Below are 112,210 nucleotides of genomic sequence, written 5' to 3' on the forward strand. Positions count from 1 at the left end.
TCGGGCTTGAGTACACCGGGAAGGTCACCTTGGCAGTCGGGGGCAAAGAGGCGCGAGGACGTTAGCAACCAACAATGACGCCGATGTGACAACGCTCGATGCTGTGCGTGGCGCTATGCACAGCATCGGGCGGAGTCGGGTCAGGTGTGATGAATCTCCCGATCCTTGGTCTCCGGCATGAAGAAAATCCCGAGAATCGCCGTCATCACCGCGATGACAATCGGGTACCACAAGCCGTAGTAAATATCCCCGGTGGCCGCGACCATCGCAAACGCCACCGTCGGCAGGAACCCGCCGAACCAGCCGTTGCCGATGTGGTAAGGCAGCGACATCGAGGTGTAGCGGATGCGCGCCGGGAACAGCTCGACCAGCCATGCGGCAATCGGGCCGTAAACCATGGTCACGTAGATCACCAGCACGGTCAGCAGGAGCAAGACCATCGGGTAGTTGGTCTTGGCCGGGTCGGCTTTTTCCGGGTAACCGGCCTCTTTCAGCGCGGTGCCGAGGCTGGCAGTGAAGGCATCGTTGCGGGTCTTGAAGTCAGCGGCTGGCAGGGCGCTGCCTTCGAAACTTTCGATGACCTTGTCGCCAATGCGCACCTGGGCCACGGTGCCCGGTTCCGCCACCACGTTTTCGTAAGGGATCGCCCGTTTGGCCAGGATGGTTTTCGCCAGATCGCAGGAGCTGGTGAATCTGGCCTTGCCCACCGGATCGAACTGGAACGAGCACTGATCCGGGTTGGCGACCACTTTGACCGGGTTCTTTTCCTGGGCGACGAACACGTCAGGGTTACCGTACTGGGTCAGCGCGTGGAAGATCGGGAAGTAGGTCACCGCCGCCAGAACGCACCCGGCCATGATGATGCCCTTGCGCCCGACGCGGTCGGACAGGCTGCCGAAAATCACGAAGAACGGCGTACCGATCAACAGCGAACCGGCGATCAGCAGGTTGGCGGTCTGCGGGTCGATTTTCAGGGTTTGCAGCAGGAAGAACAGCGCGTAGAACTGCCCGGTGTACCAGACCACCGCTTGGCCGGCGGTACCGCCGAGCAGGGCCATGATCACGATTTTCAGGTTGTCCCAACGAGCGAAGGATTCGGTCAGCGGCGCTTTCGACGCCTTGCCTTCGGCCTTCATCTTCATGAACACCGGCGACTCGTTCAGTTGCAGACGGATATACACCGACACCGCCAGCAGCAGGATCGACAGCAGAAACGGAATCCGCCAGCCCCAGGCCTCGAACGCCTCGGTGCCCAGCGCGGTGCGGCACGCCAGAATCACCAGCAGTGACAGAAACAGCCCGAGCGTCGCCGTGGTCTGAATCCACGAAGTGAAATACCCGCGCTTGCCCTTCGGCGCATGCTCGGCCACATACGTCGCCGCGCCGCCGTATTCACCGCCCAGCGCCAGCCCCTGCAGCAGCCGCAGGGTAATCAGAATGATCGGTGCTGCGACCCCGATCGTCGCGTAAGCCGGCAGGAAACCCACAATCGCCGTCGACACACCCATGATCACGATCGTGATCAGAAACGTGTGCTTGCGCCCGATCATGTCACCCAACCGCCCGAACACCACCGCCCCAAACGGCCGCACGGCAAAACCGGCGGCGAAGGCGAGCAGGGCGAAGATGAACGCCGTGGTCTCGTTGACCCCGGCGAAGAAGTGTTTGGCGATGATCGCGGCGAGCGAGCCGTAAAGGTAAAAGTCGTACCACTCGAACACCGTGCCGAGGGACGAGGCAAAGATAACCTTGCGCTCCTCTCGACTGACGCTGTGGTGCGGGGCACTGCCGGTGGACATGCTGTCGAGTACGGCCATGGGTGTTCTCCGTCGTGCTTGTTTTTGTAGGCCGGAGCACTTCATCAACGTCGCGTACCCGAGGCCTGTGGCGGATGCCGGATCAGGTGTTTCGTGGAGCATGCACAGCATCACGGCCCCGCGCGGGAGGGCGGGGTTTCCTTGAGCATAATTGGGATTGGGGGGATATCCAGTGGCGGCGGTGGATGGGGGCAGAGACGAAGAGGGTTTGGCTGGTTCGGGGAGCGTGTGAGTTAAATGAGTCCGTGTCCTCCGCTCCTTATCGTTATTCAGAATTTTGGTTGTTCTGAATAAGTATTAAAAACTGTTATTTCTATCAGGTGCGGCTGCTGATATTGCGTTGATATTTTTTGTAGGTGGGTTGGAAGATAAATCTGTCCCGATTTTTACTTGATTGATTTTTTAGGAGTATGGAGATGAGTCTACAGGTAGAAGGCGCAAGCGAACTTCTCTGGAATGTGGCGCGCCTGTTGGTGCGAATTAATTATTTTGACGAGGAGCGTCAAAAGGAGTTTGACAAGGTTTTGATACCGTTTTTGGCTTTTGTAGGTAAGAAAGAAAAATGCAATGGAACGTTTGTTTCCTCGGAGGTTGTTGGAGGATTGAAATCTCAAGGCTCGGACAGCCTTTGTCATAGGGAACTGGATTTTAAAGACGAGTCTGCGAGTGTTTCACCACATAGGAAAGAGTTGTTGCAAGATTTTGCGGCTTTGACGGGCGGGCAGGTTATCGCTGAGGGTAATGAGGGCGAAGCTCAATGGAATGATATTAAAAAGCGTTACCCAATAGGTACTCGTGTTATGGCTCGTGTAACCAACATGAGTCACTTAGGCGCCTTCGTTGAGGTAGAAGCAGGCATTGACGGTTTGATGCTGGTTTCGGAAATTAACTGGCCCAACGAGAACAACCCCCCTTCAGAAGGATTAAGTCCCGGTGACGAAGTGGAAGTCGAGATTTTGGGGGTCGACGAACAGCGTCGTAGTATCTCCCTAGGTATCAGATAATTAAAAGAATCAAGAAAGTGATGTTAATTGGTGGCGAGGGCAATCCTTCGCCACTACGGATTATTCCGCCGGAACAACTTTATCCAACACCCGATTCACCGCCAGTTCCGCCAGCATCACCACCTGCGCAATACCTTGCGCGGTTTGCGGTGAGGGCCCTTGCACGGAAAATAAATCTGTCCGTTTTGTTTTGTCTATTGTGGCCACGCTGTCTTGGCTGACGGAATGAGTTGAATAAGTCTGTGTCTTATGTTTTTTCAGAGCTTTGGTAATTCTGAATTGGTATTAAATACTGTTATTTCTGTCAGGTGTTGTGGTGGCTGTTAGTGGTCATACTTTGCTTGTGCGGGGCAGGAAATAAATCCGTGCCCTTGTTTTTTCATTTCGGTGAGGATACTGATCATGGCGCGTGTACACGGAAAGAAATATTCAAGTACAATTTTTTCGGGTTATACAAGCCAAGCAGCCGTTGAGCAGCATGTGGCGACGAACTACCCTTTGCCCGCCGCGGAGGTGGTTTCGCAAGGTTCGGATTATGTGGTTTATTTTGAGGATGATGTTAACGGGGTGTTATATCAAGAGCGTTCGGGGGGATTGTATGTTCCCACGACCACGAGTTATTAGCTCTGTGTAAAGTCAAAGGGGACGGATTTGTTTAATGAGAAATCAAAGGGGGGCGGACTTATTTGATCGTCCCCTTTTGATGTTGGTGGCGAAAAAAACTTCAATGATAAAGGTTATTCCGTCGGCACCACTTTATCCAACACCCGATTCACCGCCAGTTCCGCCAGCATCACCACCTGAGCAATGCCTTGCGCGGTCTTGCGGTGAGGCCCCTGAAGGAGGTCGGCGAAGTTGTTGAGCATGACGTTGGCCGAACCGAGGGTTTCGACGGCGTCGACCAGCAGCGATTCGTTGTTGCTGGCCGGGTTGGTCTGGTAGAGGCGGTTGGGGGTGTAGGGCGCGGCCATCATGTGGGCTGTCATCGGGCCGAGGTGGTAGTCGAGGGCGCGGTTGGCGGCCTCGTGAAACCGCTTCGAATCAGGGCATTCGTAGGGGGAGATTGGGTCGGTGATGCTGGCCGGTTCGGTGACCGGGGGATTTGGAGTTACTTTGAACATTGGCTCTAACCTCTCTGAGGAGTGAGGCTGCAACCATCTCGCTGCTAAACGAATAGGGTGGCAGCTGCGCGCAGGTTAGCAGACCGATGAGCCAAGCAATCGGCGCACCCGAAGGTGCCCTGCGCACAGCCACCATCAAGCTCAGAAATATCTGAATTGATAGAGACTTGAACGGCTTGACTCGACGAGCTGCTAAACCCGATCACTGCGAATCAGTGACCCGATCCAAGTTACCGGCCGACCCCAAGGCGCACAAGCCGGCGGATTCTGGCGTAGCCGTAGGCGCCGGCGCAAGGATTTGTAGGCTTCGGGAAGTTTCCTTGCGTGCTTTTACACATCCCTTGTTTCCAATGTTTATCGAGCGCGACAAGGCTCAAGAAACAGGCTTCAGACATCGGCACCGACTTGACGCTGTGGTGAGGGAGCTTGCTCCCGCTGGGGCACGCAGCGCGCCCAATCAAAGAGGGCCTGCTGTGCAGGCCAGCGGCAGCAAGCTCCCTGGCAAGGCGTCGAAATCCCTTCCAGGGTCGGGTTTGGCACAACCCGCCGCCGTGTCTGTAAACTGGCCGCCCGAAACGGCGCGCGATGGCGCCGTCCTCACTGCCAGCGAAGGACTTTCCCATGGCCAACTCAGACATCACCTACACCCCGGATCCGGATGCAGACTCGATCTCTTCGGACGTGACCGAATTCAACGGCATCCTGATGTCGACCCAGATCCCGACCCGTGCCGACGGCAGCCTGGAACTGGGCGACGTCACCGCGCAAAGTGAATGCACCTTGCAGGCGCTGAAAGTGGCGCTGGAAAAGGCCGGCAGCTCGATGGACCGCGTGCTGCACCTGACCATTTACCTGACCGACATGGCCGATCGCGCAGCCTTCAACGAGGTGTACAAGCGCTACTTCGCCAAGCCATGGCCGGTGCGTGCGGCGGTTGGCGTGGCGGCGCTGGCGGTTGAAGGGATGAAGGTGGAAGTCACCGCAATGGCCGCCAAGGCCTGACTTCAGCCCTGTTGAAAACCCTGTGGGAGCGGGCTTGCCCGCGATGGCGTCGTGTCAGCCAATACACCTCTAACTGATATACCGCTATCGCTGGCAAGCCAGCTCTCACAGGGGCTAACGGTATTGTCGGCAGCTGCCACCCGGCACCCCAAACGTGCCGCCCACGCGTTTCGCGGCTACAATGCGCGCCTCGACCGTGACCGCCTGACTAAAAAACATATGTCCTTGCCCAAACATCACCTGGAACTGCTCAGCCCCGCCCGTGACGTGGCCATTGCCCGCGAGGCCATCCTGCATGGCGCCGACGCGGTGTACATCGGCGGCCCGAGCTTCGGGGCGCGCCACAACGCGTGCAACGAGGTGAGCGAAATCGCCGAACTGGTGGAATTTGCCCGTCGCTACCACGCGCGCATCTTCACCACCCTCAACACCATCCTGCACGACAACGAACTGGAGCCGGCGCGCAAGCTGATCCACCAGTTGTACGACGCCGGCGTCGATGCGCTGATCGTCCAGGACCTGGGCGTGATGGAACTGGACATTCCTCCCATCGAGCTGCACGCCAGCACCCAGACCGACATCCGCACCCTTGCGCGGGCCAAGTTCCTCGATCAGGCCGGTTTCTCGCAACTGGTTCTGGCCCGTGAACTGAACCTGAAGGAAATCCGCGCAATTGCCGATGAAACCGATGCCGCCATCGAGTTCTTCATTCATGGCGCGCTGTGCGTGGCGTTTTCCGGTCAGTGCAACATTTCCCACGCGCAGACCGGGCGCAGTGCCAACCGTGGCGACTGCTCCCAGGCCTGCCGTCTGCCGTACACCCTGAAAGACGAAAAGGGTGGCGTGATCGCCTACGAAAAACACCTGCTGTCGATGAAGGACAACAACCAGAGCGCCAACATCCGCGCGCTGGTCGAGGCCGGTGTGCGTTCGTTCAAGATTGAAGGTCGCTACAAGGACATGGGCTATGTGAAGAACATCACCGCCTACTACCGCCAGCGCCTCGACGACGTGCTCAACGACCGCCCGGATCTGGCCCGCGCCTCCAGCGGCCGCACCGCGCATTTCTTCCTGCCGGACCCGGAAAAGACCTTCCATCGTGGCAGCACCGACTACTTCGTCAGCGAGCGCAAGATCGACATCGGCGCATTCGATTCGCCGACCTTCACCGGTCTGGCGGTGGGCACGGTCGAGAAAGTCGGCAAGCGTGACCTGCAAGTCGTCACCCATGAACCGCTGTCCAACGGCGACGGCCTCAACGTGCTGGTCAAACGTGAAGTGGTGGGTTTCCGCGCCAACATCGCCGAAGCCAAGGGCGAGTTCGAGGAAGAAGGCGAGAAGCGTTACCGCTACCGCGTCGAGCCGAACGAGATGCCGGAAGGTTTGTACAAGCTGCGCCCGAACCACCCGCTGAACCGCAACCTCGACCACAACTGGCAGCAGGCCTTGCTCAAGACCTCCGCCGAGCGCCGTATCGGTGTGAGCTGGCTGGCGAAGCTGCGTGAAGAACGCCTGGAACTGACCGTGACCAGCGAAGAGGGCATCAGCGCCAGCGTCGCGCTGGATGGCCCGTTCGGCGTCGCCAACAAACCGGAGCAGGCGCTGGAGACCTTGCACGACTTGCTCGGCCAGCTCGGTACCACCGAATACCACGCGACCTCGATCAAACTCGATGCGCCGCAAGCGTTCTTCATTCCGAACTCGCAGCTCAAGTCGTTGCGCCGCGAAGTGATCGAAGCGCTGACCGCCGCCCGTGTTGCCGCCCACCCACGCGGTTCGCGCAAGGCCGAGACCACGCCACCGCCGGTGTACCCGGAGGCGCATCTGTCGTTCCTGGCCAACGTCTACAACCAGAAGGCTCGCGACTTCTACCACCGTCACGGCGTGAAGCTGATCGACGCGGCGTACGAGGCCCACGAAGAGGCGGGCGAAGTGCCGGTGATGATCACCAAGCACTGCTTGCGGTTCTCCTTCAACCTGTGCCCGAAACAGGCCAAAGGCGTGACCGGCGTGAAGACCAAAGTCGCACCGATGCAGCTGATTCACGGCGATGAAGTGCTGACGCTGAAGTTCGACTGCAAACCGTGTGAAATGCACGTGATCGGAAAGATGAAGGGCCACATCCTGAACATGCCGCAGCCGGGCAGTGTGGTGGGGCATATCAGCCCAGAGGACCTGCTGAAGACGATCCCGCGGGCGCCGCACTGATTCAGAGGCTGCTGTGTGATAAATAAAAAAACCGGTGACGAAAGTCACCGGTTTTTTATGCCTGCCAGAAACTCAACTGGCTTCGTAGCGTGATCCTGTTGGCGGCGCCGCTTCGCCACTCAACGCATCGACCATTGGCGGATGGTCCTGCGCGGCCTGACGCAAATCCTCGGTCACCCGCAGCTCGGCACCGGTCGGCGAGAAGGTCGCTGCCGCTGCGAACGGCGCCGGGTTGGCCGGCACCGGACGCTTGCCGCGACGCCAGAAGAAGAATGTCACCATGGCCAGGTTGACCAGCGCGAAGGCCCAGAACAGGCCGGTTTCGCCATGGGCGTTCATCGCCGGGGAGATCAGCAGCGGGCTCATCGCCGAGCCCAGCGAGTTGATCAGCAACATGCCCTGAATCATCGGGACCAGCGTTTCGACCGGCGCACGGTCGGCGGCGTGGCTGACGGCAACCGGATACAGCGCGAACACGCCGCCACCCAGCAGGAACAACATCGCTGCGAGCAGGGCCGAGGACAGCGGCACCAGCACGATCACCAACGACAGCACGGTGCACGCGGCGCAGAGCACGGTCAGCACTTGCAGGCGATCCTTGCGGTCGGACCAGCGCCCGACCGGGTATTGCAGCAGCATCGCGCCGAGGATCGTCCAGGCCATCATGCTGCCGACTTCGCCGACGTTCAGGCCGATGCGTTGCAGGTACAACGGCAGCAAGGTGTAGATCGCGGCAATGGTCACGCCGGAGCCGAAGCAGCCGACCAGTCCGGTGGGTGACACGCCGAGCAAGGCCCGAGGCTTGAGCGGTTCGACCTGTTCCAGCAACGGCGAAACGCGCGGCAGGATCACGATCGGCAGCACCGACAGCGTCGCCAGCATGCCGGCGACCATGAACGGCGCGGTGTCGCCCAGGCCGGTGACTTTCCCCAAAAATGCCTGACCCAGTACCCCGGCGCCGTAGAGAACGATCATGTACAGCGCCAACAGACGGCCGCGAATCTTCGCGTCACCGGCCAGCAGCAGCCAGCTCTCGATCACCAGAAACACGCCGACCGTGGCCCAGCCGTTGATCAGGCGCAGCACGACCCAGCCCCAGGTGTCATAAAACAGTCCTTGCAGCAGGATGGTCGCGGCGATCAGCGAGGCGAAGCTGCTGTAGGCGCGGATATGGCCGATGCGCAGGATCAGCCGGTCGTTGAAAATCGCGCCCAGTGTGAGGCCGATGAAATAGGCCGAGGACACGATGCCGATCATCGTCGCCGATTCGCCGGCCGCGCCCAGGCGCAGGGTGGTCAGGGAGGACAGAAAACCGTTGCCCAAAGCAACAATGAACAGCCCGAGCAGGGGCGCCAGCGCCATGGCCAGCAAACGCGGTGTCATAAAAACCTCAAGTGATCGAACAGCGGAACGTGCGCCTCTGCGCAGGCGAGTGCCAAGCCGAAGTGTGTTGAAGACAAACGACCGCCGAACGGGCAGGACGATTGAGCCTGGCGCACTTCGTGAAAGTGGCCGGCTGTTCAAACCTGAGGGTTGTCATGGCTGCGGGCAGGCGCCGGTCGGGCGACTGCAAGAGGAGGCGCGATTTTAAGCCTTGTGTGGCGTTTGCCAAGGTGCCCGGGCTGCGACGTTGGGACGCAGGCTTGGGTCAAGTACGCTCGTTGAGGTCGGGGTTGATTGCACGCATGACCGAGTATTTTGCCGCCCCGGCGGTTAGCATGGCGGCATAACAAGTAACAGATGGACCGCATCTTGATCGAACGACGTCAATTCAGCGGTGGCATGAAGGGCAAGAACCTGCGCTACCTGAACGAACCTTCCTCCGGGGCGGGGCGCATGACCCGTACCGGGTTCGTGCTGCTGGAGCACTTTTCCCTGCCGGCCTTCACCCAGGCGCTGGACACCCTTATCACTGCCAACCTGCTGCGCCCCGGGCTGTTTTCCACCCGCACTTTCGGCCTGAGCGACGGCGAGGTGATCAGCGATCTGGGGCTGGTGATACGCCCCGACTCGCGTCTGGAAACCAGCGTGCTGCAGGAACTGGATTTGCTGGTGATCTGCGGCGGTTACCGCACGGAATTGAAGGCCAGCGACGAGTTCATCAGTCTTTTGAGAATGGCCGCCGAGGCGGGCGTGCTGCTGGCCGGGTTGTGGAATGGCGCCTGGTTTCTGGGGCGGGCAGGGGTGCTGGAAGGGTATCGCTGTGCGATTCACCCGGAACATCGACCGGCGCTGGCGGAAATCTCCAAGGCCACCCAAGTCAGCAGCGAGCCCTATGTGATCGACCGTGACCGCTTGACGGCGTCGAGCCCGTCCGGGGCGTTCCACATGGCGCTGGACTGGATCAAGAGTCTGCACGACAAGGCGCTGGTCGAAGGCATCGAAGACATTCTGGCGTTCGAGGAGTCGCGCTACCGACGCGTCAAACCCACGGAGAACATCAGCGTCAGCGCGCCGCTGCGTGAAGTGGTGAAACTGATGGACGCCAATCTCGAAGAGCCGCTGGAGCTGGAGCAGCTGGCGGTGTATGCGGGGCGCTCCCGGCGCCAACTGGAACGGCTGTTCAAGGAACAACTGGGCACCACCCCGCAGCGTTATTACATGGAGCTGCGTATCACCGAGGCGCGGCGGTTGCTGCAACACACCGAACTGTCCCAGGTGGATGTGCTGGTGGCCTGCGGATTTGTTTCGCCAAGCCATTTCAGCAAGTGCTACAGCGCCTATTTCGGTTATCGACCGTCCAAGGAAAAACGGCTCGTCAAATGACCAGCCGCTTTCAGGTGCGATTTCAGAGGTGGTCAGCGTCAATGATCGCCTTGGCAAACGTCTGCGGACTTTCCTGTGGCAGGTTGTGGCCGATGCCGCCGCTGATCAGGCGGAACTCATATTTGCCGGTGAAGCGCTTGGCGTAGTCTTCGGGCGCAGGGTGCGGGGCGCCGTTGGCATCGCCTTCCAGGGCGATGGTCGGCACGCTGATCGACGGCGCGGTGGCGAGTTTCTGCTCCAGCGCTTCGTACTGGCTTTCCCCCTGCACCAGCCCCAGACGCCAGCGGTAGTTGAACACGGTGATGGCGACGTGATCGGGGTTCTCCAGGGCTTTTGCGCTGCGGTCGAATGTGGCGTCGTCGAGGGCCCATTTCGGTGAGGCGGTCTGCCAGATCAGCTTGGCGAAATCATGGGTGTTTTTGGCGTAACCGGCGGCACCACGTTCGGTGGCGAAGTAGAACTGATACCACCATTGCAGCTCGGCCTTGGGCGGCAGCGGGTTCTTGCCGGCGGCCTGATTACCGATCAGGTAACCGCTGACCGACACCAGCGCTTTCACCCGCTCAGGCCACAACGCCGAGACGATGTCCGCCGAGCGCGCGCCCCAGTCATAGCCGCCGAGCACGGCCTGTTTGATTTTCAGTGCATCCATGAAGTCGATCACGTCACTGGCGAGCGCCGCCGGCTGACCATTGCGCACAGTCTTGTCGGAAAGGAAATGCGTGTCGCCATAACCCCGGGCGTACGGCATCAATACCCGATAACCCTTGGCCGCCAGAATCGGTGCGACTTCGTCGTAGCTGTGAATGTCGTAGGGCCAGCCGTGCAGCAGGATCACCACCGGGCCATCGGCCGGGCCGGTTTCGGCGTAGGCCACGTCCAGCACGCCGGCCTTCACATGTTTCAGCGCGCCGAAGGGCAGGTCGGCCTTCACACTGGCAGCTTCGGTTTTGACCGGCTCCGGTGCAGCCGATTGTGCGTTGGCGAATGCTCCGAACTGCATCAGCGCGGTGGCGAGAATCGACAGGCCCAGCAGGCGACGGGTTTTGCCGGCAGCGGTGGTGTGCAGTGCAGGTTTCATGGGACGGCTCCTTTTGCAATCGACGGGGATGGGGTTCTGGGGAACCCTTCTGAACTGGAGTCCAGTAAAGCCTGTCGGTGTATCCGTGCTGTTTCGGTTTTGCTCCCGAGTCAGGCATGTGTGTATCCGCAGGCATTGCGTACACAGTGCGATACAAACCCGTGATCCATGAAAAAGCCCCGAATGATCGGGGCCCGGTTTTTTGCATGCCTGGTGGGGTCAGGTCTGGGTGACGTGCTTCGGCCCGGCCAGCGCCCAGGCGATCAGGCCCAGCAACGGCACGAACACGATCAGTACGATCCAGACGCCCTTGTTGCTCGATTTTCCCTCGCTCTTGCGCACCCGGTTGATTGCCCACAGTTCCACGAGCAAAAGAATGATGGCCAGCACGATCCACGTGGTTTCGATTTGCATGAGCTACCTCCTGATGGTCATTCGGTTAGGCGGCTGGTGAAACCGGGGGTTCATTAAATTTGCGTCCTGCCTGCGTCGGATAACCTGCACAAATCTTCTAAACGCATTGACGTGAAGCGCGGTAAGTTAGTCGCCATCCCCTATTTCTCCGGAGCCTTTGCGTGGACAAACGCAACTGGATCGACCTGTCCCAGGATGCCGACACCGGGATCGAGACGATCCGTGCCCATTTCCAGGGTCATGCCTACGATCCGCACTGGCATGACAGCTTTCTGGTGGGCGTCACCGAGCAAGGGGTGCAGCAGTTCGATTGCCGGCGCGTGCGGCATTTCAGTACGCCGGGCAAGGCGATCATGCTGGAGCCGGGAGAGATCCACGACGGGCACGCACCGACCGAAGAGGGTTTCACTTACTCGATGCTCTACTTCGATCCGAACTGGCTGGAACGCGAGTTGCTGGCGCTGTTCGAGCAGGCGCCGGATAACCGTCAGCTCGGTTTCGCCGACACCCTGAGCCAGGACCCGCGTCTGGCCACGTCCATCAATCAGGCCTTTCACGCACTGCATCACGGCGACTTGCGTATCGTGCGGCAGAGTGCGATCGACACTTTGCTCGGATCACTGACCGCTCATCTCGACTGGCGCAAGCGTCAGGCCTTCGATCCACGCCTGCCACGGGTGGCGCAAGTGGCGCGGGACTATCTGCATGCCCATGCCTTCGAGGACATCGGTCTGGATGATCTGGCCCGGGTCTGCGGGGTGGACCGCTTTCGTCTGACCCGCGCCTTCAAGTCGGCCTTCGGGCTGGCGCCCCATGGTTACCTGATCCAGTTGCGACTGGCCCGGGCCCGGCAAATGCTGGCGCGAGGCGAAACGCCCGCCAACGTCGCCAGCGCACTGGGCTTTGCCGATCAAAGCCATCTCGGCCGCTGGTTTCGCCGCGCCTATCACCTCACACCTGCGGACTACCGCAAGCGCTGCTCAAACCTTCCAGACTGAACCTCATGCAACCGCGACCATGGCCTCCTGTCCTGATCCGGAGTCCATGCCATGGAATCGCTGTTGCCTTTTTTGCTGTTTTCCTTCGTCGCCTCGATCACCCCGGGGCCGACCAATATTCTGGTGATGAGCCACAGTTCACGGCGCGGAATGCTGGCCACGCTGCCGATCATCTTCGGCGCCTGTCTGTCGGCGGCGCTGGTGGTGCTGGTGGTCGGGCTCGGTGTGGGCGAAACGCTGTTGCGCTATCCCCGGGTGCAGCAGGCGATGGCCTGGGCCGGGGTGCTGTGGCTGAGCTGGCTGGCGTGGCAGATCTTTCGCAGTACGCCGCCGTCGCTGGACTCGACAGCGGCAAGTGATGGCGGCTTCAGCGTGTTCGGTGCTGCCGGCCTGCAACTGATCAACCCGAAGGTGTGGATGATGGCCGTAGCGGTGGTCAGTGTGTTTGGCGGGAGCGGCGATGAACAAACGCGGATGCTGTTGCTGGCCTTCGTGTTTCTGCTGGTCTGCCTGCCGTGCATGACGGCGTGGGCGGCGCTGGGTGTGGGCAGTGCGCGGCTCTTTGGCTCGCCACGGGCATTCAGGCGCATGAATGCCGGGTTGGCGTTTTTGCTGTTGTTGTCGGCCTGGTTGACGGTGTTGGTGTAGCCCCCCAGAATCGCGCCCCGATCCGGCCATCGATGCCGGACGTTCAGAGTGAAAGAGGTTGCGGTTGAACGAACAGACATTGTCCAGGCGCCTGGAACGGGTGGCGGCACACGTACCCGTGGGGGCGCGGCTGGCGGATATTGGCTCCGATCACGGCTATCTGCCGGTGGCGTTGATGCGTCGCGGTGCCATTGAAGCGGCAGTGGCGGGGGAGATGGCCTTGACGCCGTTTCGCTCGGCCGAACGCACCGTGCGTGAGAACGATCTGGGCGAACGGATTACTGTACGCCTGGCTGATGGCTTGATGGCCATCGAACCGGAAGATGCAATTACCGCAATCAGCCTCTGTGGCATGGGCGGCGAAACCATCCGTGACATTCTCGAAGCCGGCAAGGCCCGCCTGAGCGGTCGCGAACGCCTGATCCTGCAACCCAACGGTGGCGAGCAACCGCTGCGCCAATGGTTGATGGACAACGACTACCGGATCCTCTGCGAGGAAGTCCTGCGGGAAAACCGTTTCGATTACGAAATCATCGTCGCCGAGCGTGGCGGGCCGGTGAGCTACACCGCCGAGGAACTTTACTTCGGCCCGTTGCATTTGCAGACGCGCTGCCCGGCATTCATCGGCAAATGGCAGCATCGTCTGCGCCACAAACAACAGACCCTGCATCACTTCGGGCGCGCGCGGCACGGGGTTTGCGAGCACAAGGTGCAAGACCTGGTCCGTCAGGTGCGGTGGATTACCGACGTGCTGGCTTGAGACCGGCCCGAGGCTGATATCATTCGCCCACTTTCAAGCAGGGTAGAACCATGAACCGTCAGAAGAAACTGCAACAGCTCTTCAAGGAAAAATCCAGAAAGGCCAACGCCAAACTGGCCCCCAAGAGCAACAAACCGAAGTACATCAGCAAGGCGGATCGCCTGAAACTGGCGGCGGAAACGGCGCCGGAGTCGACTGACACCACTGAGGCCTGATCAAGCAGGTGCGCAGCGGTATAAGCCCCCATCGGGTTTCCCCTCAGGTACTCGGCGGCTTCGCCAGCTCAATCCCCGCCGCCCCCAGCCGCTTGAGTATCTCGAACAACAAATCACTCTTGGTCTTGCCGACAATTCGCGGGCTGTCGACGTAACCGGTTACGGTCAGGGTGATGCCATCGGGCGAAAGCTTGCTGAAGCGCACGAAGGGCGCCGGTTTGCCGAGGATGGTTTCGTGTTCTTTGTAGGTATCGAGCAACAGGCTTTTGACTTGTTCCGGATCGATGTCCAGCGGGAACATCAGCTCCAGCGTCGCCACGCCCTGGGCACTGCCGCCGAGGGTGACGTTGCGCAGGTTCTGCGAGATCAGTTGCGAGTTGGGCACGATCACGATCGAGCGGTCACTGAGCTGGATCTCGGTGGCGCGCACGTTGATCCGCCGGATGTCGCCCTCGACGCCGCTGATGCTGATCAGATCGCCAACCTTGACCGGGCGCTCGGTGAGCAGGATCAGCCCGGAGACGAAATTCTTCACGATCTCCTGCAGACCGAAACCGATCCCCACCGACAGTGCGCTGACGATCCACGCCAGGTTGGTCCACTGCACGCCCAGTGACGACAGCGTCAACAGAATCACCACTGCGTAGCCGATGTTGGAAAACAGCGTACTGAGCGACGCACACATGCCAGGGTCCATGTCGGTCTTGGGCAGGAACTCGTTGTCGAGCCAGCGGCGCAGGGCGCGAATCAGGTAGATACCGATCAACAGCGCCAGCGCCGCATTGAGCAGGTGGCCGGGAACTATGTGCAGTTTGCGCAGGCCGGCGCCGCCGAGAATCGTACCGATGCTGGCGGCCAATTGGCCCAGCGTGGTGCCGATGCCGCCGACGAACAAGGTGATCCCCGCCAGTAGCAACAGCGCGGCGCGGCCCACGCCGGCCAACAGGGTCGAGGCCTGTTCGAGGCGCCGGTCACCGACGCCCAGCAGTTGCTTCAAGGCCTTGCCGCTGGAGTGGCGGGGGGAGAAAAAATACTCGCAGCTGTCCTTGAGCAATTGCATCAACAGGTAGAAGCCGGACAGCACGATAAACGCCCACACCAGTTCATAGGTGATGAACCGCGCCAGTGAGACATAACCGGTGAGCAATGCGCCCAGGGAAATGACCATCGCCAAGGTGGTGAGGCTGTAAATCAAGCCGGCCAGGGTATTGCCCGTCACTTGCGCGTCCCCGGCGGCCGCCAGCGCCTTGCGCACCTTGCCGACGCGCATCAGCAGCACGGTGACAATGGCCAATACCACCAGCGCGATCACGCCGCGACCGGTGATCACGATCTGGCTGCTCATGCCGGACGAATTGCCGACTTGCACGGCGGTCACCAGCACCAGCAGTGTCGCGGCGAGGATCCGTGCGAAGGGTTTGAGCGTCAGAGCAACGGGTTCGGCAATCACCGGCAGCCGCCACGACGGATGTTCGGTTGAAAGCAACGCCCGGCTCAGGCCGGTGATCATCACGCAGGCGTACACCACTTTCTGGAATTCGTCGGAAAAGGTCGCCAGCATCGGCGGCAGCGGCACATGACGGGTGCAGGCGTAATACAGCAGTTCCAGGGCGATCGCAGTGGTTGCCAGTGTCGCCAGCGCCGAGGCAAATGCCAGCGAGCTGCGCCGCAGCCGGCCTTCGGGCATGCGATGAATGCATACCCACGCCAGCCAGCGGTCGGCGAGACGCCGGCCCAGCGTCCAGATGACGAAAGACAACACCACCAGCACGGCGGTGTAGAACCGTTGCCCCGGTTGCCAGGCCTCGGTGCCGGTTTCCTTGATTTGCTGGACGAACTCCTGCAGGCGCTGGCGATCCTCGGGGGCGGGATCGACCACCGGCGACCAGAAATCCGGGCTCAGCACGCTGTCGGTGCGCAGGGTGAGTTCGCTTTCCAGCAGCGTGCGGCGTATGCCGGCGATCTGGCTGATCAGCTCTGTGGCGCTTTGTTTGAGCGTGGCCAGATTCTTCAGCGCGGTGTCGACCTTGTTTTTCTGTTCGATCAGCGTCGCCCGTTGCGCGGCGATATCGGCTTGTTCGGCGGCGACTGTTTCCGTCGGCGCCGCGCCCAGCACGCCCAGTTGCACGGTCAGTTGCGCCTGCTGTGGCAACAGCGAAGCCGACAGCCGATCGATGTCGAGAATAAATGTCTGCACCCGATCCTGCGGACCTTCGAGCTGGTTGTAATTGTTGGCGGACGAGATCTGTTGCTTGAGGCCGTCGAGGCGTAACTGCAAGGCTTGCAGATCACTTTGCGTGACGCCGGGAAGCGCGGCGCCTGTGTCGGCGACACCCGGCAGGTCGGCCGCCGACACCATGGTCAGGCCCGGGCCGAGCAGGATCAGAACGACCAACATCAATGACTTCAAGGCAGGGCGCATGGGGCTGACGGATTCCGGTTGAACACACAAACACTCAGGTTAGGTGATCGTTCGAGCGCTGCATGATTTTCCGTGGCTAATCCTGGCTTAATGTTCATCCGCTGATATCGCCGGCACTTGATTGTGAACCCCTTTTTTCGCCACTAGACTCACGGCCATGAAACGCTATCTGCGGTTTTGTCTTGTCTTCCTGATCAGCCTGGCGCTTCCCCTCAGCGGGATGGCGGGCGTGCAGGCGCCGACGGAACCCTGCCCGATGCAAGCCATGGGCATGGCGATGATGGACGGCATGGGCATGGATTGCTGCAAGGACATGAAAAGTCCTGCCGACCATGGCACACCCTGCAAGCCAGGCCAGGAGTGCAAGACCGGCGGTGTGCTGCAAGTCGCGATCCTCAAACCGCCCGTCACCGTGTTCAGCCCCGTGACGCATTCTTTCTTCAGTGATTCCCTGCCCGTAGCGACCCCGTCCGGGGTCTGGCGACCGCCCCGCATCTGATTCCTGTCTCCCTTGAAAACTCATTCCGCCCTGGCGGAGTGGATTGGCTGTGCGCGTGTTTTTCGCCGCGCATAGCGGACGATCACAGGAATCGTAACCATGAAATTCAAGTGCACAGGTTGGCCACTCGGGGCCGGCCTTGCGGCAAGTGTGCTCGCGTGGCCGGGTTTCGCCGCCGCGCTGACACTCGATGAAGCGCTGCGGCTGGCGGAAACCAGCGCGCCGTCGCTGAACGCTCAAGATGCAAAAATCCAGGCCGCCAGCAGCGCTGCCATCCCGGCGGGGGAGTTGCCCGATCCGAAACTGGTGCTGGGTGTGCAGAACTACCCCGTGGGAGGGCCGGATCGATACAGCCTCGACAAGGACTTCATGACCATGCAAATGGTCGGCTGGCGTCAGGACATGCCCAACAACGACAAGCGCAAGGCGCGCATCGAAGTCGCCGAGGCAGGCGTCGAGCGGGCGGCGGCGGAACGTCGTGTTGAACGCCTCAAAGTCCGGCAAGCCACGGCACTGGCGTGGATCGGCCGCTATTCGGTGGAGCGCAAACAGGCGCTGCTTCAGGACTTCTACAGGGAAAACCGTCTGCTGACCGATACGGTGCGGGCGCAGATCGCCGGTGGCCGCGCGCAGCCTGCCGACGCGGTGACGCCGAAGCAGGAAGCCGCCCGACTGGCGGAGCAAGAAGACAACCTGTCGCTGGAACGCACCCAGGCCCAAGCGGCCCTCAAACGCTGGATCGGCGCTGCCGCCAACGACAAGCCCGAAGGCAGCCTGCCGCAGTGGCCGGTCGACCCCGCGAACTTCAATCATCAACTGCAACACCATCCCGAACTGGCCGCATTTATGCCCATGGCCCGCGAAGCGCAGGCGAAGGTGCAGGAAGCCGTGTCCGAGAAAAAGTCAGACTGGAGCTGGGAAGTGGATTACCAGCACCGTGGTCGCGAATTCGGCGACATGGTCAGCGTGCAGTTTTCCTGGGACCTGCCACTGTTTCCCGAAACGCGACAGAACCCGAAGATTGCCGCCCGCCAGGCTGAACTCAGCCAGATCGAAGCACAGCGCGACGCCTTGTCCCGGGAGCACACCGAACAACTGGAAAACGAGCTGGCCGAATACGCTCGTCTCGACCGCGCGGTGCTGCGCAACCAGCAAAGCCTGGTGCCGCTGGCCAAAGAGAAGGTCGAGTTGAGTCTGGCCAGTTATCGCGCCGGCAAGGGCGATCTGAACGCCGTGGTCAGCGCCCGCCGTGAACTCATCGAGGCACGACTCAAACAGATCGACGTGGAAGAACAGCGCGCACTGAGCGCTGCGCGTCTGCATTTCGCTTATGGGGAGACCAGTCTGTGAACCCACCAAAACACAACAGCCTCTGGCTGGCCGGCCTCGCCCTTGCTGTGGGGGTAGCTGCGGGCTACGGCGTGGCTTATCAGCGCATGCCCGACGCAACTGGCCTGGCAGCGGAGCAGGGCAGTAAACCCAAGGCTCTGTACTGGTATGACCCGATGTACCCGCAGCAGAAATTCGACAAACCCGGAAAGTCGCCCTTCATGGACATGCAGCTGGTACCTCGATACGCCAGCGAAGGTACAGGCAATGCGACGGTGAGCATCGATCCGGGCCTGAGCCAGAATCTCGGGCTGCGCACGGCCACTGTTGTGCGCGGGCGGTTTTCCTCCAGCCTCGATGTGACCGGCGTACTGAGCTTCAACGAGCGTGACGTGGCAGTGGTGCAGTCCCGCACCGGCGGTTTTGTCGAACGGGTCTATGCCCGGGCACCAGGAGATGTGCTGGCGGCAGGCGCGCCGCTGGCAGACATTCTCGTACCCGAATGGGCGGCGGCCCAGACCGAGTTTCTGGCCCTCAGACGCAGCGGCGACCGCGACCTGATCGCAGCGGCACGCCAACGCCTGCAACTGACCGGCATGCCGTCGAGCCTGATCGCACAGATGGAGCGTAGCGGTACGGTTCAGTCGAACCTCACCGTCACCAGCCCGGTGGGAGGTGTCGTGCAGGAGTTGAACGTGCGCACCGGCATGACTGTGGCGGGCGGCGAGACGCTGGCGCGGATCAATGGCCTGGAAAGCGTATGGCTCGCCGTGGCGGTGCCGGAAGCGCAGACCGGTTCCATCACCGAAGGCCAATCCATCGAAGCACGGCTTCCGGCGTTTCCCGGCACCGTGTTCAACGGCAAGGTCAGCGCCATTCTTCCGGATACCAACCCCGACAGCCGCACCCTGCGCGTACGGGTCGAGCTGGCCAACGTCGAGGGTCGCTTGCGTCCGGGGATGACCGCTCAAGTACGGCTGAACCGCTCGACCGGCCAGGACAGCCTGTGGGTGCCGAGCGAAGCGGTGATCCGCACCGGCAAACGGGCCTTGGTCATGCTGGCGCAGGACGCGGGGCACTATCGCCCGCTGGAGGTACGGCCCGGACAGGAAAGCGACGGCAAAACGGTGATCCTCCAAGGCCTGGAAGAAGGGCAGAAGGTCGTGACCTCCGGCCAGTTCCTGCTCGACTCCGAAGCCAGCCTGAAGGGTATCGTCGCCGCCCCGCTTGAGATCGACGGCGAAACCTCGGAGAGCCAGCCATGATCGCCGCGCTGATTCGCTGGTCCGTGGCCAACCGCTTTCTGGTGCTGTTGGCGACGTTGTTTGTCACCGGTTGGGGGGTGTGGTCGGTGCAGAACACACCGATCGATGCGCTGCCGGATCTGTCCGATGTGCAGGTGATCATCCGCACGCCGTACCCCGGGCAGGCACCGCAGATCGTCGAGAACCAGGTGACCTATCCGCTGACCACCACCATGCTTTCGGTGCCGGGGGCGAAAACCGTCCGTGGTTATTCGTTCTTCGGTGACAGTTTCGTGTACGTGCTGTTCGAGGACGGGACCGATCAGTATTGGGCGCGTTCGCGGGTGCTGGAGTACCTGAGCCAGATCCAGAGTCGTCTGCCGGCCAGTGCCAAACCGGCGCTGGGCCCGGATGCCAACGGGGTCGGCTGGATTTACCAGTACGCGCTGGTGGACCGCACGGGGCAACATGATCTGGCGCAACTGCGCGCCTTGCAGGACTGGTTCCTCAAGTTCGAGCTCAAGACGCTGCCAAACGTCGCCGAAGTCGCCACCCTTGGCGGCATGGTCAAGCAGTATCAGGTGCAGCCCGATCCCGTGCGTCTGGCCAGCCTCGGCATCACCCTGGCGCAGGTGCGCGAAGCCATCGGCAAGGCCAATCAGGAAACCGGTGGTGCGGTGCTGGAAATGGCCGAAACCGAGTTCATCGTACGCGCGTCCGGTTACCTCAAAACCCTCGATGATTTCCGGGCAATCCCGCTCAAACTCGGCGCCGGCGGGGTGCCGGTGACCCTGGGCGATGTCGCAACGATCCAGACCGGGCCGGACATGCGTCGGGGCATCACCGAGCTGGACGGCCAGGGCGAAACCGTCGGCGGCGTGGTGGTCTTGCGCAGCGGCAAAAACGCCCGGGAGACCATCGCGGCGGTCAAGACCAGGCTCGATGACATGAAAAGCAGCCTGCCGCCCGGCGTGGAGATCATCACCACCTATGACCGCAGCAAGCTGATCGACCATGCCGTGGACAACCTCAGCCACAAACTGCTCGAAGAGTTCATCGTAGTGGCGCTGGTTTGCGGGATCTTCCTTTGGCACCTGCGCTCGTCACTGGTGGCGATTATCTCGTTGCCGGTGGGTGTGCTGATTGCGTTCATCGTCATGCGTCATCAGGGGCTGAACGCCAACATCATGTCGCTGGGCGGGATCGCCATCGCCATTGGTGCCATGGTCGATGCCGCCGTGGTGATGATCGAGAACGCCCACAAGAAAATCGAAGCGTGGCACGCCGCCAATCCGGGGCAGGCGCTCAGGGGCGAACGCCATTGGCAGGTGATGACCGACGCGGCGGCAGAGGTGGGGCCGGCGCTGTTTTTCTGTCTGTTGATCATCACGCTGTCGTTCATCCCGGTGTTTACCTTGCAGGCTCAGGAGGGACGATTGTTCGGCCCGCTGGCGTTTACCAAGACCTATGCCATGGCGGCGGCAGCGGGGTTGTCGGTGACACTGGTGCCGGTGCTGATGGGGTACTGGATTCGCGGTCGGATACCGGATGAGCGCCACAATCCGCTCAATCGCTGGCTGATCCGGATCTACCAGCCGGCGCTGGATGCGGTGTTGCGGCGGCCGAAACTCACCCTGCTGGTGGCGCTGCTGGTGTTTATCAGCGCAGCGTGGCCGGTGTCGCGCCTGGGGGGTGAGTTTCTGCCGCCGCTGGACGAAGGCGATTTGCTGTATATGCCTTCGGCGTTGCCGGGATTGTCAGCGCAAAAAGCTGCGCAATTGCTGCAGCAGACCGATCGCCTGATCAAGACCGTGCCCGAGGTCGAGCATGTGTTCGGCAAGGCCGGTCGCGCCGAAACCGCTACCGATCCGGCGCCGCTGGAGATGTTTGAAACCACCATCCAGTTCAAACCCCACGAACAATGGCGTCCGGGCATGACCCCGGAAAAACTCGTGGAAGAACTGGACCGCGTGGTGAAAGTACCGGGGCTGACCAACATCTGGATCCCGCCGATCCGCAACCGCATCGACATGCTCGCCACCGGGATCAAAAGTCCCATCGGAGTAAAAGTCGCCGGCAACGACCTGGCGCAGATCGATGCGGTGACCCAGGCCGTCGAGCGTGTGGCCAAAGACGTGCCCGGCGTCAGCTCGGCGCTGGCTGAGCGCCTCACAGGTGGCCGCTACATCGAGGTCGATATCGACCGTACCGCCGCCGGTCGCTATGGGCTCAATATCACCGATGTGCAATCCATCGTCGCTGGCGCCATCGGTGGAGAAAACGTTGGGGAAAGCATCGAGGGGGTGGCGCGATTCCCGATCAACCTCCGTTATCCACGAGAATGGCGCGACTCGCCCGATGCTCTGCAGCAGCTGCCTGTCTACACGCCCTCGGGCAGTCAGGTCACTCTTGGCATGCTGGCGAAAATCCGGGTCACGGACGGCCCGCCAATGCTCAAGAGCGAAAACGCCCGACCGTCCGGCTGGGTGTACATCGACGTGCGCGGTCGCGACATCGCTTCAGTCGTGGTCGATTTGCGTCGCGCAGTCAGCGAGCAGGTGAAACTGCAGCCCGGCATGAGCCTGAGTTACTCGGGGCAGTTCGAGTTTCTCGAACGGGCCAACGCTCGCCTGAAACGGGTGGTGCCGGCCACGTTGCTGATCATCTTCGTGCTGCTCTACCTGACCTTTGCCCGTTTCGACGAAGCACTGCTGATCATGGCCACGTTACCGTTCGCCTTGAGTGGCGGCGCGTGGTTTCTCTATATGCTGGGCTACAACCTGTCGGTGGCCACCGGCGTCGGGTTCATTGCGTTGGCCGGGGTCTCCGCCGAGTTCGGCGTGATCATGCTGTTGTACCTGAAAAACGCCTTGGCCGAACGCGAAGACGGCGGCGACAGCACCGAGCGCGGATTGGTCGCGGCGATTGGCGAAGGCGCCGTGCAGCGCGTACGCCCGAAGGCCATGACCGTAGCCGTGATCATCGCCGGCCTGTTGCCGATCCTGGTGGGCAGCGGCACCGGCAGCGAAGTCATGAGCCGCATCGCCGCGCCCATGGTCGGCGGCATGGTCACGGCGCCCCTGTTGTCCCTGTTCGTCATTCCTGCTGCGTATCGGTTGATGCGCCGTCGTCGTTTGTCCGTTGAGAACACGTCACCCGAAGGCGATGGTGCTTCCATGCAGCCGTAAACCGATGACGAAAAAGCCGGTGCGAAGGATCGCACCGGCTTTTGTTCAGGCTTTCAGATCGACCGCTGATTGACCCGCTGCATCAACTCCTCCGCCGATTCCTTGCGCTCGGAATAGCGATCCACCAGATCCGGACGATCACGCAACAACAGCGTGAACTTCACCAATTCCTCCATCACATCCACCACTCGGTCGTACAACGCCGAAGGCTTCATGCGATTGCTTTCGTTGAATTCCAGATACGCCTTGGGCACCGAGGATTGATTGGGGATGGTGAACATGCGCATCCAGCGGCCCAGCACCCGCAGTTGATTGACCACGTTGAACGATTGCGAACCGCCACAGACCTGCATCACCGCCAGGGTCTTGCCCTGGGTCGGGCGCATGGCGCCGAGGGCGAGCGGCACCCAATCGATCTGCGCCTTGAACACCGCCGACATTGCGCCGTGACGCTCGGGTGAGCACCAGACCTGGCCTTCGGACCATTGCATCAGTCCCAGCAGCTCCTGGACTTTCGGGTGATCGTTGGGCGCATCGTCCGGCAGTGGCAGACCCGACGGATTGAAGATCCGTGTTTCGGCGCCGAAGTGCTCCAACAGCCGGGCGGCTTCTTCCACCAGCAAGCGGCTGAAGGAACGCGGTCGAGTCGAGCCGTAGAGCAACAGGATGCGCGGCTTGTGTGCGCCATCGTTGCGGGTGGTTTTCTGAATCAGTGACAGGTCGAGATTGGGCAGGTCGGTCATGACGACTCCGGTCATAGCAGGCTGATGCAGTCGAGCTCGCGCTTGAGGGCATCGCGGTCGAGTTCGGCGAAGGGCAGGGCGAGGAAGGCCCGGCAGCGGGTTTCGATCCGGGCGAGGGTGGTGTGAAAGGCTGCGTTGATGGCAACTTCATCGCCGCTCACTTCCGATGGATCCTCCAACCCCCAATGGGCCTTCAAGGCGGGTCCGAAATAGACGGGGCAGGCTTCACCGGCGGCCTTGTCGCACACGGTGATGACGATGTCCGGCGGGTTGCCTTCGAAAGCATCGTTGCCCTTGCTGTTCAACCCAACGGTGGAAATACCGGCCTCCTGCAACGTGGTCAGACTGCGTGGCAACACCTGGCCCTTGGGGAAGCTGCCGGCGCTGACCGCCTCGAAACCTTGCGGCGCCAGGTGATTGAACATCGCTTCGGACAGAATGCTGCGACAACTGTTGGCGGTGCACATGAATAAAACGCGCATGATCGGTCCTCAGCAGCAGGCGGTTGTATTGAGCGGGCGGTCGCCCATGGCGGCGAGTCGCGCGCTGTTTTCTTCCAGCCACGCGGTGTTGGCAGCGAGGGTGGTCTGCAGCATCTCGCCTACCCATTCCGGCAACTGCGGGTTGAGCCGGTAGTACACCCACTGGCCCTGACGACGATCCAGCAACAGGCCGCAGGTACGCAGTTGTGCCAGATGACGGGAGATTTTCGGCTGGCTGTCGTCCAGTGCGCAGACCAGCTCGCAGACGCACAACTCGCCTTCACGGGCGATCAGCAGCGTGGCCCGGGCGCGGGTTTCGTCGGCGAGGCATTTGAAAACGGAGACGGGGTCGAGCATGGGAATACCCTTGCATATACGGAAAACCGAATATACGGATTTCCATATTTTCCAGGCAAGGGCCGGGGTCGATAAAACTGCAAGCGTCGATAGAAGGCGTTGGCGATTCAGCGCTTGCTGAAGGCCAACCGCGCCGCAAACAGCACGAAAATCATCCCGGTGGTGCGATCCATCCAGCGAATCACTTTCTCCCGGCGCAGAAAACCCGACAACGGTTGCGTCGCGCCAATCAGCACCAGCGACCAGATCAATCCCAGCACCACATGAATGCTCACCAGACCGAACGTCCACGGCACCAGTGGCTGCCCTTGGGGAATGAACTGCGGCAGGAACGACACGTAGAAAATCCCCACTTTAGGATTGAGCACATTGCCCAGCATGCCCTTCAGAAACCAGTTGCTCCCCGGTTTGCCGGTGGATTCGGCAGGCGCCAGCGAGCGGCGAGGGCGCAGCAGCATGTTCAAGCCGAGCCACGCCAGATACGCCGCGCCGCAGTACTTCAACAGGTTGTAGGCCAGCTCCGAAACGGCAATCAACGCCCCCAGCCCGAACGCCACCGCCGCGCCCCACAACAGGCAACCGGCATTGATGCCCAGTGCAGCACGCAAGGCCTGGTGCTTGCCCTCGACGGTGGCCGTTCGCAGGACCAGCGCGGTGTCGAGGCCGGGTGTCAGGGTCAGCAGCGTGGCAGCGAAGGTGAAAGCGAGGAGGTTGTCGGCGATGGACATGGCGGATGGGTTCCCTGTTCTGGATGGGGGAACGGTAGCGGTTTCAGGCGGGGGGATCCAGCAGGGAGATCAGGCGCGGTTCGATGTTGCCGGGTTGTATCTCGAGCATCGCCAGCGTGACCGGCAGCTTGAAACGGCGAGGACCTGCGCTGCCGGGATTGACGTAGAGCCGGTCGCCGCGCCATTCGATTAGCGGCTTATGGGAGTGGCCGGTGATGATGAGCCTGATCTGCGCGTCGAGATCGGCCGGCACATCGGCGATGTCATGGACGAGCAGGGCTTGCCAGCCATTCAGGTCGAAGGTCAGGAGATCGGGAATATCGCTGGCCCACGGACTGTTCAGGTCATTATTGCCCCGAACGGCTTGCACAGGCGCGATGTCGGCCAGTCGGGCGAGAATGTCCGGATTGCCGATATCGCCGGCGTGGATGATCCGGTCGCAGCCTTCGAGCGCAGTCAGTGCTTGTGGGCGCAGGAGGTTGTGGGTGTCTGAGATGATGCCGGTTTTCATGGCGAACGCTGCGTCGATGTTTGAGGCATGAGGAGCATCTTCGGGGTGAAGGAGGCCATTTTCAACTTATGAATCAGGCACAGGCAGGAATCGACAATGTCGCTCGCGTACCGCCCTGCGCCCGGTTTACCAGTGCAATTCGCCCGCCCAGCCGGGTTGCGATGATGTATACGATCGCCAGTCCCAGCCCGGCACCTTCGGGATTGCCTCGGCTGTAAAAACGCTCGAACAACCGCATCCGGTCCGTTTCGTCGATCCCCGGTCCCTGATCTTCGACGATCAAATGGCAAAATCCCTCGCTCTGGTTGATCAGGACGGTAATGACGCCTTGTTGTGGAGTGAAGTTGGCGGCGTTGGTGACCAGGTTGTTCAATGCGATATCGATGGCGGCGGGGCTGGCCATGATGTGCAACGGCCGGGCACTGTCTTCAAAGTCCAGTTCCAGTTGTTTGCTCAACAGCCACGGTGTCAGTTGCACCAGGCTGCTGCGCACGGTTTCCCCGAGGTCGATACGCTGCAGTTCGGGTGAATCGGATCTGGGCTCCAGGCGCGCCATGGTCAGTAACTGGTTGACCAGCCGGCTGGCGCGGTCGACGCCGGAAATCAAAAACTGCAAAGACTCGCGGCGTTCCTGTTCCGTACCGGCCTCCAGCAGGTTCTGCGCATGCACCCGCAGCACCGCCAGTGGCGTGCGCATCTCGTGGGCGGCGTCGGCAATGAATCGACGTTCGCGTCCGAGCACTTCCTGAATCTGCGCAAGCATACGATTGAGCGCGGCTTGCATTGGCTCCAGTTCGCTGGGCAAAGGCGCCAGTTGCAAGGGTTCAAGCGAGCCTGAGTGCCGGGCGCGCAGGGTGGACGCCATGTTCGCCAGTGGTTTGAGCCCCCAGCCAATGGCCAGCCAGACCATGGCCGCGAGGATCAGGCTGCCGATTACGTTTGGCCATAACGTATGACGCACGATCCGGTCGACCAGGTCGGCGCGCACGTCTTCGCGTTCACCCACCCAGATGTGCAGGCCGTTTTGCGGGTCTTCCAGCAGAAAAGCGCGCCAGTGGCGGTTCTCCAGATCCACGACGTCACTGAAGCCCGGCCGGGTCGGTAGTGTACGGAAGGAGGGTGCACTCGCGGTGTGTACCAGTATCTCGCCCGTCGGTTTCCACACTTGAAAAGCGATCTTCCCTTCGTACGGGTGGCCATCGCCCCGGGATACGGCTTCACCCAGCGCGCTATTGAAAGCCCGGTACAACGCGGCTTGCTGTCTGCTCTCCATCGGCATGCGCATGACGCCTTGCAGAAGACGGGCGTTCTGCGCCAACTGGGCGTCGTACACCTCGGCAATCTCGTGGTTGCTGTCGTGCAAGTTGAAGACGCTGATGACCGAGATGCCTGCGAGCAACAAGCCGATCATCAGTGTCAAGGTGCGACGGCGAATCGAGGTCATCGGCGTTCTTCCACCAGATAACCCACACCACGGACAGTACGGATCAGATCGTTGGAGAACTTCTTGCGCAGGTGGTGAATGTGCACCTCCAGCGTGTTGCTTTCCGCTTCTTCGTTCCAGCCGTAGAGCAACTGGATCAGTTGGTCGCGGGTCATTACCCGTCCCGGGGGCGAAAGCAACTCATGCAGCAACTGGTATTCCTTGGGCGTAAGTGCCACCGGTTGGCCCTGATAGCTGACTTGCTGGGTGCCTGGATTGAGGCTGATGCCGGCATGTTCAATCAACGCCTGCGCGCGACCGGCACTGCGCCGTAACAAGGCTCGCAGGCGTGCCTTGAGTTCGGCGAGATCGAACGGTTTGACCAGGTAATCATCGGCACCTGCGTCCAGTCCGGCGATCCGGTCTTCGGTGGCATCGCGCGCGGTGAGAATCAGTACCGGCACATTCGAACCGGCGTCGCGCAGGCGGCGCAGCACTTCGAGGCCATCCATGCGCGGAAGCCCAAGATCAAGCACCGCCACGTCGAAGGTCTCGCTGAGCAGCGCATGCAATGCGCTGCTGCCGTCCTTGAGCCAGTCAGTGGTGTAACCCTCGCGCGTCAGCGCCTGATGAATGCCTTCACCCAGGGCGATGTCATCCTCGATCAGTAATAAGCGCACGCGGACTCCTGTCAGTCAGTTTTTTGCTCACGTTCACCTGCAGCGCGGCGATCTCTTTGCGGCGCCCCGCATCTGTGGTTTCCCGGCCAGTACGTGGGGCGGCTTTTTGTGCCTGGAGCAGTGCAGCTCCGGCCTCAGCGTACTGTTTCTGACGGTAGAGGTGATGGTCGTAAAAGTACAGGCTGTCGGTGCCGTCCGGATCAAGGTTTTGGCGTCTCGTTGTCAGGTTTTTCGCTGAGACGGCGAATCAGCGGCAACTGTTTGCGCAGGCCTCGATCCACCAGATTCGGCAGCAGATTGTTCAGACGCACGAAGAAGCGCTCCGGCCAGCCCAGGTAGAGGTCGCGACGGTCGCCGGCAATCGCGTGGATCACGGCGCAGGCGACGGTTTGCGGGTTATCGACGTTGGACTTGAGCGCATCGTTCAACGCTTGCGCCGCCGCGCTGTTCATCGAAGTGCGGGTGGCCCGGGGCGCCACATACAGCACGTTGACCCGGGTGTCGGCCAGTTCCCGGCGCAGTGCTTCGGAGAACCCGCGCAGGGCGAACTTGGTCGCGCAGTAACCGGCATAACCGGCGTAGCCGATCGAGCCATAAGTCGAGCCGATGTTGACTACCATGGCGCTGTCAGACTCTTTGAGCAGTGGCAGCAGCAGTTTGGTCAGGCAGATCGGCGCACTGATGTTCACCGCCAGCATCGTGTTGATCTCGCTGTCATCCAGTTGTTCGAGCATGGCGAAGTGATTGACCCCCGCAGCGTTGATCAGCAGGTTGATGCCGCCGATGGCTTCGGCTGCGGCCAGCACTTTGCGCCGGTCACTGAGCACAGTCAGGTCGGCGGCGACACAGCACAGGGTGTCCGGGTAACGCCTGAGCAACGGCGTCAGCGCCTGCCCATGCCGCGCCACCGCCAGCACCCTGGCACCGGCGGTACACAAGGCCTCGGTGATCGCCAGGCCGATGCCGCCACTGGCACCGGTCAGCACCACACGCGCATCACGCAGCTGCATGTTGATTCTCCGCGTCACGCGCCAGGCCACGGAACATGTCGGTGTACAGGCGATAGACGACTTTCGAGGCATGGATCACCGCTGACTGATCGTCTGGATCTTCCAGCTGATTCATCAAGCGGCGATAGGTCTGCATATGCTCGATGTCCAGCGAGCCGTGGGAATTCAGGTAGCTGAACGCGGTGTCCGGCAATGCCAGACGCTCGCGAATACTGCCTGCTGCGTGAGTGGCCAGGGCGATGCTGGTGCCTTCAAGCACATTGACCATGCCGAACAGGCCCACCGGATTACCCCGGGCGATCAGGTCGTACAGAAAACTCACCATCAGTTCGATCGGCAGCGACGGCTGGCCGTCGCGCACCGCATCACGATCACCGCCACACGCGGCAATGTCGTTGAGCACCCAGTGCTCATGGCCGTATTCGTCTTCGATGTATTCGGCCACTGCTTTGCGCAACCATTCCAAGCGTGTCGGCAGGCGCGCGCCGCAGGCCATCATCAACGGCACGGTGTGACGGACGTGGTAGTACGCTTGAGCGAGAAACGCCCGATAACTTTCCAGACTGACCTTGCCTTGCAGGGCGTCGAGGATGATCGGCAGGTTGAAAAGCTCGTGACGTTCCTGATGCGTGGCTTCTTGCAGGGTGTCGAAAAAATTCATGGCGCGGAATCCTCGGAAACGGCGAATTCAGAAAGCAGGTGGCGGTACTGCGTGACGATCGCTTCACGGCGCGGGCGGCCGTTGGCGGTGAGCAAACCATTTGCGGCGCTGAACGGTTGCGTCAGGCGTGTCCAGCGATGCACCTGGGCGTAATCGGGCAAGGCTTCGTTGGCTTCGGCAACCGCCGCCGCCAGCTCCGCTTCGCTGCAATCGGCACGGTGCGGCCAGAGCAGGGCGTGGTTGTGCGGCAACGCCTCGCCATAGACGAAGGCCTGGGCGATGTGGCTGCGCTGGGTCAGTTCGGATTCAATCCATTCGGGGTTGACGTTGCGCCCGAAGCTGGTGACGAACTGGTGCTTCTTGCGGCCCTTGAGGTACAGAAAACCTTCGGGGTCGAATTCGCCCAGATCGCCGCTCGGCCACCACTCATCGGTGTACGGCGCGTCTCCCAGATAACCGAGCGGGGCAGCGCCCTTGATCAGCACTTCGCCGTCTTCGGCCAGGCGCACTTCAACGTGCGGCAATGGCTGGCCCACGCTGCCCGGACGTCGTGCGCCGGGGCGATTGAGGCACACCACCGAGGCGCATTCGGACAAACCGTAGCCTTCGAAAACCGGCAGCCCGACACGCTGCGCGCGTCGCAGCAGATCCACCGTTACCCGTGCGCCACCGACGGCGGCGAAACGCAGTTGTTGTGGGGCAAAGGCTTTCTGTTCGGCAGCGCTGACCAGCATCAGCAACAGTTGCGGCACCAGAATCAGACTCTCCGGTGCTCGCCTGGCCAGGCAGCCCAGCAAGAGCGGCACTTCGACGCCACTGGCGCCTCGTATGCCCAGGGTTGTCTGGCTCGGCAGGCTCAGTGTCGCACCCGCGTACAGCGCGGCGTAACAGCCGATGTTTTCCAGCAGAATCGCCAGCGGCAACAGTGCCAGATGATGCTTTGGAGCCGCGGATTTGCTTGCCTGCTCCAGCTCCCGTGCCACCCTCAATAGTCTGTCGGTGCTCAGGCATACGCCTTTGGGCGTGCCGGTGGTGCCGGAGGTGAAGGTCAGTTTCGCGGTGCCTGCCGGCAGGCGACTCGGGCCACTGAACGTGCGACACCAGAATTCGCCGTGTTTCTCATAACCGGCCGCGAGCAGTTCGTCTTCCAGCTCCGGCTCGGCAATCACCCGTTCGGCCTGACTTTGCTCCAGGCAATGAGCGCGTTGCGCCGGGCTGAAAAACGGAGGCAGCGTCACGCACGTCAAGCCTTCGAACAACACGGCCAGATCCCACATCAAGGCATCGACACCGTTATCCAAAGCCAGAGCAATGACCTGCGCCTGCTCATGACGCAGGCGTTCCCGGCGATAGAGCACCTCGGCATAAACCGTGGCGTAATCGAGCTTCAGCGTGTCGCCCCACAGTGCGATGCGGTTGTCATTGTGTCGGGCATGGTCGCGCAGGGCTTCCTGAAAGCGTTGCATTTCAAGCGACATCGCAGGCTCCTTCAATCGAGGTCGACAGACCCAGGCGGGTAAACAGGCCGATGTTGCGCAAATGGACGAAGCCGGCGCGGATGTTGCCGACGTGCACCCAGGGTTTGCTTTCGTAATAACTGCCCCAGTGTTGACGCTCGTCACCCAATCGCTCCGGGTCGGCGGCGCACAATGTCACGGGTTTCAGGCCGAGGCGATGGAAGCTGTTGACCAGCCCGATATTGCCGGTGAATGTCACCCATTCCAGGCCACCCATGGCCAGCAGGTAGGTAATGGCGATGATGCTCAGCCGCGCATTGCCGGTGTCGCTGGCGGCAAGGTTGCCGACTTCGACGATTGCGCTGCGCTCGACCGGACGATCCGCCGCTGCGCTGATCAGGGGCTCGATCGGTTCATCCAGATAGCGTTCGAGAAACAGCGGGGCTTGATGGGCAAGACGTACTCCGGTCACCGCACACAGTTGGCCCTCGCCGTTGTGCATGCCGAACAGCTCGGGCATAAAGTGTCGGATATCGGCGCCATGGGCTTTGCGAAAGCGTTCCTGGATGAAGGCTTCGAACGTCTCTCGCAACGTGCTGCCGGGCAGGGCGCCGGTCAATGTCATCAGGGGCGTTTCGGCTGGGCCGAAATGCAGGGGGAGGGCAATATTCCAGTCGAAAGCGGGCATGGGCAGAACGCCTCCCTCAATGGTTTGAACCGAGTATCGGAGGCATTTCTTAACGAAGTCTGAAGGTGAAAAAAGGTTAATCAAACGGGCAATCTTCAGATTGTCTTAAGACTGCAAAGGCAGGGTGGCACCCGCGGCTTGCCTTGCAGCCGTATCGAGACGGTCGAGTGAACCAGACCGTTGCTCAAGACAATCACGAGGCATTTCTTATGACCCACGACACTGCCGTAACCCGTTATGGAAAACTGTCAATTACGTTGCATTGGCTGATGCTCGCGCTGTTCGTCGGCGTTTATGCCTGTGTCGAAATCAAAGGTTTCATGCCCAGGGGCAGCGAAGCCCGTGGCATGTTGATGGGCTGGCACGGGATTTTCGGCGCAAGCATCTTTGCCCTGGTCTGGATACGTCTGCTCGGCCGCCTGACCCCACGCCCGCCGATCACCCCCAAACCGCCAACCTGGCAGACCGGCATCTCGCACCTGATGCATCTCGCGCTATACGTACTGATGATCGCCACGCCGATCCTGGCCTGGCTGATGCTGGCCGCTGCCGACAAACCATTCCCGTACTTCGGCTTCCATGTCCCGGCACCGGTGGATATCGATCCTGAGTTCGCCAAACGACTCAAGTACTGGCATGAACTGTTGGGAAGCACCGGTTACTGGTTGATCGGTCTGCATGCGGCCGCAGGGCTGTTTCACCACTACTGGGTTCGTGACAACACGCTGACCCGCATGTGGATCGGCCGAAACCATTCCTGACGCGCGGATCGCGGCCATTGGTCCCGAGCTGTCAAACAAGGTGTCAGCTCGGGACCATGCTCATTGCTTCTGTCGCTGTCTGCCTTCCGGTCGCCACAGAGGGGAGGGGTTCATGTTGTCGGTTGCGCAATGCTTGAGCGTTCGACGTCGGAATCAGGTTCACAACTCAATCGCCCACGTCTGACTCACCAGATCCTTCCCGAAGCTGTGAATCGGCTCTTCCTCCACCAATTCAAACCCCGCCCGCTGATACAACTTGCGCGCATCCACCAGATTGCTGGTCGTCCACAGAATCATCTTTTTATACCCGACGTCCCGGGCGAAGCGCAGGCATTCCTCGACCAGCCGATTGCCGATCCCCAGCCCCCGAGCACTGGCGTCCACATACAGCATGCGCAGTTTTGCCGTGGTTTCGTCATGTCGGATGACGAATACCGACCCCACCACCGTGCCGTCCTTTTCCGCGATCCAGCAGCGTTCGTTTTTGGGATTGAACTCGCGCAGGTATCTGGCCACAACCTCGGCCACCAGCGCTTCGAACTCCGAGTTCCAGCCGTATTCGCGGGTATAAATCACGGTCTGCTGCTGCACCACCAGCCCCATGTCACCGGGTTGTGGATCGCGCAGCAGCCAGGTGGAGGCGTTGCCGCCCTCGAGCAACGTCTGGATCTGTTTCATGGCGGCGATCAGTTGCAGCTGCTGCGGTTCGGCCAGGCGTTCGAGCAGGGTGATGACTTCATGTCGCGAAGCCTGTTCCAGCGGGGCGAGGATTTCGCGGCCCAGATCGGTAATGTGCAACAGGCTGGCGCGGGCGTCGGTGGCGGAAGGGACTTTCCGGATCAGGCCTTTTTTGTCGAAGCCGCTGATGATCCGGCTCATGTAACCCGCGTCCAGGCCCAGCATTTGGCGCAGGTCGGCGCTGGTCAGATCGCCGCCGCAGGCCAGTTCGTAGAGGATGCGCAGCTCCGTCAACGAGTAGTCGCTCTGCAGCAGGTGTTCCTGCAGAACGCCGATCTGATGGGTGTAAAAACGATTGAACTGGCGGACGGTGTCGGCGCGTTCGATGAGAATGGGCGTGGTCATGGCGGATACTCAAATGGTTGCCTTTGGCAACTATATAGTTGCCAAAGGCAACCAAGTCAAATGAATTGTCCGGGATTCGCCAAGGCAAACTCCGCAGGGTCGAACCGTTCGCTGGTGTCCATTCGAATGTTCCTCAGGCGCACCGTTTCCAGGTGTGATGCGTAGAGCGTTTGCGAAAAATAAGTGATCAGCAGTGTGCGACGGCGAGCACCGGTGGGGTTCAGGCTGCCGGCGTGGATCAGGTCGGCATCGAAGATCAGGATGTCGCCCGCGTTGCCGGTCAGTTGTACAGACCGGGACTCGTCGGCGAAGTCGACGGGCGGTGCGCCGGGCGCCGGGCGATGGCTGCCGGGGACAAGGCGGGTGGCGCCGTTTTCGGGCCCGTAGTCATCGAGGTAGACCAGTGCAATGGCCGTATCGCCGGGGCGTTGCGCCGACAAGTCCCGGTGCAGTTGCTGGTGGCCGCCGTTGGCGAGGGGCTCGCGACCCTCGACCTGGGAGAGAAAGAAGCGCTCATCGATCAAACGACCCACCACGGCCAGCAACGGGGGCAGCCGACACACGGCCTGTACGGTCGAATCGGTGTCCAGCAGCGAATGGCGCCAGTCCGTTCCGCGGGGCACGGGCCATTCGCTTGAGGGTTTTATGCCGGTGTCGAATGTGTGCCGAAGCTCCGCCAGCCATGCCGCCGGGACTGCACGGCGAAGCAGGGCGTAGCCGTCTTGATCAAGCTGCCTGGCGCAGGGCGTAGACCCAGGCATCCATTGCCGTCCCGTCATCCAGAGTCACCCTGGTCAAAACCCGCTGATACTCGGCGCCTTCAAACTCATCGAGCGCCGCCCAGTGCAGGTGGAAGTTTTCTGACGAGAAAATATAGCCTTCGATGACATCGCCATCCCCACAGATCATGCCGTCACCCGGTGATTAGAAAAACAGATCTGTCCCCAAATAAAAAAAGCCCGGCGGATAAGGCCGGGCTTTCGTCCAGTGCTGCGGTAAAACCCTGCATTCAGGCGTTACGACTTTCGATCAGACGGTCGGAACCACCTTCGGCAACGGCATCGCTGAACAGTGGATCGGTCTGAGTCGCAGCAGCAACCGCGTCGCTGAACAATGGGTCGGTTTGAGTGGCTGCGGCAACCGCGTCGCTGAACAGAGGGTCGGTTTCAGTCGCCGCAAAAGCATTCAGGGCGAAGAGCGAGAAGGCGATACCGATAAGGGTTTGGCGTTTCATGGTTCTGTACTCCGTGTGCAGTGGGTGGGTATGGAGCAGATCCTACGCTTCGGATTTGATATGAGAATTTCATTGAGTTAATGATCGTTATCGACGCAGTCAATGGTTGGCTTCGATCACCCGAAGTGCTCTGAACTGTTGCGCCAATCCGAGTGCCACACTACCGCTGTTCACCGTAGGCAGCAGATGAGTGAAGGGAATATCGATCATCCTTCCCTCACGCACGGCACGCAGGGTCGACAGCACCGGGTCCTGCATCAACAGCCGGCGTTTGCGGCTGGCCGGCGACCACTGCGCATCGGCCAGCAGGATCACGTCCGGGTCACTGGCGAGCAGTGTTTCGCGACTTACCGTGACCCGGTACTGGTTGATGTCGGCCAGCAGATTGCGCGCCCCGGCGGCGGCCAGCAGCGGGGTGACGAAACCCCGTCGGCCTTCGCTGTCCAGACCGTTGACCTCACTGTCCAGATAAAAAACCGACAGCGGTTTGCCCGAACGGGTTGAAACCTTGGCCTGTGCCAGATCGGCATCCATCGCATCGCTCAGTTCCCGAGCGCGTTGTTGTCTGTGCAGCAATGCACCGAGGGTCGCGAGGTCATTGCGGATGTGTTCGAAGTAGTCCAGTGAGTGCCCATTGCAGGCCGATTCGAGCAAGTACGAAGCCACGCCGTTGCGCCCCAATCCGCTGCGCGATGTCACACCGTTGCCGAACGCCGTCGCAAATCCACCGACCACCAGATCCGGTTTCTGCGCGTACAGCACTTCGCTCGACGGATAGCGGGGCGAGATCACTGGCACGCCGAAATATTCGGACTGCGGCACACCGGTGTCGTCCAGATAGGCGACGCCCGACAGCGCCGGACCCGCGCCCAGCGCCAGCAGCAGATCCGCCGCATGCTGATTGAGGGCAACGATCCGCGATGGTGGCGAGGCCGGCAGGTGCCAGGTCTCGCCACAATTGCGGTATTCATCTGCCATAGCCGGAGAAGCGCAAAGCAGAGCGCCCACGAGCAAACACAGCATTCTCATGAGCGCGACCTGATCAGCAGATCCTCGACCACTTCACCGCCCACCAGATGCACCTCGACCAGTCGCTGCGCATCCGCGTGACTGCGCACGCCGTACCAGCACGTCTCCGGGTACACCGTCACGATCGGCCCCAGGTTGCATGGGAACTGACAGTGCGTGCGGGTCAGCAAAACGCCGCCCGGTGTCTCGATGCGGTCGTGGGTCAGCAAGTGCCGGCGCAGGGTTTTCCATAGCTGCAAGGCGCCGCGCTGAGTGCAACGCGGGCCGGTGCAGAGAAACACGTGGCGCGCATGCTCGGGCACGTGCGACCAGTCCGGATGCGTGTCGACGCCGTCGATGGTTTTGATCTCGGCCATCAGAAACGGTACGTGTAGCGGACTTCGGAGGTGAAAGGCCGTCCGAGGTTGTCGACGTTGTTCGAACGGCTGGTGACGTAGTCGCGGTCGAACAGGTTTTCCACCAGCAGGCTCACCCGATGCTGATGAGCACCGTCGAGGTAGCGATAGGCATCGGCATCCACCACCGAGTAATGGCCGTACTCGACCTGTTTCGCGCTGATCACATCGCGGATATAACGGATTGCGCCACCGGCGCCCCACATCCGGTCAACCGACTCGTAACCGATGCGCGAACGGGCGAAGAAGCTCGGCACGTCGTTGAGTGTGACGCCAGCGCGGGATTCGGTGAGGTTGCGGGTCATGTCCGCCTGCAGGCTCCATTGCTCGTTGAGTGCCAGTTTCGCGTCCGCCTCGAAACCACGCATCTGGATCCGCCCCTGGCCGTTGACCCACTGGATGTCATCGAGGGTGATCAGGTCATCGATCTTGCGCTTGAACAGGGTGACACTGGCGCTGAACTCACGGTCGATCAGCAGGCCTTTGTAGTCGAGGCCAAGTTCGGCGTTGCGGCTTTTCTCCGGTTTCAGGTTGCGGTTGCCCAGTTCATCGCCCGGTTCGTTGACGAACAGTTGCTCGGCGTTGGGCAGTTTGTAGGCGGTGCCGTACTGCCCACGAACAGACCAGTTTTCATTGAGGTCATACAGCGAAGTGAGCATGCCGACCGTCGCGCTGTCGCCACCGCTCATGGCTTCGTGGCGGATGCCGATGCTCGGATGCCAGTCGGGCAGGGCATCGATCTTCGGCCGTAACTGGGTGTAGAAGGCGTGGGCTTCGGCCTTGTCGTTGTCGATGATCAGCACGTCGTCCTGGCCCTTGAACCACTGGTTGTCCGTACCGAACACCAGCACATGACCGCCGGGCAATTCAGCCTTGCCTTCGGCCTGTACACCCCAGTCGGTGAAGCCCCAGTAGTCGTTGTGATTGATGGTTCGGGTGCCACCGTCAGTGGTGTTGTTGATGCGTGTGTAGCGGGTGTCCCAATCGTTGATGTGGCCTTTGACGAAGTAGCTCAGACGTTCGTTGACGTTCTGCTCGAAGGTCGCCGTGGCGATCTGCTGGATGCGGTCGTTGGTGGTCTTGTGGTTGTCCACCGGGCGGGCAAAATCGAGGTTGGCGTCGGCGTACTGGTAGAACAGTTCCAGGCGCGTGTCATCGCCAAAGGACTGAATCGCCTTGCCGCCGAACGTCGTGACCTCGTAGGCGCGGTTCTTTTCGCTGCTGTTCCGGATGTCACGATTGCGAAACGGCTGATAGCCGTCCGAAACGTTATGGCTGACGTAGGCCAGCAGGCCCAGGTCGCCGAAACCGTTGGTGAAGATGTTCTCGACCCGCGCATCCTCGGTGGTGCCGCCGAACGTATCCACGCCCATGTTCACTTCGCCGGAGGCCTGTCGGCTCTGCGGGCTGCGGGTGACGATGTTGATCACGCCGGACACGGCTTGCGTGCCAAACAGCAGGCTCTGCCCGCCCTTGAGCACTTCGATGCGTTCGATGGCGTTGGCCGGCAGGGTGTCCAGGTACAAGCCTCCGTACAGGCGATTGTTCAGGCGCACGCCGTCGAGCAGGATCAGCGTGTCGTCATTGCGCCCGCCCAGCAGGGAGTAGGTGCCGTAGTCGAACGGGCCGTTTTTCGGCGCGACGTACAGGCCGGGAATGAACATTTGCATGACGCGGCTGACATCGGCACCGGGGCCGGCGCGTTCGATCTGCTCGCGGGTGACGATCTCGACCTTGCTGCCGAATTGCGCCATGTCGGCGACGGTGGTGGACTCCACGGACGGCGCGGAAATGATTTGCTGGGAGAGTTGCAGCGGCGTGTCATCGGCCAGCAGCAGCGGGCTGAACAGGCAGCCGAGCAACAGGGATGGAGCCTTGGTGTTGAAAGGATTGATCATCGTCTTCTCGAAAGGATCTTCGCAGAAGAGCATGCAGGAGAAGGCATCGCGCACGCGCCGACACCGGCCCATGCCCGCCCACCGCAGGAGTTTGCCAAAAGCATTTCAGGCCGGTCTCCGGGCTCGCGCGTCTGGAGGCTTTCACCTTCCCATGGCCGTCTGGCCACAGTGGTCTGTCGAAAGCATCACGCGCCTACCGTTGCGGGGGCAGCACCGGACTTGTTCGAAAGGAACGTACCGGTTTCCCGTTTCACCCCATGCACGGCGGCATGGGACACCTGAAACAGGGCGGCATCTGAACATCCGGGTGGGCGCTCGTCAACTTCGCTTGTGGTGTGAGAGCTCCTGCAGAGTCGATGTGCAGACGTGCGCATGAGGCGAACGCCGACACTTGCATCATCGGGGCTCTGGTTCTAATGGAAGTTCGAGAGCATAAACGCTGAAATAATCGCCGCGGCGAGTACAAACATCATGATGAAAATGATGTTCAGCCTGAGCCGGTTTGAGCTTTCGAGTTTATTGAGCCTGACGACCAGCTCGTTGAGCTGGGCCGAGGTTGCCAACCCCTTTATCGCATTGGCCAATGCTTCTTGGGCGATGGAGTCTTCCGTTTTTTTTTCGATAGGGTGTGTTTTTAATCTTATTTCCCCCTTGACCTTCGTCAGTCTGAGCGCAACGGCACCAGCCAGAAGCGGGATAGCCAGGTATTGCAAAAATTTCAGATACCGTTCGTAGACTTTGGCAGCATATTTCGTGCTGTCTATTGAGCCTTTTTGCTCCTTGTAATCTGCGTAAGCTTGTTTGAAGCGCTTCATTCGTTCAACTATCAGCGGATTGGTAAATTTTTCAGCTTCTGGGAAAACGCTGTCGTAATTCCTGAAAATATTTATGTCTACCTCAGTGTTTACGCGGTTGGCAGGACGAATTTTTTGAAACAGATTGCAGGCGCCAGCTAGCTGCCGGGCTGACTCTTTCGCCAAGTCTTCTTCCGTTGAAACTGGCAAGCAGATTGTGGCATCGCTTAATTCGTCTGCTGCGATATTCAGGGACTGGGCAGAAAGCTGACCAAAGGTTTCTTCCACTCTTAGATTTGAGAGCTTTGAGTCCAGGCCAACCTGGATAAATTGAAATACAAGGCCCAACGAGCCTGCGATGATCCAGGCGTAATCAACTCTTTTCCAATGAATATCATTAAACCGACTTGGCAATAAACGACTTTGCCAAACGAATAACCAGCAAAAGCAAATAAACAGACCCAGAATTCCGAGAATGGCGTAAGCCGAATACTCGAACATTTCTTTGATCAACGATAACTCCATGTCGTGCTCTTTTTTTCAGTGAAATATCAATTGGTTTTCGCGGGCGCTTCAGACAACCGTCACCTGCGCCTGGCTTTGTTGCACGAACCGCTCGATCAGCCAACGCGCCGCCGGGCCCGGTGGCACATCGGTGCGGTAGATCGCATCAAAGGTGTATTGCCCGCTGCGGTATTCCGGCAGGTCCAGTTTCACCAGTCGGCCACTGTCCAGGTCTTCCTGGATCATCGGCCTGGGCATGTTGCCCCAGCCGATGCCTTCGCGCAGCAGCATGTGTTTGGCGCCCAGGTCTGCCAGACGCCAGGTGCGGCTGCTGAGGACGGCGAAATCCTTGTCCCTGGTCAGCTCTGAGCGATCCGACAGCACCAGTTGCGTGTGCTCGCGACCGGCACCGGGAATATTGGCTTCGGTGCATGCCAAAGGATGATTCGGCGCCGCCACGGGGATCAGCTCCACGCTGCCGATGCCGATTCTTTCGAGGCCGTTGATGCCATCGTTCATCGGCCCGCTGACGCCGACCACCGCGCCGCGGTTGATCACCAGCTCGGTCACGGCGCCGAGTGCTTCCATGTGCAGATGCAGGGCGACGGTGGGGAATGCCTCGCGAAAGGATTTCAAGGCATCCACCACGCGCTCGGCGGGCAACATCACGTCGAGCACCACATGCACTTCGGCCTCCAGCCCTTGCAGCAGGCCTTTGACCTTGGCGCGCAAACCGTGCACGCCGTTGGCGATGGTCCGGGCTTCGGCCAGCACGGTGCGGCCGGCGTCGGTGAGCTGCGGCTTGCGGGTGGTTTCCCGGTCGAAGAGGCTGACGCCCAGCTGCATTTCGAGATTGGCAATCGAGTAGCTGATGACCGATGTCGCCCGGTGAAGCTTGCGCGCCGCCCCCGCAAAACTGCCGACTTCGACGACGGTCAGGAATACGCGAAGCTGATCGAGTGTCGGAGTGCCCGGGTCGGAGATCATGCCGGTGTCCTTGAATGGTTCTGACTGGTTGAGCAGCTTACCTATTTTTTCGAACGTAACGATCTAAATTAGTCGGCTATTCAGATGAGCTGCCGAGGCGCAACATTTCTTCATCCGGACGGTTCAAGTCGAACCGGACCCCAATTGAAGGAAATACTCCATGGCTACTTCTGCAAACATCGCTCAAGCAACTGCTGCACATAACGCTTCCGACACCAGGCAAGCCTCGGTTGCCTTGATCGGCCGCGTCCTGCTCAGTGTGATTTTCATCCTCTCCGGTTTCTCCAAACTGGCCGCTCCGGCCATGATGATCGGCTACATCAGTTCGGTCGGATTGCCTCTGCCACAAGTGGCGCTGGCACTGGCTGTCATCGTCGAAATCGGTGGTGGCCTGGCGCTGATCGCCGGCTACCGCACCCGCACTGTCGCCGCTGTGCTGGCCGCGTTCAGCGTGTTCACCGCACTGGCCTTCCACAATGCGCTGGGTGATCAGAACCAGTTCATCCACTTCTTCAAGAACATCGCCATGGCCGGCGGCCTGCTGCAAGTCGTGGCCTTCGGTGCCGGTCGCTTCAGCCTCGACGCTCGCCGCCGCTGAAAAACGAACGCCGCGAGGGACGGGAGTCCCTTGCGGCGTTTTGTTGTTTGCGAGTTACGCTGAGTAGCCGTCTAGACTGGTTCTCAATATTCTGAGAGCAAGGCTTTGCAGCTGTCATTGATGGCGGGTCTTGGCGGAGGTTTTGGACAGGTGGAACGCAGCCCGTCAATGTGTTCCATCAAGCCCTCAGGAATGCTTTGCCACATCGGATCAAGTATGAAATCAATGCCTTCACGGCGAGCCATCTTCGCCGCCGGCACAAAGTCTGCATCACCAGCGATCAGGATGATCTGGTCGACCTGTTGCTTGAACGAAAGGCAAGCGACATCGACGCCAATTCTCATGTCTACGCCTTTTTGTCGAGTCTCTATGCTGACATCGGTTTCGAGCAGATCTGAAATTTGAATTTTGCCTTTGAGCAGTTCGGCGATTTTGGCGGGTTTGATCGTCCATTTCACATCCTTCGACAAATGCCCCAGCCGCAATGCCAGTTTGCGTTTGCTACGCAATCGAAGGTGCAGTTCTCTACGAAAAAGCGCTTCTCGGGACTTTGAGAGGTCCACGAGCTTCCTGGTTATGGGATTATGTTGTTTGGTGTCCAGAGGAGGGCAGTCGTAGAAGAAAATTCTGTAAAGTTCTCTTCTAAAGGGCTGTCGCAGCCCTGCATGCAGTCCATTCGGACGAGTGAGCATTCTGGGCGTCAGGTGAGCGGTTGCCCATCGGTGTACCAGATCGGCAGCACGCTCGGCATTGAATGCATTGTGGGGCTCAATCCTTCGAAATCTTTTGATGAAGTAGGCACCGTCAACCAGAACTGCGCTGGGCATACGTTCTTCCTGAAAACAAAAACGCCCAAGGGTTTGGCACGTCCTGGATGGTTAGGACGGCTTACTGCCTTGGGCGGGATGGGGGCAGATTAGTGAGAGATGGCAGTGTCGTCAATCGCGTCTTCTTCGTTTTGATCAAGGGCTAGCCATCAATCTTGAATGTGCTCTAGATGTTGTCGATGAGCAGTGAGGGAGAAAGATAAAACCTGAGGATCTGGCCCACAAGCCAGCGCTTTCTGACGTATTTGTAGGTTTTTGCGCAGGGGGCTGTAGTTTGACGACGGAGCATCGACAGCCTTACCTGGCGTCGAGAGACGCCACATAGGCGCAAAACATGTCTGCCATCGCTTCGGCGCGGGCCGTGATGGCTTCGTCGGTGCGCGGGGTCAGTGAAAAATCCTTTCCCACCGAACTGAGCGTGGCCAGCATCAGGTCACAGGCCTGAACACGGCTCGGCTCGCTGGCCTCGGGCAACAATTCAACCATGAATGCCTCAAAGGTGCGCTTGCCCGTCGCCCGTACTTCGTGGGCCTCTGGCGCATCGCGATACAGCGGCGCCGCGTCGCTCAAGGCACCGCGCATCTGCGCTTCCTCACACTCCGAACGGATAAACGCATGGACCAGCGTGCGCAGGCGCTCCAGAGGCGGCGCATCCTGATTCTGCAGAATCCGCTGCAGCATCTGCGTAGTCTGCAACCACTCATCACTCTGCAATCGAAACAGAATCGCTGCCTTGTTCGGGAAATACTGATACAGCGACCCGACACTCACCCCGGCCTTCTCCGCGACCCGCGCGGTGGTGAAACGGGCCGCGCCTTCCCTGGCCAAAACCTGAATAGCCGCTTCGAGAATCGCCGCCACCAGCTCGGTGGAGCGAGCCTGTTGCGGCTGTTTGCGTGAGGAAATACGGGCGGTCTGGCGATCGGTCATGGGCGGCTCGGGTGTCGGGCGGGAATGCGAATAGCGAAGCGGGCCATTCGCTCGCATCATTTAAACGCGACGAATCATTCGCATTTTAGCCCTCAACCGACGGAAAACCACCATGACGACCTTGACCGCCGAACCTCTGGCCACCCTGATCGAACGCCTCTACACCCAGGCCAGCGCCGCCACCAGCCCGGCTCTGAATGACGTGTCCAACGAAGAACGCGAACGCCTGATGCACAGCAAAACCGAATACCGCGAACTCTATGGAATGCTCAAAGACCTGTGGCTGCCCGTTTCCCGAGACACCGGCAAACTCCTGTACATGCTCGCCCGCAGCATCAAGGCCAAAGCCATCGTCGAGTTCGGCACCTCGTTCGGCCTGTCGACCCTGCACCTGGCAGCGGCCCTGCGGGATAACGGCGGTGGAGTGCTGATCGGCAGCGAATTCGAACCATCGAAAGTCGAGCTGGCGCGGCATCACTTCGTCGAAGGCGGGGTCAGTGACCTGATCGACATTCGCGAAGGCGATGCGCTGGTGACCCTGGCGAGCGGCCTGCCGGACACGGTCGATCTGTTGCTGCTCGATGGCGCCAAGGCGTTGTATGGCGACGTGTTGAAGCTGGTTGAAAAGCACCTGCGACCTGGTGCGCTGGTGATTGCCGATAACACCGACTACTGCCCGGAATACCTGGCTCATGTGCGCTCGCCCAAGAACGGCTACCTGAGCGTGCCGTTTGCCGATGACATCGAAGTGTCGATGCGCCTGGGCTGACAACGGTCGCGGCGAAGGTGCGCCCGGATCCAGACGCGCACCTTCGAGGTCTTTTTCGGTTCGGGCTTCCGTGTGTGCGACAGGATTGGTCTATCGTTTGAAGAGTCCTCACAAGGTCGCGATCAAGGAGTTGATCATGAATCGTCAGGAAGACCTCAACATCATCTGGAAGCGCATATTCTGGCTGTTCATCGCCTTGCTGGCGCTGGCGATTGCCGTCACTTACAGCCTGCCTGATTACAAAGTGCCGTTTATCGTCTGTATCGCCGGGAATATCGGCGGTTATGTAGGGTTTCACAGGCGATTGTCAGCACTCACCGACCCGGAAATCGAAAACCTCTCCCGCTCGTGGTTCGCGTTGATACTGCCTTCGTTCATCGGCGGGATTCTGGCAGGGCTCCTGTATTTGTTGTTCCTTTCCGGCGTTATTCGAGGCGATCTGTTTCCGGTGATCACTCCGGATAAAGATCCTCAGTGTCTGAAGCAAATCTTCAACGATATTTTTTGCCAACACGCGGAAGGGTATGCGGCCTACGCCAAGTTGCTGTTCTGGTCATTCGTGGCGGGCTTCAATCAGGACTATGTGGTTGACCTGATTGAAAACATAAAGGGCAGCGACAAAAACGCCGACGAACGCTAAAGGGGAGTGCTGCCCGACTTAGTGCTGCTTTCTTGAAATGACATCGTTCATGTACTGATTCAAATCGCGAAAATCGCTTACGCTCCAGGCGTGCGGTGGGATTTTCACGCCATTCTCGCGCAAAGTTTTCGGGATCAGGTCGCCGTTCGGGCGAAGGATGATCGAGGACACGATCACGCCCGGGTAGTCACTCAATCGTTTCTTGAAGGCGGGTGTTGTCAGGTCGGGAGTAGGGGGATTGCTTTTTTTGGCCAACGGGCCGGTTCCCTTGATATCGGGTCCGTGGCATACGGCGCATCGCTGTATATAGAGATTCTTGCCGTTGGTGTTATCGGCGCAGACGTGTGTTGTCTGAGTTGATAGAGCGACAGTCATCAAGACAATGAGAGATGTTTTCATTGTGGAATCAGCTTTCGTCCGTTTTGAATGCTGGAAAAACTCGCCGCCATACTATCCATATTCCTTGTTGCTGTCGTCATTGGGCATGGCGGGGTTTCAGGTACATGCCATTCGGTGAATACCGGCAACGTCTATACGTTTTCAGCAGTTCAACGTGTCAGAAAATGCCTCGTAATCGATGAGGGGATCGACTTGGACAGTCCTGGATCAACGCTTTGGCAGCGGCGTATTTTGCTGCACTTTTTTCGCGTCAACTGATCGCACGTTGACACCATCCTGCCATCTCCTATCGTTCTCCGCAGACCGCATCCAGGGACCGGATGAGCCGGACAGCCTTTGCGGGCGCGGTCGTCATGCCATTCCAACAAGGAGCAGGAACATGTCCAGCGCGACCAATACCTATGACGTACTCGTCAATATCGATGCCGATTACCTGATCGCCCATCCCAACGATGTCGGTGGTGCGATTTCCATGCTGGTGACGCGTGATGCCGTGGATCCGCATGGAAGCGGCAACACCGGCGAAGGTGGCAACGAACTGTGGATCGATGTCAAAACCGGCGACAACATCCGCTGGCGCGCCACCACGCTGTCGCGCAACTTCGACCGCATTGCACAGATCAAGAACGTCCAGCCCGGCGATCCTCATCAGGGCGGTGACTACAAAGGCACCATGTCGGTACCGGTCTCTTTCAACGTGCCCGGTGTGGTGATCTACCTGAACAAGGGGGCGCCCGGCGGTATTTCCAAAACCGACGTGACGTATTCCCTGTGGCAAGCCACTGCTCTGAATCCAGGCAAACTCTGGTACACCATCACGTTCGCACTGTACGACCGTGACCTTAACCAGATCGGCACAGACCACACCTGGGACCCATACATCACCGTCAATAACCAGTAACTGAACGGCAAAAAGCCCGGCCCGATACTCTTCGTCAGTGAAGAGGATCGGGCCGGGCTTTTTATTGACTTTCATCCCTCTCGTTCAGGGAATGTTGGGGCGCGAAATGCTTGAATAGTGCCCTTCGTGGACTAGTCTCAAATTCAACTTTCCGGTAAGCGGGCGATCATTCCCGGTGCAATCGGACTTAATGGATTTCAGCCAAAAAGAACAACTTCGTTAAAGGGTTACCGATGGATCGATTTGATGCCCCGCTTGTTGTAGCGCGCACTTGGCGGGAAGGCACGTTGAAAGGACTGATTGCCAGAAATCCGTGCCTGAGCATTTTCTTCATGACACTGGCCGTGTTCATGGTGTTGCAGTACAAACCCGCTGTCCTCAACTACACCACGCGCTTTGTCGACTTCGCCGAATACATGTTGCTGCACGGCGTCACGCTGTTCCCGATTGCTGACGACCTCAAACCCTATCCCGACTACACCGTCCTCAACACCTTGCTGGTGTATCTGGTGTCCTTGCCGTTTGGCCAGGTGTCCATTCTGTCCATGGGTTTTCCGTCCTGCGTGGCGGCGTCCCTGATGCTGGTGTTCATTTATCGGCTGGGGGCGCTGCACAGCAAGCGGTGGGGCGCCTATGGCGTGCTGTTCAGCCTGTTGACCTGGGCCTTTCTCGACGGCGTGAACTCGCTGGCGCTGGATATCTACCCGGCGCTGTTTACGGTGATGTGCTTCTACGTGGCGTATTCCGCCGAAATCAAAAAAGACCCGCGTCGCCTGGCGTTTCTGTACGTCGGGTTGGCGCTGGGCTTTGCATTTCGCGGGCCGATCGGTTTGATCGGGCCGGCCTGCGTCATCGGGGCGTATTACTTCCTCAGCCGCCAATGGCGCCTGTTGCTGGTGTTTTCATTCTTGTCGGGCGTGATTCTGGCCGCCGGGGTTGCGTTGCTGGCCTGGGCGGCCTACCTGCAAGGCGGGCAAGCCTTCCTCGACGACGTGCTGAACATGCAGGGCATCGGGCGCTTCGGCTCCGACCACGCGCCGCGCTATTACTTCTACTTCTCCGCCGGCCTGTTCACCTACGGCTTCACGGTGTTTTACGCCATCAACGTAATTTTGAAGAAGTACAAACTGTTCTTCAGTTCGACCCGCGACAAAGACATCGACCTGCTGCTGTACCTCACCGGGTGGCTGTTGGTGTTGCTGGTGCTGTTCACCATCCCGAGCTCCAAGAAAGCACGCTACATCCTGGCAATCACCCCGGCCATTTCCCTGCTGGCGGCGTACCTGTTCGTCAGCCAGGAAAGCGCCTTCGTGCGCGCCAAAAACGGCTTGCTGAAGTTCTGCCTGAAGTTGCCGCTGCTGGGGTTGGGGATGCTGGCGTCGGTGTGCGTCTACAACCTCTTTGCCGAAGTCCCGCTACAGCCCAACTTTTTGGGTGCAGGTCTGGGGTTGATTGCATTTTTGAGCTTCTACCACGCCAAGCGCGAGTATTTCGCCGAGCATCCGTATCGCGAGTTCATGACGCTGTCGTTCGGGGTCGGGGCGTTTTTGATTCTGGATATGTTTTTCTTCAACCCGATCACCTATCACCTGGAACTGATGATCGAGCCTACGCCGAAGTTTTTGCCGTACTGGTTTTGGTGAATGGCTGTAGAGGCAGCCAATCTCTTGCAATAAAATTGTACATTTGCGTGTTCTTGTACAAGAATTCAGGCTCTCGCTTGTGGAAAGCCGTTCAGTGGATCAACGCTACGCAGTCAGCCTGAACGCCCCCATCAACTGGAACCTGATTGATGAACAAGACTCGCCGATTGTGCCTCGTCCTGGGCGACCAGTTATCGTTCGATCTCGCCTCTCTGCAGGCGCTGGATCAACACAGCGATACGGTGCTGCTGGTCGAGGTGATGGAGGAGGCCAGCCATGTTCCTCATCATCCGCAAAAGATCGCACTCATATTCAGCGCCATGCGCCACTTCGCCGAAGCCTTGCGGCAGAGGGGCGTCAGGGTGCAGTACGTCACGCTCGATGACCCGGAAAATACCGGGTCCGTGCCGAGCGAATTGCACCGCTGGCACTCACGTCTGCAGCCGGGTGAGCTGCACATGACAGAGTGCGGTGACTGGCGACTGGAGCATTCGCTCAGGGACTGTGGCCTGGCGATCAAATGGCATTGCGACAGTCGCTTTCTTTGCTCACGTGCCGAGTTCGCTCAATGGGCGCAGGGCAAAAAGCAGCTGCGCATGGAGTTCTTTTATCGAGAGATGCGCCGCAAGATCAATTTGTTACTCAACGGCGACGGCAGCCCGGTCGGAGGCGCCTGGAACTTTGATGAACAAAACCGCAAAGCCCTGCCCAAAGGCGTCAGGCCGCCTTCGCCAGCCCGGTTTACGCCAGATGCAATCACCCGTGAGGTGCTTGCGTTAGTGGCCGACAACTTTTCCGGCCACTACGGCGCCCTCGACACGTTCGACTACCCGGTCACCCACGCCGAAGCTCAGGCCTTGTGGGATTACTTTCTCGATTGGGGGCTGGCAGCCTTCGGTGACTATCAAGACGCCATGGCCAGCGATGAGCCGTTTCTGTTTCATGCGCGGATCAGCGCGGCACTGAATATCGGCTTGCTGGATCTTCGTAAGCTTTGCAGCGATGTGGAATCTGCCTATTGGTCCGGCAACATTGCACTCAACGCCGCCGAAGGCTTTATTCGACAACTGATCGGCTGGCGGGAGTATGTCCGGGGCGTCTACTGGTTGAAGATGCCGGACTATGCCCACGGCAATGCCTTTGGTAATACGCGGTCGCTTCCAGAGTTCTACTGGACGGGTCAAACGCAGATGAACTGCATGCGCCAGGCCATCAACCAGAGCCTGGAACATGCCTACGCTCACCACATTCAGCGACTGATGGTCACCGGCAACTTCGCACTGCTCGCCGGTATCGCGCCGAAGGACATCTGTGAGTGGTATCTGGCTATCTACATGGACGCCTTCGACTGGGTGGAACTGCCCAATACCCTGGGCATGGTCATGCACGCCGATGGCGGTTATCTCGGTTCCAAACCCTATTGTGCGAGCGGCCAGTACATCAAGCGCATGTCCGACTATTGTCGTGGCTGCGTGTACAAGGTCAGTGAAAGCACCACAGACGACGCTTGCCCTTTCAATGCGCTTTACTGGCATTTTCTGATGCGTCACGGCGACCGCCTGCGCGGCAATCAACGCATGAGCATCATCTACAAAAACCTCGACCGCATGCCTGAGCCCAGACAACAGGCGCTTTGGCAGCGCGGCGAGTGGTTGCTCAAGCAATTGGACGAGGGTGAGCCGCTGTGAAAAAAAGCGAGTTGCCCGTCAAAACCTGCGCGACCTGCGGATTGCCATTCACATGGAGGAAGAAATGGGCTCGCTGCTGGGAGGACGTGCGCTATTGCTCGGAGCGTTGCCGACGTAGTAAATCCAGTATGGATGGCGGTGCGGGATTGCGTTGCAGTGACGCGACGAAGGTGAAATAGCTCCTGTCGTTTTGCCCCCGTTTGCTGGTACCGAGGACAATTCCGTCGGTACCGAGCCTTTGTCACCGGTAGATATAAGTTCGTGGCCAGAGAGGCCTTGTAGTCGTGGCGCGTCAACGACACTGAAGCTTGACCGGGGAGCCGTGGTGATGAGACCTGCGCCCACCTATATTTCGCCTGAACAGATTGGGTTCGTCTTTCCATTCATTTGGCAACGCTTTGTCAGGCAACTTCTCACGTGTCTTCAGTAAAGAAGGAAACGTTGATGTAGAAATACTTTATTTCTGACCACGAATCCCGTTTATCAACGGGCGTCTCTTCGGATCCCATTCCCAACATGTAACCCAAGTGTGTTTTTTCGTCGCGATAAAAAAACGGTGCTGAGTCCCATCCACAACATATATGTTGAAGCTTTGGTAGGCCGAAGCTTTGATTCATGTATCGCTCGGCTTCAAGCGCATCAGTGCCTTTTATCCGGTAACGAGCAATGAAAGGTTTACCTTGTATGTTGTTGTCTTGCGTACATGATAGAAGCTCAACGAATTCAGGCTTTTTACTGATTTTCGCAAGAAAGTCATCACAATGCGGTTCGGCCTTTGCGCAACCGGTCAGGACAAACAGCACTCCGAACAGGAGCCCAAGGAACAACGTTTTCATCTATTTCTCCACGACCAGGGTGCCGATGTACTTTCCTTTGCTTTCTGGCTACATGTATTGAGTGTCTGCTAACGCCCAAATGCGTCCATTTCAGCCTCACTGGAAAGGAACAAACTACGATTGTCGCAGGATCTCAACGTTTCAACAGCCACATGGACGGTGCCTCCGGAATGACCAACCAACCCTCTGCGCAAGCCTCCCGCGCCGAGTATGCGCGGCGGATCAATCGCGTACTGAACTACATCGACACGCACATTGATGAACCTTTGGACGGCGCGCATCTGGCCGACATCGCCAATTTCTCGCGCTTTCACTTTCATCGCATTTTCGCCGCATGGATGGGAGAAACGCTGGGCAGTTATGCGCAGCGTCGACGGCTTGAGAAGGCAGCGTTGCGGCTGTCCTGTGGCAGCCGGGAAACCGTGCTTGAAATCGCGTTGGCCACTGGCTTTCAGTCGGGCGAGGCGTTTGCGCGGGCCTTCAAACTCAAGTTCGGCTGCACGCCCTCAGCCTGGCGCGCCACGACGCCTCAGCGGCTGAAGGCTCAGGCGGCCGCGATCAGGCAGCCAGCGGGCAGCCACGAGAGCAATCCTGATCAGGTCTTCGGCAATCGCCATCAGGCGGCCGAGTGGCCGTTCGCCGAAGCTGACGGCTCTAATCGGCTATCGGAAGGCATTGCCATGGAAGTACGCATTATTGAATTACCCAAAGCACGCGTCGCGTATCAACGTTTGATCGGGCCTTACGGGCCGGCCATCGGCGAATTCTGGCGCAGCACCATTACGCCGTGGATGTATTCCCATGGCCTCGGTGACCGGACCTGTTACGGCATCGGTCATGACGACCCTTCGATCACGCCACCCGACAAATGCCGCTATGACGCCTGCGTCGAAGTGCCGGCGGATTTCGTCGCCAGCGGCCAGGTGGATACGCAAGCGCTGCCGGGTGGGCGGTATGCCGTCGCCAGTTTCAAAGGGAAAGCTGAAGGCATGGCCAACGCGTGGACATGGCTGATCCGCGAATGGATGCCGTCCAGCGGCCTGCAATGCGACGACCGCCCATTTTTCGAGCGGTTTACGGCGTCCACCGTTTTCGATCCGCGCACCGGTGAAATGAGCTGTGACATCTGCATTCCGGTGCGGGCGCTGTAGGGCAGGGGCGGGTCATTGGCCCTGAAGGAAAAGCACCTGGCGCGATGCCAGGTGCTCAAGGCTGTTTTTAGCGACAGCCGCTTACGCCACTTCGACGTGATCCAGCGCCTGATTCACCGCCAACCCGGCCACCATCACCACCTGCGCAATCCCCAACGCCGTCTTGCGGTGCGAGGGATCGAGCGTGGACGCGAAGTTGTTCAACATCTCGTTGGCCGAACCCAGGCTTTCGCTGGCATTGGCCAACAGGGCTTCGGTGTTGTACTTGGGATTGGCCCGGAACATCGGCTCGGGATCGATGCAGCACGACATCACCCGGGAAGACGGGGAGAGGTAATGGTCCAGCGCACGCTCGGCGGCGTCGTGGAATTTCTTTGAATCGGGAAATTCGTAAGGGGAGGTCGGGTCGGTTTCGGGTGGGTTGGGTGTTGGTTTGATCATGGTGTAGCTCCTACGTCATCAATGGGAGCCGTCACGTTTCGCTACCAAACGAAGGGTGGCGGCCATGCTCAGGTTGGTAGACCGGGACATAGGAAACCGGCGCGCCCGAAGACGCCCTGTGCATGACCACCATAACGCGGAGTCTTTCAGACACTGCACATCATGATGCTTATGCAACCTACGATATCCGGGGCTACCAAACCCCATCACTGTTTTTTCAGTGACCGGGAAAACGATAAAAGCCGCGACGTAGACGCACAAGCCGGCGGATTCTGGCGTAGTCGTAGGCAATGGCGCAAGGCGTTGTAGCCTTGGGGAAGTTACGGCGGGTTGCTTTAAACGCGGTTTGTTTAAGCGCTCAAAGCCTGGATGAAATCTCCTTCCAGATGTAGCCGTAGTTGTATTGCAGCCAACGAACCAACGCCTTATCAAACTGCCTGCGAAACCAGTTGCTCTCCCTGGCTGCCAGCCTTTGCTCGATCATGATTCTGAGTGACTCGGGATCGAAGCCAGTCCATACCGAGGGCACAGCGGCCAGAAGGTTGGTGAAGCACACCGGCGCGACCTCTGAATAAAGGATTTCGTAGAGCACGTCAGGATCGACGCCTCTGACTTCCGCGGCCACATAATCGTATTCGACGGGTAGATCGTTGAAAGGCCAGGAGAGTGCGGCTTTGACGTTGGTCAGCTGTGGTTCAGTTAGCCAATGCCCCCGGAACTTCTGTAGTTTGACTTTCATTGAGATATGGTTGTTTCTTGAAAAGTGATTCTGGTTTTGCTGTTAACGAAAGGGGCTGAAAGTGATTAAGTTTATCTTAATTTTTGTTCTTATGGTCTTCTACGTGCTTATTGTAAATTGCTTCATAAGCTCTAAATTTGCTCATGCGTATAGCGTTTAGCGGCGTAAGTGCTGAGAGCTTTAATAATGCGCTATAAGACTTTATAAATATATTGATATAGTCGTCACTGATATCTTTGTCATGAGACTGGATCTCTCCGCACTTTAGTAATGCTCTTGCGCAGCGAGTGAAATCATTGCCATTCAGGCTGTTAAAATAATAATAAAATTCATCATCTGTTTTTTGAGCAATGCTTTTTCTAAGGTCTCCATCAGGAAAGCTTGAGTTTTGTATGACTGCGCGCACAAGTTCGCTCAGGTTGCCCTTAATGGTTAAACTATCAAAGTATTCATCTAGCTTTTGCGAAATATATTCATTGCGAGGCCAGTGAAAAATATCATCTTTTTGCTTAATGTTTTGATTTGGAAATATTTTAGAAAAGTATTTGTCAATTGCTGGGAGTATGAAGTCTTTTCGGCCTAATTCGAAATAAATTGCAGCTACAGAGTCAAGATCGTTTACAGTAAAGTGCTGCAGTGCTTTGGATATAGCTAATTCGAATGCTTCTAATACCTCTGCGTCATTATTGGAAAAGGAGGCGTGAAATAAATCCCAAGCGTGCCCTAGCAGAGCGATATCAGTCTCGTGCTTTATCTTTTTTTCTAATTCATCGATAAGAGTTTTTAATATGTCATCATTGGCATATCCTTTTTTAACGAGGTCAATAATGGCGGCGTCAAACTCATCGCATCTCCCAAAGCCATACTCGTCTAAATAAATGCTCTTTTCTCGAGCGAGACGCTTAGTTTCCAGCTCATCCGGCGAGGCGTTTGCATTATCTTGTAAATAGGAAGCGAGACCACCTTGATATCGCAATATGAAATCAATGTCTACTTTGCATTTGCCTCCTCCGTATATAGCAAAAACTGCAAGCGGCAAAGTGCTTTGAGCCTGCTCAACCACCCTCGAGTGAGTATCTTTCAATATATCGTCAAGAACTTTCGAAAATAGCTCGATTTTTTTTAGTAATCGAATATTGTTGATTTTTAATTTAATTGCATTTTTCGCCACTGCCTCGCGCTCCGTTCCTGTCGAGTCAAATACAAGCTTCACTGACTCTTGAACGGAGGGCGAAAAATTAACTTCGTAATCAAACACCTTTTCGGTAAAAGAAAAAAATTCATCATCTTGCTCTAGTGATCCTTCATTCAGGATTAAGATTGCTGAGCAATTTTTAGTTTCAACCAAACCAGATATCAGTCCCAGCACATCGCGAGAGGATAAGCCACTGCCTCTACGTTCGAAGTCATCAATGCATATGATCGTGTCGCTAATGAGAGCAAACTGTATTGAATCAACAACACCACCAAAGCTGCCGAAATAAGGAATTTTTGCCTCTTTTCCAAAGTTTAATAGCTTGCGAAATCCCGTTGCTGCATCACTTATATCTAGCTTTCTCAAGTTTTCAAATACTGACTCCTTGGTGACGATGTCACCAGCTTTAGAACATGGTACAGTGTTTTCAAAAATTGAACGTTTAAGGTCACTTAGTGAATTTAAACCGAACAGCGAAATGTAAGAATATTTTTTTCGCGAGAAAGACTTGAAATTAGCCTTGACTACCTGATTCCAAAAATAAGTTTTACCCGTTCCCCATTCCCCCTTGAGAACGATTGCTGTGGCTGACTCTCTAGCAGCAAAATTACATAGTGCCTTTTCAACTTTAGCAATTGACATTGGAACCTCTCAGTAAGCCCTTTTAGAGAATTTGCAAATTTTCTTCTACACAATACGTGATGCTTGCCTCAGTAAAGACGCCTATCGAACGCCGATTTACCACCAAGGTGGTTTCGAATAAAAATATAAGGCTGTATCTACTCTGCTCTCTACACAGTCTAGTGACCGCTTCTGGCTGATAGCGAACCTGTCGAATACCTGACTGTGATCAGTATCATAGGCCATGTAACCTACACTTAAACCCACCGCCCCCGACTCCAAGCACTCAACGAATCCACCCCCAACACCAACCCCAACATCGCCAAAATCACCGTCCCCGCCTGCGCCTCCTGAAACAGACTCAAGCTCACGTACAGCATCTGCCCCAGCCCTCCAGCGCCGACAAACCCCAGCACGCTGGCCATCCGGATATTGTTCTCCCACCGATACAAACAATACGCCAGCAACTGCGGCGCCAGGTTCGGCAACGTTCCATAACAGAACGCCACAACCGGATTCCCCCCTTGCAGCCGAATCGCTTCCGCCGGTTCCGGTGGCGTGTTTTCCAAGGCTTCGGCGAACAGGCGGCCGAGTACACCGGTGGTATGCAGGGCCAGAGCCAGGGTGCCGGCGTTGGGGCCGAGGCCGGCGGCGAAGACCATCAGGGCGGCCCAGACCAGTTCCGGTATGGCGCGCAGGCCGTTGAGCAGCAGGCGGGCGGTGCTTTGTAATGGCCAGCCGAAGCGGCCGGCGGCGGGGAGTGCCAATAGCAGCCCAAGCACGGCGGCGAGGAGGGTGCCGAGGGCGGACATGGCGAGGGTTTCCAGGGCGCCGTGGAGGATGGCGTTGAGGTAACCGGCGCTGAGGTCGGGGCTGAGGAAGCGATGGGCGTAGCTGCCCATCTGTTTCAGGCTGTCGGCGCTGCCGAGGGCTTCGAGGTTGAGGCCCAGGTAGGCGAACGAGGCGATGACGGCGAAGACGATGGCGAGGATCAGCGCCGTGTTGATCAGGCGCTTCATGTCAGTCTCCAGCGCAGCAGGCGGCTGAGTTGGTCGGCGCCGAGCACCAGCAGCAGGAAGGTCAGCAGCATGCTGGCGACTTCACCGCCGGCGAACATGCGGATCGACAGGTCGATCTGTTGGCCGAGGCCGCCGGCGCCGACGAAGCCCATCACCACCGAGGCGCGGATCGCGCATTCCCAGCGGTACACGGTGTAGGAGAGCAGTTCCGCCGCCACGTTGGGCAGCACGCCGTAGGCGAAACTGGCGAGGCGGCCGCTGCCGGCCTGGAGCAAGGCGTGGGCCGGGCGCTGGTCGGTGGATTCGAAGATTTCCGCGTAGACCTTGCCGAGCATGCCGCTGTAGGTGATGGCGATCGCCAGCACGCCCGCCGCCGGGCCGAGGCCCACGGCGCGCACGAACAGCAGCGCCCAGACGATTTCCGGCACGCTGCGCAGGAAGATCAGCAAGCCCCGCACCGGCCAGCGCAGCAACCGGCCCAACAGGCTCGGACGGCCACCGTGGGACGCGGCGGACAGCGACAAGGCGCGGCTGGCGAGCAGGCCGGCGGGTATCGCCAACACCAGAGCCAAAGCCATGCCCGCCGTGGCGATGGCCAGGGTTTGCAGGGTGGCCTTGAGCAGCAGTTGCAGAAAGTCCCGGTCATGGGCCGGCGGCCAGAAGGTCGCGACGAAGCGGCCCATTTCGCTCTGGCTGTCGGCGTGCAGCAACACGCCGAGGTCGAGTTCGCTGAGTTGAATGCCCGGCCACAACAGCGCAATCGCCAGCAGGGTCAACAGCAGGCGCGGCCAGGCGGCGGGGTCGCGGGTGTCGGTACTCAGCATCGTGGAATCTGCACAATCAGCGGCGTCACGGTCGGCGCCGGGGATTGCAGTTGTTCGTTGGCGTACAGGCTGTCGAGCATGTCGTGGCTGACGTGATCGGACGGGCAATCGAACAGGATCTTCCCTTCACGCAAACCGATGATGCGCGGGAAGTGCGCCAGCGCCAGCTCCACCGCGTGCAGGCTCGCCACCAGGGTGACGTTGTGCTCCCGGGCATGGCGCGACAGGACGGTCAGGGTATGCCCGGCGAGGACCGGGTCCATGGCGGACACCGGTTCGTCCGCCAGCAAGACGTCCGGCGCCTGATACAGCACGCGAGCGATGCCCACGCGCTGCAACTGGCCGCCGGAAAGCTGCTGGCACTGGCTGAAGAGTTTGTCCGCCAGATCCAGCCGCGCCAATGCGGCGCGGGCACCGGGGATGTCCAGCGGGTGCAGCAGATTGATCAGGCTTTTGCCCAGGCTCCATTGCCCGAGCTTGCCGGCCAGCACCGCCGTCACCACCCGTTGCCGGGGCGGCAGGGGCGGTGCCTGATGCACCAGACCGATTCTGGCGCGCAGGCGTTGGCGCTGGCGGGCGGACAAATGCCAGGCCCGCTGGCCCAGCACCTCGATGTCGCCACGGCTGGGCCGAATGGCGGTGGCCAACAGGTTGAGCAGGCTCGACTTGCCGGCGCCGGACGGGCCGATGATCGCCACCTGCTCGCCGCTGTTGATCTGCAAATCCACACCACGCAGGGCTTCGACGCCGTTGGCGTGGTGCAGGACGACTTGCTTGAGGCTCAGGGTCATTTCAGCAGTTCGGCGGCGCGGGCGGCTTCTTCGATGCCTTTGTAGTTGTCCGGGCTGGTTTCGATGAAACGGCTGGCGGCCTGCAGGTGGAGGATTTTCTTCTGCTCGGGGTTGGCCGGGTCGAGGGCGAGGAAGGCTTTTTTGATCTTCGCTGCCAGCGCCGGGTCGAGGGTGCCGCGCACGGTCCAGTTGTAATCGAAGTAGGCCGGGGTGGTGGCGAAGACCTTGACCTTGTTGGTGTCGACCTTGCCGGCGTCCACCAGTTTCTGCCAGACGCTGGCGTTCAGCACACCGGCATCGACCTTGCCGGCCTGCACCCAGGCGACGGTGGCGTCGTGGGCGCCGGAGTAGCCGACGCGGCTGAAGTAGGTTTCCGGTTTGATGCCGTCCTTGAGCATGAAGTAGCGCGGCATCAGGCTGCCGGAGGTGGACGACACCGAACCGAAGGCGAAGGTCTTGCCCTTGAGGTCGGTGAGGCTTTTCACGTTCGGGTCGGCGGTGATGAATTTGCTGGTGAACTGCGCGTCCTGTTCACGCTGCACCAGCGGGATCACCGGGGTGGTGGCGTCGGTTTTCAGCCGTGCCTGAACGAAAGTGAAACCGCCCAGCCACGCCATATCGAGGCGGTCGGTGGCCAGGGCTTCGACCACCGCCGGGTAGTCGGCCACGGGTACGAACTGCACTTTCATGCCCAGTTGCTGCTCCAGATAAGCCCCCAGCGGTTCGAACTTGCGCAGCAGTTCGGTCGGGGCTTCATCGGGGATTGCGCTGACCTTCAACACGTCGGCGGCTTGCGCCAGCACGGCGGTAAGGGACAGGGCCAGACCTGCGGTCAGGGCCAGGGTTCGCTTGAGCATGGAATTCTCCGTTTCGTGGGCTTCAGGAACGATGCGCCGACTGGGGCAAAGGTCATCGTGTGCACCGTCAGGTTAGCCGAAACGGGGGACTTGTTGGGGATGTCCATGAGTTTGCAGTGTTTGAACCTTCACCTTCGCGAGCATGCTCGGTCCCACAGCAGTACGCGTTCCAGTGTGAGAGCGAGCCAGCTCACGATGACGTCAGCCCGGGCAAACCCCGACCAGTATCGGGCCCGGAACCGGCAATCACTTCAATCGTTCAACAAGCGTCTTGCCGACACCCAGTGCAGACGCCGGGTTTTGCCCGGTTATCAGTTCACGATCAACCACCACATGACTGGCCCATGCCGAAGTGTTGCTGCTGAATACACCGCCGGCTTTTTCCAGCGCGGTCTGCGGGTAGAACTTCATCGTGCCGCCGTTCAGCAGTCCTTTGGCGATCTCTTCTTCCTGATTGCTGATGACGGTGAACTTATAGCCGGCATACGTCCAGTTGTTCGCCGTTGTGGTTTTGCCGGTTTCCAGTTGCCGGGTGAATGCAGTCGGATCCGTCAGGGTCGACAGCAGCGCAATCGGGCCGTGGCAAACCAGCGCTGTGGTTTTGCCTTTTTGATGGAAGTCGTTCAGCAGTTTGCCCAGCGCCTGGCTGTGCAACAGATCCTGCATCGGTGCGTGGCCACCCGGAATGTAGACGGCATCGAAATGGTCATAGCCGACTTGCTCGACCCGCGAGAGGCTGATGACCGGCGACTCGCCGGGCGAGGTGATCTTCAGTTGGTCCAGCAGCGCTTTGTGGGTCTGCAGGGCCGCGACGTCATTGTTGAAATACATCTTGTCGTCGGAGGACCGGTCCAGCGTCGGCGCCTTGCCGGTCGGGGTGGCGAAGGTCACGGTGTGGCCCGCATCGAGCAGCAGTTTGACCGGTTGCATCAGCTCGTTGAGGTAGAAACCGGTGCTGAATACCTTGCCGTCTTTCAGATCGAGATGGTCGGAATCCGACAGCACCACCAGCACATTGGCAGCTTGGGCGTTCAACGCGGCAACGGAGAGAGACAAGGCGAAAGCAAGGCGAGTGAATGAGCGCATGGCGATTCCAGAATGTGAAGGAAAGTGCGGCTCACTGTATTGATGCTCATGGCGGCGATAAACTCTCGCCAAAGCAAAGAATTTGTTCTCTGGAGATCAAGATGAGCCGCCGATTCGATTATCTGGCTGACGTCGAAGTGTTCGTTACGGTGGTGGAAAAGGGTTCGCTTAGCGCCGGTGCGGTGTTTCTCGCAACCACGCCGTCGGTGGTCAGCCGGGCGATTTCGCGACTTGAAGCGCGTCTGGGCGTGCAGTTGCTGCGGCGCACTACGCGGCGCTTGAGCCTGACCGATGCCGGTGTGTTGTATCTGGAACAATCGCGAGCCGCATTCGGCCTGATCGATGATGCGGAGCGCACGATCCAGGGGCAGGACGGTGAACTCAGTGGCCGTGTGCGCCTGAGCGTGCCGACCACTTACGGTCACTATCGTTTGCCGGCCATGCTTGCCCGATTCACCCGGCTATATCCGCAAGTGCGCGTTGAGTTGAGTATCAGCAATCGCAACGTCGATCTGGTGGCCGAAGGATACGACCTGGCTATTCGGTTGGGCGCGCTGCCGGACAGCGGATTGATCGGGCGCAAGCTGGAAGATGCGCGTTTGTGTGTGGTTGCCGCGCCGGATTATCTGCAACGGGCCGGGACGCCGCAAAGTGTCGACGATCTGCAGCGGCATGCGTGCCTGCCGTTCGTGATGCCCAGCACCGGCCGCGTCGGGCCGTGGCTGTTTCGTGAACAGAACGAAGATCGCGAATGGCTGCCCAGCGCCAATATCCAGGTGTCCGACGATGTATTGGGGATCGTGTCGCTGGCGGAACAGGGGCTGGGCATCTGCCAGACCTACGACTTCATCGTCCGCGAGCGGATCGAAAGCGGGCGGCTGGTGCGATTGCTTGAACAGTCGGGCGGGCGCTCCCGACCGTTCTCGGTGATCTACCCGCCACATCGGCAGCTGTCGGCATCGGCGCGGGCGCTGATTGATTGTCTGACCCGGGAGGTCAGTCAAGGCGCAAGGGAAGGCCTCGACTGACGCGCTTCATACGAAGGGAAGGCGCGCCACCCATTTCCCGCCACCGGCGCCGTCCTTCAAGGCGCGCAGAGCCTGGGGCAGTTCGCGGAAGTCGAACGTTTGCAGCGCCGGGCCGATCAGGCTGCCGTCGAGCAGGGCTTGCAGCAGCTGTTCGCCGTTGCGGCGCAGCGTCTGGCGACCCTGCAGGCTGGCGTGGGTGTGGTAGCTGTTCAACGCCACTTCATGAAGCGAAATCGCAGAGCTGAACGCCGGAACCGGCGCGGTTTCCTGACGATCCTGAATGCACACCAGATGACCGTTGTAGCCCAGCATGCTGGCCATTTCTGCTGCGTGAGCGCCGCTGACCGTGTCGAACACGGCGTGCAAACGGCGCTCGCCGAGGCTGGCGGTGAGTGCGGTTTTCCAGTCCGGTTCGCGGTAATCGAATACGCCGACCGCCCCCAAGGATTTGAGTTTTGCATGATGCGCGCCGGACGCGGTCGCCCAGACCCGCCAGCCGCGTTGCACCGCCAGTTGCACCAGCAGCAGACCAACCGCGCCGCCGGCGCCGATCACCAGCACATCAGCGGCCTCGCCGGCAGGGACTTTCTCCACGGCTTGCCATGCGGTCAATCCGGGGCAGGGCAGCGATGCGGCAGTTGCATCATCGAGCGCGGCGGGCACCGACAGTACGGTGGCGGCGTCCAGCAGGCAGTACTCGGCGAAGCTGCCATCGCTCGCCAATGATTGGTGATACGCCACGCGACTGCCGGGTTGCAGCGTCACGCCGGCGCCGGCCGCGACCACTACGCCCATGCCGTCGACACCCGGCACACGCCCGGTGCTCCATGCGGGATGGCCCCACTCGATGATTTTCCAGTCCACCGGGTTCAGGGCGATGGCGCGATTGGCCACCAGCACCTGGCCGGGGCCGGGTTGCACGAGGGTTTTGCGGGTCAGTGTCAGGCCATCCAGCCCTTGGCCGGACGTCCAGGCCCAAGCTGCGTAATCGGTTTGCATTGTGCGGTTCCCATGATTTCGATGGCCGTCAGTATCCTGGTCTGCGGACCTGAGAAGAACCGGCCTTGGGTCAAAGGTGTTTTGCGTAAAAATCAGCTATGCCCCGCAACGCCTTAATCAACCTGCGCAAATCGCTCCACCAGCCAATCGATAAACACCCGCACACGGTTGCTCAAATGCCGGTTCGGCGGGTACAGCAGGTGAAACGGGTAGGCCGGCGGGCGCCAGTCGGTGAGGATTGGCACCAGTTCGCCACGCTCGAGGGCGGCCCTGACGGTGTAGCTGAAGGTGTGGATGATCCCCAGCCCGGCGAGCCCGGCCGCCAGATGCGCGTTGCTTTCGTTGACGCTGACCAGGCCTTTACCTTCGATCTGATGGCGTTCGCCGTTGCGCTGGAAGTTCGCCGGCAGGATGCGCCCGGTGGAGGCCGAGCGGTAGGCGATCATTTGATGTCGGGCCAATTCCAGCGGATGCATCGGCGTGCCGTGGCGCTGCAGATAGTCGGGCGTGGCGCAGGTGGTCCAGGACACTTCGCCGAGGCGGCGCACGGCGAGGGCCTGTTCGGTCAGCGGGCCACCGCGAATCACGCAGTCGACGCGCTCGCTGATCAGGTCCACCGGGCGGTCGCTGACGCCCAGGTCCACCTGAATGTCCGGATAACGCTCAAAGAACTTCGGCAGCTCAGGAATCACCAACATGGTCGCCGTAGAGCCGCCGATGTCCACGCGGATCCGGCCACGGGGCAGGCCCTGGGCCTGGCTGAAACCCTGATCGATGTCGTCCAGTTGATGCAGCAGTTGTTGGGTCAGCTGGTAATAGGAGGCGCCGTCGGCGGTGACGGTCAGGCGCCGGGTGGTGCGTTGCAGCAGACGCACGCCGAGGTGGCTTTCCAGTTGCCCGATCAGTTTGCTGACCGTGGTTTTCGGCTGGTTCAACGAGTCGGCGGCTTTGGTGAACGAGCCGCTTTCCACGACGCGGGCAAACACGCGGATCGCCAGTAACTGATTCATCGGGCTGCACTCAAGGATTGAAGTCGGTGCTGAGTATTGTGCATGTCTGTGTACAAACAAAACCGATTTTGCGGATTTTTCAAATCAATCCATCGGCCTAAAGTCGCTTTCAACGGCTCACCTACGACCCGTCACCTTCCTCAACACGGTTACTGGAGATTCATCATGAGCAACAGACTTGAAGGCAAAATCGCATTGATCACTGGCGGCACCACCGGCATCGGCCTGGCCTCGGCGCAGGAGTTCGTCGCCCAGGGCGCCACCGTCTTCATCACTGGCCGTCGTCAGGCCGAACTGGACAAAGCGGTCGCCGCCATCGGCCCGCGTGCCATTGGCATTCAGGGCGACGTGGCGAAGCTGGAAGATCTGGATCGCATCTACCGCGAGATCGCCGAGAAGGCCGGGCACCTCGACATTCTGTTCGCCAACGCCGGGGGCGGTGACATGCTGCCGCTGGGGGCGATCACCGAAGAGCATTTCGACCGGATTTTCGACGCCAACGTGAAGGGCACGCTGTTCACCGTGCAGAAAGCGCTGCCGCTGCTGCGCGATGGCGCCTCGATCCTGCTGACTTCATCGACCACCTCGGTGCAGGGCACGGAAAACTTCAGCGTCTACAGCGCAAGCAAAGCCGCGGTGCGCAACTTTGCCCGCTCCTGGTTGCTTGATTTGAAACCGCGGCGCATCCGCGTCAACGCCATCAGCCCCGGTCCGGTGCGCACCCCGGGTCTGGCAGGTCTGGTGCCGGCAGAACACACCCAAGGGCTGTTCGATCAACTGGCGTCGGTGGTGCCGATCGGGCGTCTGGGTGAACCGAGCGAGATTGCCAAGGCTGCGTTGTTCCTGGCCTCGGATGACAGCAGCTTCGTCAACGGCATCGAACTGTTTGTCGACGGCGGCACCGCGCAGATCTGATTGGCGTCAATCAATGCCCCGGCACTTGTTCGTTCGAGTGTCGGGGTTCGTCTGTTTCTTCGGCGGGCGCCTTGTCCCAGATCAGGCGCGGGTCGAAGCTCATGGCCGAAAGCATGGTGAACACCACCACCAGGCCGAAAAACAGAATCCCCGGTCGCGGCTCGATATCCCCCAGCGCCTGGAATTTCACCAGCGCCGCCACCAGCGCGACCACCAGCACATCGAGCATCGACCAATAGCCGATCAGCTCGACGAATCGATACAGCTTCGAACGTTCCCGGCGCGCCCAGTGGCTGTCCCGTTGCACGGTGATCAGCAGCAGCGTCAGGGCGATGAACTTGATCCCCGGCACCGCGATGCTGGCGATGAAGATGATCAGCGCGATGTCCCACGCGCCGTGTGCCCAGAATTCCAGAACGCCGCTCATGATGGTGCTGTCGGCGCCGTTGCCGAGCATGACGGTGTTCATCACCGGCAGCAGATTCGCCGGCACGTAAAACGCCAGGGCGGCGAACATGTAGGCCCAGGTGCGGGCCAGGGAATTGATCTTGCGCCGGTGCAGCGGCGCGTCGCAGCGCGGGCAGTGGTGCGGTTCGTCGGTCATGTCGCAGGCCAGGCCGCAGCTGTGACACAGGCAGAGGTTGAGTTCGCTGGCGGTCGGCGGACGCTTCATAGAATGTCCCACAAATCGCGTATGTCGCGTCCGGCGATGCGGATCAGCAACAGGCTGAGCACGGCCAGCGCAAACAGGCCGATACCGGGGATTACATCGAGCATGCCTGCCAGTTTGAACACCGCCACCATCGCTCCGAGCAGACACACTTCCAGCATGCTCCAGGGCCGCAGGGTTTCCAGCCAGCGCATGCACAGTTTGAAGGCCGGCGAACGGCGCGAGGCGAGGGCGAAGCTCAGCACCCAGATCAATAACGCCAATTGAAAGGCCGGGGCGATGATGATCGAGATCGCCGCCACCATCGCCATGAAGGTGATCGGCCCCTGACTCAGGGCCAGCACCGAATCCCACAGGGTTGCGCTGTTTTTCAGGCCTTGCATGCTGATGCTCATCACCGGGTAGAAATTGGCGAACAGCCACAGCATGGCCGCAGTGAAACTCAGGGCCAGGCGTTGCTCCACGCTCAGGTTGTTGTGGCGCTGGAGCACGCCGCCACAGCGAGCGCAGAGGGTTTTCTGATGAGCGACGAGCGTGGACTTTTCATACACGCAATCGCAATGCTCGCAGATGATCAGGTGCTCGGTTGTGGCCATGGGGCGCTCGGTGGGGGACGGCTGGAACTTTCTTCAATATAGGCGCGTTGAGGCATCCGACAACTGTCACCTCCCGATACGCACCTTGGGTCTGCCGCTGCGCCGCGCCGAATCCGGCCCCGGGCAACGACCACGCAACCGGACGCTTCAGACCGGTTGCGTGGCTTCCTCTGCGGCGATTGCAATCCGCACGCCGGGCCGCTCGGCGATACGCGTCATGTAGTTCGCCAGCGCAGGCCAGTCTTCGATGGCGATGCTGAATGTCGGCAACCACTTCAGCACCGTGAACAAGTAGGCATCCGCCACGCTGAACGCCTGCATCAGAAACGGCTGGGTCACAATGATGCGGTTCAGGTAATCCAGACGTTTGAAGAGTTTGTGTTTGAAGAGCGTTTTAGTGGATTCCGGGATTTCGCTGCTGAACAACGGCGCGCTGCCGCCATGAATTTCCGAACTGATGAAATTCAGGTGCTCCTGCAGACGCGAGCGCTCCCAGGTGCTATTGGCCGGGGCCAGCGCATGACCGGGCACGAGGTCTGCGAGGTATTGCAGAATCGCCGGCCCTTCGGTCAGCACCTCGCCGTTATCGAGCATCAGCGCGGCCATGTAGCCCTTCGGATTGATCTCGCGAAAGTCCTGGCCATCGGCGGTGCGCTTGGTCTGGTTGTTGACCCGGATCAGTTCGAACGGCAGCGCCAGTTCCCGCAGCACAATGTGCGGGGCCAGCGAGCAGGTCATGGGTGCGAAGTACAGTTTCATGGGTTCTCCTTCAAGTGAGAGCCCAGGATCCGGGATTTTGGAGAGGCTTCGCAAAGGACATATGCAGTGCTAGCGTATGACAAAATCTCATGGACTGAAGAAACCCCATGCTCACCCGACTACCGTCGCTCAATGGATTGCGAGCCTTCGAATGCGCGGCCCGACACCTGAGTTTCACCCGCGCCGCCGAAGAGCTGAACGTCACGCAAACGGCGATCAGCCATCAGATCCGTCGCCTTGAAGATGAACTCGGCGTGCGCCTGTTCATGCGCTTGAAGGACGGATTGGCGCTGACGGAAGAGGGCAGCGCTTATTTCCCTGGTGTTCGCTCGGCGTTCATGGAACTGCGCCATTCGACCGAGCGTTTGCGGGAGACGAACAACCACAGCGTCCTGACGATCAGCACTCTGGTGTCGGTGGCGTCGAAATGGCTGTTGCCGCGCCTGCCGTTCTTTCGCGAGGCGTTTCCCGAGATCGATGTGCGGATCAGTGCGTCCACGGAGTTGGTGGACTTTCGCAAGGGTGACATCGATGCAGCGATCCGCTACGGCAACGGAAACTGGCCGGGACTGCGTGCCGACTGGTTGATGGCCGACGAGATATTCCCGGTGTGCAGCCCGCGTTTGCTCACCGGGCCGGATCCGATCAAAACGCCGGCCGATCTGGCCCGGCACACCTTGCTGCACGTCAGCGGGCAGACCGCCGATGACTGGAGCGCCTGGCTGAACGCCGCAGGTCAACCGCCACCATCGGCCAAAGGCCCGCGCCTGACTTTCGACCTGGCCATGATGGCGGTGCAGTCGGCGATTGACGGGCAGGGCGTGTGCATCGGGCGATCGACCTATGTCGAGGACGATTTGCGGGCCGGAAGACTGGTGGCGCCATTTGATTTGCGGCTCAAGTCCGACTCGGGTTTCTACTTCGTCACGCCCCATGAAAACGCCGGTTCGAAAAAGATTGTCGCGTTCAGGCAGTGGCTGTCGCAGGTGGTGAGAGTTGTATGAGCGTGTATCAATCCCGCCTTCGTACACAGTGAGTTAACAAGCGGCGGTATCCGGACACATTCCCGGTACAGGCCCTCTTCAAAGTAGGACCGTCACTTCACGACTTCCAAGAGGGTAACACCATGCGCCGCACACTCCTGATGACCGCAGCCACCGTACTGGTTTCAATGACCGGCCTGGCAAACGCCGCCGAGGCTCAAACGGCGGCCCCCGCCAAGAGTTGGCAACAAGGCCTGAGCCGCACCGATCTGGTCCATCAGGACCTGGGCGCGGCGGATCGTGAAGTGATTCAGGCGCGGGTCGATTTCGAACCGGGCATCACTTCGCCCCGGCATGCACACCCGGGCGTTGAAGTCGCCTATGTGGTCAGCGGGACGTTCGAATACCAGCTCGAAGGCCGGGCGCCGGTGACGCTGAAAGCGGGCGACTCGCTGTTCATCCCGGAAGGCGTGGCGCATATCGCGAAGAACGTCGGCAATGACAAGGGTTCGGAACTGGCGACTTACATCGTCAAGAAGGGCGAGCCGTTGTTGATTCTCAAGCAATAACGACCGGACACTGCAAAGGCCTGCCCATGTGGCAGGCCTTTTTTTGTTGTCGGCGGACTCAACGCACGCTAACGCCGCCCGACTCAACCTGAAAGAACGTCAGCGCGCATCCACCTCTTTCACAACCTCGGCAGATGCCCTTTGCTTGCGCCTCTTGAGCCAGCTGAAAAACGCATGCACCGGATGCAGAACGGCCGTCAGCACGCCCAGCAGCAGAACGAGGAAGAGGAAGACCAGCGGGATGCTTTCGTGCGAGAACATGGTGGGCAACTCCTGTAGTCACTATGTTGGAACCCGCAGACTAGACGCATCCGGCGAGGTTTTTAGTGAAGGTATGTTCATCTTCGAAAGCGTGGATTGTGCTACGGAAGATTCGGCATCGGCTCCGCTTTCATGCGTCGTTCGAAGGCACGTCTTACTCACTGACGGTCACCCGGATATGTCGAAATCAGGCATCGACATGCCGCACACGGGCTATTTGCGTTCAACACCGGCCACGTAAGGTGGGGCGTCCCTCAGAGAACAACAAAAACGATGAACAGCCTGAATTCGAAGGAATCGAGCGGTCAGCTGGCGCAGGGGTTCAAGCCTCGCCACGTGACCATGTTGTCAATCGCAGGAATCATCGGCGCGGGGTTGTTTGTCGGCTCCGGGCACGCCATCGCGGCGGCGGGGCCGGCGGTGTTGCTGGCGTATCTGTTTTCCGGCCTGCTGGTGGTGCTGGTCATGCGCATGCTGGGAGAGATGGCGGTGGCCCGACCGGACACCGGATCGTTTTCCACTTACGCCGATCAAGCCATCGGTCGCTGGGCCGGCTTCACCATTGGCTGGCTCTACTGGTGGTTCTGGGTGCTGGTCATTCCCATCGAGGCGCTGGCCGCCGGGCATGTTCTGAATCAATGGTTTCCCCAGGTCGATGCGTGGCTGTTTGCGCTGGTGTCGATCATCCTGCTGGTCATCACCAACCTGTTCAGTGTCTCCAAGTACGGCGAGTTCGAATTCTGGTTCGCCATGGCCAAGGTCGTGGCGATCATCGGTTTCATCGGCGTGGGTTTTGCCGTGTTGATGGGCTGGATTCCCGAGCGTGAAGCCAGCGGCCTGAGCCGCTTGATGGAAGAGCACGGCGGGTTCGCCCCCAATGGCCTGTCGGCGGTGGTCGGTGCTTTCATCACCATCATGTTCAGTTTCATCGGCACCGAGGCCGTGACCATCGCTGCCGCCGAATCGGACCATCCGGCGCAGAACATCGCCAAGGCCACGCGCTCGGTGATCTGGCGCATCGGTGTGTTTTACCTGTTGTCGATTTTCGTGGTGATTTCCGTGGTGCCCTGGAACGACCCGCTGCTGGCGTCCGTCGGTTCCTATCAGCGCGCACTGGAGTTGATGAACATTCCCCACGCCAAATTCATGGTCGATGTGGTGGTGTTGATCGCTGTGGCCAGTTGCATGAACTCGTCGATCTATATCGCTTCGCGCATGCTGTTTTCACTGGGACTTCGCGGCGATGCACCGCATGCCTTGAAAGTGACTTCCGCGGCGGGCGTGCCGAGGGCGGCGGTGATTGCCAGCAGCGTCATCGGCGCCGGGGTGACGCTGCTCAGCTACTTCATGCCCGCCGGCCTGTTTCAATTTCTGCTCGCCAGTTCCGGTGCCATCGCGCTGCTGGTGTACCTGGTGATCGCGGTGTCTCAGCTGCGCATGCGCCGGATGCTGCTGCGGCAGAATGTCGAGCTGACTTTTCGCATGTGGCTGTTTCCCTGGCTGACGTATCTGGTGATGGCCTTCATCTGCGCCGCACTCGCGGTGATGATGGTGACGCCGGAGCATCGTCTGGAAGTGACATCGACCCTCTGCCTCGCACTGGCGATTTCCTTTATCGGGCTGGTGACCACGCGTCAGCATGGGCCGGCGAACGCGGCAACACAAAACGCCCGAAGCGGTGCTTCGGGCGTTCGAGGTTGAAGCCGGCGTGAGACGGGTTCAGATCAGGCACAGGGTCACGTCGATATTGCCGCGTGTGGCCTTGGAGTAAGGGCAGGTCTGGTGCGCGGCTTCCATCAGCGACTGGGCGACCGAAGGTTCCAGCCCCGGCAGGCTGACATTCAAACGGGCCTGCAGGAAAAACGCATCGCCGGTCTTGCCCAGATCGATTTCGGTTTCCACCGCCACATCCGCCGGCAGCCTGATTTTCAACACTGCCGCCGCTTTGCCCATGGCGCCGATGAAACAGGCCGACCAGCCGGCCGCCAGCAGTTGTTCCGGGTTGGTGCCGCTGCCGTTGGAGCCGGGTGGCGACAGTTTGACGTCCAGATTGCCGTCGGAACTGCGCGAGGCGCCATCGCGTCCGCCAGTGGTGCGGGTCTTGCCGGTGTACAGCACGGTGTCGATTTGATTGATCATGAGAGTACCTGCCTGTGTGGGTTGTGGAGTCGGAGCCAGGGTTCCGATGGCCCACACTTTTGCATCGACATGTACCCGGGATGTGTCGTGCAACGGGGGTTTATGTATCGCTGTGTAGCGACGCCGGGTCAGGATGATCGTTGAGAGAGTGTCAGCAACAGCCCGAATCCCACCAGCAGACCGCCGAACGCCCGGTCAATCCACTGCCGTGCCGCCAGCAGTTTCTCGCGCACCCGCCCGGCGGAAAAGCACAGCGCCACCAGGCTGAACCACACCACGTGCGCTCCGGCAATGAACAGTCCATAGGCGATTTGCAACGGCAGGCCACTGTCCGGTCGGACGACGCCCATGAACAGGCTGACGATGAAAATCGAGGTTTTCGGGTTCAGTGCGTTGGTGAGAAAACCCGTGCGCAGTGCAGCCAGATCGGACAGGGCAGGTGACGCAGCATCCGGCTGCCGAGCGTCAGGGCTGGAGCGAAGCATTTTTATGCCCAGATAGACGAGGTACCCAGCCCCCGCCAGCTTCAACGCATTGAACAGCCACGGTGTTTGCTGAAGCACCCAGCCCAGCCCGAGCAGGGTGTAGCCGACATGCACCAGCACCCCCAGACCAATGCCCGCCGCCGTGAGTACGCCGGCGCGTCGAGAAAGCAGCAAGCCGTTGCGCGAGACCATCGCGAAATCCGGCCCGGGACTGACGCATGCAAGCAGCGTGATGGTGATTACGACTATCCATTCGTGCATGGTGGAACCTTGAGTGGGTTGGTGATAGAAAGCCATGTTTGCAAAGACCACGCGCCGGGACTAACGATGATTTCTGAACAGAAAGGTGACTTTGGATCACCATTTTCAGGAGGGCGAATGCCGTCTCTGCTGGCGCTGCGCTGCTTTGAATCCGCTGGCCGGTTCGAGAACTTCGCCCGTGCGGCGAACGAGCTGCATCTGACGCCGGGCGCCATCAGTCGGGCGGTGCGTCTGCTGGAAGAGGATCTGGGTGTCGAGCTGTTCGAGCGGCGCCAGCGCAGGGTGTTCCTGACGGACCCGGGAAGACGATTGCTCAAAGCGGTGAGTGAAGGGCTGGGGTTGATGAACCATGCCGTTCGCGAAATTCGCAGCGAGGCGCGCCGTACGCGACGGCTGGTCCTGTCCTGCGAACCGACGCTGTTGATGCGCTGGTTGATTCCGCGCTGGAGCGATTTCCAGTCGCGCCATGGTGGCCCGGACATTCACTTGGTGGCCGGCGGCGGTCCGTTTTCATTTGAGCAGGGAGTCGACCTGGCCATTCGGCGCGACGATTTTCCCCGACCTGCGGGGTATCACGCCGAGCGGTTGTTTGCCGAAAAGGTCGGGCCGGTGTGCCGGCCGGACAAGGCCGGCCAATGGTTCGATGAACGCGGCCAATGCTTGCGCGCCACGGCTTCCCTGTTGCAGACCACCAGCCGTCCCACGGCCTGGCAAGAGTGGGCCAGCGCTTCGGGCCAGGCCGTTCCCGCGACGCAGATGCAGTCTTTCGAGCACTTTTATTTCAGCATTCAGGCCGCTGTCGCCGGGCTGGGGGTGGCCATGGGGCCGTGGCATCTGGTTCGCGACGACATCCAGAACGGGGTGCTGGTTGCGCCCTCGGGGTTCGTTGAAGACGGCTCGCATTACTGCTTGCTGTCGCCCGCGCCACCCAGACAGGGCAGTCTCGAAATGGCATTGCAGGAGTGGTTGCGATCAGTAGGTTGAGGATCGCCGATTTTCAGTGAGCGGGTTTTAACCGTTGGCCGGTGTTACGCGCGTTTGAATTCGATTTCCAAATGGCAGGTTGCGCCACTGATATTTGCACCTAACCTCAACCGGGGCATCTGTGTGCGCTGCGCCAGCTTCAAATCTGCATGACTTCAATGCCCGTTAGTGGATAGCTACATCCATAGGCAAGGAGTCTTAAAATGAATGTCCGCCGCGTGCTTTGCGCAATTCTCATTTCGAGTTTGACCGCTTGTTCGTCCACCCCTCTTATCTACAACTCCAGCGATAACTCTCCAGGCGCTGTAAATCCATTACAGAAGCTGCTCCCTGACGATACGCCTGTGAGGCTGTTTTTTGTTCATGGTGTAGGGGATCACTGCCCGGGTTACGCCCTGGGTCCTGACGGCTGGTTGAATGAAAAAAACGCTGCTGCGATGGGATTGAAACCCGTACCCGACGGAATCAAATCTGATGAATTCATTAATGTGAACGTCTTTATGGGGGGAGAAGAAGACCCACACTCAGGGGTGAACGTCCTCAAAAGAAATTACTCTCTGACTCTGCCTGACAGGGACCGCGCAGTGAGCGTAGAGGCGATTGAAATTACCTGGTCACCCCTGACCCGATGGCTGAAAAGCAATCAGCTTGGATATGACTCGCCGTCTGTTTTCGCAAATAAAAAACGCGAGCCATGCATTGAGTTCCCCGATCCGAAAATTCCTGCAACGGTACAGGCGCCACCAAGGCTTTGGCTCGACAAAACAATCAAGGAGCAGGTTTTTGACCGGAATTTGTCAGATGCCATTCTCTATACCGGAACCTATGGACAGACAATGGTGCGAGGGCTTGCAGAGGGGATTTGCCATGCCATCACGTCTACGGACAAGGATAAAAAATGTGTATGGCCCTCTGCGCAGGAAAGTGAAAGAACACCGCACAAGAATTTATTCGTGACTCACAGTCTGGGCAGCCGCATGACTTACGACATGTTCCTCGACCTGATGGACCGGACAAAAGACAGTGAGACCAACCCTTTTCGCTACAGCGAACGCAGCAGCGCTCAGGGATTCATCGAAAACATGATCACGAATACGCCTGCCTTCTACATGATGGCGAATCAGCTTTCGTTGCTGGGTTTGGCCAACGTACCGCCACAAGCCCGCTCCAGTGATGGCGTTGCACATCCTTTTTTCTGGCAGTTGTTTCCTTTAAATGGTCGCGATGCGCTTCCGATTCAGTCGCAGGCAGACTCGAGGCTGCCGGTGTACGGAAATGTTCTTTCGGAACTGGCAGATTTAAAAACAACCGTAGACATCAAGAGTGGAAAACAAACTGGCGGCCTCCAGATTGTCTCTTTCAATGACACAAATGACTTGCTCACCTGGCATGTCCCGAGTTGGTACGCTAACGCTGAGGGTACGCCGGACGGGCGGCCGCAGATCAATGTGACAGACGTATTTGTGCAGAATGCCCCCAAGCTCCTGATCATGGAGAGTCCCCTGAATGCGCATGTTGACTACTTTCAGAGCCCGGACGTTCGGGATGTCATCCTTTGCGGCGCTGCCAATGGCAAAGTCTTGAAGTGTCAGGGGCGCTGACCTGGTTGTCGTCTTCAGAAAGCCAAAATAGACAAAGCCCCGAATAATCAGAGCTTTGTCTATTCTGAGATATCGACGCTCACACCCGATCCAGCGCCTCATCCAGTCCCTGATCCTCACCGAGAAACCCGCCGCTCTGATGCTGCCAGAGTCGCGCATAGGTGCCGTTTCGTTCCAGCAGTTCGGCGTGGGTGCCTTGTTCGATGATGTGACCCTCATCCATGACAATCAGCCGGTCCATCGCGGCAATCGTCGACAACCGATGCGCAATCGCGATAACAGTCTTGCCTTGCATCATTTCATCCAGGCTTTCCTGAATGGCGACTTCAACCTCCGAATCCAGCGCACTGGTGGCCTCGTCGAGCAGCAGGATCGGTGCGTTCTTGAGCATGACCCGGGCAATGGCGATCCGTTGGCGCTGACCACCGGACAGCTTGATGCCGCGTTCGCCCACCAGCGTGTCATAACCGGTATTGCCCTGACGGTCGCTCAGCTGGCTGATGAAACCGTCGGCCTGGGCGTTGATCGCGGCGCGGTGAACCTGCGCGTCGGTGGCGTCCGGGCGTCCGTAGGCAATGTTGTCGCGGATCGAGCGGTGCAGCAGCGACGTATCTTGAGTGACCATGCCGATGGCGCTGCGCAGACTGTCCTGCGTCACCTGCGCGATGTTCTGCCCATCGATGCAGATTTTGCCGCTGTCGACGTCGTAGAAACGCAGCAGCAGATTGATCAGTGTCGATTTGCCAGCACCGGAGCGACCCACCAGGCCGATCTTTTCTCCGGCGCGGATGTGCAGGCTCAGGCCGTCGAGTACCTGGCGTTCACCGTTGTAATTGAAATGCACGTTGTCGAAGGTCACCGCGCCACCGGAAGGCACCAGCACCCCGGCGTTCGGCGCGTCTTGCACCTTGGGGCCCCGGGTCAGGGTCGCCATGCCGTCCTGAACGGTGCCGATGTTTTCGAACAGCGATGTCATTTGCCACATGATCCAGTGGGACATGCCGTTGATCCGCAGCGCCATGGCCGTGATTGCAGCCACCGCACCCGCGCCGACCTGACCCTGATGCCAGAGCCACAGGGCATAGCCGCCGGCGCCAAGAATCAGCCCGACCACCAGCGCCTGATTGACGATCTCGAATTGACTGACCAGACGCATCTGGCGAAAACCGGTCTGCTTGAAATCCTCCATTGCCGCACGTGCGAAGTGCGCCTCGCGGTTGGAATGCGAGAACAGTTTGACCGTGGTGATGTTGGTGTAGGCGTCGGAAATTCGCCCCGTCATCGACGACCGGGCATGGGCCTGTTCCTGCCCGACCTGTCCCAGACGCGGCACGAAATACAGCATCGCCAGCCCGAACAGCGCGACCCAGGCCACGAACGGCAGCATCAGTTTCAAGGCAAAGCCCCCGGCCAATGCGATGATCGCAATGAAATAAACGCCGATGCCGGGGGCGATCTCGATGACGGTGAACAGCACTTCGCGGACCGCCAGCGCGGTCTGCATCACTTTGGTCGTGACGCGTCCGGAAAACTCGTCGGAAAAGAACGAAAGACTTTGCCGCAGCATCAGGCGATGGAAGTCCCAGCGCAGGCGCAGCGGCAGGTTGATCGCCAGAATCTGGTGCTGGACCATCGTGCGCAACGCCACAAGACCGACGCTGGTGAGCAAGACGATGGCGATGCCCCACAGCACGCGGCTTTCCTGACCGCTCACGGCGCCGCCGGCCTGCCAGGTCGAGAGCAGGTCCACCACTTGCCCGAGAAACGAAAACAGCCAGGCCTCGTAGATCGACACACTGGCACTGAGCAGCGCCAGAGCAAGGACATAACCGCGGGCACCGCGGGTGCAGGCCCACAGAAAACGCATCAGTCCCACGGGCGGGGGCGGCGCTTCATCAGGCGGAAAAGGGTCGAGCCTGCGTTCGAACACGCGAAGCATAGTGGTCTCCGAAATGATCTGGTCGGTGGGAGTATGCCATTTTCGCCGTTGCCCCCGGATAGGAGGACAACGATCGCTCGGCCACGTTTGACCATGGGGCCGTTCTCAATACTATCCGTCAGGTCAGAACCCACTTGTTGTGACCGTGTCCGCCAATTGACCCGCGTTTTTGGCAATCGATCAGTTGAGCAAAGCCCGGTCACCTGGTTTTCAAGGATGGATCTTGATCAAGGCGTGGAGCATCGTCCGTACGATGCATAACGGAACACGTGCGCCTTTTTTCTTGTGAAGGAGAACACAGATGGCAATCAGCGAAGGACTCGCAACATCGGCTGATACTGCGCTCGTCGAAGCGGAGGTGTACCGCTGGTACAACCTCTTTTTTCCCTGGTCCCGTGGCGTCGCGTCCCAATCCGAAGGCGCCATAAAACCCTTGTACGATGCACTGGCGGAAGATTTTCGGGTGGTGCTCACGAACGGTGAGATCATGGGCCGGGCCGATTACTGGGAGCGACTTTGGGGACTGCACGGCCAGCGTGCCGGAAGCCCGGAATCACACATCACCAATCTCTCGATCACGCCGCTTCCGGGAGGCTTCTTCCTGACGGTCTTCGATCTGGTCAAGGACGGAATCACCAAGAAGAAGGTCGATTCGGCCCTCATGCGTCTTGATGAACATTCCCCATCGGGTATTTCGTGGATTTACGTCCATGAGAGCGAGCATGAGCGGGCGGTTGCGTAAATTTTTACGTGTACAGGCATGATGAACGAAACCCGGCCGAAGCGCCGGGTTCTTTATTGCCTGCCATTCGTCCAATGGAAGGCACTCACAGGTACTCAGGTTCTCTCACGTTCAAGCACGCAATCGCGCGCACCGATACGGAGAGGCATCATGGATATTGACGAAAATGCACCAGGCAACCAGTCGCAGCAGGCCGTGACACGCACCACCGACAACGAAACCGGGCATGACCCCAGATACCAAAAGGCCGAAGTGCCATTGCCGCCCGATGACGAAGCACCGCTTGATGAAGACATGACGGACGTGGCAGCGACGAACGCTGTCGCCACAGAACACCCGAAACACGGGAGCGGGGAAGTGGTCCGCAAGCCTGCGGCGTCTGACGCGCCTTACAGCCAGGACGTTGATGTAAAAGAGCCGCGCGGCATGCCTGCCAGCGATCCAGAATCGGGGGCCTGACGCGGCCGGGACAGAGACTCACCGACAGTTGTCGACCTTTACCAGGCGACGGTGTCGGCCTGTAGCAAACGGTCATCTTCGATGAACTGTTTAGCCTGGGCGACGCTGAGCCTGCCCGGCAGGCTCGCACCATTCTTGGCCGCCAGGATTTCGGCCATGACGCTGACGGCGATCTCGGCAGGCGTCTTGCTGCCAATGTAAAGGCCGATCGGTCCGTGCAGGCGCTCAAGCGACGCCAGGGTCTCACCGAAATGTTCGATCAGGCGTTCGCGACGCCGCTGGCTGTTGCGCCGCGAACCGATGGCGCCGATGTAAAACGCCGGACTGTGGAGCGCTTCGAGCAGGGCCAGATCGTCGAGTCTGGGGTCATGACTCAGGGCGACGATACAGGTGCGCAGGTCGACCGCGAAGTCGCGGACCACGTCGTCCGGCATGCCGACGATGCGCTCCACACCGTTGACCGCCCAGGTCTCGATGTACTCGGGACGCGGATCGCACACCGCCACCTTGAAACCGTTGAACAACGCCATGGTGGCCAGATACTCGGCGAGCGCACCGGCGCCGATCATCAGCATCCGATAACCCGGCCCCAGGGTATTGAGCATCTGCGCGCCATCGAAGCGGAATCGTTCCGGCATCGCGGTCGCTTCGAGCATGACCTCACCCGACTCCAGCGTCAGGCGACGGTTCACCAGTCGTCCGGCGTCCAGTTGCATCAGCAACTCGTCAAGTGACTGACATGCCGGGTTGAATTCCAGGATCAATTCAAGCGTGCCGCCGCAGGGCAGGCCGAAGCGATGCGCCTCATCGGCGCTGACGCCATAGCGCACCACTTGTGGGGTGCTGTCGCTAAAAGCACTGCCGCCATGGGCCGTGGTATAGCGATGGATCAGGTCATCCTCGATGCAGCCGCCGGACACGCTGCCCACCACGCGACCATCGTCACGCAGGGCCATCATCGAACCCGTCGGGCGCGGTGATGAACCCCAGGTGCGCGCCACCGTGGCGAGCAACACACGCTCGCCGGCGGCGCGCCAGTCCCGCGCAGTGCGCAAGACCAGCACATCGATGCTTTCCATCAGATTCTCCTCTAACGCATGTGCAGGATAATCGGGCTGCTGCTGGCCGGATCCGTGTGTTCACGCAGTTTGGCCACCGCCTGCGCATCAACGGCAGTGCCCTGATTGCCCCAGGTGCTGCGCATGAAGGTCAGCACCTCGGCAATCTGCTGATCCGACAACTGCTCGCGGAAGGCCGGCATGCGGTACGCATCCGGTACGCCGGCCGCCACGACGCGCTGTGAACCATTCAAGGTGATGTTGATCGCCGAGGCGCTTTCCCCGGCCAGCGCCGAGGTGGCGCCGGCCAGCGGCGGCATCCATTGCGCCTGACCCTTGCCGTCCAGACCATGGCACGACGCGCAGCGCGTCACATAGGTGTGAGCACCCGGGGAGTCCTGACGTTGCGCTGCCGAAACCGATTGATACTGCCAGGGTTGCCCGTCGCGCTGGCGGTCGCCAGGCAACGACTTCAGATAACGGGCAATGGCCGTCAGATCGTCATCGCTCATGAACTGCGTGGAGTTGTTGAACGCTTCGGTCATCGAGCCGTACACCACCGCATGTTGGTTGCGTCCTGTCTTGAGGAACTGCACGATTTCAGACTCGCTCCAACGGCCCAGACCTGTGTTGTGATCATCGCGCAGGCTCGGTGCGTACCAGCCATCGAGCAACGCGCCGGCGAGGAACGGCGCGCCGGATTCATCCAGTGCCTTCTCGTTGAACGCCAGACCACGCGGTGTGTGGCAACTGCCACAGTGCCCGGCACCCTGAACGAGATACGCGCCACGGTTCCACTGTTCATCCTGCGACGGTTTGGCCACATAAGGCCCGGAATCGACGAACACACCGTTCCATAGTGCAATCGGCCAGCGCAGGTTCAGTGGAAATGGAATCGCATTCTGGATGTTCGCCTGTTTGACAGGTGCCACGCCTTTCATAAAGAACGCATACAGCGCTCGCACGTCGTCATCACTGAGCTTCGCATAGGACGGGTAGGGCATCGCCGGGTATAACCGGCGACTTCCGGGAGCCACACCGTGACGTACGGCACGGTCGAAGTCGGCCAGGCTGTAGTGGCCGATGCCGGTTTCCATGTCCGGAGTGATATTGGTCGCGTGGATCGCGCCCAGCGGTGTGGCCATTTCCAGCCCGCCGGCAAACGGTGCACCGCCCGGCACGCTGTGACAGGCCACGCAATCGCTGAGCCTGGCGACGTATTCGCCGCGGGCCACCAGTGTCGGGTCGATATCGGCGACGATCTGATGGTTTTCCAGGCGCGAGACAGGCTCGCGGGTGACATACCAGGCCAGCAGGCCTGCCGCGACCAGACACGGCACGGCCAGCCAGCCAGCGGTTCTTGCGAATCGGCTGTTATTCATGAACGCTCCGGTGCTGATCAGGTGAAGGTGTGTCGGCTCAGGGGCAGGCTGCGTATCCGCTGCCCGGTCAGCGTTGCCACCGCATTGACGACGGCGGGCGCGACGGCGGGCAATGGCGGCTCACCGATGCCACCCATTTTTTCCCCGCTCTCGACCACTCGCACGTGGACCCGGGCCATTCGTGCAGGCGGCAGGATCGGGTACAAATCGTAGTTGCGCGCCCGAGGCCTGCCGTCCACCCAGACGGATTCTTCCACCAGTGTCTGCGACAGTCCCAACGCCACCGCGCCATTCACCTGAGCCTCGACAATCGCCGGATTGACGATGCTGCCGGGGTCTATCGCTTGCCAGATGTCGTGCACCTTGACCTGGCCTTTTTCGATGGATACCTCGGCGATCACCGCCGTCTGCGTACCGAACGGCGACGCCATGGCCACCCCGCGCGCACGCCGGCTGCCGTCTTCGGCGGTGAACGGGCCGCGCTTCCAGCCACCCGACAGCTCACCCACGGCCTGCAGCAGTGTGGTCAACCGTTTGTTGTCGCGCAGCAAGTGCAGGCGCAGGTCGAACGGGTCCTTGCCGCCCTTGTCGGCCAGTTCATCGAGGAACGACTCATAGAAAAAATCGTTGAGGGAATTGCCCACCGAGCGCCAGTAACCCAGCATCGCCGGGCCTTTGACGTAAATCTGCGCGATGCGTTTGTTGGGGATCGCATAGGATTTGCCGGACAACCCTTCGAGCGCTGTCGGGTCGAGCTTCTCACCCTGCTTGCCGGCGAGCGCCTCGGTAGGCCCTTCGGTGGCACTGATCGCTTCGATTGCCAGTGGCCAGCCTTCTTCGTCCAGTGCCGCACGGAAATTCACGGCGGCAACCGGGCGCAGCACATCGCGCAGGAACTCTTCCTCGCGACTCCAGATCAGTTTGACCGGCCGGCCAACCGCCTTGGACAGCGCGATTGCCTGAGGGTAGGGGTTGGCCGAATCGTAGAGGAAATGCCGGCCGAAGAACCCGCCCAGCAGCGGCGAATGCAAGTTGATGCGCGACGGGTCCAGTCCTGTGCGTTTGGCGATGTCGGCACGGAACATATCCGGCGCCTGATTCGGCAGCCAGACGTCCAGCGAACCGTCGGCATTGAATCTGGCCAGTGCCGAAGGCGGCTCCAGTTGCCCGTGATTCAGGTATTGGTTGTGGTAAGTGGCCTCGATCCGGGTCTTGCTCCCCGCAAGAATCGAAGCCACATCGCCTTCAAGTTCATCATCCCGGGCGGGGCCTCTGTCTTCAGCGAGGCGCTTGAGCCAGGCATCGCTGGAAAAGTCGGCGGGCATCGGCCGCACGTTGCTGTCGGCTGTCGGCTCTTGCCAGTCGACCTGAATCGCCTCGACGGCCCGTCTGGCGTGCCACCAGCGCTCGGCGACCACGGCCACGGCGCCCGGCAGACGGTGCACGGAATGCACGCCTTTCATTGCCTTGACCTGGTCTTCGTTGCGCAGGTTGCCCACTGTCATCCCCAGGCGCGGGGCATGTTGAACCGCGGCATGGAGCATGTCGTCGACCTTCAGATCGATGCTGTACAGCGCCTTGCCCGTGGACTTGTCATAGGCATCGAGGCGCTTCACTGGTTTGCCGATCCAGCGGAACCGGCCCGGATCACGCAGTTGCACGGAAGCCGGATCGGGAACCGGCAGATCCATCGCGCGCTCGGCCAGTTCACCGTAGGCCAGCGAGCGCCCGGATTTGGCATGCACGACCTTGCCGGACTCGGTGCTCAACTCGCTCACCGGCACGCCAAGCTGTTGCGCGCCCGCTTGCAACAGCATGGCGCGGGCGAGGGCGCCGAGGCGGCGCATGACCGGATAACTCATGCGCACCGACATACTGCCGCCGGTGATGCGCATGCCGTTTTCCATCACCACATAGGCTTCGCCGGGCGGCGCCGCTTCGACCATGAACGTCGCCGGGTCGGCATCCAGTTCTTCACCGATGATCTGTGCCATGGCGGTAAACGTTCCTTGCCCGCCTTCCATGAACGGGCAAAGCAGACGCACGCGGTTGTCCGGGCGGATCTCGAGGAACGCCGGCACCTGCGTGCCACGTTCGGCAGTTGCGGTTGCTGCAGCCGCTTGTACGCGTGTCATACCCAGCGGCAGGCCAAAACCGAGGACCAGTGCGCCGACAGCGGTGCCGGTGAGAAAACGTCTGCGCGAAACATTGATCGGTTCGTGCAGGTCCGTTGCCGAGGCTTGCAGGGCAGGGTCGATTCGAACGTTCATCATGCTTCCCCCTTGCCAGCAAGCTCATGCATGGCGGCATGAATGGCGTTGTAAGTACCGCAGCGGCACAGGTTGACCATTGCGGCCTCGATCTGCGCATCACTCGGCCTGGGGTTTTGTTTGAGCAGCGCGGTGGCGGCCATCACCTGCCCGGACTGACAGTAGCCGCACTGGGCGACCTGCAGATCGACCCAGGTCGAAACAACCCGCTTGCCCACTTCATCGGTCTCTATGGCTTCAATGGTGGTGACCTCGCGACCGACGACCCCGGCGACCGGCGTGACGCAGGAACGCACCACATTGCCGTCCACCAGCACCGAACAGGCGCCGCACTGCGCCAGTCCGCAGCCGTACTTGGTCCCGGTCATGCCCAGGTCATCGCGGATAACCCACAGCAAGGGCGTATCGGCGTCGGCATCGACCTGATAGGTCTTCTGGTTGATTCGTAGTTCCATGGTTCACCCGCTGATCATCGGTTGACGTGCATTGTCATGAGCGGTGACACGCGGCAAGGCGCATCACCGGTGAAGCCGGTTGTCGGTTCAGTTCGCTACGCTGCCGAGCGCTTCTGTCTCGAACGGTTGTCCGCGCAGAAGGGCCATGTCCCGACTTGGCGCGGTGCCGAACAGTCGGCCGTATTCGCGGCTGAATTGCGAAGGACTTTCATAGCCGACCGCGAACGCTGCGCGTGACACATCGAGACGTTCTACCAGCATCAGCCGCCGGGCCTCGTTGAGCCGCAGCCATTTCTGGTACTGCAGCGGACTCATGCCGGTGAGCTGGCGGAAATGATGGTGAAAGGTCGGAGCACTCATCTGCACCCGCGCGGCCAGGTCGTCAATGCGTAGAGCCTCGGTGTAATTGACCTTGAGCCAGTCGATGGCCTTGGCGATGCGATAACCCTGGCCATCGACGGCAGTGATCTGCCGCAAGCGTGCACCCTGGTCGGTATGCAGCAGCCGATAGTGGATTTCTCGCAGGATCAGCGGCGCCAGCACCGGGATCGCCTCGGGTTCGTCCAGCAATCCCAGCAGGCGAGCGAACGCGCCTTCCAAAGCAGGCGACAGGCTGCCGATCCCGGCGCCCGTACCCATTGATGGCTGGCGTTTCGTGGGCAAGCCGCTCTTGGAGATGACTTCGGCAAGCATGCCGATATCCAGCTTCAGTACCACGCCGACACAAGGCTGTTCGGCACTGGCGTGGACCACTTCAGAGTTGGCGGGCAGGTCCAGTGATGTGACCAGAAAACGCGAAGGGTCATAGCTGTAGCCCTCACCACCGACCCACAAACGCTTCTCGCCGCGCCCCACCAGAATTAGGCTTGGCTCAATCATGCATACGACGGGCGGCGCCGGGTGATCGCGACGAAACAGCGACAGGCCGGGTATGGCCGTGGAGAAATCTCCCGGTGCGCTCACTCGCGGGTCAACATTCGATGCCCAGGGCGATTCCTGGGCCAAGGGGATAAGGGTCATGTGGGCTTACTCCTGTTGACCCGACTCTAATCCGCGCGCAAGACGTTTCCTATCCACCACCCTGCATCCTCAGAGGATCAGGCAAACATTCAAGAGGAATGCACTAGGGAAGGGCCGGGTTGACCGGGAGAATGTGTCTATCTGTTACGGGAGACAGTGCCCGGTGGGGCAAAAAACTGCATATCCCTGCGCATCACCTCCATACCTCTTTCGCATCACAGGTACGTCTCATGACCTTGCTTTCTACAAAACGAGGCTGGGGCGCAGTGCTGGCCATGTCGTTGGCCGCATTCGCTCTGGTCGCTTCAGAGTTCATGCCGGTCAGCCTGCTGACGCCGATTGCAGCCGACCTGCATATCACCGAAGGCCAGGCCGGGCAGGGGATTTCCGTGTCCGGTGCCTTTGCCTTGATCACCAGCCTGCTGATTGCCTCGGTCGCCGCTCGCGTCGAACGCAAGAAGCTGCTGCTGGGCCTGACCTTGTTGATGATCGTCTCCGGTACGGTCGTCGCGGTCGCGCCGGGCTACCCGTCATTCATGTTTGGACGTGCGTTGATCGGGATAGCGATTGGTGGTTTCTGGTCATTGTCGGCGGCGACTGCAATGCGTCTGGTGCAGCCTGAACAGGTTTCGCGAGCGCTGGCCATCGTCAATGGCGGTAACGCGCTGGCCACGGTCATCGCCGCTCCGGCGGGCAGTTTTCTTGGTTCGCTGATCGGCTGGCGTGGCGCGTTCTTCTGTGTGGTTCCAGTCGCAGTGCTGGCCGCCGTGTGGCTGCTGATCAGCCTGCCGTCCTTCAAGGCCGAGCGCCAGGCCGGTAGCGGCAACGTTCTGCGACTGATGAAACAGTTGCCAGTGGCCTTGGGCATGGTCGCCGTCAGCGTGTTTTTCATGGGCCAGTTCATGCTGTTCACCTACCTGCGGCCATTTCTTGAGGGCGTGACCGGCGTGAGTGTCTCAACCTTGTCCTTCATGCTGCTGGGGCTTGGAGTGGCAGGTTTTATCGGCACCTTTCTGATCGAACGGTTTATCGGTCGCGGCCTCTACCGCACGCTGACCGCCATTCCACTGATCATGGCGGTGATCGCGCTGGCGTTGGTCAGCTTCGGCAAATCACCTGTGCTGACCGCCGTGTTGCTCGGAATCTGGGGGCTGGTCGCCACGGCCGCGCCGGTCGGCTGGTGGACATGGATGGCGCAGACGCTCCCGGATGATGCGGAAGCCGGAGGCGGCTTGCTGGTGGCCATCGTCCAACTAGCGATCGCCGGCGGCGCAATCATTGGCGGTCTGGCCTTTGATTTGAGCGGCTACAAAGCCACCTTCGAGCTTAGCGCCGCTGTCCTGGTCGCCGCATCTGTGCTGGCCTGGCTGGCCGGACGCAATGCCACGGAAGTTCATCTTGTCGAGCCGAACGCGACAGCCTGACGAGATCACCTGCAACCGGTTTCGCCTTATGGCTCAAGCATCAAACTGCTCCAAACGATAACGGGCGGTTCAACCCGCGCAACATCCGGTTGCGGCGCTTGCTGTTCCTGCACCTCTGGCGAAATCACTTCGGATGATGAGCGCTCAAGCAGTAAAAGCTGTGCAGTTTCTATGGTCGACTCATAAGTAGGCGGCGTGGTCATTTGAGCGAAACAACGACCTTGCCCTTGGCGCGTCCCTGCTCAACGTACTTCAATGCTTCAGCCGTTGATTCAAAGGGGAAGGAACGATCAACCACTGGTTTGATGATCCCGTCCTCCACGAGCGCGGTGATTTGTTGCAGTTGAGCGCCATTGGCCCGCATGAACACGAACGCGTATCTGACATCCTGCTTGCGCGCTTTGCGACGAATGCCAAGGCTCAGCAGTCGCATGACTTGCTGCAATGGCCAGGACAATCCTTGCTCCCTCGCGAACTGCACAGTGGGTGGGCCCGAGATGGAAATGAGTTGACCACCGGGTTTCAGGACCGCGAGTGATTTCTCCAGCACGTCGGCGCCAAGGCTGTTCAGCACCAGGTCGTAGTCACGCAGCACATTTTCGAAGTTCTGCTGTTTATAGTCGATGACTAGATCGGCCCCCAGCGCCTTGACCCATTCGACATTGGCGGTGCTGGTAGTTGTAGCGACAAACGCACCGAGGTGTTTGGCAAGCTGAATCGCAATTGTGCCGACGCCGCCGGAACCCGCGTGAATCAGCACTTTCTGGCCCTTTTGCAGCCGGGCGGTTTCAACCAGTACTTGCCAGGCGGTCAGTGCAACCAAGGGCAGGGATGCGGCTTGTGCCATGTCGGTATTGGCGGGTTTCAGGGCGACCGCGTTTTCGTTCACGGCGATCAATTGGGCGAACGTCCCGATCCGCGCTTCGGGCGGGCGAGCGTATACCTCGTCTCCCGGTTTGAAGCGTGTCACCTCCGGGCCGACTTCAACCACAACCCCCGCCAGGTCATTGCCCAATATCAACGGAAAGGCATAGGGCAGAATCAGCTTGAAGTCGCCTTTGCTGATCTTCGAATCCAGCACGTTGACACTGCTCGCATGGCCCTCGATCAAGACGTCGTGCGCACCGACTGCAGGGGCGGGCGCTTCGCCAATGCGTCCGGGGTTCTTGCCATAGCCATCAATCAGAAATGCTTTCATCGTGGTGCGGCTCTTGCTGGTTATACGGAGGGTAGTCGGTGGGGTTGCGGTGTTAGTGCGTGACGTGGTCAAGCATCGAGAAACGCCTGCGCCTTGGTCACAAAGTCGGCGTGATGCTGGAAAATCCCACCGTGCCCGGCATCCTCATAAATCACCAACTGTGCGTTGGGGATAAGCCTGGCCAGTTCAAACGAGTTAACGCTGGGCACCATGATGTCGTTGTCGCCGTTGACGACCAGCGTCGGCGTGCGCAAGCGTCCAAGCGCTTGTCGCGGTTGTCTGCCCCACGCCGTGATGGCTTTCAATTGCCGCAGGAAAGCGCGGGGCGTCGGGCCCTTGTCGCGATTTTTCTTGCGTGCCTTGAGGCGTCTTAAATACTGCGAGGCAGACCGTCGCCCATTGGCCGACGAGGTGAAGAAAAGGTAGAACTTGGGATCGCGCAGGGTCAGCAAACCTTTGAGGATCAATGGCCATGACACTGTGCCGACCTTGTCGATGCCGGTGCCGCCCGCCGGTCCAGTACCGGTCAGAATCAACCGGCGTACCAAGTCGGGCGCCTTGAGGGCAATGTCCTGAGCGACGAAACCTCCGAGGGAGAAACCGAGCACATCCACGGTTTTCAGCCCCAGCGCCCTGATCAGCTGGATGGCATCGTCGGCCATTTCGCCCACCGTCAGTGGCGCGGTTCCACCCGAGTTGCCGATGCCGCGATAGTCGGTGGTGATGACGCGTCTGGTTTGCGCCAGGCCATCGATGATCGCGGGGTCGAAGTTGTCCAGCACTGCGCCCCAATGGTTGAACAGTACCAGGGGCATGCCGGTTGCGGGCCCAGTGTCGCGGTAGGCGAAGGGAATGCCGTTGACCGTGATCGACTGGTTCGCCGCGTCGATGAATAACGTCGGCGAACCCGAGCGGGAATTTGTCTGCATTGAACTCATAGTCACTCCGGCCAGCGGGCAGGATTCGATGCAATGCCATGTGCCTGCATCGAATCTGCCGCGAATGCTCGCTAGCAAAAAATCAATGTGGCGTCTGGTAGCGTTGGGCGACCGCAGACTGGCGGATTTGCCCCAGCAGGCCCTGGCGTGCGCCCTGCAGGTCATCCCAGCGCTCAGCTTCGTGCAGCGGCGGGATGGTCACAGGTTCGCGACGATCGAAGCCGACCAGAGCGGCATCCACCAGGTCACTCACTTCCATGATTTCGCTCAGGGTATTGATGTCGACGCCGGAGCGATCCCAGATTTCCGTGCGGGTGGCGGCGGGCAACACGGCCTGCACGTAGACGCCCTGAGGCGAAAGCTCCAGGCTCAGGCCCTGGGACAGGAACAGCACAAAGGCCTTGGTCGCACCGTAGACCGTCATGCCGAACTCCGGCGCCAGACCCACCACCGAACCGATGTTGATGATCGCACCATCGCCGGCCTTGGCCAGGCGTGGGGCGATGGCGTTGGCGAGCCGCACCAATGCCGTGGTGTTGAGGGCAACCAGTTGCGCAACGCTGTCGGTGCTTTGGTCGACGAAGTGGCCGGACAGCGCGGCGCCGGCGTTATTGACGAGAATGCCGATGCGGGCGTCGTCGCGCAGGCGGCTTTCAACGGTGGTGAGATCGCTGAGTTGGGTCAGGTCTGCCGGGATGACATCGACGGCGACGTCGTGCTCGCTGCGCAATCGCGCTGCGAGTGCGTCCAGGCGAGCCTGATCGCGGGCGACCAGTACCAGATCATGGCCGCGTTGTGCGAAGCGTTCGGCGTAGACAGCGCCAATTCCGGTGGAGGCGCCGGTGATCAGAACAGTAGGGCGAGTGTTCATGGGGTATCTCTCTTTCAGGAGGTGAGAAACACAACGCGCTCAGCTTGCGCTGACGCTCGATTCAGCCAGTGTCGGGTAGTCGATGTAGCCCGCCGCGCCGCCGCCGTAGAGGGTGGCGGGATTGAACGCGGACAGCGGCGCGCCCTGCTTGAGGCGCTCCACCAGATCCGGGTTGCCAATGAAAGGGCGACCGAAGGCGATCAGGTCGGCCTGGTCTTCGGCGAGCCGCGCGTTCGCTAGGTCCAGGTCATAGCCGTTGTTGGCGATATAGGTGTTTTTGAAGCGCTGGCGCAGGGCGCCAAAATCGAAAGGCGCCACGTCGCGCGGGCCGCCGGTCGCGCCTTCGACCACGTGCAGATAAATCACACCGAGGGCGTCGAGTTGCTCGACGACGTAATTGAATTGCGCCTGCGGATCGCTGCTGGAGACGCCATTGGCCGGCGACACTGGAGACAGGCGCACACCGGTGCGATCCGCGCCGATTTCATTGATGACGGCCGCCGTCACTTCGAGCAACAGACGCGCACGATTTTCAATCGAGCCGCCGTAAGCGTCGGTGCGCAGATTGGCGTTGTCCTTGAGGAATTGATCCAGCAAGTAGCCGTTTGCACCGTGAATCTCCACGCCATCGAACCCGGCATCGACCGCGTTAGCCGCAGCCTGGCGGAAATCGGAGACGATCCCCGGCAGTTCGCTGGTTTCCAGGGCGCGGGGTTCGGAGACGTCTTCAAAGCGGTTGTTGACGAACACTTTGGTCGCGGCACGCAGCGCAGAAGGGGCCACCGGTGCGGCGCCGTTTTCTTGCAGGTCAACGTGTGAGACGCGGCCGACATGCCACAGCTGCAGGAAGATTTTTCCGCCTTTAGCGTGGACGGCATCGGTGACTGTGCGCCAACCATCGATTTGCGCCTGGGTGTAGATCCCGGGGGTGTCCTGATAACCCTGGCCCTGTCGGGAAATCTGTGTAGCTTCGCTGATCAGCAAACCGGCGCTGGCACGCTGGCTGTAATAGGTCGCCGCAAATTCGCTGGCGACGAAGCCCTGGCCAGCGCGGTTGCGTGTCAGTGGTGCGAGAACGACGCGGTTCGACAGCGTGAGACTGCCTAGCGTGTATGGGGTGAACAGAGTCTGCTTGGTCATCTGATGAATCATCCGTGCCCGTTGATGGAGATCGGTGGGGTGTGGAATTAGGATGATGATCGAAATCTAAACTGTCAACGGTTTTGATTATGGGCGACATCTATGTATCATCGGAGGCAGGAATTCCCGCTAAACACGAGGTATTGCACGTGAGAGTGACCAAGGCCCAGGCGCAGGCCAATCGAGAACACATCGTTGAGACGGCCTCAGAGCTGTTCCGTGAGCGTGGCTTTGACGGCGTCGGTGTGGCGGATCTCATGGCGGCTGCCGGTTTCACCCATGGGGGCTTCTACAAGCATTTCGGGTCGAAGGCCGACCTGATGGCCGAAGCTTCGGCCTGCAGTCTCGGCAAATCGTTGACCGGCGCCCAGGCGCTCGATGTTCCGGGTTTCATCGACGTCTACGTGAACAGAGAACATCGCGACGGACGCGGCAGCGGTTGCACGATGGCCGCACTGTGTGGCGACGCGGCGCGTCAGTCGGACGATGTGAAAGCAACGTTTGCCGAAGGCATTGAGCACACCCTGCAAACCCTGGGGGATAAATACCCGACTGGGCCGGATGCCGCGGAGGGTGAGGGGAGAAAGAAAATGATCGATCTGCTGTCGCGTGCGGTCGGCGCAATCATCCTGTCACGCGCCTGCCCGGATGATTCTGCCTTGGCGGATGAGATCCTTGAGGTATGCCGCGCTGAAATGCTTGCTTCATTGCCGGTGTTGTCGGTCGATGACGTGGAAACGCCGTAGAAGGGCCGATTCGCGCTCTTCGATGACTTGAATGTCAGCCCGTATTCAGCAGGCCGGCCAGTTATTCGTGACTATGTACTAAATTGGTCACGATTTGTAAGTCCTCGACAGGGTGAGTAAGCTACGCCCATGAATCAGCCATCCATATCTTCGCCCGGCCCACGTGGCCCAGTCGATCACGACATTCGTGATCAGATCGTCGCGGCAGCCAATGAACACTTCAGCCAATACGGCTATGGCAAAACCACGGTTTCCGATCTGGCCAGGGCCATCGGTTTTTCCAAGGCGTACATCTATAAATTCTTTGATTCCAAACAGGCGATCGGAGAAGCGATCTGCTCAAATTGTCTGGGCCAAATCGTTGCAGCGGTAGAGCAGGCTGTTAACGCAGAGGCGATTTCGCCGACCGAGCGTTTCCGCCGACTGGTGAAAACCGTGATAGCAACGGGTGTGGACCTGTTCTTCAATGATCGCAAGCTCTACGACATCGCTGCATTCTCCGCCGGGGAGCGCTGGCCCAGTGCCCAGATGTATGAAGACCAGATCAAGCGCTTTATCTTCGACATCGTGCGTGAAGGGCGGGAGCTCGGAGAGTTCGAGCGCAAGACCCCGCTGGACGAGACCGTCGAGGCTATTCATCTGGCCCTGCGCCCCTTCGTCAATCCGCTGCTGCTGCAGCACAATCTGGACTTTATCGAGGTAGCGCCCACGCTGACCTCCAATCTCATTCTGCGTAGCCTGATGCCCTGACCAACTCAGCTCACCTGTTCAGGTCAGTTGAGCCACAGCGCGACATCCCCGAACTAGATTTCCCGTTCCCGACACATGTGTGCCGGGGCGGCGTTCAATTTTGCTTTATGTGACCATTGACTGATTTGGTCACTTGGATAGTATGGCTTCGCTGTCGTTCTCGATGTTGTTTTTCAGTGATCCCATAGAGTCCAGATAATGAAAAAAATAATGCTCAAGAACCCCCTCGGCCTGGCCGTTGCGCTGGTGTCCTCCAATGTGTTGGCCGGTGGTTTTGCCCTCAACGAACAAAGCATCAGTGGGATGGGTTCCGGTTTTGCCGGTCGATCTTCATCTGCCGAAGACGCCAGTACCATCTACGGTAACCCGGCGGGCATGGCGCGGCTTAAACGAGAGCAGGTGAGCGTGGGGGAGGCGACGTTGTTCGCCAAATCGGACATCAGCCAGACACGCAGTACGTTTGGGGGAAAGGAAGACGGCGACATGGTGCCTACCACCACAGTACCGATGGGGTATTACGTCAAACCGATCGATGAACATTGGGCATTCGGTGTCGGGTTCTATGTGCCTTTCGGGCTGATCACTGACTACGGCAGTGGTTTTGCCGGACGCTATTACGCCAACAAAAGTGAAGTCACCACACTGACCTTTCAACCGACCATCAGCTACGCGTTTAACGAGAAGGTGTCGATCGGGTTCGGGCCGACCATCAATCGTATCGGCGGAGAGATATCGGGTATGGTGCCCAATCCACTCAGCCCGGGGCGCAATGACGGCAAGCTCAAAAGCACCGGTGATGACACTGCACTGGGTTTCAATGCTGGCGTGCTGGTGCAGGCGACCGATCAGACCCGCCTGGGCCTTACTTATCACTCCAAAGTCAGTTACCACCTAGATGCTAAAACCAAGGTTACGGAGGGCATCTTCAGCATGCTGGGTGTCAGCGGCCGTAGCTACGACGCATCGCTGGATGTGAAGACGCCGGAGACAGTGGACTTTTCGCTGACGCATCAATTCAACAACGACTGGACGCTTTATGTGGGCAGTACCTGGACGCGCTGGAGCCGCTTCAAGGAGCTGACGATTGAGAACAGCGGCTTGCCCCCCTTGCTCAGCGGTCAATTGGGGACGATCAGCGAAGAGCAGAACTGGCATGACACCTGGGCCCATGCGATCGGAGCGGCCTATAAATTGAATAACCAATGGGTGCTGCGTGGCGGGTTTTCGGTCGATCAGTCACCCGCCAACAACACCAATCGGGGGCCGCGAATCCCTACAGGCGACCGTAAGGTTGTCAGCTTCGGTGCCGGCTGGACGCCGGTGGACAATGTCACAATCGATCTTGCGTATTCCTATCTTTGGGAGGAAAGCGTGGAGGTCAACGACACCTCGGCAGCGAGAGGTGCCTACAGTGCCAAGTACAAGAACAGTGCCAGCGGGTTCGGTACGTCGGTCAGTTACCGCTTCTAGTTGAGCGCTATTAAGCCAAATACGGGGCGGGAGTACACGTGTCTCCCGACTCTTAAAGCGATCTGGGGTTGCTGCTCAGCGTGCCGCTACAGAACCCGGCTCAACGGGTTGCCATCCTCCACCGAGCGACTTGAATACCGCCACCGCCGCACGGGCCGATTCCGTCCGTGCCTGCGCTCTGGCGTCGGAGGTCTGCAACAGTGTTTCGTCGGCGTGCAGGACATCGATCAGGCTGGCGGTGCCTTTCTCATAGGCGGTGAACGAGGACTGGCGAGCTTGAGTCAGCGCCGCTTCGCCGCCGGTAAGGGTAGTGGTCTGGGTTTGCCGATTCACCAGTGAGGACAGCGCGTTCTCTACATCTTCAGTGGCGCGCAGTACCGACTGGCGATAGGCCGCCAATGCTTCAGATTCCTGACCTTTGGCCTGATCGATCTGGGCGTTGATGCGTCCGAAGTCGAATAGCCTCCAGCGTAAACCCAGCACGCCGGCCGACTGGCTTGCGCCGCCGGTGAAAAGATTGCCACCGGATACGGCTGTCGCGCTGCCGAGCAAGGCGCTGAGGGAAAATTTCGGGTAGTACTCGGCAATCGCTTCACCGATGCGCGCGTTGGACGCCGCAAGACGGCGTTCGGCCACGATAAGGTCCGGTCTGCGCCGCAGCAGATCTGCCGGTGTGCCCAGCGCAGTCAACGACGGCACATCGGGAATTTCGCCCTCACGTGCCAGTTGCGTGCGATGAGTGCCGGGAGGCGTGCCGAGCAGTACGTCCATCGCATTCATTGCTGCTTCCAGACCGCTTTGCAGTACCGGAACGGTCGCCTGGACTTGCGACAATTCACCCTCGGCCTGACGCACCTGGTACTCCGCGGCCAGGCCCTTGCCGTAAAGCAACCGGACTTTCTCCAGCAACGCGCGTCGGGTGTCGACTTGCCGGTTGGCAATGTCCAGCCGTGCCTGTAATCCGCGCAGGGAGGTGTAGATATCGGCCGTTTGCGCGGCGATCGCCAGCCGTGTAGCGGTGAAACCCGCTGCTGAGGCCTGGTACTCGGCCACTGCTGCCTCACGTCCACGGCGCAGCCCACCAAAGACATCGACTTCCCAGCTCGCCTCGAAGTTGGCCTCGTAAGAATTGCCGTAACGATCATAGCCCGGTGATGAATTCAACACCTGGCCCAGTGGCGTCTCGACGGACTGATAAGCGCGTGCCGCTTGTGCGTTGATGTTCGCCGAGGGCAGCAGTGCTGCGTTTGCGGCTCCTAGGCCGGCCCTTGCCTGGGTGACGCGCGCCGACGCCTGTGCCAGATCCAGATTCTGCTGCAGCGCCTGGTTGATGAAGTCGGTCAACAGCGGATCATTAAAGTTTTTCCACCAGTCAGCGAGACCGTCCGGTGTCAATCCTGATCGCGGTTCGACAGCGGACTGGCCCAGGAAATGGTCCGAAAGCGGGGCGTCTGGACGATGGTAATCCGGACCCACCGCACAACCTGTCATTAGGCTGGCGGTAACCAAAAGAGTAATTGGGCGGAGAGGAGGCATCGGCGTTCCTTAACGAGATTTTCGTGACCATAATACGTAATGGTCACAGCGTGTCAATTAAGGGCGATAGAGCTTATTGGCTTATTGAAAAGGCAGTTTCGGCAAAATTGATAATGCTTGAGCGTCGTATACTTCAAATATCGTGACTATTGACTGCAATGGTCACAAGTCTGAGAATATGATGACCATCCTATTTTTAGTAAGGGAACCTATGCGCCGGCTCCGAATTTTCCCCATAGCCGCATGCCTGTTGCCACTCGTCCTAGTAGCGTGCGGTGATTCTTCCTCCGTAGTCGACCCGCGTACTCAAGCGCCTTTGGTCCGGGCCACCGCCGTTCAGGCAGCGGCCGACGGTTCCCGATCTTTTACGGGAGTGGTGACGGCGCGCATTCAGGGCGACCTGGGCTTTCGCGTATCGGGCAAGGTGCTCGAGCGTCTGGTTGACACGGGGCAGACCGTCAAGCGCGGTCAGCCGCTGATGCGGCTTGATCCCATTGACTTGGGGTTGCAGGCGCGCGCGCAGCAGGAGTCGGTCATCGCTGCACGGGCCCGCGCCAGGCAGACAGCCGATGACGAAGCCCGCTATCGCACCCTGGTCAGCGCCGGCGCCATTTCCGCATCTGCATACGATCAGATCAAAGCCGCCGCAGATACCGCCAAGGCGCAACTAAGCGCCGCTGAAGCAAATGCGGACGTTGCACGCAACGCTTCCGGATATGCGGTGCTGGTCGCCGATGCCGATGGCGTTGTAGTGGAAACACTCGCCGAACCCGGACAAGTCGTCAGCCCGGGACAGCCGGTGGTTCGACTGGCGCGGGCAGGGCAACGCGAGGCCATCGTGCACTTGCCCGAGACGTTGCGTCCCGCAGCAGGATCCACCGCTCAAGCCACGCGCTACGGCGACGCTTCGGGGGCTGTTACCGCGAAACTGAGGTTGCTTTCGGATTCGGCGGACCGCACGACGCGTACGTTCGAGGCCCGCTATGTACTGGAAGGCGCGCTGGCCAATGCGCCGATAGGTTCGACAGTCACCCTCAGAATAGCCGAGGGCTCGACACCTGCCGCGTCGTTGCAAGTGCCCATTGCCGCGCTTTACGACGCCGGTAAAGGCCCTGGGGTGTGGGTTATCACCGGCACCCCGCCAAGCGTGACTTGGCGACCGGTTCAGGTGCTAGGGTTGAGCGACGAATCGGCCCGAGTGGCCGGCGACCTTCGCGTCGGCGAGCAAATCGTTGCGCTGGGCGCTCATCTGTTGCGCGAAGGTGAGCCTGTAAGAATGCCTGTGCCTGATGCGGCCACCGTTGCCGGGAGTCGTCCATGAGCGAAGGACGATTCAACATTTCCGCCATCGCCGTTCGCGAGCGGGCGATTACAGTCTTTCTGATTTTCCTGATTGCCGTTGCCGGCATCCTGGCGTTCTTCCAGTTGGGGCGTGCCGAAGACCCTCCTTTTACAGTCAAGCAGTTGACCGTCATCACGGCGTGGCCGGGGGCTACCGCACAAGAGATGCAGGATCAGGTCGCGGAACCCCTGGAAAAACGCCTGCAAGAGCTCAAATGGTACGACCGCTCCGAAACCTATACGCGGCCGGGGCTCGCTTTCACGATGGTCTCGTTGCTCGATAGCACGCCGCCTGCGCAAGTGCAGGAGGAGTTCTATCAGGCGCGTAAAAAACTCGACGATGAAGCCATCAAGTTGCCGGCGGGCGTCATCGGGCCGATGGTCAACGATGAGTATTCGGACGTGACCTTTGCGCTGTTCGCCCTGAAATCTAAAGGCGAGCCCCAGCGCTTGCTGGTCCGCGATGCGGAGTCGATGCGCCAGCGCCTGTTGCATGTGCCGGGGGTGAAGAAGGTCAACATCATCGGCGAACAAGCCGAACGGATATTTGTTTCGTTCTCTCATGATCGGTTGGCGACCCTGGGCTTGTCACCGCAGGACATCTTCGCCGCGCTGAACAGTCAGAATGCGCTGACCCCGGCCGGATCAATCGAAACCAGCGGGCCACAGATTATTCTGCGTCTCGATGGTGCGTTCGACAAACTGCAGAAAATCCGCGATACCCCTGTGGTCGTGCAAGGGCGGACACTCAAGCTGTCTGATGTGGCGACGGTCGAACGCGGTTATGAAGACCCGGCCACTTTTCTGGTGCGCAATAACGGCGAAGATGCGCTGTTGCTCGGCGTAGTGATGCGCGAGGGCTGGAACGGTCTTGATCTGGGCAAGGCGCTGGATGCCGAGACCGCAAGGATCAATGAGGAAATGCCACTGGGCATGAGCCTCTCGAAGGTCACCGACCAGGCTGTGAATATCGACTCTGCCGTCGGCGAGTTCATGGTCAAATTCTTCGTCGCGCTGCTGGTGGTCATGCTCGTCTGCTTTCTCAGCATGGGCTGGCGTGTCGGCGTGGTGGTCGCCGCCGCCGTGCCTTTGACCCTGGCGATCGTGTTTGTGGTGATGGCAGCCACCGGCAAGAACTTCGACCGTATTACCCTCGGGTCGTTGATCTTGGCGCTGGGGCTACTGGTCGATGACGCGATCATTGCCATTGAAATGATGGTGGTGAAAATGGAGGAGGGCTACGATCGCATCAAGGCGTCTGCCTATGCCTGGAGCCACACGGCGGCACCGATGCTGGCGGGAACCCTCGTGACGGCGATCGGTTTTTTGCCGAACGGTTTCGCTCAGTCAACTGCCGGCGAATACACCAGTAACATGTTCTGGATCGTGGGCATTGCTCTCATCGCTTCGTGGGTCGTGGCAGTGGCGTTTACCCCTTATCTGGGCGTGAAACTGTTGCCAGACATCAAGGCAGTCGAGGGTGGACACGCGGCCATCTACAACACGCCGCGATACAACCGCTTCCGCCGGGTTCTGACCCGGGTCATCGCGCGCAAATGGTGGGTCGCGGGCATGGTTATCGGACTGTTCTTCGTGGCGGCGGCGGGCATGGGTCTGGTGAAGAAACAGTTCTTCCCAACCTCTGACCGTCCCGAAGTCATGATCGAGGTGCAAATGCCCTACGGCACTTCCATCGAGCAGACCAGCGCCACGGCCGCCAAAGTAGAAGCCTGGCTGCGCCAGCAAGACGAGGCAAAAATCGTCACGGCCTATATTGGCCAAGGGGCGCCGCGTTTCTTTCTGGCGATGGCGCCGGAGCTGCCCGATCCGTCGTTCGCCAAGATCGTTGTGCTGACCGACAGTCAGGAGGCACGGGAAACCCTCAAGCTGCGTTTTCGTGACGCGGTCGCTCAAGGGCTTGCCCCTGAGGCGCGCCTCAGGGCATCGCAGATTGTGTTTGGTCCTTATTCGCCATTTCCGGTGGCTTACCGGGTGATGGGGCCTGATCCGGCAAAGTTGCGCGTGATCGCCGAGCAGGTGCGGGGCGTGATGCAAGACAGTCCGATGATGAGAACCGTGAACACTGATTGGGGGCCGCTTACTCCATCGTTGCATTTCAACCTGGATCAGGACCGTCTGCAGGCAGTGGGGCTGACATCGACTGCGGTTGCACAGCAATTGCAATTCCTGCTCAGCGGAGTACCGATCACGGCGGTGCGTGAAGATATTCGTTCAGTGCAGATCATGGGGCGGGCAGCGGGCGATATACGGCTCGATCCGCAACAAATCGAAGGCTTCACTTTAGTCGGTGCGTCGGGACAGCGAATCCCCTTGTCGCAGATAGGCGAGGTCGATGTGCGCATGGAAGATCCGATCCTGCGCCGGCGTGATCGCACCCCGACCATCACCGTGCGCGGCGACATTGCCGAGGACTTGCAGCCACCGGATGTTTCCAGCGCGCTTCTGAAGCAACTGCAGCCGATCATCGAGAAGCTGCCTTCCGGTTACCGGATCGAGCAGGCGGGCGCGATTGAAGAGTCCGGCAAGGCCGGCAAGGCGATCCTGCCGTTGTTGCCGATCATGATTGCCATGACCCTGGTCATCATCATTGTGCAGGTCCGTTCGATCTCGGCGATGATCATGGTGTTCCTTACCTCGCCGTTAGGGTTGATTGGTGTGGTGCCGACACTGCTCATCTTCAATCAGCCGTTTGGCATCAATGCGCTGGTCGGGTTGATTGCACTGTCGGGGATCCTGATGCGCAATACGCTGATTCTGATCGGTCAGATTCATCACAACGCGCAAGAAGGGCTGGATCCGTTTCACGCTGTCGTCGAAGCCACGGTGCAACGTGCACGACCGGTACTGTTGACGGCCCTGGCGGCAATCCTCGCGTTTATTCCCCTTACACACTCGGTGTTCTGGGGGACGCTGGCCTATACCCTGATTGGCGGCACGCTCGTCGGCACCATCATGACGCTCGTGTTCCTGCCCGCGATGTACTCGATCTGGTTCAAGATCCGTCCTGACGATAAGGGGCAAACTGAAAAAATATAACCGATACAGGTATAAAAGCTTGAAATCGAGGCCCGCTTTGTCGTGCCTCTGCCCCTCTTACTACTCATCTTTTGACTGGTCACGTCTGGCAGGATCACGGACAGTTTTGTCGTTTATCTGAACGTGCGGTATTGGCCGTGGCAGACATTCACGTTGATCCGCTTCTGGCGGTAAGCTGCCTATGGACGTCACCGAATACTCATTGTGGATGAGTTCTGAGTTTTTTGATCTAGGCTGGAACGCTGGAATGGAACGGGAGGGTTGCGGAAATAGCTGAAAAGATGCGGAAACGATCCAGAAATGGAGGTCCAAAAAACGCGAGCTCCAGAAACGACAAAGCCCTGAATAATCAGGGCTTTGAAGTGCTAAATATGGCGGAGGCGATGGGATTCGAACTCATGGACCTGTTACAGTCGACGGTTTTCAAGACCGTTGCCTTAAACCACTCGGCCACACCTCCGTTTGCGTTGCGGGCGCCATAATACCTGAATGAAACACACTGTCAAACTCTGTGCATGGCTTGTTACAGAGCGTCTGTTATGATCTTTGCGACTGAACGTTTCAAACCAACAGGAGTGTCGCCATGCGCGAACAGGATTACGCAGTTCACAACAGCGTGCAGGCTGAGCAGCTAGAGGTTAGCCGCGTCCTGCGCAACACATATGGCTTGCTGGCGCTCACCCTCGCATTCAGCGGTGTGATGGCTTTCGTGGCCCAGCAGATGCGCGTCGGTTACCCGAACATTTTCGTGGTGCTGATCGGCTTCTACGGGCTCTTCTTCCTGACCAACAAGCTTCGTGATTCGGCCTGGGGCCTGGTGTCGGCATTTGCCCTGACCGGTTTCATGGGCTTCCTGCTCGGCCCGATCCTCAACCGTTACCTGGGCATGCAGGGCGGCGCCGAAGTGGTCAGCTCCGCCTTCGCAATGACCGCGCTGGTGTTCGGTGGTCTGTCGGCCTACGTGCTGGTCACCCGCAAGGACATGAGCTTCCTCGGCGGTTTCATCACTGCCGGCTTCTTCGTGTTGCTGGGTGCCACGCTGGCGAGCCTGTTCTTCCAGATCAGCGGTCTGCAACTGGCGATCAGCGCAGGTTTCGTGCTGTTCTCGTCGGTGTGCATCCTGTTCCAGACCAGCGCCATCATCCACGGCGGCGAGCGCAACTACATCATGGCGACCATCAGCCTGTATGTATCGATCTACAACCTGTTCATCAGCCTGTTGCAGATCTTCGGCATCATGGGGCGCGACGACTGATCGCTGCACCGCTATAAACAGAAAACCCGCGAAAGCGGGTTTTTTGTTGCCTGCGAAAAACGGGCAGGGCGCAGGCGATCAATTGATGATCATGCTGCCGTCGGCGTTCTGTTTATAAAGGGTGTAGGGCAGCAGAAACGTATCCAGCACTCCGGAAACCGCTGCGTCAACCACCAGGCCGAGGGACGGGTTCTTGTAGTCGAACGCATCGACATCATCCGGCTTTTCTGCATGAAGCAAGCAGAAATCGTAGGTTGCGCCGCTGTAGATTCGTGGAACGGCACCGCAATAGGTTTTCTTTGCCTTCAACTGATCCACGTTCGTCTTGTCGCTGAACGCCAGGGTCTGTACGGTCCCGCAACCCGTCAGCAGCAGCGCCGCCAACATCATTGCCTGAATTTTCATGCCGCCAATCCTTCGCCGGAAAAAACTCAATCTACGCCGCTCACGTCATCGGTGGCAATCGCCGCTTGACCGGGGTCTTCTTGACGATGGCGGTATTGGTTTCCGCCAGCGTATTCAATCGGTCGAGCAGGGTGTCGAGCTGCTCCATCGAACGCACATGCAGGCGAGCGATAAAACAGTCCTCGCCGGTGACCTTGTCGCACTCGGTGAATTCGGGAATCGACAGAATCTGCCGCTCCACTTCCTGCAACTGCCCCGGCAATGGCCTTACCCGCACGATGGCCTGCAACTGGTAGCCGAAGCACTTCGGATCGATCTCCACCGTGTAGCCCTTGAGTACGCCGCGCTCTTCCAGCCGACGCAGACGCTCGGCCACGCTCGGTGATGACAACCCGCTGATTTGTGCCAGGGCCTTGAGCGAACGCCGGGAGTCTTCCATCAAGGCTCCGATCAGGATCTGGTCGATGTCGTCGGTCATACACAACTCTCGCATTAGGTGAGTGACGCAAGTCACCCTCGATAAAAAAGGCAGAAATCGAGTTTAGCCTGCTTTTTGCGCTGGAGAAGCCCCGGTCTCGCTTGGCATACTTTTGCCACACATTAAGGAGATTGATGATGGACAAAACAATCCGTCGCGGCTCATTCGAAATGACCGCTGCCATGCTGATATCCGGGACGATCGGCTGGTTTGTGCTGGTGTCCGGGCAACCGGTGCTCGACGTGGTGTTCTGGCGCTGCGTATTCGGCTCCGGAACGCTCTTGCTGATTTGCGCCGCATTCGGTTTTCTGCGCCCTGGCATTCTGACCCGCACCACATTCCTGTTGGCGGTGCTCAGCGGTGTGGCAATCGTCGGCAACTGGGTATTGCTGTTCGCTTCGTATTCACGGGCCTCGATTGCCATCGGCACGGCGGTGTACAACGTGCAGCCGTTCATGCTGGTGGGATTGGCAGCACTGTTTCTGGGCGAGAAGATCACCCTGCAAAAGCTGTTCTGGCTGGCGATTTCATTTATGGGGATGCTGGCCATCGTCAGTGCCCATGGCGGGCAGGGTGGTGACGGCAGCGATTACCTGACGGGGATCGCACTGGCGCTGGGGGCCGCGTTTCTGTACGCCGTCGCCGCGTTGATCATCAAGCGCCTGACCGGCACGCCGCCACACCTGATCGCCCTGATCCAGGTCTGCACCGGTGTGCTGCTGCTCGCACCGTTCGCGCATCTTTCAGCGCTGCCGCAGGCGCCGAGTGCCTGGGCCAGTCTGGTGACGCTGGGCATCGTTCACACCGGTTTGATGTATGTGCTGCTTTACGGCGCGATCCAGAAATTGCCGACGGCACTGACCGGCGCACTGTCGTTCATCTATCCAATCGCGGCGATTTTCGTCGACTGGTTTGCCTTCGGTCATCAGTTGCAGATCCTGCAATGGATCGGCGTGGCGGCGATTCTGCTGGCCGCTGCCGGCATGCAACAGGGCTGGGGTTTCAGGTCGCGGCGTCTGGCGGCGCAGTAATCCTCAGATGTTCCAGCGCGGCGCGGTTTTCGCCAGGCGCTGGCGCATCTCACCGATGTTGGACGCCAGTTGCCGGGTCAGCAGACGATAACCGTCCAGCGGGCTGTAGACCGGCGCGTCGAGGCTGGCGTCCGGCAATTCCAGCGGACGCCCAAGGCGCTGGGTCGCACCGGTTTTCAGGGCCCGGGCCATGCCGATCAGTTGCACACGGATCTGCCGATGCTCGGCCTTCAATGCCGATTGCAGATGCGCCATGGCTTCAGAGTCATTGGGATCCGGACGGGTATTGCCGAGGATTTCCAGGGTGCTGATGCACATGCGCAGGTTGCGCTGGATCGCATCCAGTTCGGTCATCGAGACCTTCACCTCCTTGGACACCGACGGCATCAGCGAACGCAGTTGCACCATCACCGTGTTCAATCGGCCCATCAGTTTCAAGTGTTCATCGGCGGAAACCGGCTCGCCGCTGATGATCCGCCCATACACGGTTGCGCAATCGCGCAACGCATCGGCCAGGTTGTAGCGCCACGAATACACCGCGTACAGCGGCAGGGCGAAGGAAAAGGCCAGGGCCAGGGCGATACCGATCAGGATATCGACCCCGCGCCACAGCCCGTCGGTGATCGGGTTGTCGCCATGCCCGGCGACGATGAAAACGGTGATGGCCGAGAGCAGGGCGGTATAACCGCCCTTGCCGATGGCGTGATACGAGAAGAATCCGCACACTACCGCCATCGCGAAATAAGTCAGCCACGGCAGGCCGAGCCAAGCCTGTTGCGCCACCAGTAACAAGCCGACGCCAGCGCCGATCAAGGTGCCGGTGGCGCGCTCGGCGGCTTTCTTGCCGATGTTGCCGTGGTGCTGCAAACCGCCGATCACCACGAGCATGGTCACCGACGCCCATTCGCCGTGGGGCAGGTTGATGCCGGTGGTCAACAGGATCGTCGCCAACAACCCCAGCGCCACCCGAACCGCGTGAATCAACCGCGCGTGGCGGTAGCGACGGTACGGGTCCAGCAGCGGCCGCAGGATCCGCCGCAAAAACGGCGGCCAGCGGTGGGGGCTGAAAGTGCTCAGCGGTGATTCCTCCTCAGAAGATGTAGTCGGTGGTGATGAAGTTCGAATCGCGTCCGCGAATGATTTCGCTGATCAGATCCTTGTTCGGCTCCTGGAACTTGGTGGCCACCAGCGTACGGATCGAAAACACCCGCAGCGCATCGTGTACCGACAGCGTGCCTTCGGCGGAGTTCTTGCGCCCGTTGAACGGGTAGGTGTCCGGGCCGCGCTGGCACTGGGCATTGAGGTTGATCCGCCCGACCTGGTTGGCAAAGGTGTCGACCAGACGACCGACCGCCACCGGGTTGGTGCCGAAGATGCTCAGTTGCTGGCCGAAGTCCGACTCCAGCACGTAGTCGATCACGGTATCGAGATGACGATACGGCACGATGGGTACGACCGGGCCGAACTGCTCTTCCTGATACACGCGCATTTGTGGCGTCACCGGGTACAGCACCGCCGGATAGAAGAACGACTCCCGTGATTCGCCGCCGTTCGGGTTGACCACCTGGGCGCCCTTGCTTTGCGCGTCGGCGACCAGCCCATGCAGATAAACAACCTTGCCCGACTCCGGCAGCGGCGTCAGCGACACGCCGCTGTCCCACGGCATGCCCGGTTTGAGGCTGGCCAGTTTCGCGTTGAATTTCTCGATGAAGCTATCCACGACATCTTCATGAACGAACAGGATTTTCAACGCAGTGCAGCGCTGACCGTTGAACGACAGAGAGCCGGTGACCGCTTCGCTCACCGCGTTATCCAGATCCACCTCCGGCAGGACGATGCCGGGATTTTTCGCATCCAGCCCCAGTGCGGCGCGCAAGCGGTGTGGTTTCGGGTGCAGTTTCTTCAGGTCGCTGGCGGCCTTGTTGGTGCCGATGAAGGCGAAGATGTCGATCTTGCCGCTGGCCATCAGCGCACTGACGGTCTCGCGGCCGCTGCCGTAAATCACGTTGATCACGCCGGTCGGGAAGCTGTCGCGGAAGGCTTCGAGCAGCGGACGGATCAGCAGCACACCGAACTTGGCCGGTTTGAACACCACGGTGTTGCCCATGATCAGCGCCGGAATCAGCGTGGTGAAGGTCTCGTTCAGCGGATAGTTGTAAGGGCCCATGCACAGCGCCACGCCAAGCGGTACGCGGCGGATCTGGCCGAGGGTGTCCTGTTCCAGCTCGAAGCGGCTGGAGCGGCGGTCGAGTTCTTTCAGCGCGTTGATGGTGTCGACGATGTAGTCGCAGGTGCGGTCGAACTCTTTTTCCGAGTCCTTGAGGTTCTTGCCGATTTCCCACATCAGCAGTTTCACCACGGCGTCGCGCTGCTGGCGCATGCGCCCGAGGAAGGCTTCGACGTGCTGGATACGTTCCGCTACGCGCAGTGTCGGCCACAGGCCCTGACCACGGTCGTAGGCGCGTACCGCGGCGTCGAGGGCGGTGAGGGCGGTGTCGGCGTCCAGCAGCGGCGTGCTGCCGAGGATCACTTGTTCGTCGCCGTTGTCGCCGTGCAGATAGACCGGGCTGCGCACGGTGGCGAGCGGGCCGTCCCAGCGGCGCAACTGGCCGTCGACCAGGTACTCGCGTTGTTCGACCTGGCCGTCGAGGCGGTATTTTTCCGGAATGTCGCTGACAGATGGGAACAGATTGCCAAGGATGTTTGCTGTGGTCATGTCGCTACCCGCGTGTCATTGAAAAAGTCTGTAACGGTTATACGCCTGAATGTGCCGAAATTTAAACCCGCAAATGTCACGCGAATGTCACGCGAAACCGCACAGCAGAGCGGGCATCCACGCATGATCGTTAATGGGCTGGCCCCGTTTGCCCCCCTCAATGTCCCGCAATGCCCTCAACCCGCCGACCTGCCTGCCTTAAGGTGTGACCACAACAATAAGCGAGGCCGTTATGCGGGCAATCCGACTCACATTATTACTGGCATTGGCCATGACGCTGCCTGGCTGTGGCGATGACCCCAAACCCTCGGCCAGCACGAATAACGCCATACCTGCAGACCCGGCGCTGGCGCAGATCTACACCAACAGCTGCCAGCTCTGTCACGCCAACCCCGCCGCGAACGCGCCACTCACCGGCGATCGCAAAGCGTGGGAGCCGCGGATCCGCCAGGGCGCCGACACGTTGCTCGACCACGCCATCAACGGCTACAACGGCATGCCGCCGATGGGTCAGTGCGTCGAGTGTTCGGAAGAACAATTCCTTCAGTTGATCGGCTTCATGGCCGGTCAGCCGCTCCCACAATAAGGATTCTGGCATGCCGATAGATCTGACACGCCGGCAGTTGTTGCAGCGGGCAAGCATCGTCGGTGCATTCAGCGCACTGGCTTCCAATCCGGCGCTGGGCCAATTGATGCGCGCGCCCCGGCTGATTCCCTGGCGCAACTGGTCAGGCGGGCAAAGCTGTCTGCCGGCAGCACGGGTGGCCCCGAAAAATCTGGATGAACTGACGGCGTTGATCCAGCAGGCACCGGGCAAGATCCGCCCGGTCGGCTCGGCACACTCCTTCAGCGCACTGGTGCCCACCGACGGCACGCTGCTTTCGTTGAGTTACTTCAACGGTCTGCTGGATCACGATCCGAAAACCCTGCAGGCCGAATTCGCCGCCGGCACACCGATGTCGCGCATGGGCGTGCCGCTCAAGGACGTCGGTCAGGCCCTGAAGAACATGGCCGACATCGACTATCAGACCCTCGCCGGGGCCATCTCCACTTCGACCCACGGCACCGGCAAGACTTTCCAGTCCTATTCCGCCCAGGTCTGCGGGCTGCAACTGGTGACGGCCAGCGGCGAGGTGCTGGACTGCGACAGCCAGCGTCATCCCGAGGTGTTCAATGCTGCGCGGGTGTCCCTCGGTGCGCTGGGCGTGGCGACGAAAATCCGCCTGCAAAACCGCCCGGCCTATCGCCTGCGCGAACGTCAGTGGATCGCCAAAACCGAAGAGCTGCTGGAAGACCTCGACAAGAACACAAGCGAAAACCAGCATTGGGAAATGCTCGTCGTCACTCACTCCGACTACGCCTTGTCGATTGCCCTCAACGAAACCACCGACCCGGCCACGCCACCGATTCCCCCTGAAGAGGAGGGCGGCAACGAGTTCGTGACCCTGATCGAGAAGCTCGACAAGTACGGCAGCGATTTCCCGGGCCTGCGCACTTCGCTGCTCAACAGCATGCGACATCTGGCGAGTTTCGAGGATCGGGTCGGCGACTCGTTCGACATCTACGCCAACGTGCGCACCGTGCGTTTCAACGAGATGGAGTATTCGGTGCCCGCCGAACACGGCCCGGCGTGCCTGCGCGAGATTCTCAAGCTGATCCGCGACAAGGATCTGCGCACCTGGTTTCCCATCGAGTACCGCTACGTCAAGGCCGACGACATTCCACTGAGCATGTTCGAGGGGCGCGACAGCTGTTCGATCTCGGTGCATCAGCATTACCAGATGGACCATCACAATTTCTTCGCCGCCGTCGAGCCGATCTTCTGGAAGTACAACGGCCGTCCGCACTGGGGCAAGCTGCACACGCTCAATGCCCGCACGTTGCAGACACTGTATCCGCGCTGGCAGGAATTCATTCAGGTGCGCGAGGCGCTGGACCCGAGCGGCAAGTTCCTCAACGCGCATCTGTCGTCGATTCTGGGGGTGAGCTGATGGCGGTCAATCGACGCAATTTCGTACTCGGCACTCTGGGTGTCGGCGCCCTGCTGGTGGGCGTTGGCGCGTGGCTGCGGCCGGGGGATCGCGGCGGCCCTTACAGCGAATATTTTCGGGCGTTGAACAACGAGCTGAAAGCAAAAGGCCCGATGCGCCCGGTGTTGCTGATCGATCTGGATCGCCTCGACCACAACATTGACGTGGTCATGGGCTCGGTCAGACGCAGCGGCAAACACCTGCGACTGGTGGAGAAATCGTTGCCATCGCCAGGACTGCTCAGCTACATCGGGCAACGGGCCGGGACGCAGCGATTGATGTCGTTTCATCAGCCGTTTCTCAATCACGACGCGCAGGTTTACCCGCAGTCCGACATCCTGCTCGGCAAGCCGTTGCCGGTGCGCTCGGCCGAGTTGTTCTATCGGACCCACAAAGGCCCGTTCGACCCGGCGAAGCAGCTGCAATGGCTGCTCGACAATCCCGAACGTCTGCAGCAATACCTCGCACTGGCCCGAGGCCTGGGTACGCGGATGCGGATCAACATCGAGCTGGACGTCGGCCTGCACCGGGGCGGCGTCAGCGATCTGAACGTGCTCGGGCAGATGCTTGCGCTGATCGCCGCCAACCCGCAGCACCTGGAGTTTGCCGGGTTCATGGGCTACGACCCGTTCGTGGGCATGGGCGTGCCGGGGATTCTCGGATCACCCGAAGAACTGTTCGCCAAGGTGATGGTGATTTATCAGCGCTGCGTCGACTTCACCCGGCAGCAATATCCGGCGCTGTGGCGCGACGGCTTGTGCCTGAACACCGCCGGCAGCCCGAGTTATCGCATGCATGAAAACGAACATCTGAGCACTGAAGTGTCGGTGGGCACGGCGATGCTCAAGCCGACCCATTACGATTTGCCGTCGCTGGTCGAACATGTGCCCGCTACTTACATCGCCACCCCGGTATTGAAAAGCACCGGCGCGGTAAACATCCCGGCGCTGGATGACAAGTCGAAACTGTTCTCGTGGTGGGACGCCAACCAGCGTCAGACTTTCTTCATTTATGGCGGCAACTGGATGGCCGAGTTCGAATCGCCGCCGGGGCTTCAGAGCAACGGTATTTACGGACGCAGCTCGAATCAGGAGATGGTCAATGGTTCGAATGCGGTGGGGCTGACGGTGGAGGATCAGGTCTTTCTGCGGCCGACGCAGACCGAAGCCGTTCTCCTGCAATTCGGTGACTTGCTGGCGATGCGTGGCGGCAAGATCGTCGAGACCTGGCCGGTTTACACCTGAAGCAGGATTCCATCAATCACTGGAACTCTTGTGGGAGCTGGCTTGCCAGCGATAGCGTCGGGTCAGCAATCCATTTATTTGCTGACAGACTGCAATCGCTGGCAAGTCGAATCGTCGCACCGCAGCTCCCACAGGATTTGTGGTGTTTGCAAAACCTTCAGCAATGTCTGTAATGAAGCTTTTATGACAAAAGTTCGGTAGCACATCGCCAGTCCGGTCATGCCTATGTAACGCGCTTGAGGGGCCCTTGGGGCGCTTTTCACAAGCCGAGGCGGGACGCCGGGAGTGAGGCAATGGGGACTATGGAACGCTACTCGAAAGTGGGCATGCAGGAACTCGATCAACGCCTGTCGAAGATCGTCGAAGCGGCGCGCAAGAAGCCGGTTTCGGTGTATCGCTACGGCGCGCCGTGGGTCTGGATCGTGTCGCAGGATGACTGGCAGGGCGCCTTGAAAGAGGTTTCCAGCTACATTCCGCCGGGTCATTCGCTGGTGCTGCTGCGCCCGCAGATCGACGACCTGTTCGACGCTCACGCCGATCTCCTGCACGAGCTCAACGCCCGGCCCGGCATGCTGATCCCGGCGCAAACGGTCATGCATATCCTGCTCCTGCAACTGCTGTATTCGGTGCCGAGCGAGCAGCAGCTGTTCGAGCAACTCAACTACAACCTGCTGTTCCGCTGGTTCGTCGGCCTGGGCCTGAACCAGAAAGTCTGGAGCTACAACGTCCTCAGTCGCGACATCGCCACGCTGCTCAACGAGCCTCGTGCGGTGCTGCTCATTCAGAAAGTCATTGGTGAAGTGTTCTGCGGTGCCTTGCTGCAAATGCCCGAGTTCTCCTTGAACTTCGCGCTGCTGCACACCTGGCTCGGCAAGCACGCCTGCGCCCCGCACGTCAGCAACTGACAGCGGCCAGCAACCGACGCAATACACAGGGCGCCGAGACGCCAACAGGTCATCGCGAATTTCAGGGGGTAGTGTGGAGCAGATTTTCACGTCACGGCTGGCGCTGTGGGGCTGGCTGCTGGTGACGGCCGGCGTGCAGCCGGCGTTCGCCGACGAGGCCGAAAACAAACCGGCGCAGCGTCTGGTGGACGTCAACGAATACTTCGTGCGCGGCAACACTGTGCTCGATGCCCGAGCCATCGAAGAAGCGGTGTACCCGTTCCTCGGCCCGCAAAAAGCCCTGAGCGACATCGAAGGCGCCCGCGATGCCTTGCAGAAGGCCTATCAGGAACGCGGCTACCAATCGGTGTTCGTCGAGCTGCCGGAGCAAGCCGTGGCCGATGGCATCGTTTACCTGCAAGTCAGCGAAACCAAGGTCGGCCGGGTGCGGGTGGTCGGCGCCAAACACTATTCGCCGCTGGACATCCGCGACAACGTCCCGGCCCTGAAAGAGGGCGAGGTGCCGGACTTCGCCAAGGTCCAGGGCGAACTGGCGCAACTCAACAAGACCCCGGGCAGGCAGGTCATGCCGCTGGTTCGCGAAGGTCAGCGCCCCGGCACCATGGACGTGGACCTGCAGGTCGAAGACCAGAACCCGTGGACCGCCAGCGTGGGTCTGAACAACGACTACAGCGCCGACACCGAAAAGCTGCGCGCCGTGACCAGCCTTGGCTATAACAACCTCTGGCAACTCGGCCACAGCCTCAACCTGACCTACTTCACCGCACCGCAGGACACCGACAACGCCAAGGTCTGGTCCGGCTCGTACACTGCGCCGCTGACCGACCGCTGGAGTGTGCAGTTCTCCGGTTATCAATCCGACAGCAACGTCGCCACCATCGGCGGCAGCAACGTGCTCGGCAAGGGCCATTCCTACGGCGTGTCGGCGATCTACACGATTGCGTCCAGCGGCAGCTGGTCGAACTCGCTGTCGGCCGGCATCGACTTCAAGGACTTCGACGAACGCCTGACCCTGTCCGGCGAGAGCGACAAGGTGCCGCTGAAATACGCGCCGTTCACCTTCGCCTACAACGGCTATCGCTACACCGAAAAGAGCCAGCTCGGCCTCGGCCTGAGCCTCGTTGCGGCTACCCGCAGCATTTTCGGCTACGGCAGTTCCGACGAAGAATTCGACTACAAGCGCTACCGCGCCAAACCGAGTTTCGCCGTGCTCAAGGGCGACACCAGTTTCACCTGGACCTTCGACAACGACTGGCAGAGCGCGAGCAAAGCCGCGTTCCAGCTGGCTTCGGGCCCACTGGTTTCCAACGAACAATTCTCCGCCGGCGGCGCGACGTCGGTACGCGGGTATCTGGCCGCCGAGCGCACCGGTGATGACGGCGTATTGCTCAGTCAGGAAGTCCGCACACCGTCGCTGGCCAAGTACGCCGGCACCTGGATGCAGGACTGGCGCTTCTACGCCTTCGCCGAAGGCGCGCAACTGTATCTGCGCGACGAATTGCCGGACCAGGACGCCAGTTACGCCCTGGCCAGTGTCGGCCTCGGCACCCGCGCCAGCCTGAGCAAGTGGCTGTCCGGCAGCGTCGACTGGGGCTATCCGCTACTCGAAGGGCCGAACACCTCGAAACAGGAATCGCGCCTGCACTTCAACCTTCAAGCCACTTTCTAAAGGAGCACGTTCCATGCAGCGCCTCATTCTTTCGTTGTTGATCTGCCTGGGCTTCGTGCTCCCGGCCACGGCTCAGGCGTGGTGGCAGGACGACTGGCATTACCGCAAACAGATCGCCGTCGACACCACGCCACAAGGTGCCGGGATCAATCAGGCCCTGGGCCGCACGGCGCTGCTGGTGCGTTTGCACACCGGCAATTTCACCTTCGACGGCGTAAAAGAGGACGGCTCGGACCTGCGCTTTGTCGCCGCCGACGACAAGACCGTGCTCAACCACCAGATCGAAAGCTTCGACGCGCTGATGGGCATGGCGCTGATCTGGGTCGATGTGCCGAATGTCGAGGGCGGTCAGCGCCAGGACATCTGGATGTACTACGGCAACCCGAAAGCACCGGCCACCGGTAACGGCCAACTGACATTCGATCCGAATTACACCGCGCTCTATCACTTCGACGGCGCCACCGGCACCCCGGCAAAAGACACCACCGCTTACGGCAACACCGCGCAGAGCGCAACCGGCGCCGCCATCGACGGCGTAGTGGGGCGGGCCCTGCAGTTCAGCGGCCAACCGTTGTTGCTGCCGGCCAGTCCGTCGCTGCAGCACAACGCCGGTAGCGCCTTCACCTTCAGTGCCTGGCTGCGTCTGGATCAGGCCGGTGGCGAGCAACTGATCCTGGCCCGCCGCGAAGGCGCCAACAGCCTGCTGATCGGTGTGAATCAGGGTGTGCCGTTCGTGGACATCAGCGGTCAGCGTGCTGTCGCCACGCAACCGCTGAATCCCGGTCAATGGCAGCATGTCGCGCTGACCGCCGAAGGTTCGAAAGTGACGCTGTACATCAACGGCCGTGAAAGCGCAGCGCTCGCTCAAGCGATGCCGGCGTTCAATTCGGTCATGGCCATCGGTGCGGACCTTTCACCGGGCGCGTTCCAGCCGTTCGTGGGCGCCATCGATGAACTGCGCCTGTCGAAAGTCGCCCGTCCGACGCCATTGTTGCTGGCCGACGCTACTTCCCAGGGCGCCGAGTCGAAACTGGTGGCCTACGGGGTCGATGAAGAACAGTCCGGTTTCGGTTTCGGCAGCCTCGGTTTCCTGCTCAATGCCGTGCCGGTGGATGCGTGGGTGATCATCGCGGTGCTGGTACTGATGATGTTTCAGTCGTGGTTCATCATGCTGCGCAAGAACCGCACCCTCAGCCGTGTCACCGCTGCCAACGAAGCGTTTCGCGAGCAATTCGCCAAGGTCGGCACGCGCCTGGAAATGTTTGCCGACGACGCGCAACTCGCCCAGCGTTTGCAGCACTCGCCGCTGTGGCGTCTGTACCAAGTGGCGGTGAAAGAGATCCGCACCCGCCGCGAGCAAGGGGCCGACACTTCGTCCGTCTCCGCCGCGACCATCGAAGCCATCCGCTGCTCCATGGACGGTGTGCGCACCCGGGAAAACCAGCAACTGAGTTCGAAACTCTCGACCCTGTCCAACGCGATTGCCGGCGGCCCCTACATCGGCCTGCTCGGCACCGTGCTGGGGATCATGGTGGTGTTTCTCGGCACGGCCATGGCCGGTGACGTCAACATCAACGCCATCGCCCCGGGTATGGCGGCTGCGTTGCTCGCCACGGCCATGGGGCTGTTCGTCGCGATCCCGGCGCTGTTTGGCTACAACCGCCTGATCACCCGCAACAAGGAAGTCAGCGCCGACATGCGCGTGTTCGTCGACGAGTTCATCACCCGTCTGGCGGAGATGCACGGCGAAGGTCAGTCCAGTGAAGCGGCGCATCAGCGCGGCCATCACGTCAACCACTCCGTACCGGCCTGAGGAGCACTGACATGGCGTCCGTAAATGCCTCCCACGACGATGATGAAGATGCAGCGGTAGACAGCATCAACATCACGCCACTGGTGGACGTGCTGATGGTGGTGCTGGTGATGTTCATCCTCACCGCCACCGCGCAGGTCTCCGGGATCCAGATCAACCTGCCCAAGGCCAGCGCCGCGGTGTCGCTGTCCGAGGCCAAGACCAAGGCGATTTCGGTCAACGACGGCGGCCAGGTGTTCCTCGACGCCTACCCGGTGACCCTGCCGGAGCTGGAAGAGCGCCTGCGCATCGAGAAGGCGCAGAACCCGGACTTCCCGGTGATCGTGCGTGGCGATGCCACGGTGCAATACCAGAAAGTCATCGAAGTGCTGGATCTGTTGCGCCGGCTCGAACTGTCCCAGGTCGGTCTCGTCACCGGCAAACCGACGCAGGGCTGAGTCATGACTGCACAGATGCCGATCGAACCGCTGCCGGTGAAGAAATCGCCCGTGCGCTACGTGAAGTGGGGCGCCGGGTTGATCCTCGGCGCACTCGCCGCGTGGTTCCTGTGGCAGTGGGCCAACGACATGAGCGGCATCCGCCGTGAAGCGCCGAAGGTGCCGACGATCATTCCGTTGCCGCCACCGCCACCTCCGCCACCGGAAAAACCGCCGGAGCCGGAAACCCCGGTGGAAGAAAAAGTCGTCGAGCCCGAGCCGACGCCCGAGCCACAGGAAGTGAAACCCGAGGAAGAAGCGCCGCCATCACCGGCGGACGACCTGGCCAACCCGATGCAAATGGACGGCGATGCCCAGAGTGGCAACGACGCTTTCAACATCGGCGCGGGCAAGGGCGGCGGCATGGCCGGTGCGGGTGGTGGACGTGTGGGCAACGGCACGTACAGCCAGTTCCTCGCGTTCACCTTTCAGAAGCTGCTGCGGGAGAACCCGGACCTGCGCAGCCTCGCGTTTTCGCTGCAGGCCGATGTGTGGCTCAGCAGCGTGGGTGAAATCACCCGGGTCGAACTGGTCAAGTCCAGCGGCCACCCGGACATCGATACGCAGGTTCTGGCCGCGCTGCGCAATGCGCCTGCCTTGAGCGAACGGCCACCGGCCTCCATCACCTTGCCCGTGCGCATGTCCCTGCAAGGGCGGCGTCCGGGTTAACCGAATTCATAAAGCTGTATGAAAAGGAGTTGTGTGCAGATGATTTCCAACGTGAATCGATTGTCCCTGGCGGTCGGCATGGTCATCGCGACCCTCGTCGGTCAGGCCGCGGCAGCGCCTGCGCCCTCGGAGAACGCCACGATCAATCTGATCCGCTTGCTGGTCGAGCAGGGCATTCTGAAACAGGACAAGGCCGACGCTTTGATCGCCCAGGCCCAGAACGAAGCGGCACAGGCCAGACAGGCTGCGGCGCCGACTGCCGTGGCAGCCGGGCCGGTCGCCGCCCCGGGCGATGTGCGGGTGCAATACGTGCCGGCAGCGGTGCGCGACCAGATCCGCGATCAGGTCAAGGCTGAAGTCATGGCCACCGCCAAGCAGGAAAACTGGGCGACGCCCAACACGTTCCCGGACTGGGCATCACGTATCAGCTTCGACGGCGACATTCGTCTGCGGGACGAATCGCGCTACTACTCGGGCAGCAACAGCAACGAAATCGTCGACTTCGCCAAGCTCAACAACAACGGCCCGTACGACGTGAACCCCAACAGCAGCACAGCCTTGCCGCCGTTGCTCAACACCCGTGAAGACCGCACCAACGTGTTCCGCCTGCGTGCGCGTCTGGGCATGAAAGCGGAGATTTCGCCGCAATGGACCGCCGGCATTCGCATCGGCACAGGTTCCGACAACAACCCGGTGTCGACCACCCAGAACCTCGGCGGCGGTTTTGCCAAAAAGGACATCTGGCTCGATCAGGGTTACCTGACCTGGAAACCGTCGGATGAACTGACCCTGACCGGTGGCCGCTTTGCCAACCCGTTCATGTCCACCGACATGCTGTATTCCAACGACCTGAACTTCGACGGCGTGGCGGCGATTTTCGACCACAAGCTCAGCCGCGACTGGGGCGTATTCGGCACCGTCGGCGCGTTCCCGGTGGACTACACCAACGACACCACCACCAGCAACGGCTTCGACAAGGAAGAAAGCGACAACAAATGGCTGTACGGCGCGCAGATCGGCGCCAAGTGGGCGATCAACAGCAACCACCGCTTGAAAGGCGCGTTGGCCTATTACCGTTTCGATGACATCGAAGGCCAGCGCTCCAGCCCTTGCGAACCCTGGGCCGGCGCGCCGGGCTGCGACAGTGACGGCACCCGTGCGGCGTTCATGCAGAAGGGCAACAGCGTATTCCTGCTGCGTGACATCACGCCGAACCCGCTCAACCCGACCACCACGCCGCAGCCGCAATTCGTCGGTCTGGCCTCGGAGTTCAACCTGCTGGACCTGAACCTGGTCTGGGACGCCGACCTGCCCGCCGACTTCAAACTGCGCAGCCAGGGCAACTACATCCACAACCTTGGTTACGACGAAGGCGACATGCGCAAGCGCTCGGCGGGGCAACTGGTCAACAACCTCGACAGCAGCGGCGACATCGAAAGCGGTGCCAATGCGTGGATGGTGCAGTTCACTCTGGGCAACGCGCTGGACCTGAAGAAGCAGGGCGACTGGAACCTGTTCGCCGGCTACAAGTACATCCAGCCGGATGCCTTGCCGGACGGCTTCAACGACTCGTCGTTCCACCTCGGCGGCACCAACGCCAAGGGCTACATCCTCGGTGGCAATTACGGTCTGGCGAAGAATGTCTACGCCACCGGCCGCTGGATGAGCACCGAGGCGGTGTATGGCGCGCCGTTCGACATCGACGTCTTGCAGCTCGAGATCAACACGCGCTTCTAGGGCGCCGGGAGAGGGTTATGAAAATCCGCTTTTTATGGCTTGGACTCGGGATGTTGATTGCCACCGGGGCGAGCGCCGAAGGCATGGAAGAGCGCTTGCGCACACAATTGCGCAGCACCACCCAGCAGTTGCAGACACTGCAAAGCCAGCAGGCCCAGGCCAGCGCCGCGCAACTGGCGGCGCAGAACGAAGCCAAGGCTGCCCAGGCGCAGATCAAGCAACTGACCGCCGAGCTGGCCAAGGCCAGAGGTGTCGCCGAGCAGTTGGCCGGGCAGCAGCAAAGCCTGCACAACCAGGCCCAGGCGCAGGTGGCAGCCAGCAACGAGCAGATCGGCAAGTTCAAGAAGGCCTATGACGAGTTGCTGGTCATGGCCCGTGCCAAAGAGGCAGAACGGTCTAAGCTTCAGGCGCAATTGGCCGAACGTGACACACAAGTGCAGCAATGTTCGGTCAAGAATCAGCAAATGTACGGCGTGGCCAAGCAGATCCTCACCGCCTACGAAAACATCGATGTGGCCGAGGTGATGAAGATCCGCCAGCCCTTCGCCGGCAGCGCCCGGGTCAAGTTCGATGAACTGGCTCAGGGCTTTGGCGATGAACTGTACAAGACCCAATTCGATGCGCCGCAAG

111 protein-coding genes, 1 tRNA gene, 1 pseudogene and 1 riboswitch (2 of these 114 only partly in view) are annotated in these 112,210 nt (G+C 60.0%); of the genes and pseudogenes, 49 read left to right on the forward strand and 64 right to left on the reverse strand.

Annotation, left to right across the window (positions count from 1 at the left end; all coding sequences use genetic code 11):
* Nucleotides 1-16, reverse strand: partial view of an AraC family transcriptional regulator gene (locus NWV16_RS12415; RefSeq protein ID WP_260523260.1) — the start only. 953 nt of this gene lie to the left of the window's left edge; the window shows 16 of its 969 coding nt (coding positions 1-16); its start codon is at nt 14-16; its stop codon lies beyond the left edge, outside the window.
* A 124-nt stretch (nt 17-140) separates the two neighbouring features.
* The gene (locus NWV16_RS12420) at nt 141-1,817 is read right to left on the reverse strand and encodes an MFS transporter (protein ID WP_260523261.1); all 1,677 of its coding nucleotides are present in this window, start codon (nt 1,815-1,817) and stop codon (nt 141-143) included.
* 416 nt (nt 1,818-2,233) lie between these two features.
* On the opposite strand from NWV16_RS12420, the gene NWV16_RS12425 reads away from it, so the two are divergent.
* Complete coding sequence (locus NWV16_RS12425) at nt 2,234-2,821, forward strand: S1 RNA-binding domain-containing protein (protein WP_260523262.1); 588 nt, start codon at nt 2,234-2,236, stop codon at nt 2,819-2,821.
* A 402-nt stretch (nt 2,822-3,223) separates the two neighbouring features.
* Nucleotides 3,224-3,445, forward strand: coding sequence for a hypothetical protein (locus NWV16_RS12430; protein ID WP_260523263.1), 222 nt, complete (start codon nt 3,224-3,226; stop codon nt 3,443-3,445).
* Nucleotides 3,446-3,558: 113 nt separating this feature from the next.
* Here NWV16_RS12430 and NWV16_RS12435 read toward each other — a convergent pair whose 3' ends face one another.
* On the reverse strand, nt 3,559-3,942 hold the full coding sequence (locus tag NWV16_RS12435) for a DUF6124 family protein (RefSeq protein ID WP_260523264.1): 384 nt from the start codon (nt 3,940-3,942) through the stop codon (nt 3,559-3,561).
* A gap of 621 nt (nt 3,943-4,563) precedes the next feature.
* Here NWV16_RS12435 and NWV16_RS12440 point away from each other — a divergent pair.
* Entirely contained in the window at nt 4,564-4,944 is a 381-nt protein-coding gene (locus tag NWV16_RS12440; protein WP_260523265.1) for a RidA family protein, read from the forward strand.
* 219 nt (nt 4,945-5,163) lie between these two features.
* A complete protein-coding gene (locus NWV16_RS12445; protein WP_260523266.1) occupies nt 5,164-7,152 on the forward strand; it encodes a U32 family peptidase in 1,989 nt (662 codons plus the stop codon).
* A gap of 72 nt (nt 7,153-7,224) precedes the next feature.
* Here the strand turns inward: NWV16_RS12445 and NWV16_RS12450 are convergent, their stop codons facing one another.
* Nucleotides 7,225-8,535, reverse strand: a complete 1,311-nt coding sequence (locus tag NWV16_RS12450; protein WP_260523267.1) for an MFS transporter — start codon at nt 8,533-8,535, stop codon at nt 7,225-7,227.
* Nucleotides 8,536-8,892: 357 nt separating this feature from the next.
* Between NWV16_RS12450 and NWV16_RS12455 the strand changes: the two genes are divergently transcribed.
* A complete protein-coding gene (locus NWV16_RS12455) occupies nt 8,893-9,918 on the forward strand; it encodes a GlxA family transcriptional regulator (protein ID WP_260523268.1) in 1,026 nt (341 codons plus the stop codon).
* A gap of 22 nt (nt 9,919-9,940) precedes the next feature.
* Here the strand turns inward: NWV16_RS12455 and NWV16_RS12460 are convergent, their stop codons facing one another.
* Together NWV16_RS12460 and NWV16_RS12465 are read right to left on the reverse strand one after the other, a co-directional pair.
* Complete coding sequence (locus NWV16_RS12460; protein ID WP_260523269.1) at nt 9,941-10,999, reverse strand: alpha/beta fold hydrolase; 1,059 nt, start codon at nt 10,997-10,999, stop codon at nt 9,941-9,943.
* Between the two features lie 219 nt (nt 11,000-11,218).
* Nucleotides 11,219-11,413 carry a PLDc N-terminal domain-containing protein gene (locus NWV16_RS12465; protein WP_065260008.1) on the reverse strand — a complete coding sequence of 65 codons (195 nt, stop codon included), beginning with the start codon at nt 11,411-11,413 and terminating at the stop codon, nt 11,219-11,221.
* Between the two features lie 161 nt (nt 11,414-11,574).
* Here NWV16_RS12465 and NWV16_RS12470 point away from each other — a divergent pair, with 161 nt between their 5' ends.
* The 4 genes from NWV16_RS12470 (at nt 11,575) to NWV16_RS12485 (ending at nt 14,034) form a co-directional block, all read left to right on the forward strand.
* Nucleotides 11,575-12,411 (forward strand): AraC family transcriptional regulator, encoded by an 837-nt coding sequence (locus tag NWV16_RS12470; RefSeq protein ID WP_260523270.1) that lies wholly within the window; start codon nt 11,575-11,577, stop codon nt 12,409-12,411.
* A 51-nt stretch (nt 12,412-12,462) separates the two neighbouring features.
* On the forward strand, nt 12,463-13,059 hold the full coding sequence (locus NWV16_RS12475) for a LysE family translocator (protein ID WP_260523271.1): 597 nt from the start codon (nt 12,463-12,465) through the stop codon (nt 13,057-13,059).
* A 64-nt stretch (nt 13,060-13,123) separates the two neighbouring features.
* Nucleotides 13,124-13,819 (forward strand): tRNA (adenine(22)-N(1))-methyltransferase, encoded by a 696-nt coding sequence (locus NWV16_RS12480; protein ID WP_260523272.1) that lies wholly within the window; start codon nt 13,124-13,126, stop codon nt 13,817-13,819.
* A gap of 50 nt (nt 13,820-13,869) precedes the next feature.
* Complete coding sequence (locus tag NWV16_RS12485) at nt 13,870-14,034, forward strand: DUF2986 domain-containing protein (protein ID WP_234204974.1); 165 nt, start codon at nt 13,870-13,872, stop codon at nt 14,032-14,034.
* A 43-nt stretch (nt 14,035-14,077) separates the two neighbouring features.
* Here the strand turns inward: NWV16_RS12485 and NWV16_RS12490 are convergent, their stop codons facing one another.
* On the reverse strand, nt 14,078-16,456 hold the full coding sequence (locus NWV16_RS12490; RefSeq protein ID WP_260523273.1) for a DUF3772 domain-containing protein: 2,379 nt from the start codon (nt 16,454-16,456) through the stop codon (nt 14,078-14,080).
* Between the two features lie 157 nt (nt 16,457-16,613).
* Here NWV16_RS12490 and NWV16_RS12495 point away from each other — a divergent pair, with 157 nt between their 5' ends.
* The 4 genes from NWV16_RS12495 (at nt 16,614) to NWV16_RS12510 (ending at nt 22,716) form a co-directional block, all read left to right on the forward strand.
* Nucleotides 16,614-16,955: a hypothetical protein gene (locus NWV16_RS12495; protein WP_260523274.1), complete on the forward strand. Its 342-nt coding sequence runs from the start codon at nt 16,614-16,616 to the stop codon at nt 16,953-16,955.
* A 99-nt stretch (nt 16,956-17,054) separates the two neighbouring features.
* Nucleotides 17,055-18,305, forward strand: coding sequence for a TolC family protein (locus NWV16_RS12500; RefSeq protein WP_260523275.1), 1,251 nt, complete (start codon nt 17,055-17,057; stop codon nt 18,303-18,305).
* Nucleotides 18,302-19,549 carry an efflux RND transporter periplasmic adaptor subunit gene (locus NWV16_RS12505; RefSeq protein ID WP_260523276.1) on the forward strand — a complete coding sequence of 416 codons (1,248 nt, stop codon included), beginning with the start codon at nt 18,302-18,304 and terminating at the stop codon, nt 19,547-19,549. Before NWV16_RS12500 ends, NWV16_RS12505 begins: the two co-directional genes overlap by 4 nt.
* Nucleotides 19,546-22,716 (forward strand): efflux RND transporter permease subunit, encoded by a 3,171-nt coding sequence (locus NWV16_RS12510; protein WP_260523277.1) that lies wholly within the window; start codon nt 19,546-19,548, stop codon nt 22,714-22,716. The genes NWV16_RS12505 and NWV16_RS12510 overlap by 4 nt, the downstream gene beginning before the upstream one ends.
* Before the next feature lie 53 nt (nt 22,717-22,769).
* Here the strand turns inward: NWV16_RS12510 and arsH are convergent, their stop codons facing one another.
* From arsH to NWV16_RS12570, 12 genes and pseudogenes are all read right to left on the reverse strand, one after another.
* Nucleotides 22,770-23,459: an arsenical resistance protein ArsH gene (arsH, locus tag NWV16_RS12515; protein ID WP_260523278.1), complete on the reverse strand. Its 690-nt coding sequence runs from the start codon at nt 23,457-23,459 to the stop codon at nt 22,770-22,772.
* Between the two features lie 11 nt (nt 23,460-23,470).
* Nucleotides 23,471-23,941, reverse strand: a complete 471-nt coding sequence (locus NWV16_RS12520) for an arsenate reductase ArsC (protein WP_260523279.1) — start codon at nt 23,939-23,941, stop codon at nt 23,471-23,473.
* Nucleotides 23,942-23,950: 9 nt separating this feature from the next.
* Nucleotides 23,951-24,298, reverse strand: coding sequence for a metalloregulator ArsR/SmtB family transcription factor (locus tag NWV16_RS12525; RefSeq protein WP_260523280.1), 348 nt, complete (start codon nt 24,296-24,298; stop codon nt 23,951-23,953).
* Nucleotides 24,299-24,405: 107 nt separating this feature from the next.
* Entirely contained in the window at nt 24,406-25,026 is a 621-nt protein-coding gene (locus NWV16_RS12530) for a LysE family translocator (RefSeq protein WP_260523281.1), read from the reverse strand.
* 43 nt (nt 25,027-25,069) lie between these two features.
* Nucleotides 25,070-25,537, reverse strand: a complete 468-nt coding sequence (locus tag NWV16_RS12535) for a metallophosphoesterase family protein (RefSeq protein WP_260523282.1) — start codon at nt 25,535-25,537, stop codon at nt 25,070-25,072.
* Nucleotides 25,538-25,610: 73 nt separating this feature from the next.
* Nucleotides 25,611-26,981, reverse strand: a complete 1,371-nt coding sequence (locus tag NWV16_RS12540) for an ATP-binding protein (RefSeq protein ID WP_260523283.1) — start codon at nt 26,979-26,981, stop codon at nt 25,611-25,613.
* On the reverse strand, nt 26,978-27,640 hold the full coding sequence (locus NWV16_RS12545) for a response regulator (RefSeq protein WP_260523284.1): 663 nt from the start codon (nt 27,638-27,640) through the stop codon (nt 26,978-26,980). The genes NWV16_RS12540 and NWV16_RS12545 overlap by 4 nt, the downstream gene beginning before the upstream one ends.
* Nucleotides 27,615-27,845: pseudogene (locus NWV16_RS12550) on the reverse strand (hypothetical protein); the annotation flags it as partial. The pseudogene NWV16_RS12550 and the gene NWV16_RS12545, both read right to left, overlap by 26 nt.
* Nucleotides 27,841-28,650 carry an SDR family oxidoreductase gene (locus NWV16_RS12555; RefSeq protein ID WP_260523285.1) on the reverse strand — a complete coding sequence of 270 codons (810 nt, stop codon included), beginning with the start codon at nt 28,648-28,650 and terminating at the stop codon, nt 27,841-27,843. The gene NWV16_RS12555 and the pseudogene NWV16_RS12550, both read right to left, overlap by 5 nt.
* On the reverse strand, nt 28,637-29,311 hold the full coding sequence (locus NWV16_RS12560; RefSeq protein WP_260523286.1) for a TenA family transcriptional regulator: 675 nt from the start codon (nt 29,309-29,311) through the stop codon (nt 28,637-28,639). Before NWV16_RS12560 ends, NWV16_RS12555 begins: the two co-directional genes overlap by 14 nt.
* Complete coding sequence (locus NWV16_RS12565; RefSeq protein WP_260523287.1) at nt 29,308-30,789, reverse strand: AMP-binding protein; 1,482 nt, start codon at nt 30,787-30,789, stop codon at nt 29,308-29,310. Before NWV16_RS12565 ends, NWV16_RS12560 begins: the two co-directional genes overlap by 4 nt.
* Nucleotides 30,779-31,456 carry a thermostable hemolysin gene (locus NWV16_RS12570; RefSeq protein WP_260523288.1) on the reverse strand — a complete coding sequence of 226 codons (678 nt, stop codon included), beginning with the start codon at nt 31,454-31,456 and terminating at the stop codon, nt 30,779-30,781. The genes NWV16_RS12565 and NWV16_RS12570 overlap by 11 nt, the downstream gene beginning before the upstream one ends.
* 209 nt (nt 31,457-31,665) lie before the next feature.
* Between NWV16_RS12570 and NWV16_RS12575 the strand changes: the two genes are divergently transcribed.
* Nucleotides 31,666-32,217 carry a cytochrome b gene (locus NWV16_RS12575; protein ID WP_260523289.1) on the forward strand — a complete coding sequence of 184 codons (552 nt, stop codon included), beginning with the start codon at nt 31,666-31,668 and terminating at the stop codon, nt 32,215-32,217.
* A 159-nt stretch (nt 32,218-32,376) separates the two neighbouring features.
* On the opposite strand, the gene NWV16_RS12580 is transcribed toward NWV16_RS12575, so the two are convergent.
* From NWV16_RS12580 to NWV16_RS12620, 9 genes are all read right to left on the reverse strand, one after another.
* The gene (locus tag NWV16_RS12580) at nt 32,377-33,300 is read right to left on the reverse strand and encodes a helix-turn-helix domain-containing GNAT family N-acetyltransferase (protein WP_260523290.1); all 924 of its coding nucleotides are present in this window, start codon (nt 33,298-33,300) and stop codon (nt 32,377-32,379) included.
* A 56-nt stretch (nt 33,301-33,356) separates the two neighbouring features.
* The gene (locus NWV16_RS12585; protein WP_260523291.1) at nt 33,357-34,061 is read right to left on the reverse strand and encodes a phytanoyl-CoA dioxygenase family protein; all 705 of its coding nucleotides are present in this window, start codon (nt 34,059-34,061) and stop codon (nt 33,357-33,359) included.
* Complete coding sequence (locus tag NWV16_RS12590) at nt 34,027-34,209, reverse strand: gamma-glutamylcyclotransferase family protein (protein ID WP_260523292.1); 183 nt, start codon at nt 34,207-34,209, stop codon at nt 34,027-34,029. The genes NWV16_RS12585 and NWV16_RS12590 overlap by 35 nt, the downstream gene beginning before the upstream one ends.
* Before the next feature lie 100 nt (nt 34,210-34,309).
* Nucleotides 34,310-34,534 carry a hypothetical protein gene (locus NWV16_RS12595; RefSeq protein ID WP_260523293.1) on the reverse strand — a complete coding sequence of 75 codons (225 nt, stop codon included), beginning with the start codon at nt 34,532-34,534 and terminating at the stop codon, nt 34,310-34,312.
* A gap of 99 nt (nt 34,535-34,633) precedes the next feature.
* The gene (locus NWV16_RS12600) at nt 34,634-35,563 is read right to left on the reverse strand and encodes an ABC transporter substrate-binding protein (RefSeq protein ID WP_260523294.1); all 930 of its coding nucleotides are present in this window, start codon (nt 35,561-35,563) and stop codon (nt 34,634-34,636) included.
* A complete protein-coding gene (locus NWV16_RS12605) occupies nt 35,560-35,919 on the reverse strand; it encodes a ferredoxin (RefSeq protein ID WP_260523295.1) in 360 nt (119 codons plus the stop codon). The genes NWV16_RS12600 and NWV16_RS12605 overlap by 4 nt, the downstream gene beginning before the upstream one ends.
* On the reverse strand, nt 35,919-37,856 hold the full coding sequence (locus NWV16_RS12610; RefSeq protein WP_260523296.1) for a TonB-dependent receptor plug domain-containing protein: 1,938 nt from the start codon (nt 37,854-37,856) through the stop codon (nt 35,919-35,921). Before NWV16_RS12610 ends, NWV16_RS12605 begins: the two co-directional genes overlap by 1 nt.
* A gap of 90 nt (nt 37,857-37,946) precedes the next feature.
* Nucleotides 37,947-38,153, reverse strand: a riboswitch (cobalamin riboswitch).
* Between the two features lie 116 nt (nt 38,154-38,269).
* Nucleotides 38,270-39,175, reverse strand: coding sequence for a hypothetical protein (locus NWV16_RS12615; RefSeq protein ID WP_260523297.1), 906 nt, complete (start codon nt 39,173-39,175; stop codon nt 38,270-38,272).
* 48 nt (nt 39,176-39,223) lie between these two features.
* Nucleotides 39,224-40,141 carry a LysR family transcriptional regulator gene (locus NWV16_RS12620; protein WP_260523298.1) on the reverse strand — a complete coding sequence of 306 codons (918 nt, stop codon included), beginning with the start codon at nt 40,139-40,141 and terminating at the stop codon, nt 39,224-39,226.
* 160 nt (nt 40,142-40,301) lie between these two features.
* Here NWV16_RS12620 and NWV16_RS12625 point away from each other — a divergent pair, with 160 nt between their 5' ends.
* Entirely contained in the window at nt 40,302-40,739 is a 438-nt protein-coding gene (locus tag NWV16_RS12625) for a DoxX family protein (RefSeq protein WP_260523299.1), read from the forward strand.
* Between the two features lie 83 nt (nt 40,740-40,822).
* Here the strand turns inward: NWV16_RS12625 and NWV16_RS12630 are convergent, their stop codons facing one another.
* Together NWV16_RS12630 and NWV16_RS12635 are read right to left on the reverse strand one after the other, a co-directional pair.
* Nucleotides 40,823-41,566, reverse strand: a complete 744-nt coding sequence (locus NWV16_RS12630) for an NYN domain-containing protein (protein ID WP_260523300.1) — start codon at nt 41,564-41,566, stop codon at nt 40,823-40,825.
* 297 nt (nt 41,567-41,863) lie between these two features.
* A complete protein-coding gene (locus tag NWV16_RS12635; protein ID WP_260523301.1) occupies nt 41,864-42,496 on the reverse strand; it encodes a TetR family transcriptional regulator in 633 nt (210 codons plus the stop codon).
* Between the two features lie 112 nt (nt 42,497-42,608).
* Here NWV16_RS12635 and NWV16_RS12640 point away from each other — a divergent pair, with 112 nt between their 5' ends.
* Together NWV16_RS12640 and NWV16_RS12645 are read left to right on the forward strand one after the other, a co-directional pair.
* Complete coding sequence (locus NWV16_RS12640) at nt 42,609-43,265, forward strand: O-methyltransferase (RefSeq protein WP_260523302.1); 657 nt, start codon at nt 42,609-42,611, stop codon at nt 43,263-43,265.
* A gap of 136 nt (nt 43,266-43,401) precedes the next feature.
* A complete protein-coding gene (locus NWV16_RS12645) occupies nt 43,402-43,905 on the forward strand; it encodes a hypothetical protein (protein WP_065260033.1) in 504 nt (167 codons plus the stop codon).
* Nucleotides 43,906-43,923: 18 nt separating this feature from the next.
* Here the strand turns inward: NWV16_RS12645 and NWV16_RS12650 are convergent, their stop codons facing one another.
* Nucleotides 43,924-44,304 (reverse strand): c-type cytochrome, encoded by a 381-nt coding sequence (locus tag NWV16_RS12650; RefSeq protein ID WP_409519362.1) that lies wholly within the window; start codon nt 44,302-44,304, stop codon nt 43,924-43,926.
* 379 nt (nt 44,305-44,683) lie between these two features.
* On the opposite strand from NWV16_RS12650, the gene NWV16_RS12655 reads away from it, so the two are divergent.
* From NWV16_RS12655 to NWV16_RS12670, 4 genes are all read left to right on the forward strand, one after another.
* Nucleotides 44,684-45,205: an inclusion body family protein gene (locus tag NWV16_RS12655; RefSeq protein ID WP_260523303.1), complete on the forward strand. Its 522-nt coding sequence runs from the start codon at nt 44,684-44,686 to the stop codon at nt 45,203-45,205.
* A 332-nt stretch (nt 45,206-45,537) separates the two neighbouring features.
* A complete protein-coding gene (locus tag NWV16_RS12660; protein ID WP_312846930.1) occupies nt 45,538-46,848 on the forward strand; it encodes an ArnT family glycosyltransferase in 1,311 nt (436 codons plus the stop codon).
* 149 nt (nt 46,849-46,997) lie between these two features.
* A complete protein-coding gene (locus NWV16_RS12665; protein WP_260523305.1) occupies nt 46,998-48,536 on the forward strand; it encodes a cryptochrome/photolyase family protein in 1,539 nt (512 codons plus the stop codon).
* Nucleotides 48,533-48,715, forward strand: a complete 183-nt coding sequence (locus NWV16_RS12670) for a DUF2256 domain-containing protein (protein WP_260523306.1) — start codon at nt 48,533-48,535, stop codon at nt 48,713-48,715. The genes NWV16_RS12665 and NWV16_RS12670 overlap by 4 nt, the downstream gene beginning before the upstream one ends.
* A 234-nt stretch (nt 48,716-48,949) precedes the next feature.
* Here the strand turns inward: NWV16_RS12670 and NWV16_RS12675 are convergent, their stop codons facing one another.
* On the reverse strand, nt 48,950-49,372 hold the full coding sequence (locus NWV16_RS12675) for a DUF4952 domain-containing protein (protein WP_260523307.1): 423 nt from the start codon (nt 49,370-49,372) through the stop codon (nt 48,950-48,952).
* Nucleotides 49,373-49,542: 170 nt separating this feature from the next.
* On the opposite strand from NWV16_RS12675, the gene NWV16_RS12680 reads away from it, so the two are divergent.
* Entirely contained in the window at nt 49,543-50,523 is a 981-nt protein-coding gene (locus NWV16_RS12680) for a GyrI-like domain-containing protein (protein WP_260523308.1), read from the forward strand.
* A gap of 81 nt (nt 50,524-50,604) precedes the next feature.
* Here NWV16_RS12680 and NWV16_RS12685 read toward each other — a convergent pair whose 3' ends face one another.
* The 8 genes from NWV16_RS12685 to NWV16_RS12720 form a co-directional block, all read right to left on the reverse strand.
* Nucleotides 50,605-50,964 carry a DUF6124 family protein gene (locus NWV16_RS12685; RefSeq protein ID WP_260523309.1) on the reverse strand — a complete coding sequence of 120 codons (360 nt, stop codon included), beginning with the start codon at nt 50,962-50,964 and terminating at the stop codon, nt 50,605-50,607.
* A gap of 358 nt (nt 50,965-51,322) precedes the next feature.
* Nucleotides 51,323-51,703 carry a hypothetical protein gene (locus NWV16_RS12690; RefSeq protein WP_260523310.1) on the reverse strand — a complete coding sequence of 127 codons (381 nt, stop codon included), beginning with the start codon at nt 51,701-51,703 and terminating at the stop codon, nt 51,323-51,325.
* A gap of 76 nt (nt 51,704-51,779) precedes the next feature.
* Nucleotides 51,780-53,540, reverse strand: a complete 1,761-nt coding sequence (locus NWV16_RS12695) for a KAP family NTPase (protein ID WP_260523311.1) — start codon at nt 53,538-53,540, stop codon at nt 51,780-51,782.
* A 236-nt stretch (nt 53,541-53,776) separates the two neighbouring features.
* Nucleotides 53,777-54,538, reverse strand: a complete 762-nt coding sequence (gene phnE, locus NWV16_RS12700; protein ID WP_260523312.1) for a phosphonate ABC transporter, permease protein PhnE — start codon at nt 54,536-54,538, stop codon at nt 53,777-53,779.
* Nucleotides 54,535-55,362, reverse strand: coding sequence for a PhnE/PtxC family ABC transporter permease (locus NWV16_RS12705; RefSeq protein ID WP_260523313.1), 828 nt, complete (start codon nt 55,360-55,362; stop codon nt 54,535-54,537). Before NWV16_RS12705 ends, phnE begins: the two co-directional genes overlap by 4 nt.
* Entirely contained in the window at nt 55,356-56,153 is a 798-nt protein-coding gene (locus NWV16_RS12710; protein ID WP_260523314.1) for a phosphonate ABC transporter ATP-binding protein, read from the reverse strand. Before NWV16_RS12710 ends, NWV16_RS12705 begins: the two co-directional genes overlap by 7 nt.
* Nucleotides 56,150-57,010 (reverse strand): putative selenate ABC transporter substrate-binding protein, encoded by an 861-nt coding sequence (locus tag NWV16_RS12715; RefSeq protein ID WP_260523315.1) that lies wholly within the window; start codon nt 57,008-57,010, stop codon nt 56,150-56,152. The genes NWV16_RS12710 and NWV16_RS12715 overlap by 4 nt, the downstream gene beginning before the upstream one ends.
* 246 nt (nt 57,011-57,256) lie before the next feature.
* On the reverse strand, nt 57,257-58,096 hold the full coding sequence (locus NWV16_RS12720) for a type 1 glutamine amidotransferase domain-containing protein (RefSeq protein ID WP_260523316.1): 840 nt from the start codon (nt 58,094-58,096) through the stop codon (nt 57,257-57,259).
* Nucleotides 58,097-58,197: 101 nt separating this feature from the next.
* Here NWV16_RS12720 and NWV16_RS12725 point away from each other — a divergent pair, with 101 nt between their 5' ends.
* Nucleotides 58,198-59,124 (forward strand): LysR family transcriptional regulator, encoded by a 927-nt coding sequence (locus NWV16_RS12725; RefSeq protein ID WP_260523317.1) that lies wholly within the window; start codon nt 58,198-58,200, stop codon nt 59,122-59,124.
* Between the two features lie 6 nt (nt 59,125-59,130).
* Here the strand turns inward: NWV16_RS12725 and NWV16_RS12730 are convergent, their stop codons facing one another.
* A complete protein-coding gene (locus NWV16_RS12730; protein WP_260523318.1) occupies nt 59,131-60,123 on the reverse strand; it encodes a zinc-binding dehydrogenase in 993 nt (330 codons plus the stop codon).
* Nucleotides 60,124-60,236: 113 nt separating this feature from the next.
* Nucleotides 60,237-61,133, reverse strand: coding sequence for a LysR family transcriptional regulator (locus NWV16_RS12735; protein WP_260523319.1), 897 nt, complete (start codon nt 61,131-61,133; stop codon nt 60,237-60,239).
* 165 nt (nt 61,134-61,298) lie between these two features.
* Between NWV16_RS12735 and NWV16_RS12740 the strand changes: the two genes are divergently transcribed.
* Nucleotides 61,299-62,048 carry an SDR family NAD(P)-dependent oxidoreductase gene (locus NWV16_RS12740; protein ID WP_260523320.1) on the forward strand — a complete coding sequence of 250 codons (750 nt, stop codon included), beginning with the start codon at nt 61,299-61,301 and terminating at the stop codon, nt 62,046-62,048.
* Between the two features lie 10 nt (nt 62,049-62,058).
* On the opposite strand, the gene NWV16_RS12745 is transcribed toward NWV16_RS12740, so the two are convergent.
* The 3 genes from NWV16_RS12745 to gstA form a co-directional block, all read right to left on the reverse strand.
* Complete coding sequence (locus tag NWV16_RS12745; protein WP_260523321.1) at nt 62,059-62,721, reverse strand: paraquat-inducible protein A; 663 nt, start codon at nt 62,719-62,721, stop codon at nt 62,059-62,061.
* Entirely contained in the window at nt 62,718-63,314 is a 597-nt protein-coding gene (locus NWV16_RS12750) for a paraquat-inducible protein A (RefSeq protein ID WP_260523322.1), read from the reverse strand. The genes NWV16_RS12745 and NWV16_RS12750 overlap by 4 nt, the downstream gene beginning before the upstream one ends.
* A gap of 147 nt (nt 63,315-63,461) precedes the next feature.
* Complete coding sequence (gene gstA, locus NWV16_RS12755; protein ID WP_260523323.1) at nt 63,462-64,073, reverse strand: glutathione transferase GstA; 612 nt, start codon at nt 64,071-64,073, stop codon at nt 63,462-63,464.
* A 107-nt stretch (nt 64,074-64,180) separates the two neighbouring features.
* On the opposite strand from gstA, the gene NWV16_RS12760 reads away from it, so the two are divergent.
* Complete coding sequence (locus tag NWV16_RS12760) at nt 64,181-65,077, forward strand: transcriptional regulator GcvA (RefSeq protein WP_260523324.1); 897 nt, start codon at nt 64,181-64,183, stop codon at nt 65,075-65,077.
* 122 nt (nt 65,078-65,199) lie between these two features.
* On the forward strand, nt 65,200-65,625 hold the full coding sequence (locus NWV16_RS12765; RefSeq protein ID WP_260523325.1) for a cupin domain-containing protein: 426 nt from the start codon (nt 65,200-65,202) through the stop codon (nt 65,623-65,625).
* 99 nt (nt 65,626-65,724) lie between these two features.
* Here the strand turns inward: NWV16_RS12765 and NWV16_RS12770 are convergent, their stop codons facing one another.
* Entirely contained in the window at nt 65,725-65,886 is a 162-nt protein-coding gene (locus NWV16_RS12770) for a hypothetical protein (RefSeq protein ID WP_260523326.1), read from the reverse strand.
* Nucleotides 65,887-66,159: 273 nt separating this feature from the next.
* On the opposite strand from NWV16_RS12770, the gene NWV16_RS12775 reads away from it, so the two are divergent.
* Nucleotides 66,160-67,587 (forward strand): amino acid permease, encoded by a 1,428-nt coding sequence (locus NWV16_RS12775; RefSeq protein ID WP_260523327.1) that lies wholly within the window; start codon nt 66,160-66,162, stop codon nt 67,585-67,587.
* A gap of 18 nt (nt 67,588-67,605) precedes the next feature.
* Here the strand turns inward: NWV16_RS12775 and NWV16_RS12780 are convergent, their stop codons facing one another.
* Together NWV16_RS12780 and NWV16_RS12785 are read right to left on the reverse strand one after the other, a co-directional pair.
* The gene (locus NWV16_RS12780; RefSeq protein ID WP_260523328.1) at nt 67,606-68,025 is read right to left on the reverse strand and encodes an organic hydroperoxide resistance protein; all 420 of its coding nucleotides are present in this window, start codon (nt 68,023-68,025) and stop codon (nt 67,606-67,608) included.
* 128 nt (nt 68,026-68,153) lie between these two features.
* Nucleotides 68,154-68,771, reverse strand: a complete 618-nt coding sequence (locus NWV16_RS12785; RefSeq protein WP_260523329.1) for a LysE family translocator — start codon at nt 68,769-68,771, stop codon at nt 68,154-68,156.
* Between the two features lie 66 nt (nt 68,772-68,837).
* Here NWV16_RS12785 and NWV16_RS12790 point away from each other — a divergent pair, with 66 nt between their 5' ends.
* Together NWV16_RS12790 and NWV16_RS12795 are read left to right on the forward strand one after the other, a co-directional pair.
* Nucleotides 68,838-69,755: a LysR family transcriptional regulator gene (locus NWV16_RS12790; RefSeq protein ID WP_260523330.1), complete on the forward strand. Its 918-nt coding sequence runs from the start codon at nt 68,838-68,840 to the stop codon at nt 69,753-69,755.
* 203 nt (nt 69,756-69,958) lie between these two features.
* Nucleotides 69,959-71,356 carry a hypothetical protein gene (locus NWV16_RS12795; RefSeq protein WP_260523331.1) on the forward strand — a complete coding sequence of 466 codons (1,398 nt, stop codon included), beginning with the start codon at nt 69,959-69,961 and terminating at the stop codon, nt 71,354-71,356.
* Nucleotides 71,357-71,435: 79 nt separating this feature from the next.
* Here NWV16_RS12795 and NWV16_RS12800 read toward each other — a convergent pair whose 3' ends face one another.
* Nucleotides 71,436-73,295 carry an ABC transporter ATP-binding protein gene (locus NWV16_RS12800; protein WP_260523332.1) on the reverse strand — a complete coding sequence of 620 codons (1,860 nt, stop codon included), beginning with the start codon at nt 73,293-73,295 and terminating at the stop codon, nt 71,436-71,438.
* 301 nt (nt 73,296-73,596) lie between these two features.
* Between NWV16_RS12800 and NWV16_RS12805 the strand changes: the two genes are divergently transcribed.
* Entirely contained in the window at nt 73,597-74,037 is a 441-nt protein-coding gene (locus NWV16_RS12805; RefSeq protein ID WP_065259000.1) for a hypothetical protein, read from the forward strand.
* A 150-nt stretch (nt 74,038-74,187) separates the two neighbouring features.
* A complete protein-coding gene (locus NWV16_RS27830) occupies nt 74,188-74,496 on the forward strand; it encodes a hypothetical protein (RefSeq protein ID WP_260523333.1) in 309 nt (102 codons plus the stop codon).
* Between the two features lie 38 nt (nt 74,497-74,534).
* Here the strand turns inward: NWV16_RS27830 and NWV16_RS12815 are convergent, their stop codons facing one another.
* The 5 genes from NWV16_RS12815 to NWV16_RS12835 form a co-directional block, all read right to left on the reverse strand.
* The gene (locus NWV16_RS12815) at nt 74,535-75,575 is read right to left on the reverse strand and encodes an XdhC family protein (RefSeq protein ID WP_260523334.1); all 1,041 of its coding nucleotides are present in this window, start codon (nt 75,573-75,575) and stop codon (nt 74,535-74,537) included.
* Nucleotides 75,576-75,586: 11 nt separating this feature from the next.
* Entirely contained in the window at nt 75,587-76,936 is a 1,350-nt protein-coding gene (locus tag NWV16_RS12820; protein ID WP_260523335.1) for a cytochrome c, read from the reverse strand.
* Between the two features lie 17 nt (nt 76,937-76,953).
* A complete protein-coding gene (locus tag NWV16_RS12825) occupies nt 76,954-79,206 on the reverse strand; it encodes a xanthine dehydrogenase family protein molybdopterin-binding subunit (RefSeq protein ID WP_260523515.1) in 2,253 nt (750 codons plus the stop codon).
* Nucleotides 79,206-79,661 carry a (2Fe-2S)-binding protein gene (locus tag NWV16_RS12830; RefSeq protein WP_260523336.1) on the reverse strand — a complete coding sequence of 152 codons (456 nt, stop codon included), beginning with the start codon at nt 79,659-79,661 and terminating at the stop codon, nt 79,206-79,208. The genes NWV16_RS12825 and NWV16_RS12830 overlap by 1 nt, the downstream gene beginning before the upstream one ends.
* Nucleotides 79,662-79,748: 87 nt before the next feature.
* Nucleotides 79,749-80,681, reverse strand: coding sequence for an AraC family transcriptional regulator (locus tag NWV16_RS12835; protein WP_260523337.1), 933 nt, complete (start codon nt 80,679-80,681; stop codon nt 79,749-79,751).
* Between the two features lie 230 nt (nt 80,682-80,911).
* Between NWV16_RS12835 and NWV16_RS12840 the strand changes: the two genes are divergently transcribed.
* A complete protein-coding gene (locus NWV16_RS12840) occupies nt 80,912-82,105 on the forward strand; it encodes an MFS transporter (RefSeq protein WP_260523338.1) in 1,194 nt (397 codons plus the stop codon).
* Nucleotides 82,106-82,304: 199 nt separating this feature from the next.
* Here the strand turns inward: NWV16_RS12840 and NWV16_RS12845 are convergent, their stop codons facing one another.
* From NWV16_RS12845 to NWV16_RS12860, 4 genes are all read right to left on the reverse strand, one after another.
* Entirely contained in the window at nt 82,305-83,303 is a 999-nt protein-coding gene (locus NWV16_RS12845; RefSeq protein WP_260523339.1) for an NADP-dependent oxidoreductase, read from the reverse strand.
* A gap of 68 nt (nt 83,304-83,371) precedes the next feature.
* On the reverse strand, nt 83,372-84,241 hold the full coding sequence (locus NWV16_RS12850) for an alpha/beta fold hydrolase (RefSeq protein WP_096820463.1): 870 nt from the start codon (nt 84,239-84,241) through the stop codon (nt 83,372-83,374).
* Nucleotides 84,242-84,323: 82 nt separating this feature from the next.
* A complete protein-coding gene (locus tag NWV16_RS12855; protein WP_260523340.1) occupies nt 84,324-85,112 on the reverse strand; it encodes an SDR family NAD(P)-dependent oxidoreductase in 789 nt (262 codons plus the stop codon).
* Nucleotides 85,113-85,151: 39 nt separating this feature from the next.
* Complete coding sequence (locus NWV16_RS12860) at nt 85,152-86,252, reverse strand: alkene reductase (protein ID WP_096820465.1); 1,101 nt, start codon at nt 86,250-86,252, stop codon at nt 85,152-85,154.
* Nucleotides 86,253-86,401: 149 nt separating this feature from the next.
* Between NWV16_RS12860 and NWV16_RS12865 the strand changes: the two genes are divergently transcribed.
* The 3 genes from NWV16_RS12865 to NWV16_RS12875 all read left to right on the forward strand — a co-directional run bounded on the left by NWV16_RS12865 (nt 86,402) and on the right by NWV16_RS12875 (nt 89,218).
* Nucleotides 86,402-86,998 carry a TetR/AcrR family transcriptional regulator gene (locus NWV16_RS12865; RefSeq protein ID WP_260523516.1) on the forward strand — a complete coding sequence of 199 codons (597 nt, stop codon included), beginning with the start codon at nt 86,402-86,404 and terminating at the stop codon, nt 86,996-86,998.
* Between the two features lie 129 nt (nt 86,999-87,127).
* Nucleotides 87,128-87,748, forward strand: a complete 621-nt coding sequence (locus tag NWV16_RS12870; RefSeq protein ID WP_260523341.1) for a TetR/AcrR family transcriptional regulator — start codon at nt 87,128-87,130, stop codon at nt 87,746-87,748.
* A gap of 198 nt (nt 87,749-87,946) precedes the next feature.
* Entirely contained in the window at nt 87,947-89,218 is a 1,272-nt protein-coding gene (locus tag NWV16_RS12875) for an OmpP1/FadL family transporter (RefSeq protein ID WP_260523342.1), read from the forward strand.
* Nucleotides 89,219-89,293: 75 nt separating this feature from the next.
* Here the strand turns inward: NWV16_RS12875 and NWV16_RS12880 are convergent, their stop codons facing one another.
* Nucleotides 89,294-90,754: an efflux transporter outer membrane subunit gene (locus tag NWV16_RS12880; protein WP_260523343.1), complete on the reverse strand. Its 1,461-nt coding sequence runs from the start codon at nt 90,752-90,754 to the stop codon at nt 89,294-89,296.
* A gap of 211 nt (nt 90,755-90,965) precedes the next feature.
* On the opposite strand from NWV16_RS12880, the gene NWV16_RS12885 reads away from it, so the two are divergent.
* Nucleotides 90,966-92,075: an efflux RND transporter periplasmic adaptor subunit gene (locus NWV16_RS12885; protein WP_260523517.1), complete on the forward strand. Its 1,110-nt coding sequence runs from the start codon at nt 90,966-90,968 to the stop codon at nt 92,073-92,075.
* Nucleotides 92,072-95,152, forward strand: a complete 3,081-nt coding sequence (locus tag NWV16_RS12890) for an efflux RND transporter permease subunit (RefSeq protein ID WP_260523344.1) — start codon at nt 92,072-92,074, stop codon at nt 95,150-95,152. Before NWV16_RS12885 ends, NWV16_RS12890 begins: the two co-directional genes overlap by 4 nt.
* A gap of 372 nt (nt 95,153-95,524) precedes the next feature.
* Here the strand turns inward: NWV16_RS12890 and NWV16_RS12895 are convergent.
* Nucleotides 95,525-95,612 (reverse strand) — tRNA-Ser (locus tag NWV16_RS12895).
* Nucleotides 95,613-95,735: 123 nt separating this feature from the next.
* Here NWV16_RS12895 and NWV16_RS12900 point away from each other — a divergent pair.
* Nucleotides 95,736-96,407, forward strand: a complete 672-nt coding sequence (locus NWV16_RS12900) for a Bax inhibitor-1/YccA family protein (protein ID WP_065259053.1) — start codon at nt 95,736-95,738, stop codon at nt 96,405-96,407.
* Between the two features lie 78 nt (nt 96,408-96,485).
* On the opposite strand, the gene NWV16_RS12905 is transcribed toward NWV16_RS12900, so the two are convergent.
* Both NWV16_RS12905 and NWV16_RS12910 read right to left on the reverse strand, forming a co-directional pair.
* A complete protein-coding gene (locus NWV16_RS12905) occupies nt 96,486-96,812 on the reverse strand; it encodes a YceK/YidQ family lipoprotein (protein WP_260523345.1) in 327 nt (108 codons plus the stop codon).
* Between the two features lie 40 nt (nt 96,813-96,852).
* On the reverse strand, nt 96,853-97,290 hold the full coding sequence (locus tag NWV16_RS12910) for an Lrp/AsnC family transcriptional regulator (RefSeq protein WP_260523346.1): 438 nt from the start codon (nt 97,288-97,290) through the stop codon (nt 96,853-96,855).
* Between the two features lie 137 nt (nt 97,291-97,427).
* On the opposite strand from NWV16_RS12910, the gene NWV16_RS12915 reads away from it, so the two are divergent.
* Nucleotides 97,428-98,321, forward strand: a complete 894-nt coding sequence (locus NWV16_RS12915) for a DMT family transporter (RefSeq protein ID WP_260523347.1) — start codon at nt 97,428-97,430, stop codon at nt 98,319-98,321.
* A gap of 3 nt (nt 98,322-98,324) precedes the next feature.
* Here NWV16_RS12915 and NWV16_RS12920 read toward each other — a convergent pair whose 3' ends face one another.
* Both NWV16_RS12920 and NWV16_RS12925 read right to left on the reverse strand, forming a co-directional pair.
* Entirely contained in the window at nt 98,325-99,341 is a 1,017-nt protein-coding gene (locus NWV16_RS12920; RefSeq protein WP_260523518.1) for an FUSC family protein, read from the reverse strand.
* Nucleotides 99,342-99,411: 70 nt separating this feature from the next.
* On the reverse strand, nt 99,412-101,037 hold the full coding sequence (locus NWV16_RS12925) for an NADP-dependent glyceraldehyde-3-phosphate dehydrogenase (protein WP_260523348.1): 1,626 nt from the start codon (nt 101,035-101,037) through the stop codon (nt 99,412-99,414).
* Between the two features lie 232 nt (nt 101,038-101,269).
* Between NWV16_RS12925 and NWV16_RS12930 the strand changes: the two genes are divergently transcribed.
* The 10 genes from NWV16_RS12930 to NWV16_RS12975 all read left to right on the forward strand — a co-directional run.
* Nucleotides 101,270-101,623, forward strand: coding sequence for a cytochrome c5 family protein (locus NWV16_RS12930; RefSeq protein ID WP_260523349.1), 354 nt, complete (start codon nt 101,270-101,272; stop codon nt 101,621-101,623).
* Nucleotides 101,624-101,699: 76 nt separating this feature from the next.
* The gene (locus tag NWV16_RS12935) at nt 101,700-103,028 is read left to right on the forward strand and encodes a D-arabinono-1,4-lactone oxidase (protein ID WP_260523519.1); all 1,329 of its coding nucleotides are present in this window, start codon (nt 101,700-101,702) and stop codon (nt 103,026-103,028) included.
* 74 nt (nt 103,029-103,102) lie between these two features.
* Nucleotides 103,103-104,311: a DSD1 family PLP-dependent enzyme gene (locus tag NWV16_RS12940; RefSeq protein ID WP_260523520.1), complete on the forward strand. Its 1,209-nt coding sequence runs from the start codon at nt 103,103-103,105 to the stop codon at nt 104,309-104,311.
* 293 nt (nt 104,312-104,604) lie between these two features.
* The gene (locus tag NWV16_RS12945) at nt 104,605-105,216 is read left to right on the forward strand and encodes a transposase (protein WP_082302392.1); all 612 of its coding nucleotides are present in this window, start codon (nt 104,605-104,607) and stop codon (nt 105,214-105,216) included.
* Between the two features lie 73 nt (nt 105,217-105,289).
* A complete protein-coding gene (locus NWV16_RS12950; RefSeq protein ID WP_260523350.1) occupies nt 105,290-106,885 on the forward strand; it encodes a ShlB/FhaC/HecB family hemolysin secretion/activation protein in 1,596 nt (531 codons plus the stop codon).
* 13 nt (nt 106,886-106,898) lie between these two features.
* Nucleotides 106,899-108,698, forward strand: a complete 1,800-nt coding sequence (locus tag NWV16_RS12955) for a DUF2341 domain-containing protein (RefSeq protein WP_260523351.1) — start codon at nt 106,899-106,901, stop codon at nt 108,696-108,698.
* 11 nt (nt 108,699-108,709) lie between these two features.
* Nucleotides 108,710-109,135: an ExbD/TolR family protein gene (locus NWV16_RS12960; protein WP_007955109.1), complete on the forward strand. Its 426-nt coding sequence runs from the start codon at nt 108,710-108,712 to the stop codon at nt 109,133-109,135.
* A 3-nt stretch (nt 109,136-109,138) separates the two neighbouring features.
* The gene (locus tag NWV16_RS12965; protein ID WP_065259063.1) at nt 109,139-109,843 is read left to right on the forward strand and encodes an energy transducer TonB; all 705 of its coding nucleotides are present in this window, start codon (nt 109,139-109,141) and stop codon (nt 109,841-109,843) included.
* A 39-nt stretch (nt 109,844-109,882) separates the two neighbouring features.
* Nucleotides 109,883-111,580: a putative porin gene (locus NWV16_RS12970; RefSeq protein ID WP_260523352.1), complete on the forward strand. Its 1,698-nt coding sequence runs from the start codon at nt 109,883-109,885 to the stop codon at nt 111,578-111,580.
* 17 nt (nt 111,581-111,597) lie between these two features.
* Nucleotides 111,598-112,210 carry the 5' portion of a DNA repair protein gene (locus NWV16_RS12975; RefSeq protein WP_260523353.1) on the forward strand. It continues 17 nt past the right edge of the window, so 613 of the gene's 630 nt are visible here — the first part of the coding sequence; the start codon lies at nt 111,598-111,600; its stop codon lies beyond the right edge, outside the window.

Source organism: Pseudomonas sp. BW7P1, from assembly GCF_024981055.1.
Taxonomy (GTDB): domain Bacteria; phylum Pseudomonadota; class Gammaproteobacteria; order Pseudomonadales; family Pseudomonadaceae; genus Aquipseudomonas; species Aquipseudomonas bananamidigenes.

Excerpts from the sequence above, each read along its gene's own strand:
- NWV16_RS12420 (WP_260523261.1), bottom strand. The coding sequence starts at position 1,817 with ATGGCCGTACTCGACAGCATGTCCACCGGCAGTGCCCCGCACCACAGC.
- NWV16_RS12425 (WP_260523262.1), top strand. The coding sequence starts at position 2,234 with ATGAGTCTACAGGTAGAAGGCGCAAGCGAACTTCTCTGGAATGTGGCG.
- NWV16_RS12430 (WP_260523263.1), top strand. The coding sequence starts at position 3,224 with ATGGCGCGTGTACACGGAAAGAAATATTCAAGTACAATTTTTTCGGGT.
- NWV16_RS12435 (WP_260523264.1), bottom strand. The coding sequence starts at position 3,942 with ATGTTCAAAGTAACTCCAAATCCCCCGGTCACCGAACCGGCCAGCATC.
- NWV16_RS12440 (WP_260523265.1), top strand. The coding sequence starts at position 4,564 with ATGGCCAACTCAGACATCACCTACACCCCGGATCCGGATGCAGACTCG.
- NWV16_RS12445 (WP_260523266.1), top strand. The coding sequence starts at position 5,164 with ATGTCCTTGCCCAAACATCACCTGGAACTGCTCAGCCCCGCCCGTGAC.
- NWV16_RS12450 (WP_260523267.1), bottom strand. The coding sequence starts at position 8,535 with ATGACACCGCGTTTGCTGGCCATGGCGCTGGCGCCCCTGCTCGGGCTG.
- NWV16_RS12455 (WP_260523268.1), top strand. The coding sequence starts at position 8,893 with ATGGACCGCATCTTGATCGAACGACGTCAATTCAGCGGTGGCATGAAG.
- NWV16_RS12460 (WP_260523269.1), bottom strand. The coding sequence starts at position 10,999 with ATGAAACCTGCACTGCACACCACCGCTGCCGGCAAAACCCGTCGCCTG.
- NWV16_RS12465 (WP_065260008.1), bottom strand. The coding sequence starts at position 11,413 with ATGCAAATCGAAACCACGTGGATCGTGCTGGCCATCATTCTTTTGCTC.
- NWV16_RS12475 (WP_260523271.1), top strand. The coding sequence starts at position 12,463 with ATGGAATCGCTGTTGCCTTTTTTGCTGTTTTCCTTCGTCGCCTCGATC.
- NWV16_RS12485 (WP_234204974.1), top strand. The coding sequence starts at position 13,870 with ATGAACCGTCAGAAGAAACTGCAACAGCTCTTCAAGGAAAAATCCAGA.
- NWV16_RS12490 (WP_260523273.1), bottom strand. The coding sequence starts at position 16,456 with ATGCGCCCTGCCTTGAAGTCATTGATGTTGGTCGTTCTGATCCTGCTC.
- NWV16_RS12495 (WP_260523274.1), top strand. The coding sequence starts at position 16,614 with ATGAAACGCTATCTGCGGTTTTGTCTTGTCTTCCTGATCAGCCTGGCG.
- NWV16_RS12500 (WP_260523275.1), top strand. The coding sequence starts at position 17,055 with ATGAAATTCAAGTGCACAGGTTGGCCACTCGGGGCCGGCCTTGCGGCA.
- NWV16_RS12510 (WP_260523277.1), top strand. The coding sequence starts at position 19,546 with ATGATCGCCGCGCTGATTCGCTGGTCCGTGGCCAACCGCTTTCTGGTG.
- arsH (WP_260523278.1), bottom strand. The coding sequence starts at position 23,459 with ATGACCGACCTGCCCAATCTCGACCTGTCACTGATTCAGAAAACCACC.
- NWV16_RS12520 (WP_260523279.1), bottom strand. The coding sequence starts at position 23,941 with ATGCGCGTTTTATTCATGTGCACCGCCAACAGTTGTCGCAGCATTCTG.
- NWV16_RS12525 (WP_260523280.1), bottom strand. The coding sequence starts at position 24,298 with ATGCTCGACCCCGTCTCCGTTTTCAAATGCCTCGCCGACGAAACCCGC.
- NWV16_RS12530 (WP_260523281.1), bottom strand. The coding sequence starts at position 25,026 with ATGTCCATCGCCGACAACCTCCTCGCTTTCACCTTCGCTGCCACGCTG.
- NWV16_RS12535 (WP_260523282.1), bottom strand. The coding sequence starts at position 25,537 with ATGAAAACCGGCATCATCTCAGACACCCACAACCTCCTGCGCCCACAA.
- NWV16_RS12540 (WP_260523283.1), bottom strand. The coding sequence starts at position 26,981 with ATGACCTCGATTCGCCGTCGCACCTTGACACTGATGATCGGCTTGTTG.
- NWV16_RS12555 (WP_260523285.1), bottom strand. The coding sequence starts at position 28,650 with ATGCAGCTGCGTGATGCGCGTGTGGTGCTGACCGGTGCCAGTGGCGGC.
- NWV16_RS12560 (WP_260523286.1), bottom strand. The coding sequence starts at position 29,311 with ATGAATTTTTTCGACACCCTGCAAGAAGCCACGCATCAGGAACGTCAC.
- NWV16_RS12565 (WP_260523287.1), bottom strand. The coding sequence starts at position 30,789 with ATGTCGCTTGAAATGCAACGCTTTCAGGAAGCCCTGCGCGACCATGCC.
- NWV16_RS12570 (WP_260523288.1), bottom strand. The coding sequence starts at position 31,456 with ATGCCCGCTTTCGACTGGAATATTGCCCTCCCCCTGCATTTCGGCCCA.
- NWV16_RS12575 (WP_260523289.1), top strand. The coding sequence starts at position 31,666 with ATGACCCACGACACTGCCGTAACCCGTTATGGAAAACTGTCAATTACG.
- NWV16_RS12580 (WP_260523290.1), bottom strand. The coding sequence starts at position 33,300 with ATGACCACGCCCATTCTCATCGAACGCGCCGACACCGTCCGCCAGTTC.
- NWV16_RS12585 (WP_260523291.1), bottom strand. The coding sequence starts at position 34,061 with ATGCCTGGGTCTACGCCCTGCGCCAGGCAGCTTGATCAAGACGGCTAC.
- NWV16_RS12590 (WP_260523292.1), bottom strand. The coding sequence starts at position 34,209 with ATGATCTGTGGGGATGGCGATGTCATCGAAGGCTATATTTTCTCGTCA.
- NWV16_RS12595 (WP_260523293.1), bottom strand. The coding sequence starts at position 34,534 with ATGAAACGCCAAACCCTTATCGGTATCGCCTTCTCGCTCTTCGCCCTG.
- NWV16_RS12600 (WP_260523294.1), bottom strand. The coding sequence starts at position 35,563 with ATGAGAATGCTGTGTTTGCTCGTGGGCGCTCTGCTTTGCGCTTCTCCG.
- NWV16_RS12605 (WP_260523295.1), bottom strand. The coding sequence starts at position 35,919 with ATGGCCGAGATCAAAACCATCGACGGCGTCGACACGCATCCGGACTGG.
- NWV16_RS12610 (WP_260523296.1), bottom strand. The coding sequence starts at position 37,856 with ATGATCAATCCTTTCAACACCAAGGCTCCATCCCTGTTGCTCGGCTGC.
- NWV16_RS12615 (WP_260523297.1), bottom strand. The coding sequence starts at position 39,175 with ATGGAGTTATCGTTGATCAAAGAAATGTTCGAGTATTCGGCTTACGCC.
- NWV16_RS12620 (WP_260523298.1), bottom strand. The coding sequence starts at position 40,141 with ATGATCTCCGACCCGGGCACTCCGACACTCGATCAGCTTCGCGTATTC.
- NWV16_RS12625 (WP_260523299.1), top strand. The coding sequence starts at position 40,302 with ATGGCTACTTCTGCAAACATCGCTCAAGCAACTGCTGCACATAACGCT.
- NWV16_RS12630 (WP_260523300.1), bottom strand. The coding sequence starts at position 41,566 with ATGCCCAGCGCAGTTCTGGTTGACGGTGCCTACTTCATCAAAAGATTT.
- NWV16_RS12635 (WP_260523301.1), bottom strand. The coding sequence starts at position 42,496 with ATGACCGATCGCCAGACCGCCCGTATTTCCTCACGCAAACAGCCGCAA.
- NWV16_RS12640 (WP_260523302.1), top strand. The coding sequence starts at position 42,609 with ATGACGACCTTGACCGCCGAACCTCTGGCCACCCTGATCGAACGCCTC.
- NWV16_RS12645 (WP_065260033.1), top strand. The coding sequence starts at position 43,402 with ATGAATCGTCAGGAAGACCTCAACATCATCTGGAAGCGCATATTCTGG.
- NWV16_RS12650 (WP_409519362.1), bottom strand. The coding sequence starts at position 44,304 with ATGAAAACATCTCTCATTGTCTTGATGACTGTCGCTCTATCAACTCAG.
- NWV16_RS12655 (WP_260523303.1), top strand. The coding sequence starts at position 44,684 with ATGTCCAGCGCGACCAATACCTATGACGTACTCGTCAATATCGATGCC.
- NWV16_RS12660 (WP_312846930.1), top strand. The coding sequence starts at position 45,538 with ATGACACTGGCCGTGTTCATGGTGTTGCAGTACAAACCCGCTGTCCTC.
- NWV16_RS12665 (WP_260523305.1), top strand. The coding sequence starts at position 46,998 with ATGAACAAGACTCGCCGATTGTGCCTCGTCCTGGGCGACCAGTTATCG.
- NWV16_RS12675 (WP_260523307.1), bottom strand. The coding sequence starts at position 49,372 with ATGAAAACGTTGTTCCTTGGGCTCCTGTTCGGAGTGCTGTTTGTCCTG.
- NWV16_RS12680 (WP_260523308.1), top strand. The coding sequence starts at position 49,543 with ATGACCAACCAACCCTCTGCGCAAGCCTCCCGCGCCGAGTATGCGCGG.
- NWV16_RS12685 (WP_260523309.1), bottom strand. The coding sequence starts at position 50,964 with ATGATCAAACCAACACCCAACCCACCCGAAACCGACCCGACCTCCCCT.
- NWV16_RS12690 (WP_260523310.1), bottom strand. The coding sequence starts at position 51,703 with ATGAAAGTCAAACTACAGAAGTTCCGGGGGCATTGGCTAACTGAACCA.
- NWV16_RS12695 (WP_260523311.1), bottom strand. The coding sequence starts at position 53,540 with ATGTCAATTGCTAAAGTTGAAAAGGCACTATGTAATTTTGCTGCTAGA.
- phnE (WP_260523312.1), bottom strand. The coding sequence starts at position 54,538 with ATGAAGCGCCTGATCAACACGGCGCTGATCCTCGCCATCGTCTTCGCC.
- NWV16_RS12705 (WP_260523313.1), bottom strand. The coding sequence starts at position 55,362 with ATGCTGAGTACCGACACCCGCGACCCCGCCGCCTGGCCGCGCCTGCTG.
- NWV16_RS12710 (WP_260523314.1), bottom strand. The coding sequence starts at position 56,153 with ATGACCCTGAGCCTCAAGCAAGTCGTCCTGCACCACGCCAACGGCGTC.
- NWV16_RS12715 (WP_260523315.1), bottom strand. The coding sequence starts at position 57,010 with ATGCTCAAGCGAACCCTGGCCCTGACCGCAGGTCTGGCCCTGTCCCTT.
- NWV16_RS12720 (WP_260523316.1), bottom strand. The coding sequence starts at position 58,096 with ATGCGCTCATTCACTCGCCTTGCTTTCGCCTTGTCTCTCTCCGTTGCC.
- NWV16_RS12725 (WP_260523317.1), top strand. The coding sequence starts at position 58,198 with ATGAGCCGCCGATTCGATTATCTGGCTGACGTCGAAGTGTTCGTTACG.
- NWV16_RS12730 (WP_260523318.1), bottom strand. The coding sequence starts at position 60,123 with ATGCAAACCGATTACGCAGCTTGGGCCTGGACGTCCGGCCAAGGGCTG.
- NWV16_RS12735 (WP_260523319.1), bottom strand. The coding sequence starts at position 61,133 with ATGAATCAGTTACTGGCGATCCGCGTGTTTGCCCGCGTCGTGGAAAGC.
- NWV16_RS12740 (WP_260523320.1), top strand. The coding sequence starts at position 61,299 with ATGAGCAACAGACTTGAAGGCAAAATCGCATTGATCACTGGCGGCACC.
- NWV16_RS12745 (WP_260523321.1), bottom strand. The coding sequence starts at position 62,721 with ATGAAGCGTCCGCCGACCGCCAGCGAACTCAACCTCTGCCTGTGTCAC.
- NWV16_RS12750 (WP_260523322.1), bottom strand. The coding sequence starts at position 63,314 with ATGGCCACAACCGAGCACCTGATCATCTGCGAGCATTGCGATTGCGTG.
- gstA (WP_260523323.1), bottom strand. The coding sequence starts at position 64,073 with ATGAAACTGTACTTCGCACCCATGACCTGCTCGCTGGCCCCGCACATT.
- NWV16_RS12760 (WP_260523324.1), top strand. The coding sequence starts at position 64,181 with ATGCTCACCCGACTACCGTCGCTCAATGGATTGCGAGCCTTCGAATGC.
- NWV16_RS12765 (WP_260523325.1), top strand. The coding sequence starts at position 65,200 with ATGCGCCGCACACTCCTGATGACCGCAGCCACCGTACTGGTTTCAATG.
- NWV16_RS12770 (WP_260523326.1), bottom strand. The coding sequence starts at position 65,886 with ATGTTCTCGCACGAAAGCATCCCGCTGGTCTTCCTCTTCCTCGTTCTG.
- NWV16_RS12775 (WP_260523327.1), top strand. The coding sequence starts at position 66,160 with ATGAACAGCCTGAATTCGAAGGAATCGAGCGGTCAGCTGGCGCAGGGG.
- NWV16_RS12780 (WP_260523328.1), bottom strand. The coding sequence starts at position 68,025 with ATGATCAATCAAATCGACACCGTGCTGTACACCGGCAAGACCCGCACC.
- NWV16_RS12785 (WP_260523329.1), bottom strand. The coding sequence starts at position 68,771 with ATGCACGAATGGATAGTCGTAATCACCATCACGCTGCTTGCATGCGTC.
- NWV16_RS12790 (WP_260523330.1), top strand. The coding sequence starts at position 68,838 with ATGATTTCTGAACAGAAAGGTGACTTTGGATCACCATTTTCAGGAGGG.
- NWV16_RS12795 (WP_260523331.1), top strand. The coding sequence starts at position 69,959 with ATGAATGTCCGCCGCGTGCTTTGCGCAATTCTCATTTCGAGTTTGACC.
- NWV16_RS12800 (WP_260523332.1), bottom strand. The coding sequence starts at position 73,295 with ATGCTTCGCGTGTTCGAACGCAGGCTCGACCCTTTTCCGCCTGATGAA.
- NWV16_RS12805 (WP_065259000.1), top strand. The coding sequence starts at position 73,597 with ATGGCAATCAGCGAAGGACTCGCAACATCGGCTGATACTGCGCTCGTC.
- NWV16_RS27830 (WP_260523333.1), top strand. The coding sequence starts at position 74,188 with ATGGATATTGACGAAAATGCACCAGGCAACCAGTCGCAGCAGGCCGTG.
- NWV16_RS12815 (WP_260523334.1), bottom strand. The coding sequence starts at position 75,575 with ATGGAAAGCATCGATGTGCTGGTCTTGCGCACTGCGCGGGACTGGCGC.
- NWV16_RS12820 (WP_260523335.1), bottom strand. The coding sequence starts at position 76,936 with ATGAATAACAGCCGATTCGCAAGAACCGCTGGCTGGCTGGCCGTGCCG.
- NWV16_RS12825 (WP_260523515.1), bottom strand. The coding sequence starts at position 79,206 with ATGAACGTTCGAATCGACCCTGCCCTGCAAGCCTCGGCAACGGACCTG.
- NWV16_RS12830 (WP_260523336.1), bottom strand. The coding sequence starts at position 79,661 with ATGGAACTACGAATCAACCAGAAGACCTATCAGGTCGATGCCGACGCC.
- NWV16_RS12835 (WP_260523337.1), bottom strand. The coding sequence starts at position 80,681 with ATGACCCTTATCCCCTTGGCCCAGGAATCGCCCTGGGCATCGAATGTT.
- NWV16_RS12840 (WP_260523338.1), top strand. The coding sequence starts at position 80,912 with ATGACCTTGCTTTCTACAAAACGAGGCTGGGGCGCAGTGCTGGCCATG.
- NWV16_RS12845 (WP_260523339.1), bottom strand. The coding sequence starts at position 83,303 with ATGAAAGCATTTCTGATTGATGGCTATGGCAAGAACCCCGGACGCATT.
- NWV16_RS12850 (WP_096820463.1), bottom strand. The coding sequence starts at position 84,241 with ATGAGTTCAATGCAGACAAATTCCCGCTCGGGTTCGCCGACGTTATTC.
- NWV16_RS12855 (WP_260523340.1), bottom strand. The coding sequence starts at position 85,112 with ATGAACACTCGCCCTACTGTTCTGATCACCGGCGCCTCCACCGGAATT.
- NWV16_RS12860 (WP_096820465.1), bottom strand. The coding sequence starts at position 86,252 with ATGACCAAGCAGACTCTGTTCACCCCATACACGCTAGGCAGTCTCACG.
- NWV16_RS12870 (WP_260523341.1), top strand. The coding sequence starts at position 87,128 with ATGAATCAGCCATCCATATCTTCGCCCGGCCCACGTGGCCCAGTCGAT.
- NWV16_RS12875 (WP_260523342.1), top strand. The coding sequence starts at position 87,947 with ATGAAAAAAATAATGCTCAAGAACCCCCTCGGCCTGGCCGTTGCGCTG.
- NWV16_RS12880 (WP_260523343.1), bottom strand. The coding sequence starts at position 90,754 with ATGCCTCCTCTCCGCCCAATTACTCTTTTGGTTACCGCCAGCCTAATG.
- NWV16_RS12885 (WP_260523517.1), top strand. The coding sequence starts at position 90,966 with ATGCGCCGGCTCCGAATTTTCCCCATAGCCGCATGCCTGTTGCCACTC.
- NWV16_RS12890 (WP_260523344.1), top strand. The coding sequence starts at position 92,072 with ATGAGCGAAGGACGATTCAACATTTCCGCCATCGCCGTTCGCGAGCGG.
- NWV16_RS12900 (WP_065259053.1), top strand. The coding sequence starts at position 95,736 with ATGCGCGAACAGGATTACGCAGTTCACAACAGCGTGCAGGCTGAGCAG.
- NWV16_RS12905 (WP_260523345.1), bottom strand. The coding sequence starts at position 96,812 with ATGAAAATTCAGGCAATGATGTTGGCGGCGCTGCTGCTGACGGGTTGC.
- NWV16_RS12910 (WP_260523346.1), bottom strand. The coding sequence starts at position 97,290 with ATGACCGACGACATCGACCAGATCCTGATCGGAGCCTTGATGGAAGAC.
- NWV16_RS12915 (WP_260523347.1), top strand. The coding sequence starts at position 97,428 with ATGGACAAAACAATCCGTCGCGGCTCATTCGAAATGACCGCTGCCATG.
- NWV16_RS12925 (WP_260523348.1), bottom strand. The coding sequence starts at position 101,037 with ATGACCACAGCAAACATCCTTGGCAATCTGTTCCCATCTGTCAGCGAC.
- NWV16_RS12930 (WP_260523349.1), top strand. The coding sequence starts at position 101,270 with ATGCGGGCAATCCGACTCACATTATTACTGGCATTGGCCATGACGCTG.
- NWV16_RS12945 (WP_082302392.1), top strand. The coding sequence starts at position 104,605 with ATGGGGACTATGGAACGCTACTCGAAAGTGGGCATGCAGGAACTCGAT.
- NWV16_RS12955 (WP_260523351.1), top strand. The coding sequence starts at position 106,899 with ATGCAGCGCCTCATTCTTTCGTTGTTGATCTGCCTGGGCTTCGTGCTC.
- NWV16_RS12960 (WP_007955109.1), top strand. The coding sequence starts at position 108,710 with ATGGCGTCCGTAAATGCCTCCCACGACGATGATGAAGATGCAGCGGTA.
- NWV16_RS12965 (WP_065259063.1), top strand. The coding sequence starts at position 109,139 with ATGACTGCACAGATGCCGATCGAACCGCTGCCGGTGAAGAAATCGCCC.
- NWV16_RS12970 (WP_260523352.1), top strand. The coding sequence starts at position 109,883 with ATGATTTCCAACGTGAATCGATTGTCCCTGGCGGTCGGCATGGTCATC.